Here is a 90,478-nt window from a genome sequence, read left to right as displayed (position 1 = left end):
TTAGAAGAATTGCTTATCACAAACTAAAGTCTACAAACTGTAGGGCAAGGTTATGTCCGAACAGTATAATCTACGCCTGTGGAGACTGTGTAAGACGCAGTGGGTCCCCCCACTACGCAATGGTCTATGAAACAGGAAGCCCCTTCTTCAATCAGGACGTAAGGTGGATAAGGAGGGGTTATTCACTGGGATGATACACCTTTCTCTCAAACCTTACATAGTATATTCAGGGAAATTGATTCGGATAAGGAGGTGAGGAACGATGTCACTTGGAGACCCAAGCCCGATACCCATATGCTTTATATTTCATCATGTAGGTAGGAAACGACTTGTTCCTCCCTCTCTAAAAAATAGATAGTCGAGAAACAACGAATTTCCTCCTGCGTGTATAAAGGAGGAAACTACCAATGTTACGTGAAAAAAAACAAATTGAAAATGTTCAAATGGACATGCATCAAACAAATAATGGTACACCAAAACGAAACAAACAAACTTCTCATAATCAAGAAGTGATTAAGCTAAATAATGAAATATTATTGGAAGTTGCTACAAGAGATGTTCAATCAGCATTAGCTTTTTTAGAAACAACTCCAAACGGAATTTCTGAAAAAGAAGCGGAAAGACGTATGGATACACATGGAAGAAACGAAGTGGCACATGAAAAACCACCAGCATGGTATCTTCAATTACTTCGTTCGTTTAAAAATCCATTTATTTTCGTATTATTAGCTCTAGGGGTTTTATCCTTTTTTACTGATGATATGAAGGGAGCAATTGTTGTAACTGTAATGGTAGTCTTAAGTGCTACAATTCGTTTTTTACAAGAATTCCGTTCTCAACAAGCGGCAGAAAAATTAAAAGCAATGGTCCGTACGACGGCTACTGTTTTGAGAACAAAAGAATTTACAAATAACATGGATAAAGAAGTTGATATAAATAATAATCAACTACTAGAACTTCCTATTGAAGATCTTGTACCTGGTGATATTATCACGCTTTCCGCGGGTGATATTGTCCCAGCCGATGTTCGCATTCTTTCAGCTAAAGATTTATTTGTAAACCAAGCTGCTCTCACTGGGGAAGCCTTGCCGGTTGAAAAACACGAAAATTCCCAAAATTCAAATATCAATGCAAAAAGAAATGGCGACCCACTTGAAATGGATAATCTATGTTTTATGGGAACAAATATCGTAAGTGGAACTGCAACTGCTGTCGTTGTATCAACAGGTGCAAATAGTTATTTTGGTTCATTAGCAAAGAGTGTTATTGGTAAACGTCCGGAAACAAGCTTCGATAAAGGTGTTAATAAAGTAAGTTGGCTTTTAATTAAATTTATGCTTGTCATGACTCCTATTGTATTTCTCATTAACGGGATTTCAAAAGGTGATTGGAACGAAGCGTTCTTCTTTGCGATAGCAGTCGCTGTAGGGCTGACACCGGAAATGCTTCCAATGATTGTAACGGCAAACTTAGCTAGAGGCGCTGTGAAGATGTCTAAAAAGAAAGTAATTGTGAAACAGCTAAATTCGATTCAAAATCTTGGAGCAATGGATGTTCTTTGTACAGATAAAACAGGGACATTGACTGAAGATAAAGTCGTATTAGTCCGTTATCTTGATCCAACAGGAAACCAATGTAAAAGTGTATTACAGCTAGCCTATTTAAATAGTTTTTATCAAACGGGATTAAAAAACCTTATCGATAAAGCGGTTATTGAACATACAGAAGAGAAACATCAATTAGATACAAAGGAATTTCACAAAGTAGATGAAATCCCATTTGACTTTGCAAGGCGACGTATGTCCGTAGTTGTGAAAGATACAAGTAATAGGAACTTAATGGTTTGTAAGGGTGCAGTAGAAGAAATTTTATCTATTTGTACACACACGGATATTAATGATGAAATACTTCCTCTTACGAAAGAAGAAACGAGAAAAATTAAGTATTTGAGTGAACAATTAAATGAAGATGGTATGCGTGTAATTGCGGTGGCTTATAAGCTTGAAGCACCTAATAACGAGAAAGCTTATTCTATTCAAGATGAATCGGATATGATTTTTGCAGGGTATATTGGATTTTTAGATCCTCCAAAACCATCAGCAGCATCTGCAATTCGAACATTACAAGAACACGGTGTACAGGTTAAGATTTTAACTGGTGACAATGAAATTGTAACGCGTAAAGTATGTAAAGAAGTAGGATTGGATATAGGGGAACCTGTACTTGGTTATGAGATTGATCATTTACCCGAAAAGGCATTAGTGCAATTAGCAGAACGAACAACTGTATTTGCGAAATTAAATCCAATGCAAAAGTCTCGTGTCATTCAAGCATTGCAAGCAAATGGTCATACTGTAGGTTATATGGGTGACGGTATTAATGATGCGGTTGCACTGCGCGATGCCGATGTAGGTATCTCCGTTGATACAGCTACAGATATTGCGAAAGAATCATCTGATATTATCTTGCTTGAAAAAAGTCTGAATGTATTGGAAGAAGGAATTATTGAAGGGCGTACAACATTCGGGAATATTTTGAAGTACATGAAAATGACAGCAAGTTCTAACTTTGGAAATGTATTTAGTGTGTTAGTAGCGAGTGCATTTATTCCGTTTCTTCCGATGTTAGCTATTCATTTATTAATTCAAAACTTGCTATATGATTTATCTCAGCTTTCTATTCCATGGGATAAGATGGATAAAGAATTTTTGGAGAAGCCTAGAAAATGGGATACTTCAAACTTGCGTAACTTTATTATCTGTATTGGTCCTATTAGTTCAATCTTTGATATTATAACATTTATTGTGATGTGGAATGTGTTTGGAGCTAATACAGTTGCAGAACAATCCTTGTTCCAATCTGGTTGGTTTGTAGTAGGATTACTTACGCAAACATTGATTGTGCATATGATTCGCACACGAAAAATTCCGTTTATTCAAAGTATGGCTTCTATTCCAGTTCTATTATTAACAGCACTCATTATGGCCCTTGGCATTTATGTTCCATTCTCACCATTAGGTGCAGTAGTTGGATTACAACCACTTCCACTTAGCTATTTCCCATGGCTGGTAGGAATTTTAACAGGATATGCCGTATTAACTCAATTTCTTAAGCAGTTATATATCAAGAAATTTCATAGTTGGTTATAACATCTTCTTTTCTGGACATGTAAACCTGATTTAATAGAACTTTATCAGAAAGAAGGTGAGAAACATGCACTTTGAACAGGCACTTTTATTGCATATTTTTATTATGAATGGAGAAATACAATTCCCATTATCAAGCGAAGAAATCTTTGCTTATTTGAATCAAAAAGGGAAAGTAAATAGAGAGCATTTTGATTATGCGCGTGAGCTATACGAGAAGTATACATGTTTTTCAATCGAACAAAAAAGAAAAGTTTCTCACATTATGAAAGTATTTGAGGGAAATGCATTTTGGATTCAAACAAGAGAAGAACCAAAAGAAGATAAGACAAAACGTTTTTCCATTAACGCAAAGAGATATGAAGAAGCAATGAATGAAATATTTGAAGAAATAGCATATGAGTATAACAATATATCTCCAATCTTGTTAGGAATAAAATCAATGTTAAAACCAAAAATAAGTAACGAAAAGTTTTATACCATATAATCGTTAAAAAAATGACATGGAATGAAAAAGGAGGTTACTTCTGTAGTCCTCCTTTTTCTATGTATAGATAGTTGGAGGTGAAAGATATGGTATGGCAAGATATTGTAATCCGTTTACTTGTTGCTATATTTGCTGGAGCTTGTATTGGAACGGAGCGGCAATGGCGGCACCGTATGGCTGGATTACGTACCAATGCTCTTGTTTCATTAGGGGCTTGTTTGTTTGTTTTATTATCTGTTATGACTTCAGGAGAAGGAAGCCCTACACGTATCGCTGCTCAGGTTGTAAGTGGAATTGGTTTCCTTGGCGGTGGAGTCATTATTCGAGATGGTTTTAGTATTCGTGGATTAAATACAGCTGCTACGTTATGGTGTGCTGCAGCAGTTGGCACGCTTGTTGGGGCTGGGTTTTTAAAAGTAGGTATTATTGGTGCTTTTGGGGTTATTTTAGCACACGTTTTACTTCGACCTGTAGCATTGTTTATGAATAAAAAGGCACGGGATCAAGAGCAAGAAGATGTAAGCTATATGTTATCAGCAACCTGCTTAGATAAAGATGAGTCTCATATTAGAGTTTTGTTAATGCATATGGTTCATACGGAAGGAATTGGTCTAAAAGAATTATTTAGTGAAGATATCGAAGAAGGTAAAAAAGTAGTTGTACGAGCACTTTTGCATTGTGATTCAAAAAAAGCTACGCTTATTGAAAAAATAGTGAGTCGCTTAAGCTTAGAAGCTGGCATAACAGCTGTCGGATGGAAATCTAAAGTAGAACAAGAGGCTGATTGATTTATAAAAATAGGTTAAGGTATAAAAATAAAATGTACCCTATAGAGTAGACACTTTAAAAAAGTTCTTCCCTATAGGGTACATTTTAGAATACAATCTTACCTTTGGTTAAATAGGGTGATACTTATTACAAGTGTATCGGATTTCTTATAACTTTTAAATTAAAGGTCTTACCCAAAGTTGAGAAAAATCCACATATCCAAAATATTTCATCTTAATATTCGTTAAATCTGATGAAAAAGGAATCTGACTTTTCTCATGGTATAAAGGAATCATAATAGAGGATTCTATCAGTTCTTTTTCAAGATCTTTGTTTAGTGAGGACCACTCCTCAAAAGGTGTATGCTTGTATTTATCGAGGTGTTTTTTTAATGTTTTATTTGTTTTTATAATCTTAGCCAACGGTGAATATCTAGCTGTTAAAAAATAATAAAATGATATCTCTTGATTCATCTCGAACACTTCACCATGAATAAAGAGATCAACTTGTTCATTAAGTTTTTCATCTCTAAGATAGTTTTCGAAAGGAACCCATTTAACTAGAAAGGGTATATTTTCTTTTTCTAAGACATTCATTAACCATTTTGTTGTTTTTTCTGTATACTGAGTAGCTTTTATAATAAGTGGTTCTTTAAATTTGGGACGTTTTCTTTTTGTGATATCGATTTGATGACCTATGTCCTTTAAGCAACTCTTAGTATTTGGGGTTTTTTGAGAATCATATTCGTGAATATGATTAATATTGTTAGCAATAATATAATGTAAGTAATTACGAACATCTCTTCGTTGAATTGATGAATTACGCCAAGCATTCATAATTATAACACCGAAACCCGAATTCTTTTCTACTTGAAACGTAGAATTGCTTTCATGGTGCTTGGAAGATTGATAAATATTATCAAATTCTAGAGGAACCTGAATGAATTCTACTGTATCTAGCAAAGGCCTTTCCTGAAAATGATCATTAAATGCTATCAATGACATCTTTTCCTGGTTATTTTCCCCTATATAAAAACCACCGGTTCCTACAATTAGACCGTTATTTTCTTTATAAATGCTTGTATTTATCATACATAACATTTGTAAACAATAGCTACAACCATCCGGATAATGTATGTCAATAACTAATGGTGATACAATATCTATTTTTTCTATGGGTGCCCATAAGTCTTTATAATATTTGTGACTACGTAGTTTTGAGAGACATAGTTTTACGTCAGCCGCCGTTAAGATGGATCCATCATGAAATTTTATGGCCTTTTTTAAATATAGTCTAAGCTTAGATTGAGTTAAATCCCAACTGTGAGCTATTTCAGGAAATATGTTCCCCTTTTCATCCATATAAAAAAGTCGATTGAAAACGTTCGCGACAATATGTGCACTATGTACATCGGCAGCCTCTAGCGGATGTGTTGTTAAAAAGGGGTTTCTTCTAGGAATAATTAATTTATCATCCGAATTATGTATATAGCCAAATTTTGAGTGGAATTTAGTCATCAAGCGTAGTTTACTGTTTGGAGACCAATTATATAGTAAATATTTACTGCTTTTTTCAACAGGCTGTTGATCCATAATTTCCATTACTTGTGACTCATAGATTTGTTCTATATTTTTAATCCATTGAAGAGAGGAGATATTTCCTCTGCCTTTTCCAGAAGTGAAAATGAGCCAACCTTCATCCATCCATTTATGTAAGTAACGTACTGTTTGCTTTGTACTTAAATTTAAAAAATCAGCTAGGTCTTTTATTTTTATATTTCCTGAAGAAAATGATTGCCATAGATTCAATAAATTATTATCCATTTTCCTATCTCCTTCTATAAGTGGACATATTCTTCTGAGTATGTCCATTTTTAGTTTGATAAGTCTAGTTTAATATAACATTAGATTAAAGGAGGAGATATGATGAATTGGAAAGACTTTGAACAAAATATAAAAGTACGCTTAATTACATCGTTTTTTAATCGTGCCATTACATCAGCAGTAATGCCTTTCATGGCATTGTTTTTTGCTCAAGAAATAAATAAAATATGGGCCGGATTATTTTTAATCTTAACGGTTATTTTAAGTTTTTTTTCAAATTTAATTGGGGGTTACATTTCAGATCGCTTTCAACGAAAGAAAATCTTATTGTTAACTTCTTTTTCTAGTACTGTGATGTTTTTATTAATGACCTTAAGTTTATATCCTACAGATAAGATGATTGGGTTATTTGCAATCGCTTATGTAGGTTTTATCATATCTAGCAGTCTTGGTCGCCCATCCATGCAAGCTATCATCATAGACTCAACTACGCCGAAAAATCGAAAAGCTATTTATACAATTGACTATTGGCTTATGAATCTTTCTATGGCAATTGGTGCAGCATTAGGTGGATTTTTATACATGAATCACCAAAAAGAGTTGTTTATATTACTGACTTTTGTTTCTGCTACATTACCAATTGCTTATAAAATTTGGCTAGTTGTAGAAGTTAAAGAGTGCTTAGAAAAAAAGCATGAAAATATAGCGCTTGATTTAATTCAAAACTATAAAGTTGCTATTCAAGATAGAGCATTTTTAAAAGTTGTAATAGGGTCTACCTGCATATTTGCGGCAGAATTTTCTTTAAACAGTTATATTGGTGTACGACTTTCAGAAACATTTCATCCAATAAGCGTTGGGAACTTTGAAATAGTAGGAGTAAGGATGCTAAGTATTCTTAACATACAAAATATGCTTTTAGTAGTATGTTTAACGTTCATTGTAAATAAATTTACAGATCGTTTAAGTGGAAAAAAAGCGTTACTTTTAGGTCTTGTGCTCTATGGTGTAGGCTATGTGACAGCAACATCTGCAAACACTTGGTATATACTAATTATTTTTAATTTTATTGCCACTGTTGGTGAACTTGTCTACTCTCCAATCATAAATGCAGAACAAGCTAATATGATTCCGGCTGATAAAAGAGGATCGTATTCAGCTTTTGCAGGTCTATCATATATTGGGGCAGATCTAATTGCAAGAATGACTATTATCGTTGGTGCATTCTTGGTTCCTACGATGATGTCCGCTTACATTGGTATCATTGTAATAATTGGTACATTCCTCGTATACACGGGACTGTTCGTTAAAAAGAATATTCAGTCTAAAGAAATATTGAATAAAATTCCGTCATAATATAATACTTTAATAGTTGTAAAAGAAAGAGTTTAATATGGACAAAGAGGACAAAAGAGCGGAGAAAAAACACTTAATATTTAAACATCATGAAAATGACCAGTTTAATTATTTCTTAAGGATTTTTATAATGTAGATCTGGATAACATACTCTAAGCAATTTTTCATATAGAAAAAACGATTTCTTGTACATTAAGGAAGGAACGGCTTTTTTCATTTATTGAGCCATTGATTCCCGTAAGTCATTCGTGTCGCGCTCCGCAGCATGAATGACTTACGGGAAGTTTTTTGGGTTTATTTTTTGTCCATTCTTAAACTCTTCAGAAAGTAAATAAACCTATTTTAGGAATGCAATGTACCCTATCAAATTTTTACTTACAAGCAGGAATTACATACTTACCAAATAAGTCTAAGGATGAAAGCACTTTATGATGTTCTAATCCACCAAAATTCATTACTGCCATAAAGTTTGTAACACCTTTTTCACTAGAGGTTGCAATCCAATGAGGAGGAAATGGAGCTTGAATTGGCTGAACACTAAGCTTGATGTTTTTGTATGCGGTTCGTTATTATATATTTAAATTTATTGATAATATTTAAATGCTACTGTAAAATTATACTAGTTTCTATTTATGCAAACGTTTTCGTAGGAGGGGGTGTTAGCTTATAATTTACAATGAATCCTTATTTTATAGGAGGCAGGTGTAAGAGGCGGAAGGAATGTATTTAATTACTCTAACGGTATAACGGCTCATATTTGTAAAAGGGGAAGGAGGAGATTTATAAATGATTGAAGTAAAGAATGTTACGAAAAGTTATAAGATTTTAGAACGAAAACCAGGTTTAATGGGTGCAATAAAGGCTTTAATAAAACGTAAGTATTATGATAAGCAGGCAGTGCAACCGATTTCTTTTTCTGTTGAAAAAGGAGAAATGGTTGGATATATCGGATTCAACGGTGCTGGAAAGTCAACCACGATTAAGATGTTGTGCGGAATTTTAACGCCGGATACTGGTGAAATCAAAGTAAATGGAATTATTCCATATAAAAATAGGCAGGAAAATGCCAAAAACATTGGAGCTGTTTTTGGGCAACGTACGCAACTTGCTTGGGATATACCGGTGCGAGAGTCTTTCGAACTATTAAAACATGTTTATGAGATTCCAGAAACAAAATATCAGGAAATGTTGCATTTATTTGAAGATGTACTGGATCTCGGAACTTTAATGCCATTACCTGTTCGTCAGCTATCACTCGGACAAAAAATGCGTTGTGAGTTGGCTGCTGCTTTTCTTCATCAACCTTCTGTTGTGTTCCTAGATGAACCTACAATTGGTTTAGATATTGATGTAAAGGAAAAAATACGTAGTTTTATTAAGGACATGAATAAGAAATTAGATGCAACAGTTGTATTAACTACACATGATATGCAGGATATAGAAGCGCTGTGTCAGCGGATTATTATTATTGATAAAGGATCTATTATTTATGATGGGGACTTACAAGATCTTAAAGATCGTTTTTCTTATAACCGCATCCTATCTTTAGAATTAGAAGAGCACACAATGTTTGAAATTCCTGTATCATTACAAAATTACATTGTGATACACCAGAGTGAAGCAGAAAATACATCTCACGTAGAGCTAAGTTTTCACACAAAGACTGTTTCATCGGAATTTGTGCTTTCAGAACTCGCAAGACACAATAAGATATCAGACTTGACGATTTCAAACCCTAAATTAGAGACGATTATTAAGGACCTTTATCAGCATGGAGGTGAAGAATCCCTTGAGGAAATATTGGGAAATGCTTAAAGTGCAGATCAAGCTAGATACCTCATATGCAGCGTGGTATTGGGCAGGTACATTTGCAATTATCGTTAAATTATGTACGTTGTATTATTTTTGGACTGCTGTTTACGAGAATAAAGAGACTGTTGGAGCACTTTCACTATCTAACATGCTAAGCTATATGGTTATTGCTTTGTTATTAGAACAATACGTATCAGGAGTAGGAACCGATTTAGCGAGAATGATTAAACAAGGTGACATAGCAATGGAACTTATGAAGCCATATCATTTGTTAGATAAACTTGTAGCGATGGATATGGGACAAAAAATTTCTAATTCTATGCGTACAACGTTTCCTATGCTGCTGTTTGCTGTTTGGTTTGTAGGGATTCAGCTACCACAATCATTAGAGTCTTTTCTATTATTTACGGTAAGTGTAGTTTTAGGTATTTTAATTGGAACTCAATTAGATCTTATTATTGGTATATTAGCTTTTTGGACTGTTAATATATGGGGACTTCGACTTCTGCGAGAGTCTGTTGTTCAGTTTTGTTCCGGTGCACTTGTCCCATTATCGTTGTATCCACAATGGTTTCAAGAAATGAGTATGTTTTTACCTTTTCAGTCTATGGTCTATATACCTGTTTCTATTTATACAGGTTCTATATCAGGTACTCAAGCTTATATGGCAATTGCGACACAATTCATATGGTTCATTCTTATTACAGTACTTGTTAGATTCTTATGGACGTTAGCAATCCGGAAAATCACAATATTTGGGGGGTGAGTGAATTGTTGCAAACTCTTAAACGATACTCATTCTTATACATTGTCTATTTTAAGCAACACTTAAAAGTTATGATGGAGTATAAAGTAGACTTTCTAATAGGAATTTCTTCAGTCTTCATTCAACAATTTGCCGCCATCTTTTTCATAAAGGTGGTATTTGATCATATTGAAACTTTGAAGGGATGGAATTTTTATCAAATTCTCTTAATCTACGGTATTGCTTTTGCAGGAAGGGCAATCCATCATATTTTCTTTGATAATTTATGGACGATTGGATGGCAATACATTCGGACAGGAAATTTAGACCGTTTGCTTATCCGTCCTCTTAACCCGCTGTTCCAAATTATAGCGGAGCGTGTTCAACAAGATGGAATAGGGCAACTGTTAATAGGGGGAATTGTTCTTTATTATTCTATTAGTAATCTAGATATTGCAATTACATTTGGGAATGTACTGATACTCATCATCATGATTCTATCAAGCGGTCTCATCTTTGTTGCATTAAATTTGTTTTTTATTACATTTTCTTTTTGGATGACAGATAGCCTCCCTGTTGTATCAGCAGTATTCAATTTAAGTGATTTTTCGCGTTATCCGATTACGATTTATAATAAAGTAATAGCATTTATTTTAACGTTTATTATTCCTTACAGTTTTACATCCTTTTATCCGGCTGCCTTTTTCTTTGATAAAGGGTATAAGTGGGTTTCTTTGTGTACACCACTCGTTGCTGTCATACTATGTTTCATTGCTTATCGTTTCTGGAAATATGGATTAAGTGTATTCACGAGTACAGGAAGCTGATCTGAAGAATGGTATAGTAGTACAAAAAGATACTTTACGATATTTCATGAAAGAGAGAGATCAGCAGAATGCATTTCTGCTGATCTTTTTCTCGTTATAGTATTAATCTATTAGCCAGTCTATTTTTAATGACTTTTAGGTTCTTGTTTAACGGAGTAAACATTAAAAGCTATATCATAATACATGATTTGCTATTGATTCAAAGCAGGATGTTTTAATAAAATGTTGAGTAGCATATCCAATTCCCAATCCACATCTACAAATGATCTATATTTTTCGTTATTAACTACCCCGATAAAGTTGCATTTACATCCTCACTTATAATCTGAAAATAAAGCTTGAAATCACGCGAATTTATCTATTTTCCAATTAATCATTGTTTCTGTAGTATCTACTTTGTTCATGTTTAGTTTTTCTAATACACGAATAGAACTATGATTGTCATGTAGTGTTTCAGCTATTATTCTATCAACTTCGGATGTTTCAAAAGCCCATTGAATTAAGGCTCCTACAGATTCTGTTGCATAACCATTATTCCAATAGTTTTCAAGGAAACCATACCCAACTTCTACTACTTTATTCTTATCCGGTTTTCCCTTAAAACCTATGTCGCCGATGACAACACCATCTGTTTTTCGAATAACAAGCCAAGTGCCCCAATACAATAAAGAAGAATCTTCTTTTAACCTCTTCAAATAAGTTGAGATTTGTGGCCCGTTATCGTATTTCTGATTTATAGCAATTTCAACTGTTTCTTCCGTACACGGTATAATGCTTAGTCTTTTCGTTTCTAAATTCATGATAATTCCTCCTCGTTATGAAATGAAATCCCCCCAATGAAAATAGATGTACAAAACATAAAATCCTCTCCCTTAACAATTAATATTTCTAATTATATCATTTTCTAACTTTTTTGACTTATTTGAATGTATGAATTTCAAAAAATTACCCCCACAAAATGTTTCATTGGTCCGAATAGTATACTAGGGAAAAAATCATATGAGTGCATTATATATCGTATGTATCCTTAGTCTAGGTAAGTAGTATTTATAGGTATTTAAGAAGGAAATATACATTTGCAATGCCAATGAGTGATTAGTTAAGTTGGAAGTTTCCACTTATTAAAATATTTTATATTTGTACCAGAAGAAAATAAAAGGAGTATATCCAAAAAACGATGGAGAAAACAATGCGGAAAAGGAAAGAACAATCTAAAGTTATTTTTTATGATGCTGAAGGAAGAAGGAAAATATTTTTTAATTGGTTTCTATGTCTTACGATAATTATTATGATTATTGTTTTTTACTTTTTCTTTCGAAGCATTTTATCAGATGTGAAATTCTCATATATGAAACCTTTCATAACTCAAGATAAAAAAATTGTCCCTATTAATGAAAAACTTAACGATCAGCAGTTACAGAAAGAATTAAAAAGTGAAGAATATGAGTACTCTAATACTAAAATAGATAATAAGAGGTATTCTCAACATTCAGAAGTTAATGATAAGCAACCTAAAGAAGTTTACGGTTTTTATGTAAACTGGGATGCAAACAGTACGACTTCTTTAAAGGATAATATTCGTTCATTAACGATGTTAATACCAGAGTGGTATCACTTAAATGCAGACTTAACAATTAGTAGTGAGATGAAACCTGACATTGTAAAGTTAGCGAAAGAAAATCATGTAAAAATTATACCTTTAATCAATAACTTTACTGATTCTGGCTCGGAGGGTGCATTAATTCATAAGTTGCTGCGTGCACCGGCTGATGTACAGACAAAGTTTATTAATGATTTAGTAAAACAAATTGAAACCAATCAATTTGCAGGTGTTAATATCGACTTTGAGTCAATACCTGAAGAAGATCGAAATGAATTAACAAGACTTATGAAAGAACTTACTACTGTGTTTCATCAACATCATTTGCTTGTGACACAAGATGTTCCGGCTGCCGATAATACCTTTGATTACGGAGCTTTAGTAAAAGAAATAGATCGTATGATTGTGATGATGTATGATGAACACCATCAAACTGGGAGTTCAGGTCCAATTGCTTCAAATAAATGGTTTGAGAATACACTTAATCATTTAGATATTCCTTCAGAAAAACTAATAGTTGCTTTCGGGAACTATGGATATGATTGGGAAAGGAATAGTAAGAAACCCGCTAAACCTTTAACTTTTTCAGACATTATGAAGATGACACATGATTCGAATGCAAAAATTCAATGGGATAAGATAAGTGGAAATCCTTATTTTCGATATAGAGAAGGTACACAAGATCATATTGTTTGGTTTTTAGATGGTGTGACCCTTTACAATCAAATGAAAATAGCATTGAAAAATGATGCAAAAGGATTTGCATTTTGGAGATTGGGAGCAGAGGATCCTACTGTATGGAAATCATTAAGAAATCCTATAGAAATACAAAAGGATCTTAGTCCATTACGTAAAATTGATAGCATAAATCAAGTAAGTTATTCTGGGCAAGGGGAAATCTTAGAAGTTACGCATGAAGGTCAAAAAGGACTTAGGGATTTTAAAGTAGGAAAAGATAATGATCTTACAGATGAAGTGTATCAATCACTTCCATCGTCATATCAAGTGCAACGCTATGGACAACCAAAAGGAAAACAAGTAGTACTCACATTTGATGATGGACCTGATCCTACATATACGCCGGAAATTTTAGATATATTAGATAAGTATAAGGTAAAAGCTGATTTCTTTGTAGTTGGTGAAAATGCGCAATTAAATACTAGTATTCTTAAAAGAATATACGATGAAGGGCATGAAATAGGCAATCATACTTTCACACATCCTAACATAGCGGATACTTCTTCATTACGAACAAAAATGGAATTAAATGCTGCTCAACGGCTTATTCAAGAAACAACAGGCCACTCAACGGCTTTATTTAGACCGCCATATGAAGCGGATGCTGAACCATATTTACCAAATGAGATACTACCTATTTTGCGTGCTCAAAATATGAATTATACAATGGTCGGAGAAAAGGTTGATCCTGAAGACTGGACGAAACCATCAACAAATGAATTGGTAAAACGTGTTCTTAAACCTGTTTATAGTGGTGAAGGGCATGTGATTCTCCTTCATGATGCAGGCGGAGATCGTACTCATACAGTAGAGGCACTACCAATTATTATTGAAGACCTAAAAAAACATGGATATAGTTTTGTGACAGTTTCAGATTTAATGAGGAAAAAACGAGATGATGTTATGCCCTCCATTTCTTTTAAGGATAAGCCATACCTACTTTATGATCGAGTTGTTTTTTCAGGAGCAGGATATTTGAATCATATATTCACGACTATTTTTTATATTGCTATTGGATTAGGTATTTTTCGGTTCCTATTTTTAATTTATTTTGCATGTAGACAAAAAAAGAAAGTTACACCCCATTTGTCTATTAATTCTACTTATCAACCTTTTGTTAGTGTTGTGATAGCAGCATATAATGAAGAAAAAGTTATTACGAAAACGATTCGTTCTATTTTGGATAGTGATTATCGGGATTTTGAAATTATTATTGTAGATGACGGGTCAAAAGATGGTACGTCAAAAGCAATTCAAGAAGCATTTCATAAGCATCCTAAAGTGTATGTAATTCAAAAAGAAAACGGTGGGAAAGCATCTGCAATGAATTTAGGATTCCAACAATCGCGAGGAGAAATTGTTATTTCATTAGATGCCGATACCGTTATTGCTCAAGATGCTATTTCTTTAATGGTTAGACATTTTGAAGATGATCATGTAGCAGCAGTTTCTGGCAACGTTAAAGTAGGAAATAGACGAAATTTGTTGACTACGTGGCAACATGTTGAATACATTACAGGCTTTAATTTAGAGCGAAGGGCTTTTGATGAGTTAAATTGTATTACTGTCGTTCCTGGTGCTATCGGAGCATGGCATAAAAAACGTGTGGAAAAAGCGGGATATTTAAGTGAAGATACACTTGCGGAAGATACAGATCTTACGCTAACATTTTTACGTCAAGGATATCGAATTGTGTATGAAGAAAAAGCATATGCTTATACGGAGTCGCCTGAAGATGTAAACAGTCTTGTTAAACAGCGATATCGTTGGTCGTATGGAACACTTCAGTGTTTATGGAAGCACCGAAAAGCTTTATTTAATGTGAAACATAAAACATTAGGATTTATTGCACTGCCAAATATGTGGTTATTCCAATTCATTCTGCAATCGATTTCTCCATTAGCAGATATATTAATGATTATGGGCATATTTAGTAGTCATCCTTTGAAAGTTCTAGGATTTTACCTTTTATTCTTTGTAATTGACCTTCTAGCTTCACTCTTTGCCTTTCGATTAGAAAAGGAAAATCCTAAACCATTAGTCTGGTTAATTTTACAACGCTTTATTTATCGTCAATTTATGACTTATGTTGTCATTAAATCGATAGTTTCTTCTATTCGAGGAATAGCGGTAGGCTGGAATAAACTGAAGCGCATGGGAAGTGTCGAGGAATCCTCTTGTCATACTAAAGCATCATAAGAGAGCAGAAAGTCTGCTCTCTTTTTGCTGTTAGCAGATTGATTTAAAGTTAAAGTAAAACTTACAATTAAACTGATAAATTGTAGGTCTGATTTTTCTAACACTAAGTGAAATTGCAAGATATTAATTGTTAAAAAAATACATTTTATATGATATTGTTAATATAATTAAATTATTTAATTATTTGTTCATAGGGAAGGGGAAAGGTTGTTGGAAATAGACAGTATGAATATTGCGGCATTAAGAAAATATGCTAGTGAATTTTGTAAAGATAAGAATTGGAGAGATATCTTCACGGAAGCAGTGCAACTGTACACAACAGCGAATAACTCTAAACAGATGTATTTTTCTATATTCTTATTAGGAGAAATTTCTCCATACAAGATGGAAGCTCTTGATTTTTTAAGATGTAAGGTCAGTCAAAATCATGATTGGCGAGCTCAAGAGGTGTTAGCCAAAGCGTTTGATACATTTTGTTTTAAAACAGGATATGAAAATGCTCTTCCAATTATAAATGAATGGTTGTCGGATAAGGGTGAAAATGTAAGAAGAGCTGTTACAGAAGGATTGCGCGTATGGACATCAAAACCATTTTTTAAGGAAAATCCTGAAGCAGCTATACAATTGCTTTCAAATTTAAAGAATGACCCTAGTGAATATGTAAGAAAGTCGGTTGGAAATGCAATTAGTGACATCTCTAAAAAACATCGAGAGTTCGTTCAGAAGGAGTTAAGCAATTGGAACTGCAAAGAACAGTTTGTATTATTTACGTACCAAATTGCAACTCGGCATATGATTTGAGATAAATGTTGTTTGGGTTAGTAGTGATAAATTTTTACGTAAGGAGTCTAGTTATGGAGAAACATATATTAGAAGATTATTGTTGAAATCAGCCTGGAGCAATTCATGATTACAAAATAGAATGGCAAGCAGATCGTTATCAAGTGGGAGGGAAAATGTTTGCTATGTTTGGTGGGGATTCAGTGGGAAAGCCTATACTATCATTGAAATGTAATCTTGAGCGTGCTGAATATTTAAGGGAAACATACGAAGATATTATCCCTGGATATTACATGAATAAAGTGCACTGGAATTCCATTTATTTAGATGCTGATATTCCTAAAGAGTTATGGGAGAAGTTAATAATTCATTCCTATGAGCTAGTCTTTCAAAAGTTACCTAAAAAGGTTCAAAAAGAAATTGGTAGTAGGGGATAGAGCATGAAACAATGGATGGATGAGATTAAAGAACTAAAAAGGACCTAATGTGAACTGTACCCCGAATCGCAGACACTAAAAAAAGTCTATGCTTTGGGATACAGTTCAGTTTTGAAAGGTCTTTTTGTTAAATTCAAATGGTAAATCATCTTCTATATGTTTATTTCACATGATCCACGTTATTGAAAATCAATTAATAAACTAATTGATTTTCAATGCTTTTCTTATTTTCATAAATCCAAAGGAACATGTCTTGATTTATTTTTAGTATTTCTGGCGAATGTATGAAATAAGCTATAAAAATTACTTGTATTCCATCTTTCTTCTACCGTATGTTTGTCAGTTTATACTGCATAAAGGCGCCTATTTATTTTTCGACAAAAACTGTCTCGATTCCTATAAGAGGAGACGTGCTATAGTCTCATATCGAATTGAAAACGGATAAATATTCTTTAGGTAAATAAAGTTATGGTAAAAATTGAAGCATACTACATTGCTACATTAGCAATCATTATCTAAAAGTCTGTCAGTGAATTGAATACGTAATTGTTTGTTACGATATTCGGTAATGGTTAACCATATTCCACTCAAAGCAATGAGAAGAGCTAGTATGCTGAATGGAGCAGTATAACTATGTAGATAGTCAACAAGTATACCAAACAACGCAGGTGCAAGTACAATGGCAAATTGATTTAATGTTAAAGCAAAGCTTACAGTTAAACCAATAAACTCTGGTTCTGATCTTTCTGATACGAAAACGATAAATAAACTAAACCACCCAATAGCAAAGAAACCAAGAAAGAAGCATAAGATTACAAGTAACCAAAAAGTCATATAAGTCATGACATAGCTCGTGCAAAGGAGCAATAAGACAGTGATACCGATAGTTATTTGTAATGGAATGATACGATTTCCTTTAAATATGTTATCACTAGCCCATGCTAAAAGGATTCTCCCAATCATTCCACCTAGCAATACTACACTTAATAATGTTCCAGCATGATGAAGATTTGTATGAACTTCATTTGTAAGATAGCCCATTAGGTGAGAAACGAGCACCATTTGTAAGGACATCATTGTTACTCCAATTAAAAAGATAGGATAGAGAGAATCGTTTCTTTGTATCTTCTTTAACTTTGTAAGGAAGGAAACCGTTTCTGTTTTTTGAATGTTAGAACGCTCCTCACGATAAAAGAGGATGAACAATAAGCCCCCGCTAATAGCTACAATTGCTTGCACAAGGATTACAGAAGGAAGACCATATTCATAAAAAAAGAAAGGAAGTGTACTAGAAGCTAAAGCGCCTCCGATGGGAATTCCAGTTTGACGAATACCCATTGCAAGTCCTCTACGCTGAGGAGGAAACCACTTTACAATCGCTTTACTGCCCCCAGGTTGTGCCGTTCCATACCAAACTCCTACAAATAGTAAAATAGCAGCTACGTATGTGTAATTGGTGACTGGATAGGCAAGCAACATACTCGCTCCAAGTAAAATAGATCCTCCTCCTACAATCCATCTTTCTCCATATCGATCCATTAAGTTTCCAAACAACAACATCGAGAAGATCGGTCCAATATTGACAACTGATACAAGTAATCCCGTTTGAAATTGAGATAGGTGATGTACTTGCTGCCATAAAGAAGCTAAAGGACCAATCCCGTATGTAACAAATGTAGCAAATGTTTGTGAAATAGTTGCAATCAATAAGATAACCCACCTGTAAGAGCTAGTGGAATCATTTCTTGTTTTTTGTTTCTGCATTTTATCATTACCTCCTCTTCGCTCTTATTGTATAAATATAGAGGTATCAAGTAAAATAAATAATAAAGATAAAAGGTATCAAAAAAATTGATATCTTGAGAGGTGAGTTATATGGACATTAAAGATTTGACTGTATTTAAAAAGGTAGCTGAAGAAGGGAGTATATCGAGAGCAGCGAAATCACTAAGCTATGTTCAATCAAATGTGACTATGAAAATTAAACAGCTAGAAGATGAGCTGGGGGTTCCTTTATTTTACCGGAATGGAAAGGGAGTTACTTTAAATTCTAATGGCGAGATTTTGTTAACATATGCTAGGAAAATTCTGGATCTAACTGAGCAATCAATCAGATTGGTACAAAGTAATCACTCTAAACCTCTTGGTACGCTGAAGATTGGATCTACCAACTCTACAGCTGCAGTCCGTTTACCTCCTCTTCTAAAAAACTATTATGAAAATTATCCTGAGGTTGAATTAGTATTAGAAACTCATACAAGTACTGAGCTAACTCAACTTGTACTTGAACGTAAACTAGAAGGGGCATTCATTGTTGAAGATGTTCATCATCCAGATTTGACTTCAATTCTGTTTTGTGAGGAAGAACTAACGATTATTAGTCATCAACCATTACATACTTTACAAGAGCTTGATAAAGTCACTATGTTAGCCTCTGAGAACGGTTGCAACTATCGGAATATGATGGAAAAGTGGTTAAAAGAAGAAGGCATTTATCCAAAGCGTGTATTAGAATTCGGTACGATTGAAGCAATCATCGGTTGTGTAAAGGCTGGAATGGGCATAGCCGTCATGGTCAAATCAATTTTGAAAGACCATGAGCAATCTTTAATTATGACTGATTTACATGAGAAGTATTCCAAAGTACCAACTTATTTTATTATGAGAAAAGATGTGCTTTTTTCGGCTGCCCTACAGAAATTTGTTGAGATGATAAAATAAATTAGTGTGTAACTTAATTCTAACTATTGAGGATTGATTTGGCGACATATAGGGTAGGGGCCCTCAAGGTTGTCTATAAAGTGAAACTTTAATCAGTGGGGGTTTTCCTCATCCCCCACTGATTATTAGTTGAACCAATCGGGCTTTTACGGGGAGTTTATCTCCCGCCTAACTTCTTTGCTTCCGCTGAATTTTGAGGTGGGAGTATTACTGCCCGTTAATGCGGGATAAATGACGTTCTAAGTTTCATCGTAAATGGTCGTTTTCGTTAAAAATATAAAATAATCTATTGTACTTATTTAGCATGTAAGCACCTCACAGCACTCTAAAAACGCTTGGATAATTATTCAAGCGTTTTACTATTCCTTCAAAGTCTTATGAAATGAATTGACAGCGAATGAGACTCTACATTTGAACATGCTTTTTAAGCGGAATATCTAGATATTTTACATACCTGTTTGTTTCTTTTTCTTGATATATCCTTATGAAACTCACTTCAAATGTAGGATAAGGACTGAGCTCTTTTTCAGCAATTTTAGCCATGGTTTTTAATTCCTTACTAGATAGCCCCCAATGTGTTTGTCCCATTGTTAAATGAGGTACATAATTATCTAGTTCCATATATTTTTTAATCAACTCATTATCAGGAGAAATGGCATTAACAATTTTTTGATGTAATTCAAAAATTTTTTCTGATGTAACACTCAAGAATAGAACACTTTCTCCAAAAAACATTGGTTGATTTAGGGAGACATTGAACACAGAAAAATTTGCACAAACCTTTTTCAACTTTTCAATCCATTCTAAATCAGCAGTTAAGCCACCTTGAGCTTTTACCGTAATGTGTGGCTCAACAACATCGACAAGTAAATTATTTTCCCATCGGTGTTGAACTTTACTTATTTTCTCTTTATATTCGTCTGGAGGTACAATCCCAATAAAGTATTGCATATTTATTCTCCCTTTTTATAGTTGAATCAATTTCATAATTCGCGGCCCTGATGTACCAAGGGTTTTGAGAACATAAAAAAGGAGTACCTTCCTAAATTTTTGTATAATGGTAGTTACGACACAAACCAAAACAAGAAAAGAGGTTGACTCCCTGTGCCTATTATACGACAAGAAAGCCTATTTGACATCAAAGATTTATATGATTTAGAACCAACGAGACGATTCAAAACAATTTTTTCGACATTGACAATTGAACCTGTCCTAGCCGCTGTTTCGAAACGATCAATTATGGTGCGCCAACAGAATTAAATTACGCAGCGATGATCTATTCCCTCGTTGCTCGTATTGTGGAACGAATTCCAACGATTAAAGATCTTGTGAAACGGTTACGCCATGATTTTCTGATCGCATCCCTTTCGAAGCTTCTTTTTCACGGTTCACTCAGAAATTAAGTGAATCCAATGTACTAGAAATCGTTCAAGAAACCGTTATGAACTTGCAGAGATGTTGAAGAATAAGTAACCATCTAGATAAAAGTATGTGGTGTAGTAAAAAATGTAATTGGAAGTAAAAAACTTATTTAGATACGATAAGGAGAACCTTACCAAAAATAATGTAGCTTTTTTGTATATTACAATAAAAGTAGATAGCTAAGGCCATGATAATAATAATTTGAGAGTTGTCATATAAAGTAAATATGGTGTGCTATAATTGTGAATATTAACCTTAAGATTATTATAAAAGAGGATAAAGATGAAGAAAAAACTTTTACTTATAGAAGATGATATTAAGTTAATAAAATATATGAAAGAATACCTAGGTGCTTATGATTATTTGGTTCAGACAATAAAAGATTTTGATCATGTTGAGGAAGAAATATATAAGGCAGAGAGTGATTTAATACTTTTGGATATAAATCTTCCGAAGTTTGATGGATTTTATTTTTTGAAGGTAATTAGAAAAAAGCTACAAACACCTATTATTATAGTTTCTTCAAGAAGTGAAGAGGGGGAACAAGTTAGAGGAATAGATTTAGGAGCAGATGATTACATCACAAAACCTTTTAGTATGGGTATACTTTTAGCAAAAATAAATGCAGTGTTAAGAAGAGTAAATAACTTAAATGAAAATATGATTGAGGTCAAAAACGTAAAGCTTTTTTGTGAGAGTATGGAAATAAGAGTAGATTATGAGAGTATTCCTTTATCTAAGAATGAATACAAGCTTCTTAAAATATTCTTCACAAATTATGAAAAAGTGGTTACAAGAGAGGAACTACTAGAAGCGTTATGGGATAAAGATGAATTTGTAGATGATAATACTTTAACAGTCAACATAACAAGGTTAAAGAAAAGGCTTAAAGAGAAGGGCATACAATTAACCATTGAAACGAAGAGGGGAGTTGGATATGTCCTTAAGTAAACTAGTAAGAGCTACTTTGAAAAAGGAGAAAGCTTCGATTTCTCTTTATTTATGTAGTTCTTTTTGTATCATTCTCTTTTACTATTTCTTATATGATAATAAATTGATACTTTATCCTATTTTGGTATGTTGTTTTTGTTTGGGTGTGTATTTAGTTTATAAATTTTTTATATACAAATCATTTTATGAGTCTCTTGAAGAGATAAAGACAAGTCCTGCTTATCATAAAGCTGAGGGCAGCATTTTTGAAGATGTATTTGATGAAATAAGGGAAATTCATAACAATTATATTTCAAAAATATATGCCTTAGAAGTTAACAATGAAGAGAAGGAAAAATTACTTATAGAGTGGATTCATAATATGAAAACTTCTGTAGCAGTCATCCATTTGGCTTTAGAAAAATTACCTAATGAGGAAGCTATTAAGGATATTCGAGATGAAAATAGTTTATTGCAAATGAATTTAGAAGGTGCATTGAATATATTCAGACTAGGAGAGTTTTCTAAAGACTATGTTCCTGAAGCTATCCATTTAAAGGATTTAGTGAAGGAAAGCATTCATTCACAAAAAAGAAATTTTATTTATGCGAGTGTATTTCCGGAGATTAACATTCCTGAAGATTATGTCATCCTATCAGATAAAAAGTGGAGTAAATATGTTATGGAGCAAGTGATAAGTAATGCCATAAAGTACTCGTTTTCAGGAGGAAAGGTTTGTTTTTATGCCAAAGAGAGTGAGAATGAAGTTACGCTTTATATACAAGATTCAGGTGTAGGAATAAAAAAAGAGGAACTTTCCAGGGTTTTTGATGCATTTTTTACGGGAAGTAATGGAAGAAAAGAAGAAAAATCGACTGGCATAGGTCTTTATATGTGCAAATGTATTTGTGATAATCTAAATGATAAAATAGAAATCACATCTGAAGTTTCAAAAGGTACAACGGTAAGTATTAGGTATTTAAAAACGAATCAATTCTTAAATTTGGACAAATTTTCTTAGGTTATGCCTTTCTCCCAGGTTTTTCATGTCCATCTTTACTTAAACACGCCCCTATTTTACAGGAAGCCAAGTATACTTTGGTTTCCTTTGTTGTTTTTCCCCTTCAAAAAACTCCATCATCATTTCACTTTTTGATTACTTTTCACGATCCTCTGTTAGGAAGCTAACTAGAAACACAAGAAACCTTACATGGGCGTAAGGTTAAGTAAGGAAAATCAATTTGAGAATATAATAATTAGGAATATACTTTAGGTAAAGTTTTGAAGGGAAACGAGGTAGATTTACATGAGAGTTTTAGAATGTAGAAGAGTTACGAAAGTTTATGATGCATTTAAAGGGGCACAAGCAATAAAAGCACTTAATGACATCTCTTTTAAGGTAGAAGATGGAGAGTTTTTAGGAGTTATGGGACCTAGTGGAAGTGGTAAAACAACTTTATTAAATATTTTAGCTGGAATTGATAAAGCTACAGCGGGTGAGATCTTCATAGATGGAAAGAATATTCTTACGATGAAAAAAGATGATATGGCTATTTTTAGAAGAAATCATATGGGATTTATATTTCAAGATTTTAATCTTTTGGACAGCTTGACCGTTAAAGAAAATATAGGATTTCCATTAACATTAGACAGAATAAAACCGAAGATTATTGAAGAGAAGGTTAATGGATTAATAGAATATCTTGGTTTAAAAAAAGTGGAAAATAGTTATCCCTATAATATTTCAGGTGGCCAAAAGCAGAGAGTGGCGCAAGCTAGAACACTAATTAAAGAGCCTAAAATAATATTAGGAGATGAGCCAACAGGAAATTTAGATTCAAAATCATCAACGAATATAATGGAAAGCTTTAAAAAGATAAATGAAGAGAAAAAAGCGACTATTGTCATGGTAACGCATGATCCTTTTGCAGCATCCTTTTGTCAGAGAATTATATTTATAAAAGATGGAATGATTAAGCTTGAAATTAACTCTAATGGAAATAGAAAAGAATTCTTTGACAAGATCATAGAAGCACAATTCATTATAGGAGGATAAGAATAGTGGACTTTTCTTCAATGATTATAAAGAATATTAAGCATAATATTAAAAATTATACGGCATATCTTCTTGGTAATAGCCTTATTCAGTGTATTTTATTTATGTTTTTTACGATTGTTTTTAGTAAGGAATTCATGCAAGCTGATGAAACTTCGAGTATTAAAGCAAATTTTATGTCTGTAGTAATATTAATGGTAGCCTTTTCAGCCATGTTTATCATTTTCACTACAGTTTCTTTTACAAAATATAGAGGAAGAGAATTTGGAGTATATTTCACAATTGGATTCACTTCAAAGGAAATAATAAAAATACTTTGTTATGAAAATGCTATCATTTCTTTGGCCTCATTTCTATTTGCATCTCTTGGGGGAAGCGTATTTTCAAGACTATTTCACATGGCTATTGGGAAAATATTGAAGATAGATCATATAAATATTCCTTTAAGTATGAAAGCTTATGGAACAATCTTTTTAATATCCGCTGTCATATTTTTATTTACAACCCTATATCAAATGTTTTTCTTAAAGAGATACTCAGTTGTTAATATATTAAAGTCAAAATCAAAGAGAGATGTGGGGCGTACAAGCACTGTTTTAGGCGTGATCGGAATCATTATTTTTGTAAGTTCCCTTATTGCTTTTCGTATGGTTGTGAATGGGGAAATAAAAAATAATGAAGGCTTAGTTGGTACATCTTCTATACTAGGTACAGTCGTGTCCGTTTATTTATTAATCGGCTTTTCCATGACGGTTGTCGTAAAGATTTTGAGAAATTTTAAAAGTACATATAACAATAATATTTTACTAATTAATTCTCTTTCGCATCGATTTAAATCGTATCGAACAGTTTTGTATGTAGTTACATTAATGGTTTCTGGAGCAATGATGTTTATTTCTATTGCCTATGGCGCGTATAAGTCAACTGAAAGACGAATTGATACAAAGTATCCCTATGATATAAGTTATATCATTGATAAAAATCAAATGAAAGATAAAAGCATGAAAGACTTTGTTGAAAAAAACTTAGCGGAAGTTAAAAATTATGTTGAGTTAGAAGGAATAAATATTCCAGAGATTAGGGTTTATGAAGGAAAATGCTTATGGCGCGCTCCTAAAATGCTAGTGATTAGTGAAGATAATTATAGAGCATTAGGGAATCATGAGTTGAATCTAAAACAAGGAGAAATTTTGTATTCTCATTTTGAAAAACAAGGTGGTTTTTTAGCAAGCGGCTTTATGTTAGATTTGTCGAAAAAACCAATGAAAAATGAAGTGTCTTTAAAGGAATATAAAGAACAGCATAAGATGGATGAGTATATCTATGTAGCCAGAGAGAATAAAAGAGATCAAATAGGTACGATTGTAAATGATTTCTACAATGATAATTATCGTAGAGGTGATGTTTTAGTTGTAAATAATGAAGATTATAACATAATGAAGAATAAGTTAGGGGATGAAGCTGTTACTTATGATGTACTTATGAATCTAAAGAATAGCAATGGATATAAGGGGATCAAGGCTAAGTTAGAAGCTAATTTTGGAAAAAAGGTTAGCGATACATTAACGATTAAAGTAAATATATTTGATGATACGATACGAGAAAACGGCTTTATGCTATTTATATTTAGCTTTATGGGAATGATGTTTTTAATAGGAAGTGCAGCAGTTTTATACTTTAAGACCATCACATCTATTGAAGAAGATAGGGAACGAAGTAAACAATTAATGAAAATAGGTTTAACTAAGAAGGAAATTAATCGGTTATCAATGAAAGAATTAGGCGCAGTATTTCTTGTTCCTCCAATTATAGCGTTAATATGCACAGGGTATTATTTATCTACCATCTATAATGTTATTAATGATGGGGACTATATGTGGGAAAACAGTTTAATTGTTTTTGGCGTATATTCTATAATTCAAATAATATTTTATATTTTAACTAGCAGTAAGTACAAAAAACAAATGAATAAAATTTATGTAAATCCAAGTTAAAAAAATGGCGTACCCCCTTTTGGTTATATAAATGCCAATTAAAAAACCGACATTAGGTAGGAGAGAGCATCTGGCCATGCATAGAAGCGGTCAGGGACTTTTTCTGCCACATGCGAAGTGAAAATAGAAAGTGTAGGTTACTTATTATTCTGCGTAGCCATATTGAAACAACTGAAGACTATAATTCTCTCAGTAGTTGTTTTTTCCTCACTACCATTAGGCGGATGTCAAACGACTGATAAGCAAACAGGCAACAAAACAGAAGCAACAGAAACAATGAACGATGTACGGGAAATCGCTTGGAACTCACTTTCTGATTCACAGAAAAAAGAAGTAATTGGTGAATGGAAAGAAGCCCAAGTAAGTAAAACGGTTGCAGATGCAGAGGGGTTTGCTTTAAAAGACCGTTCTTTTAAGGGGAAAGAAGTGACAAAGGTTGTGTTTCATTCTACAAAGAGTAGCTTATTGGGTGATATCATCAAACTTGTAGATGACGAATCGGGGAAAGTTGTTGGAGCGGGTTTGAGGGAATAGTATAAAGAGTAGCGAAGTGCGGTCAACGCATTTCGCTACTTTATTTCACTTATTCAATTTCTTGTACATTTGTACCTTTAGGAATAGAATCAGTAGTTAATCTCTGACCAAATACTAATTTCCATTGATTTGATTCCTTAAACATAGGAATCGTTTCTGAAATCTTATAATTATCAAAGTCCTGTTCTAGCTTAACTAAAGCCAAAGTCTTTCCAACAACTGTTAACTGTTTAAGGTCTGTTTTTGTAGAATTTTTGCTTAAACGTATGAAATGTTGCTTTACTTGTTCATGATTATATGGAGAAACAATATATAGATGTGTCATTAAATCATCTATTTTGTTCGACTCAATAGCTTTAATAAAATTTTTAATAACTTGTTGAGCCTCATTTTCTACTGTAGTTGCTTTATGTAACGAGTTAGTCTCTGTATAACTTTGCGGTGGAATTCCTCTTACGATTTTCCACTGGTTATTTTCTTTATAAACAGGACCTGTGCTGATCATAATTCTATCTTTGAAACGTATCTCAGTAGAAATAATAACAAGTGAATTACTTATCACTTTTGCATTAGTAATGGAAGCGCTAAGCAAAGGATGCTGCTTGTTGAACCTTGTATATAATTCTTTGAGATTTGTTATATCAGGTACATATGCAGAATATTTTATCATTTGTTCAACATTTTCTGATTTCTGAGCGGAAAAGAAATTGCTCACGGCCTGACGCGCTTCTTGTTCAGCAGGATTATTTGTACTAACAGCGGATACGGTTGTTATGTATGAGGGAAGAGAGGGAAACAACAAATCTCCCATAGTGAACAAAGTAAATATGATTCCCCCAGCAATAATGTTTTTACATAAAGTTTTCATATCATAAACCTCGCTTTTTTGTTTTTAGGTAGTCTCTACGCTAGTTTGAAGAAAGATATGTAACTTTATGTATTATACAGAAATGGATACATAACTATTTGTAATCAGTGTTATTGGTATTCAATGTACCTAGACAAGAAATTTAGGCTTAATCTCAAATTCAATTGGTGTTACTTTTTTATAATGAAATATCAAAAATGGGTAGTCTTTTCTTTTTAACGAACTCATTAAAAACATTTGGATTCATTTTGGATATTTTTAACCCGGTATTTTTGTATTGGAGAACGAGTTAAGGATTGATAAAGTTTGTTCTGTATTATTTTATAAATCATTAGGTCATATGAAGGTGTATCGAATTGAATATTTGCCATTTTTTCAGGTTGAATATGTTCAGTATTATTTTCGTAATGATATAGAAATGAGCATGTGAATGTTAAATTAGATGTATGTTGTTGATTTTGATTTATTTGAATAGCAATCCACATATTTTCCATTGAATGATGGTAAAGAAAACAATTTTCTTGTTCTAAGTGCGATTTCCATACCTTTTCTGTGTGTAATCCTTGTTTAATTTTCTTTATACTTTCTAATAGGTTAGAAAGGTTTTTATCCAGATTTTTGATGGATGATTCTATAGCAGATATAGAATCATCCAAGTACATAATATTTTTTTGTTGAACTTTTTCTTGTTCTTTATATGAATTCAATTGTGTTCTTAAGATGTTTTGTTTAGATACTAGTTCTTGAATTTCTTGTGATTCAGATAAATTATAAAAATTACGAATCAATTTACGGAGTTTATTATTGAATCGTTTTTGCTCTGTTTCTATTTTTGATGTAATATCAGTTAATTGTTTTCTTGTATTTGCTTGATGAATTAGTAATTGCTCGTGCTGAAGTGTTACCTCTTTTCTCTGTTGTACTTTAAATGTTTTTTCCTGAAGTAGAGATTCTTTATTTCGTTTATCCTGTTGAAACTGTTTTTCTAATTGAGAGATATTTGCTTGTCTTTGAAAATAATATGTAAACATTCCTGGATTATAAGGTTGTGCTTTACCATTATAAATTTCAATTGTTTGTGTAATTAGATTATGAAGGCGCTCAAAGTTAATAGCAGGAAGTGTAAAAGGGCAAAGTTCATTTTCTTGTAAATCTAAAAAAACAATTTGATGATGTAAAGAAAATAACTCCATTTGTGAATAACCTTTATTGAAACCTAATCGTCCATAGCATCCAATTTTTCGATTCTCTAGACATTTTAAATCTTCTTTATTATAAATGTGAAAAGGTGATATAGATAATCGGAATGGATGGGAAGATTCACTTGAGCCTTGTTTAAATAGAATGTTAATAAAACCGCCATTGTTGCGGTGTTCTACTTTTTCCACAATACCATGAACAATTACAATTTTGTTTTCATTGCTTTTAGCTAATTGTGTTGCTTCGATAGGAGATCTTAATAAGTCTTCGATTTTCTTGTTTTCATTATCTTCTGTTATAACATTTAATTCTTTCCAACTATCTTGGTAGCGATTATAAATGTTCTGTAAGGCGCCAAATGATTGGATGTAGTTAATCTTGTTTGTATATGTTTTGTTCGAATGAAATTGTTGCGGAGTTTTCTCTTTTGTAAGAGCTTGCTTAAGTTGATTTAATATAGTAAGACGAGCAGTTTGTTTTTTATCACTTTGGATATAATCAAAACGATTAGACAATTTTTTATAATAATTTGTTGGATCTTTGAAATAGCAGCTTTCTATATGTTCGTGATGTTTCTCTTGTGAAAGGCGGCGGAGCTTAAAGTGTGTTTCATCATTCTTGTATATATAATGAGTTAGCGTTGGTAAGTCGTATTGATGAGGTTCTTTTCTATATTTCTCTTCCCATGTTTTATAACAACCGTAGCACCGAAAGGAATCTTTAATTTCGTTATAATATGAAGGGGTACTTTGATATTGTAATCTAATTCCTCGGATTTTTTTCGCAGTCTCTTTTATCCAACCAGAATCGGTCTTTCTTACTGCATATGGCATGGAACTAATAGAACTCATATTCAACACCCTTTTTTTATATATTATTTATTATGCTTCTCTACATTATTGAAACTATTTGCCGTAATGGTTAATTTTTCCGTTTAACAACATTGCAAAATCAACCATGTATTTTCGAAGTTTTTCTGCAATAAATCTTCTTTTTTTATCCAAAAATACAATAGACCAGTGTCTCCCCAATACATTTGAGACTCGTCGTTGGTATCAATTTGTAAAAGTAACATCCAATCACGAGGGCTACCAGACAAACGTTTTCTCTCTATATTTGAAGGATCTGCATTTCCTAAATAAAATCCTTGCGTAACAAGATGACACTCTTCTGCCATTTCTTCTGACTGTATAGCTTGTGCTGAACCGAGTAAATGATGCAATCCATTATACCCTTCCCCGATATACACTTCTTCTATTTCTTTATAAAAATCCCATTCATCATCATCTGATAAACCCGTTTTCCCGATTTTTTCTTTTGTCAATGTCCATGTTTCTTGAAATGAAATTAGTGAAGGTGGGAACGTTTCTGTTGTGAGTTCTCTTCGTTTTAGTTTTTCTATATGTTCCGTATACAGAACACGATGTCCTCCAATATCGTTTGGGTCAAACCCCCATGGTTGTTCTTCGGCATCATAAAAGAAATACAGCATACCCTTTGTAGGCAGTGGATTTCCTTTGTGATAGGGTTGTACTTCCTCTAAATTTAGTTGTCCAATAAAGTGTAGCGGTATGTCATTTTTCATTGGAATCTCTAATTCATCAGGCAAATCAGGAAAACCACCGAATTTTGATGTGCCCACTACTATTTTTTCGTCAGATTCTCTGCATAAATGTATTTGAATCGTTGGTTCAAGCGTATCTGAAATATTTTTCTCTAGATGCATGACACCGTACTTTTTAAGCACATCTTGTAGCGTTTTTTTCATTATGTATCACCTCATTCTTATTGTATAACATAGTAGGGTGACAAAAATTGCTTTTTCAAATACATTCGCTATTTTATTCTTTATTTTGGACTAACGAATCGTTTTGATATTTTGGATAATCTCTTCGTACGGTGTGTTTGTAAGAGCTGAGTAGCTCTTTACAACAGTTCCGTTCTTATCCACAAGATAGAGGTTTGTTCCGTGAATGACTTGTGTTGTACTTGCTGGCTTATCTACAAATGCTTGGAAGCTATTCTTAGCAAAAGTAGTAATTTCTTCTTGTGTATAGTTTGTTAGAAAGTGCCAATTAGACATATCAGTATCATAGCGCCCCATAAACTCTTTCATTTTTGCTGGCTTGTCCACAGTAGGGTCTACACTGAATGAAACAAATTCTACATCTTTGATTCCTGCTTCTTTCAACATGTTTTTAAGTTTTGTCATATTGGCTGTCATAGGTGGACACACAGTTTCGCAACTTGTGAATATAAAGTCTGCTACCCATACTTTTCCTTTTAAGTCCGAAAGACCAAAAGGTTTTCCATTTTGATCGGTATACGAAAATTTCTCCACTTTCCAGTTCAATGGGTCTTTCAATTTTTTTTCACCACATGCACTTAAAAATACAATCATGCTGACAATCATCAGTAATCCAATAGTACGAACCTTTTTCATATGTATCCCCTTTCATTTTTTCATTATGTATAAGGAGGCCATGTGTAGCCTCCTACTAGATTACTTGTTTCGTAATAACCGCATACTATTTAAAATGACAAGGAGTGCAGCACCTGTATCGCTAAGTACAGCATTTCCAATAGCAGATACAATTGCGACAGGAGTAGAAATGACTAAAGCACAAGGACATTCAACAACAAGAAGTTCCAGTCCTTTATAAATCCAATCCATCCGAGATTCCATGCCAAGGAGAGGAGGGATTACCATTACAACGATTGCTAATAGAAAGACGATTGGTGTATAGATTTTTGCGAAGCGATCAACAAACGCTTCGGTCGGCGCTTTCTTTTCTTGTACTTCCTCGACAAGATGAATAATTCGTGACAGAGTAGTATCCTCAACGAGTTTAGTTACCGTGATCTCTAGAGAGCCTTCTTCGTTAATCGTTCCCGCATACACGGAATCACCAATTTGTTTATCAATAGGGATGGATTCACCAGTAATAGGTGCTTGGTTTACAGTAGAAGTTCCTCCTATAACGATGCCATCCAATGGGATTTTTTCACCAGGCTTCACAATAATTGTTGTGTTTACTATAAGATCATCTACGGATTTCTTTACAAGTTCTGTTCCAACTTTCACCCATGCTTCTGAGGGTGCTAAATCAATCAGTCCACGAATTGATTCGCGTGTACGTTCAATAGATTTATTTTGTAAGGTTGCTCCTAATGCGAATAACCAAACAACTGTTGCACCTTCTAGCCATTGACCGATTAAAGCAGCACCAATAGCGGCAAATATCATGAGAACATTCATATCTAATGCTTTACTTCTTAAGGCATAAAAAGCGCTTTTTGCAGGTTTATATCCTCCAACTAGGATACTAGCTGCATAGAGAAGTGCAATATGTTTCTACTGCCAAGCTGATTTCTATCGTTACTTATTTTATCTTATAAGTCATTTTCTGATTTCCTGTTTTTATAATTCAAAACTCTTATGAACTTATTTTTCTTCATACCATGGATTTAAATGAATGAGTACCTCATATACTTCCGGATCGTGTTTCATAATTGTTGTTTTTATCTCCCTACAAATATCGTGTCCTTGTTGGATACTTAAGTGTGCAGGGACACTAATCCTAACATCAACCAAAATATAGTGACCGAGTTCGCGAGCTCGTATTTTATCAATTCTTTTCACATATGGATGTGCTTGAATTATTTTCTTATATTCACCACGCTTTTCAGTAGGAAGACCACCTTCCATCAATATATATACAGCTTCTTTCCCCATACCAACTGCAAGCCTTAAGACAAAAAAGGAAACAATGATTCCAGCTAATGGATCACCATAAGCTGCATATGGGATTGGATATATATTGTTTAGTAAAGCGATCCCAATTCCAATTACAGCCGCAATAGAAGCATAAACATCAGCGAGATGGTCATAAGCGGTTGCGATAAGACCTTTACTATTTACTTGTCGACCAATTTGGATTGTATATACATATAAAATTTGCTTCCAGACCAAAGAAACAACAGCTGCTAAAAAAGCAATCATGTGGGGTTCAGTTGCTGGATGAAACAATGCTTTTATTGATTCATAGGTCATAAATAAAGCTGCAAAAATTAGAATAATAGCTACAATTCCTGAAGAAACGACTTCAGCTTTTCCGTGACCATACGGATGGTCTTCGTCGGCAGGTTGATTTGAAATTTTCATTGATCCTAAAGATGCTACAGACGCTACAACATCAGCAGCGTTGTGAATACCATCAGCTAATAATACCTGGCTTTTGGAAAGAATTCCAACTATTATTTTAATGAGAGTTAAAAGTACATTACTTATAACACTAATCCAGGCTGCTAATAAAGAAGGTTTACGACTTTCATTCATATTTGTGTTCTCCTTGTTTTTTGATTATAAAATGCAACTAATTTATTTGATTTTGTATTTTTTAAATTCCTTCTTCCTTTGTCAGGATATTCTTTAGCAAAACATACTACATTTTAGAGGATTTAAAGTCCTTTCATACATTACCAAATAATAAGTGGGTGGGTCTATACAAACATTTTTGCCTAACAGTATACATTTAGATTGCGACTTACTTTGTTTCTCGTATCCTCGTTTTTTTGCCTAATACAAAAAAGCATGACATCAAATTGTTATAATTTTTCTCATATGATTTAACAAGTATTCTGTGGCACGATAAAAGTGAGGAAGCGTTTCTTCAAGCTTTAGAATTGTATTTTATAAAGAAAAAACAGTAAATGTCCTGGTTAAACAGAACATTTACTGTTTTTAGTTGGAAAAGTGTTTTTTCTTTTCTTCAAGTCTGCCAAGTAATTCGTTAAAATTTTGAACTACATCTGGCATCGATAATTGCTTTGCTAATGAACGCCCTTTGTGAATGGAGTTAGAAGCTTCTTCAAATAAATTTGCTTTTATTTGAGCATCTGCAAGACAGTACCAATAAAACCAGGCATCCATTTCTGAAATTTTATCGTTATAGAATTTTTTAATGACAGGATAATATTGGGGATATAATTCTTCATCAAAAGCTAATTTTTTACCGTTCCATTTTCAATGTATCTACAAGATAGCTATCAGCAAGATACCACTGCCAAACTGCTAAACCTACCTTTTGGTTTCCGTTCAAAAGACCCATCTTATGATAAGGGACTTCTGCAATCTTTTTAAATGAGTTATCATTCCACTGGAATACTTCAAGTTTATTTCCCGCTGCTGCACCAATTGTAACACCGATTGAACTACCCCCACTTATAGGCTAATGCGAAGTGAATCCAGAAAACGAGACACATATTAAAAGTTAAACTACTTGCTGCCTATATTTTTAGGAGGAAAATGGTTTAATTTTTCTTGAATTTATACATTTAGTATGCAGATTCATAAATTATTTTTTATGTTCCGCTATTTGAATAAGCTTCAAACATACATAAAGTCCTTTTATTCTCCCTAATAAATATACATGTAAAAATAATTTTATGCGGGGATGGAATTACATGTTATAAGGTTAAAAAAATTGATAGCTTCTTGATTTCTACTCAAAAGGTGAAAGAGCAGATGAATTATTTAATAACAAAAAGACTTGTCCGTAATCCTATTAATAATGTGATGTGCTACTTTTGCAAAGAAATTATATGATGTATTATATATTCGGTTAAAATTAAATAAAAATGCATATGAAAAATCGAGGGTGGAAAACTTTGGATTTAGTTAAAAAATTAACCCATATTTATGGCTTAGGGCTTTGCTGTGGGTTGTGGAGTAAGGCTGAAGTAATTCAATGGTGTGATAAATTGATTGAAGCAAGCGATAGTCCGCCATATGGAATAATTGAGATATCCTTAATGTCTAAAGCGAAGATAGATGATATTGAAGGGAAGTTATTTGAGTTTAGTAGCACAGTTGATGAAGAATACACCGTTAAATTAACTCTTTCCGTCATTCATGAAAAACTAAAAGAAAATGAACTGACGATTGAAGAATCAATTAAATGCACCACCAGACTTTTAGTTAACAGGGGGTTGTATTGGGAAGATGAATATTTTGATTTATATAGTCTAGATGATAGCTATGACTTAGCTAAAGATGGTGTTCATTTTGATTTAAGCGAAGTTATTAATACATATATTGAAACGTTAGGCGTTTACAGTAAGTATTTTAGGGGATTTGAAAAGCTGTATTTTAAAGTAATGAAAAATGAGTGGGTTAGATAAAAAGAATGGAAGAAAAATTATTTAGTAACAAGAAGGCTTGTCTGTAATCATATTAATAATGTGATGTAAAAACTAAGAAATAAGAGAACTCTCAACACTTACTCATGCTGCATATAAGGTGTGAACATGGTGGAGAAATAGGAGAGAATCAAGTAAACAAAAACGATCCCCCTAACTGATTTGTAGTTAGGGGGATCGTTTTATAGAACAATAGAAACTTTTAACATTTTCATAATCTATTTTTTAAATCGATACGGAACAGTTGAAACAATAACATTCTTTTTATATAAAAGGTATATCCTTAATAAAACACTTGATTGGTTGTGTAAAATGTTATGCCAACTTTTCTTTGTTATAAACTGCGGAATGAGAACAGTAACGGAATGATGATTTTCTTGTGCTTTATCTTGAATTGTAGCTATTAATTTTGTAATAGGTCTCATTAAGCTTCTATAAGAAGAAACGACTGTAACCAGGCGAACATCTGGTTTCCATTCTTTCCATTTTTGCTGCATCTTTATTTCACTTTCTTTATCAAAGGCTACGTATACAGCAATTACTGTATGACCAATGGCCTCAGCGTAATTAATGGATTGTTCAACTACTTTTGTAATTCCTGCAACAGGTACGATAACGATGTTTCCTTCAATTTTGTGAGGAATGTCGTTTGGATTGATACGTAGTTGTTCTCCAACCGAATCGTAATGTTTATAGATACAATGAAAGATGTACACAATAATTGGCAGGAATATCATAACAGACCATACGTGTGTAAACTTTGTGATAAAGAATATAAGTAATACAGATAATGAAATAAGTGCGCCTACTAAATTTGTTAGTAATTTAGGTAACCAACCTGCTGGTTTTTCACGCAACCATTTTATAATCATTCCCGTTTGTGACAAGGTGAAAGGAAGAAATACACCAACTGCGTACAGCGGGATTAATTGTTCTGTTTTTCCTTGAAACGCAATAATTAAAATAATGGAAGCAATCCCTAAGGTCATAATTCCATTTGAATATCCTAATCGATCACCGCGCATTAAAAACATGCGAGGCATATATTTATCTGATGCTAGGTTGTAGGCTAATAATGGGAATGCGGAGAATCCCGTATTCGCAGCTAATACTAAAATAAGTGCAGTTGTTCCTTGAATAAAGTAATACACATAATTTCTTCCGAATATATCCGAAGCAATTTGAGAGACAACAGTTTCATTGTGTTTCGGAGCAATACCGTACCAATATGCTAAAACGGTGATACCAGTAAATAAGACTGCAAGAATTGCTCCCATCATTACTAAAGTAGTAGCTGCATTTTTAGCAGCTGGCGCCTTAAAGTTAGGAATTGCATTTGAAATCGCTTCTACCCCTGTTAATGCAGAACACCCAGATGAGAATGCTTTTAATAAAAAGAATAATGTAATTCCTGGTGCTACCGTACCGATAGGTGTATGCAAAGTTGCTGGCGCTTGTCCAGTTGCAATTTTAAAGACTCCAACAGTAATTAATACGATAAGTGCTAATACGAAGAGATAGACAGGATACGCCAAAACAGAAGCAGATTCTGTTACTCCTCTAAGATTCAGAATGGTAATAAGAATAACAAGTATTACAGCGATTATTACGGTGTACTGATGTAAAGCTGGAAATGCAGATGTAATTGCATCTGTCCCTGCGGATACACTTACAGCTACGGTAAGAATATAATCTACCAGTAAGGATCCACCGGCAACAAGCCCAGCATTTATACCTAAATTTGTTTTGGAAACAATGTAAGCTCCTCCGCCGTGTGGATAGGCATGAATAATCTGTCTGTACGATAAAATAAGTGCCGTTAACAAAACGAGAACTCCGATTGCGATTGGAATGGAATACCAAAAAGCGACCGATCCAATTGTTGCAAGAACTATTAAAATTTGTTCTGTTCCATAAGCAACAGAAGAAAGAGCGTCAGATGAAAGAATGGCTAATGCCTTTAATTTATTTAATTTTTGTTCACCTAATGCATTTGATTTAAGAGGTCTACCAATTAAAAACCTTTTGAACGCTGAAAACATGGATGCACCACCAATTTGTAAATTTTCCAATGAACAGAATATCACAATTGGCAGTGGGTGAATAGATATTTTTATTATGAATTCATTCTTTTTTTATAGTAAATTGACAAAATAGTGACAGAATAACTTTTTTACTTCATAAAAAGAATGGATATAGAGAAGAGAGAATGAAAGGGATTGACTAAATCTGGGGTTTGAAATTGTAAAATAGAGTGTGATGCTGTAGCTTATATTCATTTTCTTACATAATGCTTGCTATATGCGAGAATGAATGTCTGTTTGATCAAGGAACAAGCCTTCGATATGTTGAAGACTTGTTCCTTTTAAATTCTTATCAAGTAGGGAATTCAATGGTTTCGATTCCCGTTTCTCGTGCTATTAACGTAAAATCTTCTTTGCTTATTTTGAGATGTCCATATCGAAACGGATATCCCCACTTTTTCTTATTTTGATATAAGAGGACGAATGTCTATTTCTTTACATGGATGAAAATGTTAAGTGACAATAAAGTTGTTTAAAAACGTCAGTCATACCATTCCATTAAAAGGCCATTTAATGAAATAATAATCTTTAACAAAATAGGATATTTATGTTAATGTTAGTATGGGTTTGTGAAGGATTGTACTTAAATTAACGTGGCAGTTTAGTTGTAGAAGGGAATAATATAATTTAATAAAAATGTAAAAGGGAACTAGGTTTAATATGATAAATTATAACGGTCGTAAATTTATTTTGATTGAAAATACAGATAATGGAGGAGTTTCTACACAAACTCTATTCGAATATAAACAAGAAGGAAATATCATCTCTGCATCGTATAGTGAAGGAGAAATTATACAAGAGACACTAGTCGCAATTGTAAAAGAGGATAGTAGCTTAGAGTTTAGATATAACCGCGTAAATACAAAAAATGAAATGAATGGGTTGTTTCCCTCAGAAACTGTAGTTCAGTTCAATTTATTTCCTCCAGTCATGATTCGAAAATGAGAAGTTTTAGGAACGAGGATATAGACAGTGAAGATGGGGGGATAAAAGTATGAAAGCAGTAATGGATCAAAGGCAATGGCATTGGTTGGACTATTTTCTATTTCTTATTCGTATGATATGGATTACTTCTAATGGCTACTCGATATTCGTTAGTACAACAGGTTCGGAAAAATGGGTCTTATTTTTATGGGCTAGTTGTTCTTGTATAATACCCCATCTATTTTATCGGCCTAGGCTTATAAAATTCCAATATTATTTAATTGCCGAGGTGTTGTTAACGGGTTCTTTATTTATTTACTTATCGAGTCAATATGAAATATCAGAAACTTACGGTTTTTTATTCGTGCCTATCCTTATTGTTGCATATGCTTGTCAAGTTAAGCCGTTAATTTGGATAGGACTTTTCTTATATATTTCAATTTTTTTAGCTGGTACATGGGCCGGCAATCTCCTCACTGATAAGGATATCTTTACACGCTTTGTTGACACAACTATTTTTTATGGTATTGGGTTATGTTTAGGAAGGATGACCATTGTCAATAGCGCTAATAAAGAGTTAATTGCCTCTATTGAAGAAAAAAACATGGATTTGGAATATTACTCAAAAAAGATTGAGGAACTGACAATCAAGGAAGAACGAAATAGAGTTTCACAAGATTTGCATGATACAGTAGGCCATATTTTCACATCGGTCATAACAAGTTTAGATGCCCTTCCTTTTCTATATCAGGCAGATAAAAAAGAAGCAGAAAAAAGTATAAAAGAGATTTCAGATTTAGCACGAAATGGATTGAACGATGTGAGAAAAACAATTCACCAGATGTCGCCAACGAATCATCAAACGCTTGTTGAATCGGTGAAAGAATTGATTGTTGATTTTATGAAACATACATCAACGGATATAACACTGAATGTCGAAGGGGAAGAGATCAAAGTCGGTGAAAGGATAAAGTTTGCCGTTATTCGTTGTATACAAGAAGGACTTACAAATGCGAAAAGACATGGTCAGGCAACTTTTATTAAAGTAAATATTTCGTTTAAACAAGAAGAATTGATTGTTCTTATTGAAGATAATGGAAATGGTTGTAATGAATTGAATTTAGGGTTTGGTTTACGCTCAATGAAAGATCGAATATCGGCATTAGCTGGTACAGTTAACTTTTATTCTAAGTTGAATAATGGTATGAGAATAACGTGTAACATACCGGTGGTAAAGGAGGTGTAGTTATAATGATTAAAGCGGCAATAGTTGAAGATCAAGGGATTTTAAGAAAAAGCTTAAAAATTGTGATTGAAAGTATTTCTGACATTGAGATTGTTGGAACTGCGGAAAATGGAGAAAAGGCAATTGCTTTATGCGAAAGGGAAAACCTTGATATTCTTTTAATGGATATTCAAATGCCGGTGATGGATGGTGTAAAGGCGACAGATGAAATAAAAAAACGTTGGCCCAATATAAAAGTTATAATACTTACTACTTTTCAAGATGTTACACATGTTTTGAATGCCTTAAATGCTGGTGCAGAGGGTTATATATTAAAGGCTGTTGATCCTGAATTTTTAGTTCAGGGAATTAAAATGGTGTATCACGGAGGTTCTCTCATTCCTCAACAATTAGCAAAAGAGGTGTTTGGTCAGATACGATCAAATAATAACGAACATTTGGAACAACTTGACTATAACTCTATGAATCATCCATATGATTTAAATAATCAAGAATTAAAAGTTTTAAAATGTTTAACGCAAGGATTATCCAATAAAGACATTTCAGAAAAGATGTTTCTTTCAATTGGAACTGTGAAAAATTATATTTCTACCATTTATTCGAAGTTAAATGTAAAAAACAGATCTGCTGCTATTATTAAAGCAATGGAAGAGAGTCTAATAGAAGATAAGAAACATTGAAGTAAAAGAGTGTAGACAAAGTTAAATCGACTTTGTTTACACTCTTTTTTAATTACAACGAACTGGAACGTTATCTTGAATTTGTTTACTCCATGGGCAATTTATAAGGTCCATCATTCATAAAATCTCACAGTGGAACGTCTTTTAGATTTTCGCAATAAAAGTGAGTATCAATAACTTTTCAATAGCCACTTTTTTAAATAAGTAATATATATTAGCCAATGGTCATAAGTTGTCGGTTTTTTTAAAAAAAGTTATTACTTATTAATGACTTATCGGCACTACAGTATATTACCTTTCATTTGTAGAGTAGAAGTATGAAATGAAATTTAAAAAGGAGGTAAAAAATGCATTGTTTATTTTTGATGAAGTTGGAGAAGACGTAAATAAAGAACATATGCGATTAAAAACACGTAGTATTCTGATTTTTTTAGAAATGAGCACTTTAGTACAATAAGGATTACAAAAATAATCAATACCTATGACATTAAATAAGAGCATGTTTTAATCAATCATATATTTGGATTGTATTAAGCAGAAAGGAATTAGATGAAAAATATAAAGAAATTAATAAAATATATAGGAATAATTATTATAATATTATTAATAACAGCACTTTTCTTTCCTACATGGACTCCGCATATAAAAGGTGATAACAGTATAAGTGCATTAGAACAAGTAGAGATAAATGGAAGTAGTCATGAAATTATGATACGTGGCAAAGATAAGGATAATCCAGTTATTATTTTTGTACACGGAGGACCTGGATGTTCGGAAATACCGTATGCCGATAAATACCAAGACTTATTGGAAAACAATTTTACAGTTGTTAATTACGACCAAAGAGCAAGTGGAAAATCGTATCATTTTTTTGAGGACTATTCTAAGCTTTCATCAGACTTACTGGTGGAGGACTTATTGGCTATGACGGATTATATATCAAAACGCCTTGGCAAAGAAAAGGTAATACTAATTGGTCATTCTTATGGTACATATATTGGAATGCAAGCTGCCTCTAAAGCTCCTGAAAAATATGAAGCATATATTGGTATTGGACAGATGAGTGATACAGTAGAAAGCGAGATTGACAGTTTGAACTACACGATTAATCAGGCTCAAAATAAAGGCAATACGAATGATGTTTTATATTTACAAGGATTAACTGAAAAAATCAAAAATGGTGATACGTATACTCCGCGAAAATATGTTATGAAATATGGTGGGACCTCAAGACTTATTGATAACCCCGATGATAACATAAGTATGTTATTCGGTAGTGAGTATAACTTATTAGATGTAATCCGCTATAACTTTGGGTTATCCTATTCTCAAAAGATTTTGTTAGAGAAAGATTTAAAAAATCCATTACCTACTAAAGTAAAAAAACTTAAATTACCGTGCTATTTTATCATGGGTAAATATGACTATATGACTTCCTCTAATGCAGCAAAAAAATATTTTGATATGATTGAAGCCGATAAAAAAGAATTTATTGCTTTTGAGAAATCAGCTCATTATCCACAATTTGAAGAGAAGGAAAAATTTTATGAATGGATGTGCGATACATTTATAAATTGAACTACCCCCACTTACCGGCTAACGCTACTTGAAGTGGGGGATTCCAGTACCTCTTGCTCCGATGACAACAGGTTCCGAAACCTCCTCCGTTCAACAAGAGAATCTCTCTATACCGTCAATCCGAAGTATCTATAGATGACCCAGCTCTGCCCTTCGCGCGTTTGAAGAAGGGGTCTTCTGGGATAAAATGATAAAGCCGTTTCCCATATCAAACTCGTAAATATGGTCATCAATTACTTTGCCAATAGCTGTGAACATTTGACATGGTGCTTTTTCATTTAATTAATGTTTAGAAGAATAGTAAATAATCCAATCCCCAGACTTCATTCGTTTTAAAGGAGAGGAATCGCCATGACAAAGCTGGGCGATTCCTCCTTCTACACCTTTTAAAACATGATCCCTTGAAGCGACACCAATCCAATAGTTTATCTCGTTCATTAGCGTATTAACATCCACATGATGAATTACTAGTTTCTTCAAAAAATAAAGATGAGGTTGGTAAATTCATTGTTTTCCATGCGGCAATACCTCCAGCAAGCTCTTTTACATTGTACCCATTTTCTAAAAGGAATAATGCTGATTTCGCAGCGGTATTACACCATACGTCCCAGCAATATAAAACGATTATTTTTTCTTTCGGTAACTTCGATAAACGATTTGCTAATTCAGATTGTGGAATTTCAAATGCTCCTGTTATGATCTCTTTTTTTAACTCTGGTGTCCCATTTCGCACATCAACTAATATATAAGCATCAGGGTTTAATTTTTTGACTTGTAAAAAATCCATTGGACTAAATGTAGAAGCAATACGACCTTTAAAATATTCCATTTCAAGCATATTAGCATTCCTCCGTGTTTTTTAAGATTTTTAACAAACATGTTTTTAGAAAGAGTTGTTCTTCTTTCGTTAAAGAAGATAAAATATCCATCTCCGATTGTGTTAACAATCCCCAACAATTTTCCAATACTTCTTGACCTTTGTTTGTAATTTGGATGCAATAGGATCTTCGGTCTTTTTGGTTTTTTATTCGAGTTACATATTGTAGTGATTCTAAATGATCAATGAAATCTACCATTGTTGTCCGATCGATTTTCAATTCGGCAGCAATTTCTTTTTGAGAAAGGTTAGGTTTTTCATTGATTTTAATTAAAACCCCATATTGTCTCGCGTTAATGTCGTAAGGTTTTAATTTTTCAATCAAATCTAGTTCTAGTAATTGCTCTACTTTTCCTGTAAGGAATCCGTATGATTCTAAGATTCTGCTCAATGTATCACCCCTTTAATAATCATCTTTACATATAATCAGTATAACTGACTATTTTTAGGTGTCAATAATCTAATGGTAAAAAATTCCGTGGAAAATTAGAATTTTTGTTTTTTCTTCAAATTCGCTAAATTTATATTAGTCTACTTATTTATATTTAGAATTACTGTTATAATTTGGATTTTTATAGTAGAATATTATTAATATTCAAAATAATCAAAAGAGTAGAGAGGGGAATACAAATGGAATTCAGAAACGATATTAAAAAGATTGCCAATCAAGTGTTAGAAAGAAAGGAGTACATTACTAATGAAGAAATGACTAAACAATCATTAATCATTCCTTTTCTGCAAAAGTTAGGTTATGACGTTTTTAATCCGTTAGAAGTTAGACCGGAGTATATTGCAGATTTTGGAGCTAAAAAAGGAGAGAAGGTTGATTATGCTGTTTTTAAAAATGGTGTTCCTATTATTTTGATTGAAGCTAAATCTGTAACCGAAAACCTCCTTAAACACGATGCTCAATTATCTAGATACTTTAACGCTTTACCAGATGTCAAGGTAGGCATCCTTACTAATGGTGTAGAGTATAAATTCTACACTGATTTGACTAAAGATAATATTATGGATGATCAGCCATTCTTTACGTTTAGTATGGAAAACCTAAATAATGTCGATATTGAAACTATCGAAACATTTACAAAAGAAAATTTCGAAGCTGATGGTATTGTTAAGTACGCTGAAGAATTAATTTATATGACTAATTTAAATTCCACGATCAAAGAATTGTTTAAAAATCCATCTGATGATTTTCTCCGATTTTTAATTAAAGATTTTAGTTCAACTAGAATTACAAGTAACGTTTTGGACCGTTTTAGACCTATTGTTAAAAAAGCAATTAATCAAACACTTTTAGAAATAATTAGTGAGGGGTTAACTCCTAAAGAAACGATAGAAAATGAGGTGGTGGAAAAAGGTGTAGCTGAAGTCGCTTCAACAACTGAAGTGATTGAAGATAATTCTAAGAAATATAAAATTGTAACTATTGAAGATGAATTATTAGCATTTGATATAGTAAAAGAAATTTTGCTTGAAAACAATCGAGATATTAGTGAGGTGAAATACAAAGATACTATAAGTTACTTTGGTATTATGAACCGTGTTATTACAAAATGGTTTGTGAGACTATTCCTTGAAAGTGACGTAAAATCTCTGATTGTGAGACTAGACTTAGAAACTACTAAACAACTATGTCCTGATTTTGTCGTTGAACCAGCTCCTAAATCGCAGGGCATAAGCAGAATTTTCATTAATGAAGTTAATGATTTAAAGAAGTTAGAATCACTTATTATTGCTTGTTATGATCACATTATAGATTAATTGTTTAATAAAAAAGGAGCTATGAATTAGCTCTTTTTTTATTTATTTTTTAGGTACATTATGAAAATATACAGATACTTTACTTGTTATGATGAGTATAGAAATCTTACATTTTTTTATATTGAGAAATGTGTATTATTCCAAATAGTTAAATCGTGAGACATGGTAACATACCTTCTGCGATTAAAATATAGATAAACGTGGTGAAAATTAAGTTTCGGTAGGACTTTAAATATCTATTTGTTTTTTTTGTGAAAAGGGCAATCGAAGGAAGTTCTTTTTGGGATTACTTTTTAGAAGCTATAAACAAAAGTAGGTATTCAAGATATGTATACACAAAATACTGAAAATTATGGTAAAATAATGTTAAATGTTTGAAAAGGAGGATTTTATTATGAAAAATGGTCATCTTGCTAAAGTAGATTTAACGAAAAGAATGGAATCAAAGCAAAAATATAATAAGAAGCTGGAAAAATATCAAATGCGTTTACTTGCGTTGCAGCAGATTTTACGAAAAGAAAAAATAGCTGTTATTTTGGCTATGGAAGGCTGGGATGCTGCTGGAAAGGGCGGAGCAATTAAACGAATTACCGAGCATCTTGATCCACGTGGATTTCAAGTAAATCCAATTGGCGCACCTGCTCCCCATGAAAAACGTTATCATTACATGCAAAGATTTTGGCGGAAAATCCCGCAATATGGTCAAATCACTATTTTCGATCGCTCATGGTACGGTCGTGTATTGGTGGAACGCGTAGAGGATTTTGCTACAAAGGAAGAGTGGACTAGGGCATACGATGAAATCAATGATTTTGAAAAACTATTAACAGATGACCGTTACATAGTAGCGAAATTTTTCTATCATATTAGTAAAGATGAACAGTTAGCACGATTTAAAGACCGAGAGCAAAATCCTCTTAAGAAATGGAAAATTACAGATGAAGATTGGCGCAATCGTGAAAAGTGGGATGAATATGTCGAGGCCATAGAAGATATGTTTGAAAAAACAGACAAACCAAATGCGAAGTGGCATATTATACCGGGCAATGATAAGTTGTATGCGCGTGTGAAAACATTGAAAGTGATTATTTCGTCAATTGAAGATTATTTCTTAGAACATGGTATAGAACTACCATCATACTATCATGAAATGAAAGAAGAAAAGGAAGAGGAAACAGAACAAGTATAAGATATAAGTCGTTACATTGAATCTTATTCATCCATTATAGAATTACTCTTTTAAATAGGAGAATTAGTTATTTTTCATCTACCTTCTTTGCTTTCCTCTTAATCTTGAAGTAGGGGTTCTTACTACCTGTTATGCAGAATGGAATTTTCTCTATATCTCTGATTCGTGGCCTGGAGCACTATATTTTCCTTGTAAGCTGCGAATTAGAGCTGGATATACATTTATAGCATTTTTATCCTAAAATGTTCTGTTAGCACCTTTCGATTTTACTTTTTCTTCGGAAAAGAGCAATTAGCTGTATTTTGAAAAATTATTATGACTGCATCTTATAGTTTTGGTGATTAGAGAATTGCGAAGGGACAAGTTCCAACGAAACAAGTAGATGTTGAACATGCTATGCCAAATGATCATAGAACAAGCAGTATCATCATTATCTTGGGTTTAGCTTTATTCGTAATGGGTATATGGATATTGATAATAAAAAATAAAAGCAAAAAACGATGAATAAAATAGAAAAATAGCGACTTTCTTTATGTTAATAAATGGAGTTTATTCTTGTGTCAGCTACATAACTATGCTAAAATTTATGTAACTTTTAATGAACGGAGGGGTCTCCTTTGATCTTAATCAGATTACGTCTCAATACTTTGTGCCAATAATTGAATAGCGCTCAAAGGCTCTGTCTGTGTACAGAGTAAACGGGATTGGTCTGTCTCTTTAAAGGAACCCTATTGAACTTATATGTGAAAAGAGGGAAGGACGAATACGCCTTCTTTTTGTTTTACCTTTAAAACAGAATGATGTAATGCATGTATACAAATATTTTTTATGTTGTATGATGCTGGATTTGACGACCATTGAACAAGCAAGAAGCGATGCTTTTTATGTTTATTTATTGTGCTCTTATCCGTTTATGAAAAACACAGGCAGAAGCTTGTGTTTTTTAGTTTGCGCGTAATCGAAATGGAGGAATAAATATATGGAACAAATAGTACAAAAAGCAATATTAGTCGGAGTGAATTTAAATAGTGAAAGTGATTTCGAATATTCAATGGAGGAGTTAGCGAATTTAGCGGAAGCGTGCGATGTAGAAGTGATAGGGAAAGTAACGCAAAATTTACATCGTGTGAATCCATCTCATTATATTGGAACGGGTAAGATTGAAGAAGTGTCAGCGTTCGTAAAAGAAGCGGATGCAAATTTGGTCATTTTCAATGATGAGTTATCGCCTTCACAAATTCGAAATTTAGAAGCTGATTTAGATTGTAAAGTGATTGATCGTACGATTTTAATTTTAGATATTTTTGCGCAGCGTGCTAAGACGAAAGAAGCGCAATTACAGGTTGAGGTAGCGCATTTGCAATATATGATGCCTCGTTTAATTGGCCTCCGTGAATCGTTAGGAAGACAAAGCGGTGGTGTTGGTACGAAAAACAAAGGTGTAGGGGAAAAGAAATTAGAGCTTGATCGCCGTAAGATTGAAGAGCAAATTGCTGTGTTAAATAAAGAGTTAGAAGCACTCGTTGCACAGCGTCAAACCCAGCGTAAACAGCGTAAGAAAAATGAAGTACCTGTTGTTGCGTTAGTAGGGTATACAAATGCCGGGAAATCAACAACGATGAATGCGATGCTTGAAATGTGTAACGGATCTGCAGAGAAACAAGTATTTGAAAAAGATATGTTGTTTGCGACGCTTGAGACGGCTGTGCGAAATATTCAATTGCCAGACAACAAATCGTTTTTATTAACAGATACCGTTGGATTCGTTAGTAAATTGCCGCATCACCTTGTGAAAGCGTTCCGTTCGACGTTAGAAGAAGTAGCGGAGGCTGATCTATTGATTCATGTGGTTGATTATGCAAATCCAAATTATGAGCATCTCATTGAGATTACAAATCAAACGTTAAAACAAATCGGCGTGGAAAATATCCAAACAATTTATGCATATAATAAAGCGGACGTTATAGATATTGAAATTCCAAAAGTACAAGATAATCGGGTGTATTTGTCTGCGAAACAAAAAGTAGGTATTGATGAACTTGTGCATATGATTCGCACGCAAATTTATAAAGATTATACAAAGTGTGAAATGTTAATTCCTTATGATCAAGGACAGCTAATTTCTTATTTTAACGAGCATGCCCACGTTTTATCGACAGACTATGAAAATGAAGGTACGAAGATTACCGTGGAATGTAAAATGAGTGATTTTGAAAAGTATAAAAGGTATGCAATAAGCTAAAGAGTTCACTTGAAAGAAGAAAAGAAGAGCTACCGGATAGTAGCTCTTCTTTTCATGATCTTTTCGTTGCATATATACATGTATCTCTTAATTCAGTCCCATCTACTGATACACTACTATTCTCTAAAATACCTTCTAATTTAAAACCTAATCTTTCGGGTATGGCACGGCTTTTTACATTTCTTGAGTCGCAGCGAATTTCTACTCGATTTGCTTGTAATTCATGAAAAGCAAAATCTACAATTCCTGTAACGGCTTCTGTCATGTATCCTTTCCCGCTAAAATGGGAGTGAATCCAATAACCAATTTCAAATTTCGGAATACCCCAGTTAATGCGGTGTAACCCTGAAGAGGCAACAAACTCACCTGTGTCTTTCAGGAAAACGAGTAGTCGTAAATCTTCACGCGCCAAAAATTTCACGTGAGAATCTCTAATATTTGCTTCTACTTCTTGTTCCGTTTGTTCCTTTTGAGCAAATGGCATCCAAGGTTTTAATTCTTCAATAGATTCATTGATAGCGTTATATACTTCTTTTCCATCTCCAGGTCTTGGCATCCTTATGAGAAGTCTTTCCGTATAGAACTCAGAAGGGAAATTTAATAGCAGTGGATTCATAAGAAACGCTCCTTACTTGTTATTTTATCCCACTATTCGTGGGCAGTAAGACCCTCACCTCAAGATTGAGAGAGAATCGAAGAAGATAGGTGGGGGATAACTGCCCGTAAAAGCCCGATTGGTTCAACTAACCATCAGTGGGGGATGAAAAAACCCCCACTGATGGAAGTTTCACTTTATATTATGATACATGAATGGATGTATATGGTAAATGTTTTTTTTTCTGAATTTTAATAAAAATGCAGCTTTACTATGTTTTAGGAGTTACGTGCATTTTGCAAGGCAGTAAGCAGAGAAGTGGAAAAAGATGAAAAAGAGGTATAGAATATATTTTGTTTAAAAAGTCAGAAAAATAATTGTGTGTGAAACAGATGTAGAAGTTGTTTTGAGCGCAAGAGGAGAGGAGCGCGTAGCATGCAGACAGCAACAAAGTCGAATGCAATGAATGCACCAACGATTTACCGTATTTTATTTGCAATTAGTTTAGGGCACTTTCTTAATGATTCGATGCAGGCAGTTGTACCGGCACTGTTTCCTATTTTAGAAAAGTCGATGAATTTATCCTATATGCAGGTGGGGTGGATAGCCTTTGCTCTCAATATGACATCATCCATTATGCAGCCGGTGTTTGGGATGTATTCAGATAAGAAGCCTTCCCCGTATTTGCTGCCACTAGGAATGTTTTCAAGCATGCTTGGGATGATTGGACTTGCGTTTGCACCGAACCTTTTTATTGTTATTTTATCAGTTTTATTTATTGGACTTGGATCCGCTGTCTTTCATCCAGAAGGCGCGCGTGTTGCTTATATGGCAGCAGGAGCAAAGCGCGGTTTAGCACAATCTATTTATCAAGTAGGAGGAAACACAGGGAATTCGCTTGCGCCAATTTTTACGGCACTTGTATTTGTTCCGCTTGGTCAAATTGGAACAGTATGGTTTACAGGCTTTGCAATGGTTGGAATTATCTTATTATACTTTGTTTCTACATGGTATAAAGGCGAGTTAGTAAGCGGGGCTGTAAGAAGGAAGAAACGTGCTGCGCTAGAAGCTGACAGTTTAGTAATAAGCAGTCGAATTAAGTTTGTTATTGTTTTACTTGTATTTTTAACGTTTGTTCGCTCATGGTACGGAGCAGGGATTGGAAACTTTTATCAGTTTTATTTAATCGAGCAGTATGGATTATCGATTAAGAATGCACAGTTTTACGTATTTGCTTTCATGATTGCCGGCGTTCTTGGAACGTTTTTTGGCGGGCCGTTAGCAGACCGGTTTGGAAAGCGAAATATTATTGTTTTTTCCATGCTTGGTTCAGCACCTTTAGCGCTGTTATTGCCGCACGTTTCGCTCGTCTGGGTTGTTCCATTGTTTCTTTGTATTGGATTTATTAGTTCTAGTAGCTTCAGTGTTATTGTTGTATATGCACAAGAGCTTGTCCCAGGAAAAGTTGGTATGGTATCTGGATTAATTGTCGGACTTGCATTTGGACTTGGGGCGTTAGGAGCAGTTGTACTTGGAAAATTGGCAGATATATATAGCCTTAACTTTATTATGATACTGTGCAGCATGTTACCGTTAATTGGATTATCATCATGGTTATTGCCAAATGACCGTAAAAAGGTGGAAAGAGTTTAGTAGGCGTATTTATTTCATTTTAATGCAAAGAGGTGTAACTTGAAATATAAGTTACACCTCTTTCATACTTATAGTTTAAATTTCTTCAACAGTGGCAGACGATTGATACGCTCACCAAGAATGTCAGATGCAAGGCCGCTTGTAAATACAAAAGCGAAGTAAACAAGTCCGCCAAGGGCACCGCACACAACCACAATTAATAATGACTCCATATATGATTGGCCAGGAATTAACCATTTTAATATCATTTTTGCGCCAACTACCACAGCAGACATCGCTGCCGAGTAAATGGTAATAAGCAATACTGTTTTACCAGTTTTTACAATGTTAAACTTTGTATATTTCACAATGCAGTATAACATGATTACATCAGAAACGAGGTAACCAAGTATCGTTCCTAATACAGCGCCGTGTCCACCTAGTACGTATAGAAGCGGCGTGTTGACAACAACTTTTACAATAATACCAGCAGTAAAAGCAATCATTGTTTTACGCTGATAATCAATACCTTGTAAAATAGCAGCTGATACGGTGAAAATCGCGCTCATTACAGCGGATGGTGCGTATGAGATTAAATATTGTGAACCATCTAATGCTGTATTGTGATTAAAATATACCATACGAAATGCATCGTATGCGATGCTCGCAAGCCCAAATGATGCTGGAATTGTGAAAAATAATAAGACTGTGAAAATCTTTTCAATTTGGTTTTGCAGCTCATCTGATTTACCACCCGTAAATGACTGTGTAATTGCCGGGATGATTGTAAGTGAAAATCCTGTTGCTAGTGATGCTGGTATCATAATCAATTTTTGAGCATAGTTCGTAATGTAAGCGAACACAGCGTTTGCATGATCAAGCGGTGTGCCTATTGCTCGCAGTGCATCAGCAACTGTATATTGATCCACTAATGTATAAAGTGGAATGGCAATACCTACAAAGACAATTGGAATCGCATATCGAAGCAGTTCCATATAAATCTTTGTTAAGGAGAATGAAGAAGAACGTGTTTTTCGTTCTCCTTCTGGCGGACGAAGTCCGTTGTATTTTTTCCAGTACATAATGAGCATGGAAACACTGGCAATTGCTCCAATAACAGCGCCAAATGTTGCAACTGCTACAGAAGATGCTACTGATCCGCCTAATAGTTTAGAAACGATAAAGCTTCCAACTAAAATGAAAATAACACGAGCGATTTGTTCCACAACTTGTGATACAGCACTTGGTTTCATATATTGAAAACCTTGGAAATAACCGCGGGTAACACTCATTGCTGGCACGATAATAAGTGCAAAGCTTAGTGCACGCATTGTTAATGTTACATTTTCAACGAATCCAGGTTCAGGTGTTTTAGAGCGGATAATTAACTCTGATACGTAAGGTGCGCCGAAAAATAAAATTAAGAAACCAAGGAATCCCATAAGCATCATTACTTTTAAGCTTGAGTTGTATAACTTTTTACTTGTACTGTAATCTCCTAAAGCGTTATATTTGGCAACAAATTTGGAAACGGCGATAGGAATACCTGCCGTTGAAAAGCTTAATAAAATTCCATACCAGGAGTATGCATAAGAATATAAAGCAACCCCTTCACTCCCAACTAAAGCTTGAAATGGGAAGAAATAAATAAAACCTAAAATACGTGAAATCATTGTTGCACCGCTTAGCAGGGCAGTGCCTTTCAATACTTTTGAAGTAGACAAAATACTTCCTCCTACTCTGGTTGCTTAAGAATCATCTTTTTCTACTATAAACTCGTCTGAGTATTTTATAAAGTAAAATACTAAATTTATTATTACAGAATTTTTACAAAGCATGTTTGTTTGCGGAATTTTAGTAAAAAATTGTAAGTTTATGTAAAAAACTGATAATTTTTAGGCTGAAGACATAAAGATGCAATTAGGAAGAATTTATCATATAATGAAATTGATTCAAAAGAGATATTGGGAGGTGTTGATATGGCGATTATAATGAAATTGCTAGATACTGCAGCGTCTCATGCAAAGCCAAGTATGGAAAAGGCGATACTTTGCATGAGGTAGAGATCTAATATACATTCGCCTAAATGGACTTGTATCATTTCTCTTATATTTGGCTTTGCACCTTATTTAGATGAAACATAAAAAATAAGGGGCGAGCGGAAATGAAATATGTAAAAGCAGCGACTGTTTTACCTGAACAGTTGATTATAGAAATTCAAAAGTATGTGCAAGGAGAAACGATTTATATTCCAAAACCTGAAAATACTTATCATAAGTGGGGCACGCGCTCTGGAGGGAGAAAGCAACTTGATGATCGAAATAAAGCAATTAAACATGCTTTTAAAGGCGGAACAGCAATTCATCAACTAGCTGAAGAATATTTTCTCTCCATTGAAACTATTAAAAAAATAGTGTACTCCAAATAAAGATAAAAAAGCACTGTGTATTTTATATAGAATACACAGTGTTTTTTCATGTAAAGTTTGTTTCTAAATTATCCTCTGCATTTTATAAAGCAAATTCATTGTATAAAATAAACAATAAATAAACAATTTTGTATGGAGTGATAGAAATGAATACCTTTATTAGAAGTGATCAATACAACTTTATAAAATCACAAGCTCAAATTCTAGTGAATGGACATGCAACTGCGAATGATAAGGGAGTTATTGATGCGCTGAAATCCCTGGCGACTGAAAAAGTATTACATCTGTTTGAAAATCTTACAGATGAACAAAAAGAATTAATTGATATGATTTTGACGATTGAAAATAGAGAGGATGCAGAATCATATTTGTTCAAGTTAACCCCATATGTAATACCGTTTCAAGAGGTGACCCAGCAAACATTAAAAAAATTATTTCCTAAGGCTAAAAAGCTTAAACTGCCTCAAATGGAAGAAATCAATATGAAAGAGACATCTTACTTAAGTTGGATTGATAAAGGGACGAACAGAAAATTTATTATAGTTCGGAATAATAATAAGTTTGTAGGTGTGCAAGGCACATTTCAAAGTATAAACAAAAAAGGAATTTGTGCATTGTGCCATAAACATGAAGAAGTGGGAATGTTTCTTGTTGAAATAAAAGGTGATATACCAGGTACTTTTGTTAAAAAGGGAAACTATATTTGTCAGGATAGTACAGTGTGTAATTGTAATATCACTTCGCTTGATAAATTACATGATTTCATCGAGAGAGTGAGGAAATAAATAATAGGGGGCACCATACATACCCATCAAGCTAAGGAACTAGCTATATGGTGATAAAAGATAGGAATACCCAATAAACGTCCGATTTGGGCGTTTATTTACTTATGCAGCTTTTTTGTTTTCTTTCCTCGCTCATAAAAAACTCCTAATTAGCTTCACAAGAATTTAAATATACAACTTTACCTTTGCTTGTAGAATCTGCTGTTATAATACCTTTATCTTGACTAATTTTTGCATTCATCTCTTTAAAAACATTTTCTGTTTAATCTATTTAAATAATGTTATAATTTGTATACAAATGAATTATATGTATATATTTGTAATATTCTGTAATAATTTTATCAATCTAAATAACAATAAATTTGAAAGCTTTTGACGAAAATTGTGTTAATATTTGGATAATATCTCTTAGGGAAGGGTGGTTTAATTGAACACAGGTGTTGTTGCAAAGAGTGATATCACAAAGTTACTTAATGATTGGTATCAAGAAATGCGTGTGCAGCATGTGCTGAAAGCAGGTCAGTTAAAGAAAGAAATTGATAGTAAAATTGATAAAATTGAGGAAGATCAAGAAATTCTCATTTATTATTCATTATTAGATTTCAGATATAAAATGTTGATTGGCAACTTTGATAAAGACTTAAACAAATCTGAATCCATCTCTGAGCAAACAGATGACTTTTTGAAATATTATTATCATTTTTTTAAATTCATTTACGCTATGGAAGTTGGAGACTACAGCAACGCTAAAAAACATTATGAACTAGCGGAGAAATTGCTCGTTGCAGTCTCTGATGAAGCGGAAAAAGCTGAATTTAATTACCGAGTGGCTTTATTTCACTATTACCTTTCTCAGCCGCTCCTGGCTATTCATTACGCTACAAAGGCCCAAGAGTTTTTCTCCAAAAATAAAGGTTATGAAGTTAAAACCGGAGCTTGTAAAAATACTTTAGGGGTGTCTTGTATTTCATTAGGGCAATTTGAACTGGCAGAAGAATACTTAATCTCAGCACTCAATACTTTCACAAAAGCCGATGAGCATGCATCAATTTTAAAAGTACGTCATAACTTAGGGTTATTATATGCCGATCAAAATCTTTCAGAGTTAGCAATCCGACACCTTTCAGAAGTTTTCAAAGAAGACCAGCATATAAAGACGAATTATTTATTGGCAAGAGAGCATTTCCGCTTGGGCCATCATGAAGAAGCAAGCCAATACATATCCAAAGGGCTTAAATCTTGCGACAAAGAATATTATTACCACTTTTCGACATTAAATGGCCTAAACAAAAATGAACCTGTTGAAAAGCTAGATCACCTAGTATCAGAAGCGATTTCATATTTCAAACATCAAGAATTATGGAAAGATGTACAACTTTATGCAGAAGAATTAGCGGCAAAATGGTATGATGTAGGTAATGAAGGGGAAGTAAGCAAGTATTTTTATATTAGTTATGAAGCGAAAAAAATATTAAAACAGAGAGGGTCGTTAAAATGAAAAAAGTGAAATTGTGTATACTTAGTTTGATGACTGTAACTGTCTTATCTTTTGGCTTAAATGGATTGAATGTAAAAGAGAACGCGTCATCGGATACACAACGTGCTATTGATGTTCAGTATGAACATGGAAGAGGTATTTAATAAAAAGAGAGCCTGCTTTGAAATGAACCCAAAAAGTTAGTCACATATTTTAAGCAGCTAATGAGGAATGAGTCCTGTATTGTACGAGGGCTCATTCCTTTTACTTTCTTATATTTATCCCGCTATTCGTGGGCAGTAAGACCCCCACCTCAAGATTCAGAGAGAAGCAAAGAAGATAGGTGGGGGATAACTGCCCGTAAAAGCCCGATTGGTTCAACTAACCGTCAGTGGGGGATGAAGAAAAACCCCCACTGACGGAAGTTTCACTTTATATGGGCACTTCATTCATTTCACTCAATAATAATATGTACTGCGTGGAATATCAGCAATTTTAACTAAGTCGATGATTTTATCCCGCATTAACGGGCAGTAATACTCCCGCCTCAAAATTCAGCGGAAGCAAAGAAGTTAGGCGGGAGATAAACTGCCCGTAAAAGCCCGATTGGTTCAACTAATAATCAGTGGGGGATGAAGAAAACCCCCACTGATTAAAGTTTCACTTTATATCTATGCCTCAATTCATAAATGATTTGCGCCTTTTTCTTTCCTTGTTGTATTCGAAATAATTGATTTATCATCACAATGAATGGATAGTATTATTTCTTTAGCCAGTTGGCTTTAATAAAGTCTTCGCGGCCAGACTCTTTTCGTTCTTGTGCATATTTCTCTGGATTCTTCTTATAAAAATGTTGATGATATTCTTCCGCTTCGTAAAATGGTGCAGCGGGGCGAATTTTTGTTACAATTGGGTCTTTAAACATACCGCTTTCTGCTAATACTAACTTCGATTTTTCAGCAAGCTCTTGTTGTACTTCATTATGATAAAAAATGGCTGTACGGTAAGATGGACCACGGTCGAAAAATTGTCCGCCGTCATCTGTTGGATCGATTTGTGGCCAATATAAATCTAATAATTTTTGATAAGGAAATATAGTAGGATCAAATGTAATTTGAACGACTTCTAAATGTCCAGATTCCCCTGATTTTACATCTTCATATGTTGGATTTTCCACATGTCCTCCTGCATAACCTGAAAGGACTTTATGTATACCAGGCAGTTCATCAAATGGTTTTACCATACACCAAAAGCAGCCGCCAGCAAAAGTTGCAAGTTCATATTGTTTTTCTTCCATCGTATGTAATCCCCTTAAATTGATATGTTTTATATAGTATCATATATGTTTTAAATCACCGCAAGAGAAAAGTTAGGAAGAATAGTAAAATAATTATTGTGAGCGTTTATTCATAATCTCTCCATTTTGATTAATTTGTACATCGTTTGAAATAGATTGTAAATATTGCAACATATTTTGTTTTTCTGTACCTTGAAGCGGCGTAATTTGGTTATTACGAATCATATATGGATTAAATGACATGCGGACGTCGTTTCCTTTAAACTTCATTGTTAGAACTCCAGTTTCTGCGCTATGTCCTTTTACATAATCAGGGAAGAGGAAGTTTCCAAGTGAGTATGCAACAGGAACTTTGTCGTAATATTCAAAGCCTTGTAACCAGTGGGGGTGACTTCCAACAATCGCATTTGCACCTGCTTCTACTATTTTTTGTACATATTCTTTTTGATAAGCAGCAGGACGATTTGTTTTTTCGACTCCCCAATGCATATACACGATCATATAATCGGCATCTTTCTTTTGTTCTTTAATTGTTTTTGTGACAAGGTTTAAATCGTAACCGTTTGCAATACCAGGTTTGTTATCTGCAGCTACCCATGTAGCGTCAGGCATAAAACGAACGAAAGAGAGGAATTTAAATTTTTTACCTTTAATTGTAACTTCTCTCGCTGTATATGCATCTTTTGCATTTTTTCCTGCACCGATATACGGAATTCCCATTTTTTCAACTTGGGAAATTGTATCCAATAAGCCGTCTTGAAAATAATCGAGTGTATGGTTATTTCCAATATTAACAATATCATAGCCTGTATTTTTAATAGCTTTTAGCGTAGAAGGATCGCTTTTAATCCAAAACAGTTGGCCAGGATATTTTTTCTCGCGAGTTGTAAACGCAGATTCTAGATTTACAAATGAGTAGTCTGCTTTTTCTATTTCTGGTTTTACATGCTGAAATGGATAATCAGCGCCTTTACTTTGAATAACAGGTCGCAATTGCCAATCAAACATTGTATCACCCGAGAATGTAAGAGTAATCTCAGGATCTTCTTTCGGTTTTTTTGTTTGCTCTTTTCCTTTTGCTGTTTGTTTATTTTTTACCCCTGTATTTTGCTCATTTTTCGTTTCTGAACTTAGCGCATAGTTGATCAATAAGACTATCGGGGTAAAAAGTACAGCTAATACTATAATGCGTTTTAGTAATGTTCTTTTGCGAATTTTCATAAGTAGTCCTTTCCTTATAAAATAATATGTAGCAACATTAATTTTGAAATATATTTAAATATTAATTATTAGTGATTTTAATAGTAAGGTAACACGAGAGATTTCATTAGAACAATGAGGGAGTTTCATATACTGGCTTTTTAAAATCTATAATTCTACTTATAATTTTAAATGAGAATGGATATTAAGAAAAGTAACAATATTGAATTTTTTAGTAAAATGTCAAAATATGAAGGGAAATTCAATGTCATAATAATAACTATTTAAAGAAGAGAATTTTATTGAAATTAAAATGAAAATAGAAATTGCTCTTTAAGAATAATAGTATCTTGTTTTATAATGTTAATATTCGGACTTTTTTGTTTTTTTTTTGAAGAGGGGGATAGAAGTTATGGGAAACTTAGTGAATGGCCTATTCATTAGAGCAACAACACAAGAAGATTTACAACAAATTGTAAAGCTATGCACGATTTACGATCAAGCTATTTATGGTGAAATTGATACAACAGAAGAGGATATTATCAACTCATGGAAAGATATTGATGTGAGCAAGAGCTCTTCTGTTGTTATAAATGAAGAAGAAAATATAATCGGATACGGGATTCTTACCGGAAATGAAGGACAATTTCCTTCTGCTGTATTAATAAATCCTGATTACATACAGCAAGGTATTGAGTATTCATTATGGTCAATGCTTGAAGAGCGAGCTACGGAGCTCGTAGAGTATTCACCTCGCTTGGACGGTACGATTGTAACACAAGCAAATAATAACTATGAGGAAAAAGTATTAGCAGAAGCTGGTTTTACTCCAACTCGTATTTGGTGGGAGATGGGGATTGAATTAAAATCAAATGCTCCATCTCCACTATGGCCAAAAGAGATTACTGTACGACATTACATACCAGGTGTGGATGATGAAGGGTTACATCGAGCTTTTAATGAAGCCTTTGCAGACCACTGGAATTCGTATCCTTCTACATTAGAAGAGTTTTTGAAACGTACCGAAAGAGAGGGATTCTATCCTACATTATGGTCACTAGCGGTGCATGGAGATGAAGTGGTTGGTTTTATCTTTAGTAAAAAGGGTACTGACAATAAAGCTGAAATTACTCACTTAGGTGTAAGTCGTTCTAAGCGTAAACAAGGATTGGGATTAGCACTATTACATCATGCATTTGGTCAATTGCAACAAGAAGGAATTTCAAAGGTTCATCTAAGTGTAGACTCTAAGAATATTACAGGTGCACCTCGCGTATACGAAACAGCTGGAATGAAAGTGCAGAGTAAATTTGTTCGCTTTGATAAGGAAGTTTCTGTTGAAAAATAAAGAAGAAGTCCAGTAGTGAATTGCTGGACTACATTGCCTTCATACTATTATATATATATTAACTTTCCGACACATAAGTCGCTGCTATGCAGAATACAATATGACCGCTACTTGCTTACTCCTTTTGTTTTAAATATGGCATGTGGTCGGAAAAGGCCCTGACCGTTTCTATACGCGGCTAGATGCACTTGTCCCTACAAAAAAGAAAGGGGGTTATGTCGGTTTTTTACTTGTATACATAGTAATTAAAATTGTAAACAAAGATAACTTAAAGTTCCAAACTCATAGCTGCGATGAATTACTTTTGCTTCTGCATTGCCATTTCCCATCGCAATGAAAAGAGGAACAAAGTGTTCTGCTCTTGGAACAGCTAAACGCGCATGCGGAGCTTCAGTTTCCCAGTTGAATAGAGAGTCTGTATTGTTATGCTGAATTTGATCAATGAGCCACTCGTCAAATTCAACAGCCCATGGTTCAGGTGTAGTTTGTTCCCATTTTAACATCCGTAAATTGTGCACCGTAACACCGCTGCCGATGACTAAAATATCTTCTTTTCCAAGTCCTTGAATGGCTTTTCCAATTTCATATTGCTCTCTTGCAGGAAGGAATGGATTTACTGAGATTTGAACGACAGGTATATCAGCTTTTGGATACATACGGTGCAAGAGTGTCCAAGAGCCATGATCTAATCCGCGCGTTGTATTTTTTTGAGCGGCAATCCCTTGGTTTTTAAATTTTTCTTCTAGCATTGTTGCGATGGTTGATGAACCTTTTGCAGCGTATTTTATTTCATATAATTCAGGAGGAAAGCCGCCAAAATCATAAATTGTTTCATATGCATTGTCTGAAGAAGAAATAGTTAAAATCTCACTTTCCCAATGGGCTGTAAAAATGACAATTGCTTTTGGTTTGTATGTTTCACCAAGTGTTTGTAAAAATTTTGTATAGTTTGTATCTTGAATAGCTAGCATAGGAGAACCATGTGCTAAAAATAATGATGGCATCATAATTATTACCTCCAATAATTTAATTACTTTATGTAAGTAACTATACAACTTTAAAGTTGTTTCGTCAAGAATGAGGTGGCAGAAATGAAAATCTCATAATTTGTAATAAGGAAAGCTTTTACATATAATTTATAGGAAGAAAAATGAATCATGGTTCATTTTGTGGGGGGGAAGATTCATTTTGTTGTGAAATAGATTATAGGCTTGGGGGAGTCAAAATGAATAGACAAGAAGGATTCGTTATGACATCGGATGAATCGGAAATTTATTTACGTCAATGGTTGCCAAAAAATGAACCTCGTGGGATTGTTCAAATTGCACATGGTATGGCAGAACATGTTGGTGCATATACAGAATGTATTGAAGCGTTATTGAAAGCTGGATATGGAGTATATGCTTATGATCATCGCGGACACGGAAAAACAGTACAGCAGGAAGAAGATTATGGTCATTTTGAGCCGAATGTGGGCTGGGATCAAGCTGTTTCTGATGTAATTTTCGTTTCAGAGCTTATTCGTAAGAAGCATACCTGTCCGCTTTTCTTATTAGGACATAGTATGGGATCTTTTTTATCAAGACACGCTGTGCAGCTTCGCAGTGGGTTATATAATGGTTTCCTTATTTCAGGAACGGGAGGAAATCCGGGACTTTTAGGGGTTATTGGTCATAAAGTGGCAACGATTGAAATGAAACTCCGCGGAGAAAAAACGAAAAGTCCAATGCTAAACTTCTTATCATTTGGCAATTTCAACTCACACTTTAAGCCAAACCGTACGAAGTTTGATTGGCTGTCTTCTGATACGAAGCAAGTTGATAGATACATAGAGGACTCATTATGCGGATTTATTTGTACAACGAGCTTTTACCGTGAATTATTTAACGGTGTGCTGACTGTGAACAAACTGGAAGCATATAAGAAAACACCAAAAGATCTACCTATCTATATTTTTTCGGGAGACCGTGATCCAGTTGGAAACATGGGGAAAGGGGTTCAAGAAGTATATGATATGTATAAAAAATGTGGTGTTAAAGATGTTACCATCCGTTTATATGAGAATGGAAGGCATGAAATGTTCCGCGAGGTAAACAGACAGGAAGTGTTCCAAGATGTGGTTTCTTGGTTAGACGAGCATATTGTGTAAGAGAAGAACTCACCTTTTCATATAGGTGGGGTTTCTTTTTTTGGGAGAGAAAACAATGTTACAATGAATATTCAGAAATAAAAGAATTTTACTTTCTGTGTCTATAAGAGAAAAAAGGGAGAGAAATCAATGATTGTTAGACAAGCACTATTAGAAGAAGCAAACGAGCTAAGTAACCTCGCATTATCCTCAAAAGCAACTTGGAATTATAGTGAAGAATTCATATTAGCGTGTAAGGAAGACTTAACAATTACAGAACAATATATGAAGAATAATTATGTGTACATTTTAGAAGAAAACCAAGAAATAATCGGCTTTTTTTCCTTTCAGAGAAAAGAAGTAGACAGTCTTGATTTTCTATATTTGCACCCAGCATATAAAGGAAGAGGCTATGGCAGAATTCTTTGGGAAAGTGTTGTTCAGAAAGCAGTTGAATTAAACATGAAGAGTTTTACGATTGATAGTGATCCAAATGCGAAAGGGTATTACGTAAAAATGGGAGCGAAATTAATTGGAGAAACACCGTCTACTGTTTTTAAAAATCGTATGCTGCCGTTTTTACAGTATGATGTGTAAATTGAGCCAGTCTAATCGGATATTTTGAATTCAGTTAGGAGATGCTAAGTATGATGTATATGGAAATAGAACAGATGAGAGAGGTTTTGTTTCAATATTGGTCAAAAGAAACAAGTTCAAAATGGACACTAGACAATCCAGCGAAGGGGCAATGTGGTGTAACAGCCTTAGTAGTTCATGATTTCTTTGGAGGAGAGATCATGAAAACGAAAGTTCCTGAAGGTTGGCATTTTTATAACAGAATCAACGGTAAAAGATATGATTTTACAGCATCACAATTTTTGGACGACATAGCATATACTGACATGCCTTCTAATAGAAAAGAAGCATTTGCAGATACAAATGAGATGCAATATGATGCTTTAAAACAAAAGGTTCGTATCCATATAAAGGAATGTATCTTATATTAATTTATCTTTTGACTCTTATCAGTAAATAAGTTACTATAACGGTAGTAACTTATTTGAAGGAAATATTTATTTCTAAAAGAGTCGAGAGGGGAAATTCTTTTGAAAACAGCATATGTAAGCGCTACAATCGTGACTTTAAATGAAAAAAATGAAGTGTTGAAAAATGGATATATCATTGTAGAAGATGATCAAATTATAGAGGTACAATCAGGAGAATTACCGAGCGGAAAAGAAGTGGATCAAATTATTAATCTTCATGGAAAATGGGTATTGCCAGGTTTGGTGAATGCGCATACGCATGTTTTGATGAGCATTTTACGTGGAATAGGTGACGACATGCTCTTAAAGCCATGGCTTGAAACGAGAATTTGGCCGCTTGAAAGTCAATTTACACCAGAGCTTGCTGTTGCTAGCACAGAGCTTGGTTTATTAGAAATGGTGAAAAGTGGAACAACAACATTTTCTGATATGTTTAATCCAATTGGAGTAGATCAGGATTCTATTATGGAAGCTGTTCATAAAAGTGGCATGCGCGCTGCTGTTTCTCGAACATTATTTAGCTTCGGAACGAAAGAAGATGAAAAGAAGGCCATTCAGGAAGCGGAGAAGTATGTGAAACGTTATTCCAATAAAGATGGTATGTTAACAACAATGGTTGCTCCTCATAGTCCATATGCATGTTCTACGGAAATGTTAGAAGAGTGTGCACGAATTGCAGTGGAAAATAAGACAATGGTTCATATTCATCTTTCCGAAACAGACCGTGAAGTACAGGATATTGAAGCACAATACGGAAAACGTCCAGTAGAGTATGTAGCGAATTGTGGATTATTCCAGAGACCGACAGTAATTGCTCACGGTGTTGTGCTAAATGACAATGAGCGCACTTTCTTAGCGGAACATGATGTGCGCGTTGCTCATAATCCGATTAGTAATTTAAAATTAGGATCGGGTATAGCGAACATTCGTGCGATGTTAGAGAGTGGCATAAAAGTCGGAATTGCAACAGATAGCGTTGCTTCTAATAACAACTTAGATATGTTTGAAGAAATGCGCATTGCGACTTTATTGCAAAAAGGTGTTCATAAAGACGCGACAACATTACCTGTTGAAACAATTCTTACATTAGCAACAAAAGTAGGGGCAGAAGTAATCGGGATGAATCAAACAGGTTCACTAGAAGTAGGCAAGAGTGCTGACTTTATTACAATTGATCCATCTAATAAGCCTCATTTACAACCTGCAGAAGAAGTATTGTCACATCTTGTATACGCAGCGAGCGGAAAAGACGTTTCAGATGTTGTTATTAATGGAAAACACATTGTTTGGAACGGTGAGTGTAAAACGTTAGATGAAGAACGTATTATTTTTGAAGCGAGCCGTTATAAACAAGGATTGCATATGTAAGTAATAAGAGAACGCTATTCTTTCATGAAATGAAAGGATAGTGTTCTTGTTTATATTTGAAAGAATAAAAATTCGGTGAAATGTAACACTTTTAAGATAATTAATCTGTTATAATATATAACGTTTTGTAATTTAATTTAATTGAATTAAAGGAGCCGATTTATGAAGCAACATGAAAGATTACTGATGGGAATTATACTTGCCACCTCTTTATTGATTTCAGCTTGTAGCAATAATTCGAGTAAAACGCAGGGAGAAAGTGAAAAACAAGTATTAAATGTAACGATATCAGAAGAAATTCCGTCCTTAGATACTGCAAAATCCATGAACGGTACATCATCGCATGTCATGCAAAATATATTTGAAGGGTTATATGTACTTGATGACAAAGATAATCCAGTGCCTGGTGTTGCAAAGTCTTTTGAGAAAAGTACAGATGGAAAAACATATATATTTCATTTGCGTAAAGATGCAAAATGGTCGAACGGAGATGCTGTAACAGCGCATGATTTTGTTTATTCATGGCAGCGTACAGTAAACCCGGGAACAGCATCACAATATGCATATACGTTATTTGGTATAAAAAATGCAGAAGCAATAAATAAAGGAACTTTAGCTGTAGATCAACTAGGTGTAAAAGCTATTGACGATGTTACATTAGAGATACAGTTAGAGAAACCAATTCCTTATTTCCTTCATTTACTGACACTTCCTATTTATCTACCTCAGCACGAATCATTTGTTGTGGGAAAAGGAAGCAAGTATGGATTAGAACCAGAACATATGATTTACAATGGTCCATTTGTATTATCGGAATGGAAACATGAACAAGAATTTAAGTTAAAGAGAAATGATACATATTGGGATAAAAATAACGTGAAATTAGAAGAAATTAATTTTCATATTGTAAAAGAGACATCGACAGCTGTTAATTTGTATGAAACTGGTAGTATTGATCGTGCTCCAATTAATTCTTCATTTGTTGATAAATATAAAGGGAAAAGTGATTTTCATACAGCGAAAGATTCTGCCATAGCTATGTTACGTTTTAATCAAAAAAATTCTGCACTGGCAAATACAAAATTACGGCAATCGCTTTCTATGGCTTTAAATAAAGAAGCAGTAGTAAATCATTTTCTAAACAACGGTGCAACAGCGGCTCAAGGACTTGTACCAGAAGGATATAAAAATGAAAAAGATGGAAAAGATTTTAGAAAAGCAAACGGTGATCTTGTCGTATATAATGTTGAAAAGGCAAAGAACCTTTGGGAAGATGCGAAAAAAGAGCTTGGTGTAAAACAGATAACACTTGAATTTTTAACGTTCGAACAGGACCAAGCGAAGCAGACAGCGGAATATATTAAAGGGGAACTTGAAAATAATTTACAAGGATTAACAATAAATATAAAACCGCAACCATTTAAACAAAAATTACAACTTGAACAAACAGGGCAGTATGATATATCGATGGTTATATGGGGACCTGATTACAAAGATCCTATTAGTTATTTAGAATTATTTACGACAGATAATCCAAATAATAAAATGAATTATTCTAATCAGCATTATGATGAGCTTATAAATAGTGCGAAAAATGATCTTGTATTGGAGGACCAGAAACGCTGGAAAGCTATGCAAGAAGCAGAGAAAATCTTATTAGAAGACGCTGCTATTGCACCGCTTTACCACACTGGCTCAGCATACGTTCAAAAGGAATATGTAAAAAGTATTGAAAAACATCAATTTGGCGGTGTTTATACGTATAAACATGCTTATATAAATCGAAAAGAGAAATAGATAAGAGATTAAATAGCTAAGAGCTTTGGATAAGCCTTAGCTTTTTTTTATACAAGTAAAAAAAGATATAAAACCGCTTTTCTTTTTAGGGGGGCGAAAGCATCTGGCCATGCATAGATCTCCTGCCACGTGCAAGGATGAAAACAGAGAGAAAAAGCGAGAGCAGGTCAGGTTTTGCTCTGTATAGCAGCGTTTTATATGTTGATTAAAATGGATTTATATAGTTTAAAGTCTAGAACATTTCGAAGTTTTTATGTTATGAACATGATACTATGAAGTTATGGAAAATATTTCAAACGAAAAAGAGGATGAAGTATGAAACAACAATCTATATTAGTCGTGGATGATGATAAGGATATCGTTGAAATGATTGAAGTGTATTTACAGCAAGAAGGCTACAAAGTTGTAAAAGCTTATGACGGAGAACAAGCATTACAGTTATTTTCGGAACATGATATTGAATTGGCGATCCTTGATATTATGATGCCAATGATGGATGGAATTGAAGTGTGCAGGAGAATACGAGAAAAATATAATATACCTGTTATGTTCTTAAGTGCGAAAGCAACGGATGTAGATAAAGTTATTGGATTAAGTACAGGGGCAGATGATTATATTGTGAAGCCATTTAGTATAATTGAGCTGGTAGCACGAGTAAAAGCGCAGTTAAGAAGATACACATACTTAAACAGAACTCCGGTACAGATGCTTGAAAAGAAGATACAAATTAGGGGATTAGAAATAGATGAGAATTCTAGAAAGGTCCTGTTATATGGAGAATATATTAATCTTACAAAGACAGAGTATGAAATTTTGCATTTGATGGCAACACACCCAAACCGCGTATTTACGCTAGAAGAGATATATGAAAGTGTTTGGCGAGAAGCAGCTTATGAAAGTAATAATACTGTGATGGTTCATCTAGCAAGGTTAAGAGGGAAGATAGAAGCAAATCCGAAAGAATCAAAATTTATCCAAAATGTATGGGGAGTAGGATATAAAATTGAAAACTAAATTATTTCAAGGGTTAAGAATGAAGTTTTTTTTCATTTTTATATGCAGTATTGTACTAGCGACCTTATGTATTGTGTTCTTTCAAAATGCTATGAGTCATGTATATGGAAATATAGCGGAATTAGAGGAGAAGTATTCTTTTCTATATTTTGTTATTTTTCTTATTTTCACTTCATTCTTTTTCTTTCTATTCTCAAAGAATATGATAACAAGATTAGAACAAATAAATCAAAATGTGAAAGAAATAAGCAAGGGAAATTTAGAGGTACAGATACAAATGATGAGAAATGATGAAATAGGAGAGCTAGCAACAAATATTAACAAAATGACAAACAGTTTGAAAGAGTCAATTGAAAAAGAGAAATTTGCACAAAAGATGAAAGATGAGATGATTAGTAATATTTCTCATGATCTGCGGACACCAGTAACATCGTTAATTGGTTATGTTGATTTAATAGAACGTAATTTTGATGTGAATAAAGAGAATTGTCAGCAATATGTAAGAGTTGTAAAACGTAAAAGCCGTGAATTGAAAAATCAAGTAGATGATTTACTTGAATATTGTCATATTAATTATAGAGAAATTCAGTTACATAAAGAAATAGTAGGAGTAAAACAATTAGTAGAACAAGTTATGATTGATTTTATTCCTCAATTAGAAGCAGTACAAATGAAATTTCATATAGAGTGTAATCAAGATTTACAAATAGAAGCTGATATCAGTTTACTAGTAAGATTAATGCAAAATGTAATAAGCAATAGCATTTCGTATGGAAAATCCGGAAAGATCATTGATGTACAAATTTTTCTGGAAAATAGAAATGTAAAGATAAACATTAAAAATTACGGGAAGAAAATTTTACAAGAAGATATCCCTTATATATTTGAAAAATTTTATCGGGGAGAAAAGTCACGAAGTGCTCATACTGGTGGAAAAGGAATGGGGCTTGCTATTGCTAAGAGCATCGCCAATATACATAAAGGTGATATTACAGTATGTAGTGATGACAAGGAAACTGTGTTTACACTCATTTTGCCGCAATATTCAACAAAACCGTAAGAAAGTTGTAAGTATTTCTTTCAAGTGTCGTAATTATTATTTTGTACGATCTTAATATGAGACATTACAAATGGAGGGAATACAATGTGGAAGAAATGGATAATGATCATGTTTATTACAATATTAGCAGTAGGTTGGGGTTCTGTTTATTTAGCTACCGGTATTGTGTCTGCTTTAGCTTGGTGGGGAATGCAAGCTTTTAGTATAGTAGGTTTCATTAGTGTCATGATTACGTTATGTGTAATAGTAGGTAAATTGTTTTCTAGAAGGAAAATACATAAAACAACCGTTACGATGCTTATTCTATCCACAGCAGCTGCTTGGCCGGCATGTTGGTTTGTTGGAATTGGACAAATCGCATATCCAGTAAATGTGAATTCGATTACACCGAAAATAACAATTCGGCTTCCGTTTAATGAAACTGTTCGGGTAGGGTGGGGAGGAGATCGACTTCAAACAAATTACCATGCTATCGAGCCAATCCAACGTTGGGCGTATGATTTTATTGCTCCGCAAAAAGGAGTAACAAGTTCACAATTAAAGGATTACGACATATACGGAGTGGACGTAATAGCACCTGCATCAGGAACAGTTATAGCTGTAGAAAATTCAGAAGCTGATTTAACACCAGGAAATAATAATTTTAAGTCTATGGCAGGTAACCATATTTATATACGGTTAGATGAGACGGGAACATATCTTGTCCTTGATCACCTAAAACAGGGATCTATCAAAGTGAAGGCAGGGCAACACATAGAGGAAGGAGCAGTAATTGCTCGTGTTGGCAACTCTGGAAATTCTAGTGAACCACATTTACACATTCATCATCAACGGCAGGATCCATCTAAGACGAGTATGTTTCTTTCTGAAGGATTACCGTTATATTTTCGCGATATAGATGGATCATCTATGCCAAAAGGGGGAATTCGTATAGAAGGTGGAAGGGATGTACCGACAGGAGATGTCATTTCACCAATTTGAAATCATTATTTGCCTTGCACATGCTGGAACAAAATAAAAAGAGAATGCCTTTTAAATTTCTAAAAGGCATTCTCTTTTTTCTTAACCAACAAATGTTTGATACAACAAAAATATATTTAAAGTGATAATTAATACGGCAATTATCCATGCAAGGGTTGTTGTAAAACGATGATTGACAAGAGCACCCATAATGCTTTTTTTACTTGTAAAGACAATGAGTGGAATTAATGCAAATGCAATCCCAAATGATAAAACGACTTGACTCATTACGAGGGCATGAGTTGGATTCACACCTAGTGCAATTATAACAAGCGGTGGAACCATTGTTATAAATCGGCGCAAATATAAAGGAATATGCATACGGATGAATCCTTGCATAATAATATCACCAGACATCGTACCAACGGAAGAACTGGATAAACCGGCAGCTAATAATCCAATTCCAAAAAGAGATGCTGATACAGGGCCAACTAAATGGCTAAATTGATGAAAAGCAACATCTAGATCTTCGACATGTAGTCCATTTTTGAAGAATAGGGCAGCTGCTACAATTAACATACTCGCGTTAATTGCTCCGGCAATGACCATTGCAATTATAATATCGATAAATTCAAAGCGGAAAATCTGTTTTCGTTCTGCATCTGTCGTTCCTACTACGCGTCGCTGTGTTAAAGCAGAATGTAAATAAATTGCATGCGGCATAACGGTTGCACCTAAAATTCCTGCTGCCAGTAAAATACTATTTACACCTTGAAAGTGAGGAACGAAAAGCCCTGATAGAAGGGGACTTAGTTCTGGTTTTGCGTAAAAGACTTGAACACCAAAAGCAATAACGACGATAAAGACCATACCAGTAATGATTGCTTCTAGTGGACGAAACCCTCTGCGTTGAAACTCTAGAATAATGAATGAGCCTACTGCTGTAATGAATGCAGCGGGTAATAGTGGAATATTAAATAATAAATTTAATCCTAAAGCAGCACCGATAAACTCAGCAAGATCAGTTGCCATAATTACTAATTCACCTTGTATCCATAAACCGATGGAAACAGGTTTTGAAAAATGCTCCCGAGCAACTTCAGGAAGGTTTTTTCCAGTAGCAATTCCTAATTTAGCTGATAAAGATTGAATTAACACGGCCATTAAATTTGAAACAAGGATAACCCAAAGTAGTAAATAACCGTATTGGGACCCTGCCGCAATATTCGTGGCAAAATTCCCTGGATCAATATAAGCAACAGATGCGATAAAAGCGGGTCCTAAAAAAGGTAATAATCGTTTCAGTCCTTTTGTTTCACCGCTTAAAGCTAACTGTGCCGATTGCATCGTCCGATTATTTGGTGGAAGATGTTCGCGTTCTTTTGTGTTTTCTGTCATGTTTTGTTTCCCCTTTTGCTTGTTAACTTGATGCAATTTGTTTTATTTTATTAAATACAAATATCTAAATTATATTTCTTTTATTTGAACATAAATTTTGCCTTTGTGCAAATTATATTACATTAGGAAAAAACGGTATAAGGTAATACGTCTAAAAACTTATTATTCCTATTACTATTGATATTTTTATAGAAAAGGTACTAAAGCTTAGAGCCGTAAGCATTTCAAGGTTTTAACAAAAAGTAATAAGCACGTATTACTAAAAAAATGGTTGGAGAAAAAAAGAACCACTAGATGGACAATCTAAGCCTACAAGCCCTGTTTTAATAAAAAAATCAATTCTCACATTGCTTGAAAATGATGTTTTTGATGGTAATAGCATTTTAGACGAACTTTCAAATGAGTATCAATTGAGCTTACGTGAAGATATGTTTGAGGCATTAACGGGTTTAGAAGAAGGTACACTTTCTAGATTTAGAAGTGATAGCTCTAATGTTGTATTAGCATTGAAAATAGGTTCTAATATTAGAGGAAATAAGACAGTTTAAAATGGCTTAGATAATGAAGTGAGCTGACTCCTATGGAGTTGGCTCTTTTTTTATGCATTTTTTTCATTGTATAGGGGTCACCATATTAAAAAAAGAAAATTATGCGTTTAGAAACAATTTAACCGATTCCCTGTACGTTAAGGAATCAGTTATATATTTTACTCCTTTTTAAAGAATTTTTATCTTGTAATTAAGGTTTCTATAGAAGACATATGAAGTGTTCAGCCAATTGCAATTACAAAACAAATTCCTTTATTCATTTATAATTCCAATAATCATATTTCTCAACTTATTTTATTTAAACCCTTTAATTTTTTCCATAAAATGGCATTTTAGTTATGTTGCTGAATATTTTTTAAAGGGGGGGAGGCGATCTTTATGAATCTATAGAGGAGACCATTTCCACATGATAACAACCACTAAAAGGAGGAAGGTTTATGCAAAGAAGTTTTAAATTCCTGTTCACGTCCGTTTTTTCTTTGATTTGTGTTTTGTACTTTCAAACGAACGTTTTTGCCGCACCAGCATACGATGGAGTTGTCAAAATGGAGCAACCGTCAGGCGAATCGTTTCAAGCCACGGTGCATGGAGATGAATGGTTCCACTGGGCAAGCACAAAGGATGGCGACGTACTTTTACAAGATCAGAAGGGGTATTGGAATTACGCTGAACTTACATCAGACGAACTGAAATCGACGGGGAAAAAATATAAAATTGACAAGAAGCCTGCAAAAGCGGTAAATGAAAACAATTTGAATAAATGGATAAAGGAATACAAACCTCAAGCAAAGAAAAAGCAGGAGCACATGAATGAGCTCCAAAAAGAATCACCAGAAAATATTGACGGAACTGTCACTTCAGTTTCAGGACCCCAAAAATTACTTGTTTTGTTAATTGGGTTTACAGATGTTGATATCGCATATAGCGAGAACGATTGGAGCAACAGATTCTTTTCTGAAAATCAAAAGTCAGTAAAGAATTACTATAATGAAGTGAGTAATGGAAAAGCACAGATCACTCCGGCATCCGAAACATATGGTACGCAAAATGATGGGGTGGTTAAAGTAAAATTAGATTACGCTCATCCGGATACATCGGGAAAAGACATTAGAACGGTTATAACAGATGCACTGGCTAAAGCTGATCCTCAGGTGAATTTTGCTAGTTTTGATACTAATAATGATCAAGTCATCGACTCTAAAGATAGCTTCTACATTGTAACTGTTCTTGCTGGCAATGAAGAGGCTAGTGGTGGTTCAGCGCCAAATATTTGGGCACATCAGTGGTATGCTCCTAACACAAATCACGATGGTGTTACAGTATCAGGTATGTATACGACGCAGGGTGAAAAACAATATGGTCATATGGCAACGATTGGTATCCCTGCTCATGAATTGGGCCATTCCCTTGGCCTTCCAGATCTATATGGCGATAATAATCATGTGGGTAGTTTAAGTATAATGGCTAATGGAGCCTGGAATAATCTTCAAGGAGAAGATTATGGAGCTACACCCGATCATATGGATGCCTGGTCAAAAGTAAAATTAGGATTTGTAACACCAACTGTAGTAAATACCGCCAACAATTTTACTCTAAATGCGATCCCAAATAACTATAATGTTTTAAAGATTCCTTTAAAGGATAATACGTATTTTTTAGTTGAGAATCGCGAAAAAGTTGGGTATGATGCAAGCTTGCCAACAAATTCTGGTGGCATCGCGGTTTGGCATATTGATGAATCCATGAATAATAATTCTAATGACCCTCATCCTTTCATTGATATAGAGCAATCCATCAGTGAATACCAAGACCCGTTCTATTACACGAATCAAAATCATGCTGCTTCCTTTGGTCCAGACACCAATCCGAACAGTAATACCTACACTGGAGAAAAATCGGGAGTAACGATTACGACGACAAGCACAAGTAATTCTGCCATGAATGTAGCAGTCACAACAAAAGAAGCTAGTTTGATTCCGCAAACAAATTGGACACTAAAATATGTAGATAGTTATAATTGGTACAATTTAGGTAATTACGCATTTGATGGAAACAAAGACACGTTTTGGCATACGAACTGGAGCCCCGTAGCTCCAATGCCGCACGAGATTCAAATCGATTTAGGCGCAACCTATAACATCTCCAAATTCAGCTACCTGCCAAGACAAGACACCCAAGTGAACGGAACGATTAAGGACTATGAGTTCTACGTGAGTAGTGATGGAGTGAATTGGGGAACAGCTGTAGCCACAGGTACCTTTACAAATGATACCACTTTGAAACAAGTCAGCTTTGCAACTAAGACAGGTCGCTATATTAGACTGCGTGCCTTAAGCGAGATAAACAATAATCCATGGACAAGTGTGGCTGAAATCAATGTATTTGGAGTGGCGCAATAATGTATTTGTGAGGGTAGCTATTGAAATCATTGATACACTACCACAAAAGGTTATCATCTGCTGAGAGTTTCGTTCTGGGGGGCATTATAAAATTTAAAGTTGATGGAGATGTATGGTGACCCCTTCTAAAAATATAATTTTACTCATAGAGAAACGAGTTTTCATCTATTTGCGCCGATCTATCCCACACATATACTCAAATTGCATATTTGTCGACTTGATGTAGGAGATGGTACTAAAAAGCCACTCCTATTTTTTTACGCACACATAAATTCATCATCAAAGAAATACTTGTCCATCAAGTTATTTACAATTCCGTTGAAATATGCAAACTTTTTATTTTAACAAAGGTATTAATATAAGCAATGGCGATGGAAGTCGAAACGAAATCAAAGAAAGCAAAAAAAGAGATAGCGAAAGAGGAGATGGTTTTAAATATAAAAGTGAACGAGTACGAAAAATATTCGTTCACTTTTTATCTCATTCTTTACGTTAAATGTAGTTCATAATTCCCTTCAATGCTGCTTAGCTTTCGAAACATTTCTTCGTATAGACTGGCACTTTTTGGAAACTCATTTTTAATGTAAAGTGGTAACCTTCTTTAGTTACGACTTCCTGCAATACTAATCGTTTGAATCCCTTTTCTCTGGCGTATGCTTTTTGTTTACAATGTTCATTGCTATCAATGGACATGAAAAAAGATGGTTCCGGTATATACCGAAACCATCTTTTAAGTACTTAAGTTTTAAAGCTTTTATTCAATTGTCTATTTCATAGGGTATAGTTCGAACGTAATTGGCTTTTGTATACATAATATTTAATAGAAAACGAAACTATTTATTTTCTTTTAATTTTTCTAACGCTTGCTTTACTTCTTCTTGTAAACCTTGGTCTAAAATCTCTGTTTGGTTAGGAGATTTTAACTGATAAAAATAGTTGCTAGCAGCAGCTTCTGCTTCTAGTTTTTGTACGTAGGATTCGACGCGTGCAAAGCCTTTTGCTGCATTTTCCGTATGGAAAGAAGTAAGTGCTGCGTTACCTTCTTTTATCGCTTGTGCCGCATTTAATCGAGAAACAAGAACAAGTTCTTTATATTGTAATTCTTGATATTTCTCTTGCAATTTGTCAATTTGTTCATAAAGTGCAGCTGTTTGTTGTTTTGTTATTTCGTACTGTTCACGATATAGTGTAGCCTTCTTCTCAGTTATAATTTTATCTTGTAAAGCTAGCTGTGCCATATGATCTTCTGCACGTGATACTGCAAGCTCAGCTTGACGAGTTCTTTTTGCGATAAGAGCATCAGTTTCTACAATTAACGCTTCATATTTCTTTTCTAAATAGAATTGGTGAGATAGCGCTTTTTGCGCCTTTGTAATTTGTTCTTCTGTCTCTCTCAAGTATTGCTTTAACATACTAACAGGGCTTTCTAGCTTATCTAATGTTTGGTGCACATCGGCCATTACAATATTTTTAATGCGTTTAAAGATACCCATTGTTTACTTCTCCTCCTTACGAATATTACGTTCCCATTGATCTAAAATGTCTATTTGTTTTTGCATTGTTGAAACATTATACATATCAGTATTGATATACTCGCTTGTTACAGTTCTTTTTTGTTTGAACTTTTTATATGCCCAGACAATCATTGCAGCAAGTGCAAGAATTGGAAGGAGCGGTAATAAACCAATAATAAGGAGTAGGATTCCTGTCCACTTTTTAGCCATATTTCCTTCAGACTTGCGAAGAATTAACCAGCCGAAAAGAACAAGGACAAGTTCTAACAGGAATGGTACAAAGAATAGATCATCAAATCTCTTTTCATGGTGCTTTTCATGATGAGTATGTCTTTCGAAGCCAGCAAAATCTTCTTTCTTTGTTTGGAAAGCTTGTCTCTCTTTGTCGTGAGAAATAGCATATTCAGCTTTCTTGTGCTTTTCATGATCCCATCTTTCTGACTTCATACTATGTAGTCCAAAGAACAATAAAGTAAGAAGCAGAGGAAGGGTCAACATCCATTTTAGCCAACACCATTTTTTGCGTTTGTTCTTTTTCTTTTTCATAGGTTCACCTCCATCTATAATTCATGATGCTTCAAGAAAAAACGAATCTAGAACTACTTTTAATAGAGTCAAAATCTGAAAGGTTGTGTCTGAATGTATCACCTCGTTATATCTTTAGTAAGTATTAGTCTAAAACTTAGATGTGAGAAGGGCATGAAAGGGAAATGATGAAAATATGAGAAATATCTAAAAAAATTCTCATGATAATGAAAAAACTCGTCACATGGTTGACGAGTTAAAACTACCTTTAATCCATATATTCATAGGTGATAAAAGAGGGGAATACTATTTCTCGTTCCCTATATGATGGTAATGCTTATCAAAATCAACCAGCTCTCATTGGAGGTAGTTGTGAAACTCTTCTTAAAATATACACCATCAGGGTATCCTCAAGTTTAGAGAGATATGCTGTAAATACATACAAGTTAACACACCTGGTATGTATTTTATTTGGAAAAATTTTTAAAAATATACTGATAACCAGTTGTCTTTTATACCCCCTACCCGTATAATGTATGTAAAGATTGGTAATTACAATACATGAGGTGATAATAATGGATCATTGTGAAGGAAATCATATAGATAAAAAAATGGTTCCTCGGACAGAAGAGGAAATTCAAAGTGTGATGAAACGTTTAAAACGTATTGAAGGGCAAGTGCGCGGTGTTCAAAAAATGGTTGAGGATAACCGTTACTGCGTTGATATTTTAATTCAAATTTCAGCGATTAACGCAGCTCTAAATAAAGTAGGCTTTTCTTTATTGGAGCGTCATACAAAGCATTGCGTTGCAAAGGCAATTCATGAGGGAAATGGAGATGAATCAATCCAAGAATTGATGAACGTAATTAAGCAATTTTCAAAATAGGAGGCTATAAGATGGAAAGTCAAAAACATGTTACGCTTGGAATAACAGGAATGACATGTGCTGCTTGTGCTACTCGGATTGAAAAAGTACTGAATAAAATGGACGGGGTAGAAGCTAGCGTAAATTTAGCGATGGAAAAGGCGAGTATTCAATATGATTCATCTCAGCAAGAAATTGCTAATATAAAAGAGAAAATTGAGAAGTTAGGGTATGGTGTATCGGCAGAAAAAGTTAACCTTGATATTGAAGGGATGACATGTGCAGCTTGTGCGACTCGAGTTGAAAAAGTATTAAATAAAATGGAAGGCGTTTCACATGCCACTGTTAATTTAGCGACCAATAGCGCTGTTGTAGAATATAATGAAGGTTTAGTTTCTACAGCAAGTATTTTAGAAAAGATAAAGAAAATTGGATATAAAGGGCAAATACGAACCGAAAATGCAGAGCGTTCGGAAAGAAAAGAAGAAATGATTAAGGAGAAAAAGCGTCAACTTATTATTTCGATTCTTTTGTCCTTACCTTTACTGTATACGATGCTCGGACATATGCCATTTGATACTGGATTACCAGTGCCGCATATTTTTATGAATCCATGGTTTCAAATATTATTAGCAACGCCAGTTCAGTTTTATATTGGAGGACATTTCTATGTAGGTGCTTATCGTGCTCTTCGGAATAAAAGTGCCAATATGGACGTGTTAGTTGCCTTAGGAACATCAGCAGCTTATTTCTACAGTCTATATGAAACATTGAAAACGGTGGGGAATCCTGAATATGTTCCTGATCTATATTTTGAAACAAGTGCAGTGTTAATTACGTTAATTTTGGTCGGGAAGTATTTTGAGACAATGGCAAAAGGACGGACAACGGAAGCGATTTCTAAACTGCTTAGTTTACAGGCAAAAGATGCGCTTGTTGTTCGTAATGGTCAAGAAGTGAGAGTGCCGCTTGATGATGTCGTCATTGGAGATAGGATTATTGTAAAGCCAGGGGAGAAAATACCCGTAGATGGTATTGTAATCTCAGGGGTATCTTCTGTCGATGAATCTATGATTACTGGAGAGTCTATTCCAGTAGATAAAAAAGAAGGAGATCCGGTCATTGGAGCGACTATTAATGCAAACGGACTGCTGACGATTCAAGCGGAAAAGGTTGGAAAGGACACAGCATTGGCCGGCATTATTAAAATTGTTGAAGAAGCGCAAGGATCTAAAGCACCCATTCAACGATTAGCAGATATTATTTCAGGTATTTTTGTTCCGGTTGTTGTAGGAATTGCTTTCGTAGCGTTCTTAGTATGGTATTTCTTTATCGCACCGGGAGATTTGTCAAAAGCATTAGAAGTAGGAATTGCGATTTTAGTAATTGCGTGTCCATGTGCGTTAGGGCTTGCTACACCAACTTCGATTATGGTTGGTACAGGAAAAGGAGCAGAAAAAGGTATTCTTTTTAAAGGAGGTGAATATTTAGAAGGAACACATAAAGTAAATGCAGTGTTATTAGATAAAACAGGAACTGTAACAAAAGGGAAACCAGAAGTTACTGACGTGTTACAATTTCAAGAAGGCATGGTCCATTATGCGATTTCAGCTGAAAGTGCTTCCGAGCATCCATTAGCTCATGCAATTGTTGAGTATGGAAAACAAAATGAGGTAGAATTGAAAGAGCTGCAACATTTTTCAGCCATCCCGGGGCATGGCATTGAAGCAAATATTGAAGACAAAAAGGTTCTTGTGGGAACGCGCAAGCTGATGAATGAACAATTAGTAGAAATTTCACAGCATGAAGAAATGATGAAAGAACTAGAGCTTCAAGGTAAAACAGCGATGCTTGTCGCAATTGATGGGGAACTTGCTGGAATAATCGCTGTTGCTGACACAGTAAAAGAAAGTTCAAAGACTGCAATCCAAACACTGAAACAAATGGGAATTGAAGTATGTATAGTAACAGGTGATAATAAACGTACCGCTGAAGCGATTGCAAAGCAAGTTGATGTTGACCGTGTATTTGCAGAAGTATTACCAGAGGATAAAGCTAAAATTGTAGAGGATTTACAAAAACAAGGAAAGCATGTCGCAATGGTAGGTGACGGTATTAATGATGCCCCAGCTCTTGCGAAATCTAATATTGGTATGGCAATTGGAACGGGTGCAGATGTAGCGATTGAAACTGCAGATGTTACTTTAGTTGGCGGTGATTTATCACATATACCAAAAGCAATTGAGTTAAGCCGTAAGACAATGAAAAATATTCGTCAAAACTTGTTTTGGGCTTTATTCTATAATGCAATTGGTATTCCAGTAGCGGCATTCGGGTTACTAGAGCCTTGGGTAGCCGGAGCAGCAATGGCATTTAGCTCTGTATCTGTTGTGACGAACGCACTTCGTTTGAAACGCGTTAAAATATAAAAGAATTAAATGGAGGAATTTAGTATGACTATCACATTAAACGTACAAGGAATGACATGTAATCATTGCAAAATGGCAGTAACAAACGCACTTTCAGAGTTAGCAGGGGTGCAACATGTAGAAATACATTTGCAAGAGGGAACTGTAAACGTAGAGTATGATGAAGCAAAAGTAGATGTGGAGAAAGTGAAAGAAGTTATTGAAGATCAAGGATATGACGTACTATAAAGTGAAACTTTAATCAGTGGGGGTTTTCTTCATTCCCCACTGATTATCAGCCCTCACCATAACGGGCAGTTTATCTCCCACCTAACTTCTTAAGAAAAGCGGAAACGGCCGGAGATTCTAGCCGCTAGAGCTGGACAACAAAGAAATGTGGAAGTGGCTCGCCCAGAATGTGAGGGGGATGGAGCTTCTGACGTAGAGGTGTTTTTTACCTCGTAGGAAGAAGCGAAGCCACCGAACATTCTAGCCACTGGAACTGGACAATGCTTTCGCCGAATTTTGAGGTGGGAGTATTACTGCCCACAAATAGCGGGATAAAAAATAGATTCAATAATTTTTAGCAAAAAGGTCGCTTTATGAAAAGTGGCCTTTTAGTATGTTAAAGTATAATTATTGTGTCTGTTACTGGCATTATGTAATCTTTTTAAGTTTTAATAATTACGCTTTTTAACGGTATTTTACATGTAGTTGCAAGTATAAGTAGTAACAAAGAAATGGAGAGTCGAACATATGAACAAAGTAGAAATTCATATTTTAGGTGGTTTTTTAGGGAGCGGGAAATCAACGCTGCTTCAAAATCTTTTATTAGCGGAAAAGAAGAAAAATCGAAAAGTTGCAGTACTAATGAATGAAATAGGTGAATACTCCGTAGATACAGATATTGTAGGACGAGAAAATATTTTAAGAGAACTTTTAAAAGGCTGTATTTGCTGTACGATGAAAGATGAATTAGAAATTCAGTTACATTCCTTATATCAAGAGGAGAGACCGGATGTGGTTTATATAGAAACAACTGGAGTTGCGCATCCGATTGAAGTATTAGATGCTTGTCTCTCACCTATTTTAGCTCCGTATATTGAAGTGAAGTCTATTATTGTTGTATTAGATGCAAACAGGTGGTTAAATCGGGAAACATTAAGTAAAAGCATACAACAACTTCTAAACGAACAAATGAAGTATGGAAGTCATATTCTTATCAATAAATCAGATTTGCTGAGAGATGAAGAGAAGGAACGGATTTTTGAGGAAGTAGCGTTAATAAATAAACATGCAAAATTATATGAAACACAGTATTGTAATATATCTTTAGAGGATTTCGAAGATATAAAGCTAGCAAGTGATCAAAATCATGAAAAGTTACATGTGAAACAGCATTTACATATTCAAACTATGACCTATCCATTTACAAAATCAATTGATCAGGGCAAATTGTACGAGTGGCTTTCTAATTTACCTGAGGGAATTTATCGTGTAAAAGGATTTGTGAAATTTCATGGTGATAAATACCCAACCTTACTGCAATACTCATTCGGAGTGCCATCTTTATTGGAACAGGATTTTGGTTTCCCTACGAACCTTGTAATTATTGGAGAGAATTTAGATAAAGCGAAACTGAAGAAAGAACTAGAGAGTTTGGAACAAGCTGAGTTGTAAGGTTTGTCTATGGTTGTTTTCAGCTGAATATTTTAAAAGAGAGGGAAGGACTTATTTTTAGTCATTCCCATTTTTTATTTCAGATATAAAATTTTTCTTAGTGAATATTTATAAAAGAACTGGAAGGGATTTGGGGAATCTTAGAGAAGTTAGAGGTACTTCAAGAAATTTTGTTTCATATGTAGCGGTTGATAAATGTCATGATTACGGGTGTTTCGTTTCAGTGTATTCAATTCTCTAGGAAGGTAAATGATAGGGGAGGAATTGTGATGTCAGTGAAAAAACGTAAGTGGCTAAAGATGGTGTGTACAGGTTGTATACTTGGTTCACTGTTCGTATCAGCTGGATGTTCTGGAAAGAAAACAAGTACAAGTAATGAGGAAACAGTTAAGGTAGGTGTTCTTGCTTCGTTAACTGGACCGCTTGAATCGTATGGAAAACAAACGGTAAATGGATTTGAGCTCGGTCTGGATTATGCAACAGGTGGAACAGGAAAAGTAGAAGGGAAAAAGATTAAGTTTGTTGTAGAAGATACGGAAACAAAAGCAGATGTAGCTGTTAAGAAGGCTACAAAACTATTAGAAGAAGATAAAGTAGATTTTTTAGTTGGTTCATCTAGTTCAAGTGATACGTTAGCAGTTTTACCATTGGCTGAAGAATATAAAAAAATAATGGTTGTTGAACCTGCTGTAGCAGATAGTATTACAGGGAAGAACTGGAATAAATATATTTTTAGAACAGGACGAAATTCATCGCAAGATGCAATTGCTGGTGCAGCATCAATTGCTAAGAAAGATGTGAAGATTGCGACGCTAGCTCAAGACAATGCATTCGGAAGAGAAGGGATTGCCGCGTTTAAAGATGCAGCAAAGAAGTTAGGTGCAAACATTGTAAATGAACAATATGCTGATACGAATTCTACTGATTTTACGGCAAATATCCAAAATATTATAAGCTCAAAACCTGAGTATTTATTTATTGCTTGGGCAGGTGCAAATTCGCCGTGGAAGCAATTAAAAGATATGAATGTGGAACAGCAAGGGATTAAAGTTTCGACGGGTGCACCTGATATTTCAGCATTAAAAACGATGGATGCGTTAGTTGGCATGCAAGGATTTTCAGTGTATTATCATGCGCTTCCAAAAAATAAAGTGAATGATTGGTTGGTAGAAGAACATAAAAAACGATTTAACGGTGCTGTTCCAGACTTGTTTACAGCTGGTGGGATGTCAGCTGCTATTTCAGTCGTTGAGGCCTTAAAGAAAACAAAAGGTAATACAGATGCTGATACGCTCATTAAGAAAATGGAAGGAATGGAATTTGAAACACCAAAAGGAACAATGAAATTCCGGGCGAAAGATCATCAAGCTTTGCAAACGCTTTATTCAATTACATTGAAAAAACAAGATGGGATTGATTATCCGATTCCAGCTTTAGAACGGGAATTGAAAATGACAGAAACAGAACCACCAATTCGTAATAAATAATCAGAATAATTAGAAAAACCAAGATATACAAATTATCTATTGTAGGCAGTTTTTTATCCCGCTATTTGTGGGCAGTAATACTCCCGCCTCAAAATTCAGCAAAAGTATTGTCTAACTCTAGCGGCCAGAATCTCTGGTCGTTTCACCCCCTCGGACGAGGCAAAAAGCGCCTCTCCGTCCTGTGCGTGGGCGTCCTGCGATTCTGAGCGAGCCGCTTCCGCTTTTCTTTATAAGTTGCTGTTATGCAGAACAAAATATGACCGCTTCTACGCACGGCCAGATGCTCTTGTCCCCCTAAAAAGAAAGGGGTTTTATGTCATTTTTTCAATTTGTATGTATATATAAAGGAATCCTTTGTGAGGAGGACATAGTGTGGAGAAATTGTTAGAGACTCGCAGTCTTTGTGTTTCGTTTGGAGAACATCATGTTATTAAAGACGTAAATTTGATGATACCAAAAGGAAAATTTATTTCCGTTATTGGACCAAACGGAGCAGGGAAAACTACCCTTTTTAATTTGTTAAGTGGTCAACTTTCTCCGACGAAAGGAGAGATTTATTTTAAGGAACGTGACATTACAAAACTATCGATTCCAGATCGAACACGTCTTGGTATGGGACGCTCTTTTCAGCTTACGAACATTTTTCCAGAATTAACGGTTCTTGAAAATGTTCGGCTTGGTGTACAGTCTTATACAAAAGATTATTATCGTTTCTTCCCGCGATTATCACGATATAAGCAGCAACAAGAAGAAGCACGCCATTTACTTGAGTCTGTGTTGCTGAACGAAAAGGAAGAAGTACTTGCAAAAGATTTAGCTCATGGAGAAAAGCGAAAATTGGAACTTGCAATGCTTTTAGCACTTAAAACAGACATGCTGTTGTTAGATGAACCAACAGCTGGTATTTCTATTGAAGAAGTTCCCGCTATTCTACAAGTGATTGAAAATATAAAAAATGATCGTGAAAAAACGATTGTGTTAATTGAGCACAAAATGGATATGGTTCTTCATTTATCTGATCATCTCGTTGTGTTATTTCAAGGGGAGTTATTAGCTGAAGGGTTACCAGAAGAGATTATGAAGGATGAGCGTGTGCAAACTGCCTATTTAGGAGGATTATATAGTGACGCTATTAAAAGTGGATAATATCGAAACGTATTTAGATCAGTTTCATATTTTACAAGGTGTTTCTTTTGAAGTAGAGAAAGGGACAATTACAGTCTTATTTGGAAGAAACGGAGCAGGGAAAACGACAACGCTGCGCTCTATTATGGGATTTCACACAATTTCTAACGGAGCTGTTTATTTCGGCGGTGAGAAAGTAAATGGGCTATCAACACATATGATTTCTCGAAAAGGTATGGGGTATGTACCGGAAAATCAAGGGATATTTTCCGACTTAACGGTTGAAGAAACATTTGCTCTTGCTCAAACGAAAAAAAATGAAGAAACCGATGACAAAGTGGAATGGATGCTGGATCTTTTTCCAGACTTAAAACAATTTTGGCAGAAAAAGAGTGGGTTATTAAGTGGAGGACAAAAGCAAATGCTTGCTATCGCAAGGGCCTACATCAATAGTGAAGGCTTGCTGCTTATTGATGAGCCTAGTAAAGGTTTGTCACCAATCATGATTGAGAAGCTGATGATCTCAATTTTAAAAATGAAGGAAAAAACAACTGTTTTACTTGTCGAACAAAACTTTATGATGGCCAGTCAAATTGGTGATTATTTTTACATTATGGATAATGGGAAAATTGTGCATAATGGTTCGATGAGTGAGTTGAAGGAAAATAAGGAAACGTGCCATAAATATTTAGGGATTTCTTAACCTTTATATAGGTGAGGTGAAAAATGTGGATGTGTTAGTTAATTTATTTGTAAATGGTGTTTCGACGGGGGTGCTTATTTTCTTATTAGCATCTGGCTTAACGCTCATTTTCGGTTTGATGGACGTTCTTAATTTCGCTCATGGCGGGCTATTTGCATGGGGCGCTTTTACTGGGGTGTGGCTGTTTCATGTAACAGGCAGTTACATGTTTGCATTAATTGGTGCGATTGTGATCGGTATGTTTCTTGGCTTGATATTAGAAAGGTTTCTCATTCGTCCTGTTTATGGAAATCATGTTCGTCAGCTGTTAGTTACACTTGGTGGCATGCTTGTGCTTAGTGAATGTATAAAAGTATTTTGGGGACCAAATCCGATAGGAGCTAAATTACCGAATTGGTTACAAGGAAGTTTTACATTTGATGGGATCATATTAATCAAGTATCGTTTATTTGTTATTTTAATCGGTGTATTAGTTTACATCGGATTTATATTGTTACTTCGGAAAACGAAAATTGGGCTCATGATTCGTGCTGGTGTAATGGATAAAGAGATGGTGCAAGCACTTGGAATTAATGTGAAGGCCATCTTTTCTTTTGTGTTTTTATTAGGAGCTGGAATGGCGGCGTTAGGTGGGTTTCTTCTTGCGCCTTATTCGGGTGTTATTTTTGCCGAAATGGGAATGCAGTATGCTATTTTAGCTTTTATCGTTGTAATCATTGGTGGATTAGGTAGTGTGCAAGGTTCTGTAATTGCATCCTTAATTGTTGGCTTGGCAGGGGCCTTTACAGCCTATTATGTCCCGGATTTATCACTTGCGATAAACATGTTAATGCTGTTATTTGTCTTATTAGTTAAGCCAACAGGAATTGTCAGTGAAAAGGGGTGAGACTGTTATGAACACATTATCTAATCGGGTTAGTTTATATTTTGGAGGTGCAGTTTTTTTCTTTTTCATAATATTTCCTTTTATAAATGATTCGAGGAGCATGTTAATCTTGTTTACACAAATTTTCATCTTCGCAATCTTCGCGATGAGTTTTGATATTCTATTAGGCTATACGGGAATTGTTTCGTTTGGACATTGTATGTTCTTTGGAATCGGTGCTTATTGTGTCGCACTCTTATTCGATCGACAAGAGGCATCACTATCGAGTTTTTTAATGGGGGTTATATTAGCAGTCACTTTATCAGCGGTTATTAGTTATATGATTGGTATACTTTCCTTACGATTAAAAAGTCACTTTTATGCGATGCTAACACTGGCGATTTCTCAATTAATCTTTGTGCTCGCTGAAAAGTGGAGAACCGTCACGCATGGGGGAGATGGTTTTACATTTCGTGTACCTGATATATTTCGAGATCGCTTCACATTTTACTATATAACATTAATAAGTTTAGTGATTATTTTTCTATTACTACAACTGTTTACGAAATCTTCAATTGGAAAAGTATTGAAAGCGATTTCGCAAAATGAACAACGTGTGGAGGCACTTGGTTATAAAATTCTTCACTATAAAGTAATTGCGAGTGTGGTAGCTGGAATTGTGGCATCTGTGAGCGGTGCATTATTTGTTATTACACTCCGATTTGTAAATACGACTGTTTTCTCAATTGATATGACGCTGAATGCTTTATTAATGACAACAATCGGTGGCATTGGGACATTAGTAGGAGGGATAATAGGGGCAGGAATCATTGAATCTATGAAATACTATTTATCAGAGCTTGCTTCGCAGTATCCAATCTTTGAACGATGGACAATTTTTCTTGGCTTATTGTATATCATCGTCTTATTAGGTCTCCCAACAGGTATGCTAGGAACAGTTAGGAAGCTGGTGAACTGGAAACGACATAAGAAAAAAGAGAAGAAGGAGCAAATTGAGCATAGTGTTTAATGCAATAGAAAACGGACTCTTTCTAACGTGTTCTTAAATTCACTCTTATATAGAGATGGGCGTGTGAAAATGAACTATTTTGTTATTTTGTTTACACAAGGTGAAAATTGGGAGCAAGGAAAACACATTTGGGAACAGGATTTAGAAGAACATAAAGTATATTGGGCCCAGCACAGAACGGAAAAAGTGGTAGCTGGAGGTCCTTTCATCGATGATACTGGCGGCATGATTATTTTGGAAGTAGAAAGTCTTGAAGAAGCTAAAGAATTAGCGAGTTGTGATCCTGCCGTTTCTAACAACATATTTCACGCGAATGTTCATCCATGGCATCCTATTTCAAAGAAATTTTAGGATGCTAGTATAGAAAAAAGAGACGAAATGATAGATTTCTAAAGATGCTATTATCGTTATATGTTTTATGGGAATAATTAATATGATGAAAACACACAATCATATTCTTGATGATACGATTGTGTGTTTTTTATTTTTCAACATATAGGATTGCTACCTTTTTTGGTTTTAAAACGTTGCGCGTGGCAGGAAAAGGCCCTGACCGCTTCTATACATAGCCAGTCCTTCTCAGACCATTTAAAAAGATGCTTTTCTGTAGGCTTTTCATAGAGTACTGAGTAGCAACAAATTTAATTTATAAAATGAAATATCTTTATCTCCAATTTAGATAGTCGAATTTTACAACATGAAATGTTATGATGCCATTAAGATAGAATAAGTTTGGAAGGGGTCTAGAAATAACGAATATGGATAAAGAAAAACAACAATTGAGCGTTGAAGTTGCAAGGTTATATTACCAATCCGATTATAGTCAACAAGAAATTGCAAATAAATTGAATATTTCAAGGCCGACTATTTCCAGGTTGTTAAAGTATGCAAAAGAAAAAGGGTTTGTTCAAATTCAAATTGCTGATCCATTTGCTGATTTAGATAATGTAGGAAATCTGCTTAAAGAAAAATATCATTTATTAGAGGCACATGTCGTATTTTCTCCAATACCAGAATATACGGTCATTACGGAGTATATTAGCAAGTTTGCTGCTGAGTATATGGAGAAGACCGTTACAAATGGTGATATTGTTGGTGTGAGTTGGGGAACGACTATGTATGAAGTTTCTAGAAAAATTATTCCTCAGCATGTGAAGGGAGTGGAAGTGGTCCAATTAAAAGGAGGCATTAGCCATTCAAGTGTAAATACGTATGCAAATGAAACAATAACCTTATTTGCAGATGCCTTTCAAACAACTCCAAGAAATCTCCCTCTTCCAGTAATATTTGATAATGCAGTGACAAAGGAATCAGTAGAGCAGGATCGACATATTCATCATATTATTGAGATGGGAAAACAAGCTAATATAGCTATTTTTACTGTCGGAACTGTTAGGGATGAGGCTTTATTATTCCGATTAGGCTACTTAAACCAAGCTGAGATGAACATATTAAAAGAAAAAGCAGTTGGTGACATTTGTTCACGTTTCTTTGATGAAAATGGAAATATTTGTAGTGAGGAAATAAATAGGCGCACAATTGGCATTGATTTAGAGGAACTGCGCTTAAAAAAGCGGTCAATTCTAGTTGCAGGAGGAGCTAGAAAAGTAAAGGCAATTGACGGTGCGTTAAGAGGCGGATATGCGAATGTGTTGATTATTGATCAACATACTGCAAAAGAATTGTTACATTATCAAAAAGGTTAGGAACAGGAGATCTCTCAAAAATTCATTTGAGAGATCTTTTTTTTTAGAGCTGTGAACAAAATTTCAAAAGTGTGTTTACATTTGTTCAAACAAGAGTTAGAATGAAGTTGTTAAAAGATATAAGGAGTGAAGAAAATGAACATTGCAAAGTTAATTGATCATACAGTTTTGAAACCGGATACTAAAAAAGAAGACGTTATGAAAGTTTTAGAAGAAGCAAAGAAATATAATTTCGCTTCTGTTTGTATTAATCCTACATGGGTAAAATTAGCTGCTGAAGAATTAGCAGGGCATGACGTAGATGTTTGCACAGTTATTGGATTCCCTTTAGGTGCAAACACAACTGAGACAAAAGTATTTGAAACAAAAGATGTGATTGCAAAAGGTGCTACTGAAGTAGATATGGTAATCAATGTCGGTGCTTTAAAAGATGGAGATAATGAATTAGTAGAAAAGGATATTTATGAAGTTGTACAAGCTGCAAAAGGAAAAGCGCTTGTAAAAGTTATCATTGAAACTTGTTTATTAACAGATGAAGAAAAAGTTCGTGCATGTCAATTAGCAGTAAAAGCTGGTACTGACTTTGTAAAAACTTCAACTGGATTCTCAACTGGCGGGGCAACTGCAGAAGATATTGCATTAATGCGTAAAACTGTTGGAGAAAACGTTGGCGTGAAAGCATCTGGTGGAGTTCGCACAAGAGAAGATGCAGAGAAAATGGTGAAAGCTGGCGCTTCTAGAATTGGAGCAAGTGCTAGTGTTGCAATTGTGCTAAATGACACAAATAGCGGTTCAGGTACTTATTAATCTTTAAAAAGGTGCAAGTAATAGATACACAAATTGTTGAAAGGCATAGTGTATCTATTGCTTTAACACTTAAAAAATATGTAAGCGGATACGAAAGGGAGGGAGAATGTTATGAAGTACTTAATTGGTATTCTAGGTCTCGTTATTATTTTAGGTATCGCATGGCTTGCTAGTAATAATCGAAGTAAAGTAAAATTCCGTCCTATTATAACAATGATTGTTCTGCAATTTATTCTAGGATTTTTGCTATTAAATACAAGCGTAGGGAACATCCTAATAAGTGGCATCGCAGATGGATTTGGACAATTGTTAAAATACGCTGCTGATGGTGTCAATTTTGTATTTGGCGGTTTAGCAAATAAAAATGAGTTTTCATTCTTTTTAGGCGTATTAATGCCAATTGTATTTATCTCAGTTTTAATTGGTATTTTACAACATATTAAGGTATTGCCATTCATTGTGAAATACCTAGGTCTCGTTTTAAGTAAAGTAAATGGAATGGGAAAACTTGAATCATATAACGCTGTAGCTTCAGCTATTTTAGGGCAGTCAGAGGTATTCATCTCTGTTAAGAAACAGTTAGGGTTATTGAGTGAAAGAAGATTATATACTCTATGTGCGTCTGCAATGTCAACGGTGTCGATGTCTATAGTGGGATCGTATATGGTTCTTTTAAAACCAGAGTATGTTGTAACCGCTTTAGTGTTAAACCTGTTCGGTGGCTTTATTATTGCCTCTATTATTAATCCGTATGAGGTTACTGAGGAAGAAGACATTTTAGAAGTACAAGAAGAAGAGAAAAAAACCTTTTTTGAAGTGCTAGGGGAATATATTATAGATGGTTTTAAAGTTGCGATGACTGTAGCTGCTATGCTAATTGGATTCGTTGCTTTAATCACTTTCATTAACGCTATTTTTAAAGGAGCAATCGGAATCTCATTCCAAGAAATTCTTGGATATGTATTTGCCCCATTTGCTTTTATTGTAGGGATTCCATGGCATGAAGCTGTTGACGCTGGTAGTATCATGGCAACAAAACTCGTGTCGAATGAATTTGTAGCGATGACAAATTTGGCTCAAGGGAATTTTCATTTTACAGGAAGAACAACTGCTATCTTATCAGTATTTCTTGTTTCATTTGCAAACTTTTCTTCTATCGGCATTATCGCTGGGGCTGTTAAAAGTTTACATGAAAAACAAGGAAATGTTGTCGCAAGATTTGGGTTGAAATTACTGTTCGGGGCAACACTAGTAAGCTTTTTATCAGCGGCTATTGTTGGCTTAATATATTAAGGGTTTAGCAGGATTAATTAAAATAAAAAGGATTGGTGATCAAGATGAGAATGGTAGATATAATCGCGAAAAAACGTGACGGTAAAGAACTAACAACAGAAGAAATTCAATTTTTTATTAAAGGATATACAGATGGAACAATTCCTGATTATCAAGTGAGTGCACTTGCGATGGCTATCTTTTTCCAAGATATGTCTGACCGTGAACGTGCAGATTTAACAATGGCGATGGTTGAATCTGGAGAAACGATCGATTTATCAGAGATTGAAGGGGTTAAAGTAGATAAACATTCAACTGGCGGTGTTGGTGATACAACAACATTAGTTTTAGGGCCGTTAGTGGCAGCTTTAGATGTACCTGTTGCGAAAATGTCTGGGCGTGGTTTAGGACATACAGGTGGAACAATTGATAAATTAGAAGCAGTAGAAGGTTTCCACGTTGAAATTACGAAAGAACAATTCATTGACATCGTAAACCGTGATAAAGTTGCAGTAATTGGACAAACTGGGAATTTAACACCTGCTGATAAAAAGATATATGCTTTGCGTGATGTGACAGGAACGGTAAACTCAATTCCATTAATCGCAAGTTCTATTATGAGTAAAAAAATCGCAGCTGGTGCTGATGCAATTGTCCTTGATGTGAAAACAGGTGCAGGTGCATTTATGAAAACAGAAGAAGATGCGATTGAATTAGCTCATGCAATGGTGCGAATCGGAAACAATGTTGGTCGTCAAACAATGGCTGTTATCTCCGATATGTCACAACCTCTTGGATTTGCAATTGGTAATGCGCTTGAAGTGAAAGAAGCAATTGATACATTAAAAGGAGAAGGTCCAGAAGATTTAACAGAATTGGTGCTTGTATTAGGAAGCCAAATGGTTGTACTTGCTAAAAAAGCAAATACGTTAGAAGAAGCACGTGAAATGTTGAAAGAAGTCATGAAAAATGGAAAAGCAATTGAAAAGTTCAAACAATTCTTAAGCAATCAAGGTGGAGACAGTTCGATTGTCGATCAGCCAGAAAAATTACCACAAGCGAAATATGTAATTGATGTTCCAGCTAAAACTTCAGGTGTTGTATCTAACATTGTTGCAGACGAAATTGGTATTACTGCGATGCTACTAGGTGCAGGACGAGCAACAAAAGAAGATGAAATTGACTTAGCTGTTGGCTTAATGCTACGTAAAAAAGTTGGTGACGCTGTAAAAGAAGGCGAGCCATTAGTTACGATTTATGCAAATCGCGAAGATGTTGAAGAAGTAAAAGCGAAAATCTATGAAAATATTTCTATTTCAGAAAAAGCTGAAGCTCCAAAATTAATTTACACTGTGATTACTGATTAATAGAATTACATTTACTTTGAGGAGGAATTGATATGAATAAACAAAAATATATTGAAGAAGCAAATAAGATGTTATCAAAAGCTTATATTCCGTATTCAAAGTTCCCTGTCGGAGCAGCACTTGTTACGAAAGAAGGTAAAATTTATACAGGCTGTAACATAGAAAATGCATCTTACGGTTTATGTAATTGTGCTGAAAGAACAGCGATATTTAAAGCAGTGTCAGAAGGAGAACGTGATTTCAGTTATTTAGTAATAACAGGTAATACGAATGGACCTATTTCACCATGCGGAGCTTGCAGACAAGTTATTGCAGAATTTTGTGACCCGCAAATGCCAGTATTATTGACGAATCAAAAAGGTGATGAAAAAGAAGTAACAGTTGAACAACTGTTGCCAGGTGCATTTTCGATAGATGATTTAAAATAAGTATTATATGATTTGAAAATTATAAATGGAATTTTTTTCTAATTGAACTATACCTCGAGTCGTGGACGTTAAAAAGTCTATGGTTCGGGGTTTTTGTATGTTTTTTTATATTCAAGTCTATTTTTAGGAAACTATGTAGAAAGTTATAATTTAAAATACAGGTATTTACTTCTATATCAAAGCTTATTTGTTCACACAACATAAGTTCATTTTAATTTTTCACATATAAGTTACGGATATGCAGAATAACAGACAATTTGCATTCTCCTTATTTCTGTAGAAAGGGTATAATAAAATGGAAGAAGTAGACATTAAAAGGGATTGCTTTGTATTGATGTAGAAATACATAATTACCACTCCATTTTAAATTTTGTCTGATATAAAAAAGATAAGAGACGGTGATACGATGACGAAGAAAGAAAGAATAGAAGCAGGATGGAGCTTTGATAACAGTTATGCCCGTCTACCGGAATCGTTTTTTTCGAGTCTCAGTCCAAATCCTGTTCGCTCACCGAAATTGACTATACTCAATCATTCGTTGGCAACATCATTGGGATTGAATGTCGAGGAACTAGAAAGTGATGAAGGGGTAGCAGTACTTGCAGGAAACCAGATTCCTGAAGGTGCGTTCCCTCTTGCTCAAGCATATGCAGGTCATCAATTCGGGCACTTTAACAGGTTAGGGGACGGCAGGGCTTTACTACTTGGCGAGCAAATAACGCCTTTAGATGAAAGGTTTGATATTCATCTGAAAGGTTCTGGTCGAACACCTTACTCCCGTAGGGGAGATGGACGAGCGGCATTAGGGCCAATGTTACGCGAATATATTATTAGCGAAGCAATGCATGCGCTTGGCATTGCTACTACACGCAGTCTAGCAGTAGTGACAACCGGTGAATCAATCATTCGTGAAACGGAACAACCTGGTGCAATTCTCACTCGTGTGGCTGCAAGTCATTTGCGCGTTGGTACCTTTCAGTATGT

78 protein-coding genes and 3 pseudogenes (1 of these 81 running past the window's edge) are annotated in these 90,478 nt (G+C 34.4%); 57 read left to right on the top strand and 24 right to left on the bottom strand.

Translation table 11 applies throughout. The features are described 5' to 3' along the window. Window positions 1–449: 449 nt before the first annotated feature. The 3 genes from mgtA (at window position 450) to MR076_RS12675 (ending at window position 4,421) form a co-directional block, all read left to right on the top strand. Complete coding sequence (gene mgtA / locus MR076_RS12685; RefSeq protein WP_242221062.1) at window positions 450–3,149, top strand: magnesium-translocating P-type ATPase; 2,700 nt, start codon at window positions 450–452, stop codon at window positions 3,147–3,149. A gap of 64 nt (window positions 3,150–3,213) precedes the next feature. Further along, window positions 3,214–3,633, top strand: coding sequence for a hypothetical protein (locus MR076_RS12680; protein ID WP_242221048.1), 420 nt, complete (start codon window positions 3,214–3,216; stop codon window positions 3,631–3,633). 86 nt (window positions 3,634–3,719) lie between these two features. Then, window positions 3,720–4,421, top strand: coding sequence for an MgtC/SapB family protein (locus MR076_RS12675; RefSeq protein ID WP_242221046.1), 702 nt, complete (start codon window positions 3,720–3,722; stop codon window positions 4,419–4,421). A gap of 156 nt (window positions 4,422–4,577) precedes the next feature. Here the strand turns inward: MR076_RS12675 and MR076_RS12670 are convergent, their stop codons facing one another. After that, a complete protein-coding gene (locus MR076_RS12670; RefSeq protein WP_242221045.1) occupies window positions 4,578–6,224 on the bottom strand; it encodes an ABC transporter substrate-binding protein in 1,647 nt (548 codons plus the stop codon). Between the two features lie 102 nt (window positions 6,225–6,326). Here MR076_RS12670 and MR076_RS12665 point away from each other — a divergent pair, with 102 nt between their 5' ends. From MR076_RS12665 to MR076_RS12650, 4 genes are all read left to right on the top strand, one after another. Next, window positions 6,327–7,580 (top strand): MDR family MFS transporter, encoded by a 1,254-nt coding sequence (locus MR076_RS12665; protein ID WP_242221043.1) that lies wholly within the window; start codon window positions 6,327–6,329, stop codon window positions 7,578–7,580. Window positions 7,581–8,366: 786 nt separating this feature from the next. Beyond that, window positions 8,367–9,395, top strand: coding sequence for an ABC transporter ATP-binding protein (locus MR076_RS12660; RefSeq protein WP_242221041.1), 1,029 nt, complete (start codon window positions 8,367–8,369; stop codon window positions 9,393–9,395). After that, the gene (locus tag MR076_RS12655) at window positions 9,388–10,158 is read left to right on the top strand and encodes an ABC transporter permease (RefSeq protein ID WP_242221039.1); all 771 of its coding nucleotides are present in this window, start codon (window positions 9,388–9,390) and stop codon (window positions 10,156–10,158) included. The genes MR076_RS12660 and MR076_RS12655 overlap by 8 nt, the downstream gene beginning before the upstream one ends. A 5-nt stretch (window positions 10,159–10,163) precedes the next feature. Beyond that, window positions 10,164–10,964, top strand: coding sequence for an ABC transporter permease (locus tag MR076_RS12650; protein ID WP_242221037.1), 801 nt, complete (start codon window positions 10,164–10,166; stop codon window positions 10,962–10,964). A gap of 344 nt (window positions 10,965–11,308) precedes the next feature. Here the strand turns inward: MR076_RS12650 and MR076_RS12645 are convergent, their stop codons facing one another. Continuing rightward, window positions 11,309–11,764 (bottom strand): GNAT family N-acetyltransferase, encoded by a 456-nt coding sequence (locus MR076_RS12645; protein ID WP_242221035.1) that lies wholly within the window; start codon window positions 11,762–11,764, stop codon window positions 11,309–11,311. Between the two features lie 389 nt (window positions 11,765–12,153). On the opposite strand from MR076_RS12645, the gene MR076_RS12640 reads away from it, so the two are divergent. From MR076_RS12640 to MR076_RS12630, 3 genes are all read left to right on the top strand, one after another. Then, the gene (locus MR076_RS12640; protein WP_396021698.1) at window positions 12,154–15,501 is read left to right on the top strand and encodes a trifunctional glycoside hydrolase family 18/polysaccharide deacetylase/glycosyltransferase family 2 protein; all 3,348 of its coding nucleotides are present in this window, start codon (window positions 12,154–12,156) and stop codon (window positions 15,499–15,501) included. Window positions 15,502–15,711: 210 nt separating this feature from the next. Beyond that, window positions 15,712–16,302 carry a DNA alkylation repair protein gene (locus MR076_RS12635; RefSeq protein ID WP_242221031.1) on the top strand — a complete coding sequence of 197 codons (591 nt, stop codon included), beginning with the start codon at window positions 15,712–15,714 and terminating at the stop codon, window positions 16,300–16,302. Window positions 16,303–16,403: 101 nt separating this feature from the next. Further along, the gene (locus tag MR076_RS12630) at window positions 16,404–16,718 is read left to right on the top strand and encodes an MmcQ/YjbR family DNA-binding protein (RefSeq protein ID WP_242221059.1); all 315 of its coding nucleotides are present in this window, start codon (window positions 16,404–16,406) and stop codon (window positions 16,716–16,718) included. Between the two features lie 501 nt (window positions 16,719–17,219). Here MR076_RS12630 and MR076_RS12625 read toward each other — a convergent pair. Further along, on the bottom strand, window positions 17,220–18,482 hold the full coding sequence (locus MR076_RS12625; RefSeq protein ID WP_242221028.1) for an MFS transporter: 1,263 nt from the start codon (window positions 18,480–18,482) through the stop codon (window positions 17,220–17,222). A 111-nt stretch (window positions 18,483–18,593) separates the two neighbouring features. Between MR076_RS12625 and MR076_RS12620 the strand changes: the two genes are divergently transcribed. Continuing rightward, complete coding sequence (locus MR076_RS12620; RefSeq protein WP_242221025.1) at window positions 18,594–19,439, top strand: LysR family transcriptional regulator; 846 nt, start codon at window positions 18,594–18,596, stop codon at window positions 19,437–19,439. A gap of 405 nt (window positions 19,440–19,844) precedes the next feature. Here the strand turns inward: MR076_RS12620 and MR076_RS12615 are convergent, their stop codons facing one another. Further along, complete coding sequence (locus tag MR076_RS12615) at window positions 19,845–20,390, bottom strand: 2'-5' RNA ligase family protein (RefSeq protein WP_242221024.1); 546 nt, start codon at window positions 20,388–20,390, stop codon at window positions 19,845–19,847. A gap of 153 nt (window positions 20,391–20,543) precedes the next feature. Between MR076_RS12615 and MR076_RS12610 the strand changes: the two are divergent. The 6 genes and pseudogenes from MR076_RS12610 to MR076_RS12585 all read left to right on the top strand — a co-directional run. Further along, window positions 20,544–20,877 (top strand): annotated as a pseudogene (locus tag MR076_RS12610) (IS5/IS1182 family transposase); the annotation flags it as partial. A gap of 266 nt (window positions 20,878–21,143) precedes the next feature. Next, window positions 21,144–21,812: a response regulator transcription factor gene (locus tag MR076_RS12605; RefSeq protein ID WP_242221022.1), complete on the top strand. Its 669-nt coding sequence runs from the start codon at window positions 21,144–21,146 to the stop codon at window positions 21,810–21,812. Continuing rightward, window positions 21,799–22,812 (top strand): sensor histidine kinase, encoded by a 1,014-nt coding sequence (locus MR076_RS12600; protein WP_242221020.1) that lies wholly within the window; start codon window positions 21,799–21,801, stop codon window positions 22,810–22,812. Before MR076_RS12605 ends, MR076_RS12600 begins: the two co-directional genes overlap by 14 nt. 285 nt (window positions 22,813–23,097) lie before the next feature. Next, entirely contained in the window at window positions 23,098–23,847 is a 750-nt protein-coding gene (locus MR076_RS12595) for an ABC transporter ATP-binding protein (RefSeq protein WP_242221018.1), read from the top strand. 5 nt (window positions 23,848–23,852) lie between these two features. After that, entirely contained in the window at window positions 23,853–25,841 is a 1,989-nt protein-coding gene (locus MR076_RS12590; protein WP_242221016.1) for an ABC transporter permease, read from the top strand. A gap of 276 nt (window positions 25,842–26,117) precedes the next feature. Next, a complete protein-coding gene (locus MR076_RS12585; protein ID WP_242221014.1) occupies window positions 26,118–26,375 on the top strand; it encodes a hypothetical protein in 258 nt (85 codons plus the stop codon). Window positions 26,376–26,424: 49 nt separating this feature from the next. On the opposite strand, the gene MR076_RS12580 is transcribed toward MR076_RS12585, so the two are convergent. From MR076_RS12580 to MR076_RS12550, 7 genes and pseudogenes are all read right to left on the bottom strand, one after another. Then, window positions 26,425–27,243 (bottom strand): hypothetical protein, encoded by an 819-nt coding sequence (locus tag MR076_RS12580; RefSeq protein WP_242221012.1) that lies wholly within the window; start codon window positions 27,241–27,243, stop codon window positions 26,425–26,427. Window positions 27,244–27,470: 227 nt separating this feature from the next. Then, window positions 27,471–29,294 (bottom strand): coiled-coil domain-containing protein, encoded by a 1,824-nt coding sequence (locus tag MR076_RS12575; RefSeq protein WP_242221010.1) that lies wholly within the window; start codon window positions 29,292–29,294, stop codon window positions 27,471–27,473. 83 nt (window positions 29,295–29,377) lie between these two features. After that, on the bottom strand, window positions 29,378–30,211 hold the full coding sequence (locus MR076_RS12570; protein WP_242221009.1) for a YwqG family protein: 834 nt from the start codon (window positions 30,209–30,211) through the stop codon (window positions 29,378–29,380). A gap of 90 nt (window positions 30,212–30,301) precedes the next feature. Then, window positions 30,302–30,886, bottom strand: coding sequence for an SCO family protein (locus tag MR076_RS12565; protein ID WP_242221008.1), 585 nt, complete (start codon window positions 30,884–30,886; stop codon window positions 30,302–30,304). Window positions 30,887–30,988: 102 nt separating this feature from the next. Next, window positions 30,989–31,792 (bottom strand): annotated as a pseudogene (locus MR076_RS12560) (HAD-IC family P-type ATPase); the annotation flags it as partial. A 96-nt stretch (window positions 31,793–31,888) separates the two neighbouring features. Then, window positions 31,889–32,782 carry a cation diffusion facilitator family transporter gene (locus MR076_RS12555; protein WP_242221006.1) on the bottom strand — a complete coding sequence of 298 codons (894 nt, stop codon included), beginning with the start codon at window positions 32,780–32,782 and terminating at the stop codon, window positions 31,889–31,891. Window positions 32,783–33,187: 405 nt separating this feature from the next. Next, complete coding sequence (locus tag MR076_RS12550; protein WP_242221004.1) at window positions 33,188–33,376, bottom strand: hypothetical protein; 189 nt, start codon at window positions 33,374–33,376, stop codon at window positions 33,188–33,190. Between the two features lie 737 nt (window positions 33,377–34,113). Here MR076_RS12550 and MR076_RS12545 point away from each other — a divergent pair. Next, complete coding sequence (locus tag MR076_RS12545) at window positions 34,114–34,626, top strand: protein kinase (RefSeq protein WP_242221002.1); 513 nt, start codon at window positions 34,114–34,116, stop codon at window positions 34,624–34,626. Between the two features lie 236 nt (window positions 34,627–34,862). On the opposite strand, the gene MR076_RS12540 is transcribed toward MR076_RS12545, so the two are convergent. Next, window positions 34,863–36,686, bottom strand: coding sequence for an APC family permease (locus tag MR076_RS12540; protein WP_242221001.1), 1,824 nt, complete (start codon window positions 36,684–36,686; stop codon window positions 34,863–34,865). Window positions 36,687–37,388: 702 nt separating this feature from the next. Here MR076_RS12540 and MR076_RS12535 point away from each other — a divergent pair. The 4 genes from MR076_RS12535 to MR076_RS12520 all read left to right on the top strand — a co-directional run bounded on the left by MR076_RS12535 (window position 37,389) and on the right by MR076_RS12520 (window position 41,156). After that, window positions 37,389–37,673: an avidin-fold protein gene (locus tag MR076_RS12535; RefSeq protein WP_242220999.1), complete on the top strand. Its 285-nt coding sequence runs from the start codon at window positions 37,389–37,391 to the stop codon at window positions 37,671–37,673. 49 nt (window positions 37,674–37,722) lie between these two features. After that, the gene (locus tag MR076_RS12530; protein ID WP_242220997.1) at window positions 37,723–38,898 is read left to right on the top strand and encodes a sensor histidine kinase; all 1,176 of its coding nucleotides are present in this window, start codon (window positions 37,723–37,725) and stop codon (window positions 38,896–38,898) included. Window positions 38,899–38,903: 5 nt separating this feature from the next. After that, complete coding sequence (locus MR076_RS12525) at window positions 38,904–39,578, top strand: response regulator transcription factor (protein ID WP_242220995.1); 675 nt, start codon at window positions 38,904–38,906, stop codon at window positions 39,576–39,578. Between the two features lie 549 nt (window positions 39,579–40,127). Beyond that, window positions 40,128–41,156, top strand: coding sequence for an alpha/beta hydrolase (locus tag MR076_RS12520; RefSeq protein ID WP_242220994.1), 1,029 nt, complete (start codon window positions 40,128–40,130; stop codon window positions 41,154–41,156). A gap of 282 nt (window positions 41,157–41,438) precedes the next feature. Here the strand turns inward: MR076_RS12520 and MR076_RS26565 are convergent, their stop codons facing one another. Genes MR076_RS26565 through MR076_RS12505 form a run of 3 tightly spaced genes read right to left on the bottom strand, consistent with a single transcriptional unit; the run spans window position 41,439 to window position 42,424 of the window. After that, the gene (locus MR076_RS26565) at window positions 41,439–41,594 is read right to left on the bottom strand and encodes an EVE domain-containing protein (RefSeq protein WP_313897332.1); all 156 of its coding nucleotides are present in this window, start codon (window positions 41,592–41,594) and stop codon (window positions 41,439–41,441) included. Window positions 41,595–41,601: 7 nt separating this feature from the next. After that, window positions 41,602–41,994, bottom strand: a complete 393-nt coding sequence (locus MR076_RS12510; protein ID WP_242220992.1) for a rhodanese-like domain-containing protein — start codon at window positions 41,992–41,994, stop codon at window positions 41,602–41,604. A 1-nt stretch (window position 41,995) separates the two neighbouring features. Then, window positions 41,996–42,424 carry a MarR family winged helix-turn-helix transcriptional regulator gene (locus tag MR076_RS12505; RefSeq protein WP_242220990.1) on the bottom strand — a complete coding sequence of 143 codons (429 nt, stop codon included), beginning with the start codon at window positions 42,422–42,424 and terminating at the stop codon, window positions 41,996–41,998. Window positions 42,425–42,663: 239 nt separating this feature from the next. Here MR076_RS12505 and MR076_RS12500 point away from each other — a divergent pair, with 239 nt between their 5' ends. The 3 genes from MR076_RS12500 (at window position 42,664) to hflX (ending at window position 47,231) form a co-directional block, all read left to right on the top strand. Next, window positions 42,664–43,800: a type I restriction endonuclease gene (locus tag MR076_RS12500; RefSeq protein WP_242220988.1), complete on the top strand. Its 1,137-nt coding sequence runs from the start codon at window positions 42,664–42,666 to the stop codon at window positions 43,798–43,800. 394 nt (window positions 43,801–44,194) lie between these two features. Next, a complete protein-coding gene (locus MR076_RS12495) occupies window positions 44,195–44,989 on the top strand; it encodes a polyphosphate kinase 2 family protein (protein WP_242220986.1) in 795 nt (264 codons plus the stop codon). A gap of 979 nt (window positions 44,990–45,968) precedes the next feature. Continuing rightward, window positions 45,969–47,231: a GTPase HflX gene (gene hflX / locus MR076_RS12490; protein ID WP_242220984.1), complete on the top strand. Its 1,263-nt coding sequence runs from the start codon at window positions 45,969–45,971 to the stop codon at window positions 47,229–47,231. A 52-nt stretch (window positions 47,232–47,283) separates the two neighbouring features. Here the strand turns inward: hflX and MR076_RS12485 are convergent, their stop codons facing one another. Next, window positions 47,284–47,847, bottom strand: a complete 564-nt coding sequence (locus MR076_RS12485) for a GNAT family N-acetyltransferase (RefSeq protein WP_242220982.1) — start codon at window positions 47,845–47,847, stop codon at window positions 47,284–47,286. A gap of 414 nt (window positions 47,848–48,261) precedes the next feature. Between MR076_RS12485 and MR076_RS12480 the strand changes: the two genes are divergently transcribed. After that, window positions 48,262–49,479: an MFS transporter gene (locus MR076_RS12480; RefSeq protein ID WP_242220980.1), complete on the top strand. Its 1,218-nt coding sequence runs from the start codon at window positions 48,262–48,264 to the stop codon at window positions 49,477–49,479. A 68-nt stretch (window positions 49,480–49,547) separates the two neighbouring features. Here the strand turns inward: MR076_RS12480 and MR076_RS12475 are convergent, their stop codons facing one another. After that, window positions 49,548–51,182 carry a putative polysaccharide biosynthesis protein gene (locus tag MR076_RS12475; RefSeq protein WP_242220978.1) on the bottom strand — a complete coding sequence of 545 codons (1,635 nt, stop codon included), beginning with the start codon at window positions 51,180–51,182 and terminating at the stop codon, window positions 49,548–49,550. A 440-nt stretch (window positions 51,183–51,622) separates the two neighbouring features. Here MR076_RS12475 and MR076_RS12470 point away from each other — a divergent pair, with 440 nt between their 5' ends. From MR076_RS12470 to MR076_RS12455, 4 genes are all read left to right on the top strand, one after another. Further along, window positions 51,623–51,886, top strand: a complete 264-nt coding sequence (locus MR076_RS12470; RefSeq protein ID WP_242220976.1) for a CD3324 family protein — start codon at window positions 51,623–51,625, stop codon at window positions 51,884–51,886. A 146-nt stretch (window positions 51,887–52,032) separates the two neighbouring features. Then, window positions 52,033–52,671, top strand: coding sequence for a FusB/FusC family EF-G-binding protein (locus MR076_RS12465; RefSeq protein ID WP_242220973.1), 639 nt, complete (start codon window positions 52,033–52,035; stop codon window positions 52,669–52,671). Between the two features lie 427 nt (window positions 52,672–53,098). Continuing rightward, window positions 53,099–54,169, top strand: coding sequence for a Rap family tetratricopeptide repeat protein (locus MR076_RS12460; protein WP_242220971.1), 1,071 nt, complete (start codon window positions 53,099–53,101; stop codon window positions 54,167–54,169). Further along, window positions 54,166–54,312 carry a Phr family secreted Rap phosphatase inhibitor gene (locus MR076_RS12455; RefSeq protein WP_242220970.1) on the top strand — a complete coding sequence of 49 codons (147 nt, stop codon included), beginning with the start codon at window positions 54,166–54,168 and terminating at the stop codon, window positions 54,310–54,312. Before MR076_RS12460 ends, MR076_RS12455 begins: the two co-directional genes overlap by 4 nt. 596 nt (window positions 54,313–54,908) lie before the next feature. Here MR076_RS12455 and msrA read toward each other — a convergent pair. Beyond that, window positions 54,909–55,445 carry a peptide-methionine (S)-S-oxide reductase MsrA gene (msrA, locus tag MR076_RS12450; RefSeq protein WP_242220969.1) on the bottom strand — a complete coding sequence of 179 codons (537 nt, stop codon included), beginning with the start codon at window positions 55,443–55,445 and terminating at the stop codon, window positions 54,909–54,911. Window positions 55,446–55,538: 93 nt separating this feature from the next. Beyond that, window positions 55,539–56,666 carry a CapA family protein gene (locus MR076_RS12445; RefSeq protein ID WP_242220968.1) on the bottom strand — a complete coding sequence of 376 codons (1,128 nt, stop codon included), beginning with the start codon at window positions 56,664–56,666 and terminating at the stop codon, window positions 55,539–55,541. Between the two features lie 403 nt (window positions 56,667–57,069). On the opposite strand from MR076_RS12445, the gene MR076_RS12440 reads away from it, so the two are divergent. After that, window positions 57,070–57,993 carry a GNAT family N-acetyltransferase gene (locus MR076_RS12440; protein WP_242221057.1) on the top strand — a complete coding sequence of 308 codons (924 nt, stop codon included), beginning with the start codon at window positions 57,070–57,072 and terminating at the stop codon, window positions 57,991–57,993. Window positions 57,994–58,238: 245 nt separating this feature from the next. Here the strand turns inward: MR076_RS12440 and MR076_RS12435 are convergent, their stop codons facing one another. Then, window positions 58,239–59,000, bottom strand: coding sequence for a DODA-type extradiol aromatic ring-opening family dioxygenase (locus MR076_RS12435; protein WP_242220967.1), 762 nt, complete (start codon window positions 58,998–59,000; stop codon window positions 58,239–58,241). Between the two features lie 218 nt (window positions 59,001–59,218). Here MR076_RS12435 and MR076_RS12430 point away from each other — a divergent pair, with 218 nt between their 5' ends. The 8 genes from MR076_RS12430 to MR076_RS12395 all read left to right on the top strand — a co-directional run bounded on the left by MR076_RS12430 (window position 59,219) and on the right by MR076_RS12395 (window position 67,387). Then, complete coding sequence (locus tag MR076_RS12430) at window positions 59,219–60,142, top strand: alpha/beta fold hydrolase (RefSeq protein WP_242220965.1); 924 nt, start codon at window positions 59,219–59,221, stop codon at window positions 60,140–60,142. A 129-nt stretch (window positions 60,143–60,271) separates the two neighbouring features. Next, entirely contained in the window at window positions 60,272–60,718 is a 447-nt protein-coding gene (locus MR076_RS12425) for a GNAT family N-acetyltransferase (RefSeq protein ID WP_242220963.1), read from the top strand. A gap of 50 nt (window positions 60,719–60,768) precedes the next feature. Beyond that, window positions 60,769–61,128 carry a YunG family protein gene (locus MR076_RS12420; protein WP_242220960.1) on the top strand — a complete coding sequence of 120 codons (360 nt, stop codon included), beginning with the start codon at window positions 60,769–60,771 and terminating at the stop codon, window positions 61,126–61,128. A 99-nt stretch (window positions 61,129–61,227) separates the two neighbouring features. Continuing rightward, a complete protein-coding gene (locus tag MR076_RS12415) occupies window positions 61,228–62,535 on the top strand; it encodes a bifunctional S-methyl-5'-thioadenosine deaminase/S-adenosylhomocysteine deaminase (protein ID WP_242220958.1) in 1,308 nt (435 codons plus the stop codon). 162 nt (window positions 62,536–62,697) lie between these two features. Next, window positions 62,698–64,332: a peptide ABC transporter substrate-binding protein gene (locus tag MR076_RS12410; protein WP_242220956.1), complete on the top strand. Its 1,635-nt coding sequence runs from the start codon at window positions 62,698–62,700 to the stop codon at window positions 64,330–64,332. A gap of 315 nt (window positions 64,333–64,647) precedes the next feature. Then, window positions 64,648–65,346 (top strand): response regulator transcription factor, encoded by a 699-nt coding sequence (locus MR076_RS12405; protein ID WP_242220954.1) that lies wholly within the window; start codon window positions 64,648–64,650, stop codon window positions 65,344–65,346. Further along, window positions 65,336–66,406: a sensor histidine kinase gene (locus tag MR076_RS12400; RefSeq protein WP_472927084.1), complete on the top strand. Its 1,071-nt coding sequence runs from the start codon at window positions 65,336–65,338 to the stop codon at window positions 66,404–66,406. The genes MR076_RS12405 and MR076_RS12400 overlap by 11 nt, the downstream gene beginning before the upstream one ends. An 84-nt stretch (window positions 66,407–66,490) precedes the next feature. Continuing rightward, complete coding sequence (locus MR076_RS12395; protein ID WP_242220952.1) at window positions 66,491–67,387, top strand: M23 family metallopeptidase; 897 nt, start codon at window positions 66,491–66,493, stop codon at window positions 67,385–67,387. 81 nt (window positions 67,388–67,468) lie between these two features. Here MR076_RS12395 and MR076_RS12390 read toward each other — a convergent pair whose 3' ends face one another. Continuing rightward, on the bottom strand, window positions 67,469–68,764 hold the full coding sequence (locus tag MR076_RS12390) for an Nramp family divalent metal transporter (RefSeq protein ID WP_242220950.1): 1,296 nt from the start codon (window positions 68,762–68,764) through the stop codon (window positions 67,469–67,471). Between the two features lie 347 nt (window positions 68,765–69,111). Here MR076_RS12390 and MR076_RS12385 point away from each other — a divergent pair, with 347 nt between their 5' ends. Both MR076_RS12385 and MR076_RS12380 read left to right on the top strand, forming a co-directional pair. Continuing rightward, on the top strand, window positions 69,112–69,312 hold the full coding sequence (locus MR076_RS12385; protein ID WP_242220948.1) for a hypothetical protein: 201 nt from the start codon (window positions 69,112–69,114) through the stop codon (window positions 69,310–69,312). A gap of 437 nt (window positions 69,313–69,749) precedes the next feature. Continuing rightward, window positions 69,750–71,711, top strand: coding sequence for a M6 family metalloprotease domain-containing protein (locus tag MR076_RS12380; RefSeq protein WP_242220945.1), 1,962 nt, complete (start codon window positions 69,750–69,752; stop codon window positions 71,709–71,711). Between the two features lie 487 nt (window positions 71,712–72,198). Here MR076_RS12380 and MR076_RS12375 read toward each other — a convergent pair. The 3 genes and pseudogenes from MR076_RS12375 to MR076_RS12365 all read right to left on the bottom strand — a co-directional run. Next, window positions 72,199–72,371, bottom strand: a pseudogene (locus tag MR076_RS12375) (N-acetyltransferase); the annotation flags it as partial. A 173-nt stretch (window positions 72,372–72,544) separates the two neighbouring features. Further along, window positions 72,545–73,204: a PspA/IM30 family protein gene (locus MR076_RS12370; protein ID WP_242220943.1), complete on the bottom strand. Its 660-nt coding sequence runs from the start codon at window positions 73,202–73,204 to the stop codon at window positions 72,545–72,547. Window positions 73,205–73,207: 3 nt separating this feature from the next. After that, window positions 73,208–73,771 (bottom strand): hypothetical protein, encoded by a 564-nt coding sequence (locus MR076_RS12365; RefSeq protein ID WP_242220942.1) that lies wholly within the window; start codon window positions 73,769–73,771, stop codon window positions 73,208–73,210. 554 nt (window positions 73,772–74,325) lie between these two features. Between MR076_RS12365 and MR076_RS12360 the strand changes: the two genes are divergently transcribed. The 16 genes from MR076_RS12360 to MR076_RS12285 form a co-directional block, all read left to right on the top strand. After that, window positions 74,326–74,637, top strand: a complete 312-nt coding sequence (locus MR076_RS12360; RefSeq protein WP_277928458.1) for a metal-sensing transcriptional repressor — start codon at window positions 74,326–74,328, stop codon at window positions 74,635–74,637. A gap of 11 nt (window positions 74,638–74,648) precedes the next feature. Beyond that, window positions 74,649–77,045 carry a heavy metal translocating P-type ATPase gene (locus tag MR076_RS12355; RefSeq protein WP_242220940.1) on the top strand — a complete coding sequence of 799 codons (2,397 nt, stop codon included), beginning with the start codon at window positions 74,649–74,651 and terminating at the stop codon, window positions 77,043–77,045. Between the two features lie 24 nt (window positions 77,046–77,069). Further along, window positions 77,070–77,273 (top strand): copper chaperone CopZ, encoded by a 204-nt coding sequence (gene copZ, locus MR076_RS12350; protein ID WP_242220938.1) that lies wholly within the window; start codon window positions 77,070–77,072, stop codon window positions 77,271–77,273. Between the two features lie 507 nt (window positions 77,274–77,780). After that, window positions 77,781–78,704, top strand: a complete 924-nt coding sequence (locus tag MR076_RS12345; protein ID WP_242220937.1) for a CobW family GTP-binding protein — start codon at window positions 77,781–77,783, stop codon at window positions 78,702–78,704. Window positions 78,705–78,973: 269 nt separating this feature from the next. Beyond that, on the top strand, window positions 78,974–80,191 hold the full coding sequence (locus MR076_RS12340) for a substrate-binding domain-containing protein (RefSeq protein ID WP_242220935.1): 1,218 nt from the start codon (window positions 78,974–78,976) through the stop codon (window positions 80,189–80,191). A 372-nt stretch (window positions 80,192–80,563) separates the two neighbouring features. After that, on the top strand, window positions 80,564–81,337 hold the full coding sequence (locus tag MR076_RS12335; RefSeq protein ID WP_242220933.1) for an ABC transporter ATP-binding protein: 774 nt from the start codon (window positions 80,564–80,566) through the stop codon (window positions 81,335–81,337). Next, window positions 81,315–82,019 (top strand): branched-chain amino acid ABC transporter ATP-binding protein, encoded by a 705-nt coding sequence (locus MR076_RS12330; protein WP_242220931.1) that lies wholly within the window; start codon window positions 81,315–81,317, stop codon window positions 82,017–82,019. Before MR076_RS12335 ends, MR076_RS12330 begins: the two co-directional genes overlap by 23 nt. A gap of 25 nt (window positions 82,020–82,044) precedes the next feature. Then, complete coding sequence (locus MR076_RS12325) at window positions 82,045–82,905, top strand: branched-chain amino acid ABC transporter permease (protein ID WP_242220929.1); 861 nt, start codon at window positions 82,045–82,047, stop codon at window positions 82,903–82,905. A gap of 100 nt (window positions 82,906–83,005) precedes the next feature. After that, window positions 83,006–83,914, top strand: coding sequence for a branched-chain amino acid ABC transporter permease (locus tag MR076_RS12320; RefSeq protein ID WP_242220927.1), 909 nt, complete (start codon window positions 83,006–83,008; stop codon window positions 83,912–83,914). Window positions 83,915–83,983: 69 nt separating this feature from the next. Continuing rightward, entirely contained in the window at window positions 83,984–84,265 is a 282-nt protein-coding gene (locus MR076_RS12315; RefSeq protein WP_242221050.1) for a YciI family protein, read from the top strand. Window positions 84,266–84,672: 407 nt separating this feature from the next. Beyond that, window positions 84,673–85,620 (top strand): sugar-binding transcriptional regulator, encoded by a 948-nt coding sequence (locus MR076_RS12310; RefSeq protein ID WP_242220925.1) that lies wholly within the window; start codon window positions 84,673–84,675, stop codon window positions 85,618–85,620. 135 nt (window positions 85,621–85,755) lie between these two features. Further along, the gene (gene deoC, locus MR076_RS12305) at window positions 85,756–86,427 is read left to right on the top strand and encodes a deoxyribose-phosphate aldolase (protein WP_242220923.1); all 672 of its coding nucleotides are present in this window, start codon (window positions 85,756–85,758) and stop codon (window positions 86,425–86,427) included. Window positions 86,428–86,538: 111 nt separating this feature from the next. Then, window positions 86,539–87,720, top strand: coding sequence for a NupC/NupG family nucleoside CNT transporter (locus MR076_RS12300; protein ID WP_242220921.1), 1,182 nt, complete (start codon window positions 86,539–86,541; stop codon window positions 87,718–87,720). 44 nt (window positions 87,721–87,764) lie between these two features. Continuing rightward, window positions 87,765–89,066, top strand: coding sequence for a pyrimidine-nucleoside phosphorylase (locus tag MR076_RS12295; protein WP_242220919.1), 1,302 nt, complete (start codon window positions 87,765–87,767; stop codon window positions 89,064–89,066). A gap of 32 nt (window positions 89,067–89,098) precedes the next feature. After that, window positions 89,099–89,494: a cytidine deaminase gene (locus MR076_RS12290; protein WP_242220916.1), complete on the top strand. Its 396-nt coding sequence runs from the start codon at window positions 89,099–89,101 to the stop codon at window positions 89,492–89,494. Between the two features lie 406 nt (window positions 89,495–89,900). Beyond that, a protein-coding gene (locus MR076_RS12285; protein ID WP_242220914.1) for a protein adenylyltransferase SelO crosses the window boundary here: on the top strand, window positions 89,901–90,478 show its start. It continues 895 nt past the right edge of the window; the window shows 578 of its 1,473 coding nt (coding positions 1–578); its start codon is at window positions 89,901–89,903; the stop codon falls past the right edge of the window.

It is taken from the genome of Bacillus cereus group sp. BfR-BA-01380 (genome assembly GCF_022663535.1).
Taxonomy (GTDB): Bacteria; Bacillota; Bacilli; order Bacillales; family Bacillaceae_G; genus Bacillus_A; species Bacillus_A cereus_BB.
This window is presented reverse-complemented; position numbering and strand designations above follow the sequence as displayed.

What these genes read in the sequence shown, in the direction of transcription:
- mgtA (WP_242221062.1), top strand. Translation starts at nt 450, where the DNA reads ATGCATCAAACAAATAATGGTACACCAAAACGAAACAAACAAACTTCT.
- MR076_RS12680 (WP_242221048.1), top strand. Translation starts at nt 3,214, where the DNA reads ATGCACTTTGAACAGGCACTTTTATTGCATATTTTTATTATGAATGGA.
- MR076_RS12675 (WP_242221046.1), top strand. Translation starts at nt 3,720, where the DNA reads ATGGTATGGCAAGATATTGTAATCCGTTTACTTGTTGCTATATTTGCT.
- MR076_RS12670 (WP_242221045.1), bottom strand. Translation starts at nt 6,224, where the DNA reads ATGGATAATAATTTATTGAATCTATGGCAATCATTTTCTTCAGGAAAT.
- MR076_RS12665 (WP_242221043.1), top strand. Translation starts at nt 6,327, where the DNA reads ATGAATTGGAAAGACTTTGAACAAAATATAAAAGTACGCTTAATTACA.
- MR076_RS12660 (WP_242221041.1), top strand. Translation starts at nt 8,367, where the DNA reads ATGATTGAAGTAAAGAATGTTACGAAAAGTTATAAGATTTTAGAACGA.
- MR076_RS12655 (WP_242221039.1), top strand. Translation starts at nt 9,388, where the DNA reads ATGCTTAAAGTGCAGATCAAGCTAGATACCTCATATGCAGCGTGGTAT.
- MR076_RS12645 (WP_242221035.1), bottom strand. Translation starts at nt 11,764, where the DNA reads ATGAATTTAGAAACGAAAAGACTAAGCATTATACCGTGTACGGAAGAA.
- MR076_RS12640 (WP_396021698.1), top strand. Translation starts at nt 12,154, where the DNA reads ATGCGGAAAAGGAAAGAACAATCTAAAGTTATTTTTTATGATGCTGAA.
- MR076_RS12625 (WP_242221028.1), bottom strand. Translation starts at nt 18,482, where the DNA reads ATGCAGAAACAAAAAACAAGAAATGATTCCACTAGCTCTTACAGGTGG.
- MR076_RS12620 (WP_242221025.1), top strand. Translation starts at nt 18,594, where the DNA reads ATGGACATTAAAGATTTGACTGTATTTAAAAAGGTAGCTGAAGAAGGG.
- MR076_RS12615 (WP_242221024.1), bottom strand. Translation starts at nt 20,390, where the DNA reads ATGCAATACTTTATTGGGATTGTACCTCCAGACGAATATAAAGAGAAA.
- MR076_RS12605 (WP_242221022.1), top strand. Translation starts at nt 21,144, where the DNA reads ATGAAGAAAAAACTTTTACTTATAGAAGATGATATTAAGTTAATAAAA.
- MR076_RS12600 (WP_242221020.1), top strand. Translation starts at nt 21,799, where the DNA reads ATGTCCTTAAGTAAACTAGTAAGAGCTACTTTGAAAAAGGAGAAAGCT.
- MR076_RS12595 (WP_242221018.1), top strand. Translation starts at nt 23,098, where the DNA reads ATGAGAGTTTTAGAATGTAGAAGAGTTACGAAAGTTTATGATGCATTT.
- MR076_RS12585 (WP_242221014.1), top strand. Translation starts at nt 26,118, where the DNA reads ATGAACGATGTACGGGAAATCGCTTGGAACTCACTTTCTGATTCACAG.
- MR076_RS12580 (WP_242221012.1), bottom strand. Translation starts at nt 27,243, where the DNA reads ATGAAAACTTTATGTAAAAACATTATTGCTGGGGGAATCATATTTACT.
- MR076_RS12575 (WP_242221010.1), bottom strand. Translation starts at nt 29,294, where the DNA reads ATGAGTTCTATTAGTTCCATGCCATATGCAGTAAGAAAGACCGATTCT.
- MR076_RS12570 (WP_242221009.1), bottom strand. Translation starts at nt 30,211, where the DNA reads ATGAAAAAAACGCTACAAGATGTGCTTAAAAAGTACGGTGTCATGCAT.
- MR076_RS12565 (WP_242221008.1), bottom strand. Translation starts at nt 30,886, where the DNA reads ATGAAAAAGGTTCGTACTATTGGATTACTGATGATTGTCAGCATGATT.
- MR076_RS12555 (WP_242221006.1), bottom strand. Translation starts at nt 32,782, where the DNA reads ATGAATGAAAGTCGTAAACCTTCTTTATTAGCAGCCTGGATTAGTGTT.
- MR076_RS12550 (WP_242221004.1), bottom strand. Translation starts at nt 33,376, where the DNA reads ATGGATGCCTGGTTTTATTGGTACTGTCTTGCAGATGCTCAAATAAAA.
- MR076_RS12540 (WP_242221001.1), bottom strand. Translation starts at nt 36,686, where the DNA reads ATGTTTTCAGCGTTCAAAAGGTTTTTAATTGGTAGACCTCTTAAATCA.
- MR076_RS12535 (WP_242220999.1), top strand. Translation starts at nt 37,389, where the DNA reads ATGATAAATTATAACGGTCGTAAATTTATTTTGATTGAAAATACAGAT.
- MR076_RS12530 (WP_242220997.1), top strand. Translation starts at nt 37,723, where the DNA reads ATGAAAGCAGTAATGGATCAAAGGCAATGGCATTGGTTGGACTATTTT.
- MR076_RS12525 (WP_242220995.1), top strand. Translation starts at nt 38,904, where the DNA reads ATGATTAAAGCGGCAATAGTTGAAGATCAAGGGATTTTAAGAAAAAGC.
- MR076_RS12520 (WP_242220994.1), top strand. Translation starts at nt 40,128, where the DNA reads ATGAAAAATATAAAGAAATTAATAAAATATATAGGAATAATTATTATA.
- MR076_RS26565 (WP_313897332.1), bottom strand. Translation starts at nt 41,594, where the DNA reads ATGAACGAGATAAACTATTGGATTGGTGTCGCTTCAAGGGATCATGTT.
- MR076_RS12510 (WP_242220992.1), bottom strand. Translation starts at nt 41,994, where the DNA reads ATGCTTGAAATGGAATATTTTAAAGGTCGTATTGCTTCTACATTTAGT.
- MR076_RS12500 (WP_242220988.1), top strand. Translation starts at nt 42,664, where the DNA reads ATGGAATTCAGAAACGATATTAAAAAGATTGCCAATCAAGTGTTAGAA.
- MR076_RS12495 (WP_242220986.1), top strand. Translation starts at nt 44,195, where the DNA reads ATGAAAAATGGTCATCTTGCTAAAGTAGATTTAACGAAAAGAATGGAA.
- hflX (WP_242220984.1), top strand. Translation starts at nt 45,969, where the DNA reads ATGGAACAAATAGTACAAAAAGCAATATTAGTCGGAGTGAATTTAAAT.
- MR076_RS12485 (WP_242220982.1), bottom strand. Translation starts at nt 47,847, where the DNA reads ATGAATCCACTGCTATTAAATTTCCCTTCTGAGTTCTATACGGAAAGA.
- MR076_RS12480 (WP_242220980.1), top strand. Translation starts at nt 48,262, where the DNA reads ATGCAGACAGCAACAAAGTCGAATGCAATGAATGCACCAACGATTTAC.
- MR076_RS12470 (WP_242220976.1), top strand. Translation starts at nt 51,623, where the DNA reads ATGAAATATGTAAAAGCAGCGACTGTTTTACCTGAACAGTTGATTATA.
- MR076_RS12465 (WP_242220973.1), top strand. Translation starts at nt 52,033, where the DNA reads ATGAATACCTTTATTAGAAGTGATCAATACAACTTTATAAAATCACAA.
- MR076_RS12455 (WP_242220970.1), top strand. Translation starts at nt 54,166, where the DNA reads ATGAAAAAAGTGAAATTGTGTATACTTAGTTTGATGACTGTAACTGTC.
- msrA (WP_242220969.1), bottom strand. Translation starts at nt 55,445, where the DNA reads ATGGAAGAAAAACAATATGAACTTGCAACTTTTGCTGGCGGCTGCTTT.
- MR076_RS12445 (WP_242220968.1), bottom strand. Translation starts at nt 56,666, where the DNA reads ATGAAAATTCGCAAAAGAACATTACTAAAACGCATTATAGTATTAGCT.
- MR076_RS12435 (WP_242220967.1), bottom strand. Translation starts at nt 59,000, where the DNA reads ATGATGCCATCATTATTTTTAGCACATGGTTCTCCTATGCTAGCTATT.
- MR076_RS12430 (WP_242220965.1), top strand. Translation starts at nt 59,219, where the DNA reads ATGAATAGACAAGAAGGATTCGTTATGACATCGGATGAATCGGAAATT.
- MR076_RS12425 (WP_242220963.1), top strand. Translation starts at nt 60,272, where the DNA reads ATGATTGTTAGACAAGCACTATTAGAAGAAGCAAACGAGCTAAGTAAC.
- MR076_RS12420 (WP_242220960.1), top strand. Translation starts at nt 60,769, where the DNA reads ATGATGTATATGGAAATAGAACAGATGAGAGAGGTTTTGTTTCAATAT.
- MR076_RS12410 (WP_242220956.1), top strand. Translation starts at nt 62,698, where the DNA reads ATGAAGCAACATGAAAGATTACTGATGGGAATTATACTTGCCACCTCT.
- MR076_RS12405 (WP_242220954.1), top strand. Translation starts at nt 64,648, where the DNA reads ATGAAACAACAATCTATATTAGTCGTGGATGATGATAAGGATATCGTT.
- MR076_RS12395 (WP_242220952.1), top strand. Translation starts at nt 66,491, where the DNA reads ATGTGGAAGAAATGGATAATGATCATGTTTATTACAATATTAGCAGTA.
- MR076_RS12390 (WP_242220950.1), bottom strand. Translation starts at nt 68,764, where the DNA reads ATGACAGAAAACACAAAAGAACGCGAACATCTTCCACCAAATAATCGG.
- MR076_RS12380 (WP_242220945.1), top strand. Translation starts at nt 69,750, where the DNA reads ATGCAAAGAAGTTTTAAATTCCTGTTCACGTCCGTTTTTTCTTTGATT.
- MR076_RS12370 (WP_242220943.1), bottom strand. Translation starts at nt 73,204, where the DNA reads ATGGGTATCTTTAAACGCATTAAAAATATTGTAATGGCCGATGTGCAC.
- MR076_RS12365 (WP_242220942.1), bottom strand. Translation starts at nt 73,771, where the DNA reads ATGAAAAAGAAAAAGAACAAACGCAAAAAATGGTGTTGGCTAAAATGG.
- MR076_RS12360 (WP_277928458.1), top strand. Translation starts at nt 74,326, where the DNA reads ATGGATCATTGTGAAGGAAATCATATAGATAAAAAAATGGTTCCTCGG.
- MR076_RS12355 (WP_242220940.1), top strand. Translation starts at nt 74,649, where the DNA reads ATGGAAAGTCAAAAACATGTTACGCTTGGAATAACAGGAATGACATGT.
- copZ (WP_242220938.1), top strand. Translation starts at nt 77,070, where the DNA reads ATGACTATCACATTAAACGTACAAGGAATGACATGTAATCATTGCAAA.
- MR076_RS12345 (WP_242220937.1), top strand. Translation starts at nt 77,781, where the DNA reads ATGAACAAAGTAGAAATTCATATTTTAGGTGGTTTTTTAGGGAGCGGG.
- MR076_RS12340 (WP_242220935.1), top strand. Translation starts at nt 78,974, where the DNA reads ATGTCAGTGAAAAAACGTAAGTGGCTAAAGATGGTGTGTACAGGTTGT.
- MR076_RS12320 (WP_242220927.1), top strand. Translation starts at nt 83,006, where the DNA reads ATGTTAATCTTGTTTACACAAATTTTCATCTTCGCAATCTTCGCGATG.
- MR076_RS12315 (WP_242221050.1), top strand. Translation starts at nt 83,984, where the DNA reads ATGAACTATTTTGTTATTTTGTTTACACAAGGTGAAAATTGGGAGCAA.
- MR076_RS12310 (WP_242220925.1), top strand. Translation starts at nt 84,673, where the DNA reads ATGGATAAAGAAAAACAACAATTGAGCGTTGAAGTTGCAAGGTTATAT.
- deoC (WP_242220923.1), top strand. Translation starts at nt 85,756, where the DNA reads ATGAACATTGCAAAGTTAATTGATCATACAGTTTTGAAACCGGATACT.
- MR076_RS12300 (WP_242220921.1), top strand. Translation starts at nt 86,539, where the DNA reads ATGAAGTACTTAATTGGTATTCTAGGTCTCGTTATTATTTTAGGTATC.
- MR076_RS12295 (WP_242220919.1), top strand. Translation starts at nt 87,765, where the DNA reads ATGAGAATGGTAGATATAATCGCGAAAAAACGTGACGGTAAAGAACTA.
- MR076_RS12290 (WP_242220916.1), top strand. Translation starts at nt 89,099, where the DNA reads ATGAATAAACAAAAATATATTGAAGAAGCAAATAAGATGTTATCAAAA.